Below are 92,776 nucleotides of genomic sequence, written 5' to 3'. Positions count from 1 at the left end.
TTAGGGGCGTCGCCAAGTGGTAAGGCAGCGGGTTTTGATCTCGCCATCCGTTGGTTCGAATCCAGCCGCCCCTGCCAATTTCAAGCTTAAAAGACAGAATAGCTTTTGCATCTTCTTGTTAATTTACCTTGACATGAATACGCAAAAATATTAAAATTCTGCCGCATTAGGGGCGTCGCCAAGTGGTAAGGCAGCGGGTTTTGATCTCGCCATCCGTTGGTTCGAATCCAGCCGCCCCTGCCATCTCATTTCAAACATACCAACCGCCAAGGGTGCTTCATGCCCAATCTTGTCGTTTTTAGTGGAACTGCTCATCCACAATTCGCCCAAAAAGTCGTAAGCCATTTGCACATTCCTTTAGGTGCAGCATCAGTTTCTACCTTCTCTGATGGTGAAATTGCTGTTGAAATCACCGAAAATGTTCGTGGTAAAGACGTATTTATCGTACAACCTACTTGTGCCCCTACGAATGATAACCTGATGGAAATCTTAGTAATGGCTGACGCATTACGTCGTGCAAGTGCTGGTCGTATAACTGCTGTCATTCCTTACTTCGGTTATGCACGTCAAGACCGTCGTCCTCGTTCATCACGTGTTCCAATTACTGCAAAAGTTGTAGCAGACATGCTAACAACTGTCGGTATTGACCGTGTTGTAATGATCGACCTACATGCAGACCAAATCCAAGGTTTCTTCGATATCCCTGTAGACAACATCTACGGTACTCCTGCATTACTTGCTGACTTACGTCAACAGTCTCATGACAACCTGATGGTTGTTTCTCCAGACGTTGGTGGTGTAGTGCGTGCACGTGCTGTTGCGAAACAAATGGGTGATATTGATCTTGCGATCATCGATAAACGTCGTCAAAAAGCGAATGAATCACAAGTGATGCATTTGATTGGTGATGTGAAAGGTCGTGACTGTGTCATTGTTGATGACATGGTCGATACAGCAGGTACTTTATGTAAAGCTGCTGATGCACTAAAAACTTTTGGTGCACGCAAAGTGGTTGCATACGCAACTCACCCTGTACTTTCAGGTAAAGCCATTGAGAATTTGAAAAACTCTGTAATCGACGAACTCGTTGTAACAGATACAATTCCATTGTCTGAAGAAGCACAAGCTCTTGGTAAGATTCGCCAAGTTTCGGTTGCCGGCATGGTTGCTGAAACAATTCGTCGCATTAACAACGAAGAATCTATTAGCGCAATGTTCGATAGTTATCTATAATACATCGCTAAAATTCCAAAGCCCTGCCCAGTGCGGGGCTTTGTCTCACTAGGTCGGTCGCAGATCTAGTTTAATTAAACTTAAATTAAGGATGTCTATCATGGCAAACTTCGTATTAAACGCACAAGCACGTGAAGCAGCTAACCAAGGGAAAGGTGCGAGCCGCCGCCTTCGTCACGCTGCACAAGTTCCAGCAATCATCTACGGTGGCAGCGCTGAACCTGTAGCTGTAACTTTAGAACTTCGTGAACTTGTTAAAGCTTTAGAAAACAATGCTTTCTTTGAAGAAGTTGTTGAAATCAAAGTTGGTGACAAAGTTGAAAGCGTTAAAATCCAAGCGTTACAACGTCACCCAGCTAAAAACACTCCAATGCACGCTGACTTCAAACGCGCATAAGTGTTTAATGGTGTAAATTAGTGGCTAATATTTCGCTAATTGTCGGTTTGGGTAATTCTGGAAAGGAATATGCCCAAACCCGCCATAATGCAGGCTTCTGGTTTGTAGAACGCATTGCAGACAAATATGGCATTACATTAAAAAACGACCCCAAATTTCACGGAATCAGTGGTCGAGGTAATATCGAAGGTCAAGACGTCCGTCTGCTTTTACCAACAACCTTTATGAACCTTTCAGGCAAAAGTGTTGTTCCGTTCTGTAAATTTTATCAAGTCGCACCTGAAGCAATGTTAATTGCTCATGATGAACTTGATATGAACCCTGGTGTTATTCGCCTCAAAACAGGCGGTGGTCATGGTGGTCATAATGGACTTCGTGACATTGTTCCACATCTGGGTCCAAATTTTCATCGTCTACGTATTGGAATTGGTCATCCTGGTTCAAAAGAACGTGTCTCTGGGCATGTGCTTAGCAAAGCGCCAAGCAGTGAACAAGGTTTAATGGATGATGCAATTGACCATGCACTTTCACGACTCAAGTTACTCGTGAATGGTGATATCCAACAAGCAATGAATCAAATCAATGCTTACAAACCCAACTGAATTTATTTGAATTGTTGAACAATCCTTCTTGCCATGTTACCCATTTCAGAGCAAAATGCGTTTTTTGCCGATTACTGGTTTTGTAAGAAGCGATTGATTTAACCATAAGATAACGGTCTTAGGTCCACTCAGGAGACGCTCGCCATGCTATCTCGTTTATTAAAATGCAAAATTCACCGCGCTGTAGTTACACATGCAGAACTTCACTATGAAGGTTCTTGTGCAATTGATGGTGTGTTAATGGATTTAGCTGGCATTCGTGAATACGAAGAAATTCATGTTTGGAACGTTACCAACGGTAAACGTTTCGCAACTTATGCGATTCGCGGTGAAGACAACTCTGGCATTATCTCTGTCAACGGTGGTGCTGCTCATCAAGCTGATGTTGGTGATCTTGTGATTATTGCAACTTTCGGTGCATTTACCGAAGCTGAAGCAAATGCGCACAAACCACGTTTAGTCTACGCGAACCCAGACAATACAGTAAATCACACTGCAAACTGTATTCCTGTACAAGTGGCTTAAGATGTAGAAAAAGCTCGCAGATTGCGAGCTTTTTTATTTCCGAAATAACCAAGTTCCCCACTCACTAATCCGCCCTCCTTCCTCCAATTAATTGTCTTAGCAATTTCATTGCAAACCTTGTCAGAAATAATCATGACGCTCAAGTTACATGAAAGATCTCATTTTCTGTAAATACGCTTATAATAGAACCACATCGCTTCAGGGCGGGGTGCAATTCCCCACTGGTAGTAATTTCAGTAGGATCATGATTTCTACTGATTCAGCCCACGAGCGTGTAGTCTCAACCCTACATGCAGATTTGGTTCAAAGCCAAAACCGACGGTATAGTCCGGATGAAAGAAGACGACGTCATCAACACCCTTCTTATTGCCTAAAGCACAGTAAGATGGTTTTGCTACGAGCCTATTTTCACATGTCCTGAAATGTTCAATCGTATTTTCAAGTTACGCGAGCGTTTCAATGTCTAATTTAATTCAACCCGAAATCTGCTGAACAACGCATTAACTGATATCCGCCAAGGCAAACCAGTCTTGGTGATGGACGACTTTGATCGTGAAAATGAAGCTGATTTAATTGTTGCTGCTGAAACATTAACGGTTGCTACCATGGCACGCATGATTCGTGATGGTTCAGGTATTGTTTGTCTTTGTATCACCAACGGACTTGCTGACCATTTAGAATTGCCACCGATGGTGAGCGATAACTCTAGCCAATTCAAAACAGCTTTTACCGTAACCATTGAAGCGACTCAAGGGGTAACAACTGGCGTTTCAGCTCAAGACCGCGTCACCACCATTCAAGCAGCTACCCGCACAGGTGCAGTTGCCAGTGATTTAAATCGCCCAGGTCACGTATTTCCCTTACGTGCACGTGATGGTGGTGTAGTCAGCCGTCGTGGACATACTAAAGGAACCATTGATCTTGCCCGCTTGGCTAGTTTGAAACCTACGGGGGTTTTATATGAATTAACCAATCCAGACGGCACCATGGCTTCTGGCATTCAAGTGCTGGCTTATGCACAAACCCATCAGCTAACCGTGATTACCATTGAAGAATTGGTTCAATATCGCTTGGCGCATCAAATCTAAAAAGATGCCTCAGCCACCATACTGAGGCATTTTCAAATGCTCATTGATCCATTTTACTGCGCCATAAACCCAATCCGTACAGCGGCCACTGATGCTTCGCTTTTAAGTGATGAATCACATAAGCAATCCCAACCAAAACACAGGCACCGATTAACACAGGAAACAATAAAAAACTCCAATCATAAGTAACGTGATGTGCAGACAATAGAATCACCAAAGGATTTGCACCCGCAGGTGGATGCACACAACGGAAAAATTGCATACATGCAATTGCTGCACCGACTGAAAATGCAATAGACAAATAATTCACACCAAACCATTTCAAAAAGCACAAACCAATCGCTGCCGAGATCAAATGTCCAAAAATGATGTTTCGTGGTTGTGCTAACGGCGATTGTGATGCCGCATAAAGCAAGACACAACTGGCACCAAAGGGAGCCATAATAAAAAGGTGACCACTCCAAGCTCCCAAACATAGCAAAACCAAAATGCTCAGACTACCCCCCATAAAACCCAACAGAATTTCGTACCCTGAGGGTGTCGAAGAAAGTTTTTCTTTACCTGTAAATATGCGCATTTATATTCCCCTGATGTTGTTTTCTACAAGTCGATAGCTTAAAATCAAAATAGTACAGATCTGTACTATTGGCAAGGAATAAATATACATGTCTAAATCTGCACAAAAAATATTAGATACGGCAGAACAATTGTTTAATCAGCATAGTTTTACGGGAGTCGGTGTCGATTTAATTCGCGACCAATCAGGCTGTTCCAAAACCACCATGTATACTTATTACAGCAACAAGCAACAGTTGGTGATTCAAGTTCTGAAAGCCCGTGATCTAAAGTTTCGACAGAGCCTATCCTCATTTGTTCAAGGACACGATAAGCTTGATGCCATCCATAAAATTTATGACTGGCATATGAATTGGTTTCACACAGATACATTCAAAGGCTGTCTCTTTATTCGCGCAGTCGCAGAAAGTACTGCACAAGACCAAGCCATTATAGAAATTGCACAACAACATAAAAGCTGGATCAAATATTTAATTCGCCAACAAATTACGGGCTTTAAAAATGAAAACGAAATAACTGAACTAACCTATAACTTTCTTGAGGCACTGATCAGTCGTTTTCTGGTCGAAGGTTTTAATTTAGTTCAAGCTGAACAAAATAAAGCCTTGCTGGATAAATTAATCAAATGCTTAATCGTTGAATGATACAACGCGATTAAGCAATGCTAATGTAGATCCCATAGAGTGCCACAGCAATTAAGATGATCCCACAACACGCCAATAGATGCTGATACAGCTTGGAGCGGGAAAAACGATTAAACATCAGATACACAAAGGAGAGCGTGGCAAAATCAAGCACAATCCAACTTAGGGTCAAAATACCCAGACTAAGGTTCAAATTCGGGGTAATTTGTACAAATTGTGGAAAGAAAGACGCAAAGAAAATAATGTCTTTGGGATTAGAGATCGCAACTAGAAAACCCTGCTTAAATCCACCATTGGCAACAGAGCTTGAAGCATTTTCGGTCCCAACATCACCCTGCCAGACTTCTCTTAAAATCTGTATCCCAAGATAAATAATATACAAGCAACCTAAAATTTTAACGGCATTAAACCATTGCTCACTAATGGTGAGAAAACCTTTTAGAATCGCAATCGAAGCAGCAATCAAAACCAGAGAAGCAAGATTGGTTCCAAAAATGGTCTGTAAAGCTCGTCGATAACCGCCTTTTAAACCCGCACTAGCGACCAAAAGCATCACAGGACCAGGAGTGGCAATCATAATTACAACAGCAAAACAATATAAAAAGTATTCAATATAATTCACAAGTCATTACTTTCTTTTATTCAAATTGAAGTATAGCGAAGAGACTAATCTTCTTCATGATCGCGCAATAAACTATGACTGATGCCATCTGCACGTAAAAATGCCAAATCATAGCTTGCTGTTGCCAATGCCAACACACGCCGCTCGAATTCTTGCCACAAAGCTTTCACTTGCTGCTCGCTAATACCCAAACCACTTTCATTGGTGAAATTTTTATTCTTTTCGCAAATTTTGAGTGCATGATACAACTTGCGCCCTTTTGAGGCTTCTGGTCGTAAACGAACGCGCTTGGACAGAACAAAGCCTTCCACATGGCGTAAATCTGCAAAGGGCAACATCGGAACTAAAATCTGATCCAGTTGAGCATCTAATCGCAGCCAAACCGCATGTTGTTGTTGTGCCGTATAAGTATTCCACTTAATCACTTCATGGTTAAAACGACGACAACCTCGACAAACTGCATCACCAAAGACCGTTGAACAACGCCCTGCACATGGCGTAAGTGAAGCAATCCGACGATCATTACTCAAAATAAGCTCCTGAAATCAGCAAGATATAATCATAAAAATGATACTAGACGTTTTTAACACCTATTAAAAACTGCTCATGCATCATACCTTTTCTCACTGCATTAAAAAACCATAATTCTTGACGGGTTTTCTCGCATATTGCCGCAATTCGCGCTAAAATATGCGCCTTAAATTTTATCCTTCGTTTATATTTGGAGTACTCCATGAACGCTACTGTAGAACAGCTTGCACCTGTAGAACAGCAAGCGACCTCTGGTTGGGTGGTTGCCGCACTTTATCAATTCAAAGAAGTTCAAGATCCTGCTGATCTACAGCAACGACTTTTAGACTTGGTAAATTCTATCAACCTCTGTGGTACTCTGATTGTTGCAGGCGAAGGGATTAACGGTACGATTGCAGGTGACCGTGCTGCCATTGATGCGGTTCAGCAATTTCTTTTCAACGAAGGCTTTAACGCAATGGAATACAAAGAGTCGCATAGCTCTGAAAAACCATTCCGTAAAATGAAAATCAAACTGAAAAAAGAAATTGTAACATTGGGCGTTGAAGTTAAACCACGCGATTTAGTTGGCCACTATCTAGATCCTAAAGAGTGGAACGAACTGATTGCCCGTGACGATGTGATTTTAATTGACACCCGTAATGACTACGAATACAAGGCTGGAACGTTTAAAGGTGCGCTGGACCCGAAAACTGAAACTTTCCGTGAATTTCCAGAATACGTGAAGCAAAATCTTGAGCAACATAAAGACAAGAAAATTGCCATGTTCTGTACTGGTGGTATTCGTTGTGAAAAATCAACTTCATTGCTTTTACAAGAAGGCTTTGAAGAGGTCTATCACCTTAAAGGCGGCATTCTAAAATATCTGGAAGAAACTCCTGCTGAAGAAAGCATGTGGGAAGGTGAATGCTTCGTATTTGATGGTCGTACTGCCGTAACACATGGTGTTGAAGAAGGCGAAAACATTAAATGTCACGCATGTGGTTGGCCATTAACTAAAGCTGAATCTGAATTACCAAGTTACGAACACGGTGTATCATGTGTTTTCTGTATTGATAAAACCACAGAAAAGCAAAAAGAAGGTTTCCGTATGCGCCAATCTCAAATTGCAGCAGCCAAACGTAAACGTCTTTAATCTCTCCTGAATATTTAAACTTAGCCTCCCAATGTGGAGGCTAAGTTTTTTTATGGGCCCTTTCATTACAGCAAACAAATACAAAACAATGCTTTACCCTACATTCAAATCCCACTAGGATAAATCATCTCTCACTTTCATAAACGTCTATGAACCTGACAGAATGGATTATCTCCATCATGGAGAAATTAGGCTATCTTGGCATTGCCCTACTAATGTTTTTAGACAATGTTTTTCCGCCTGTTCCTTCTGAAATTATTATGCCTTCAGCGGGTTACTCCGCCTCTCAAGGTGAACTTCTGCTCATCGGGGTGATTATTGCGGGCTGTATCGGCTCATTGCTAGCTGCGGCAGTTTTGTACTGGATTGGCTATAAATTTAATCACGATACCCTCTTTAGGTTTGTTGATCGATATGGCAAATATTTTTTTATTAAATCAGCAGATGTAAAAACAGCACTGGACTGGTTTGAGCATTATGGGCATCGAATTGTCTTTTTTGGACGTATGGTTCCCGCTGTGCGCTCCCTCATCAGTATTCCAGCAGGTATGAGCCATATGCCTTTTTGGAAGTTTATGTTCTATAGCAGTTTAGGCACCATTATTTGGACCAGTTTTTTGGCTTGCGTAGGCTTCTATTTCGGCGAGAATCAGACACTGATGCATCAAATTTTTAGCCAAGTCGGTTATGTGATGATCGGGATTGTGCTACTGATCGTTTTATGGATTTTATATCGTCGATATCAAAGAAAATCACGTCATTTCAAAAATTAAGTATATTCATTTAAGGATTTCCATGAAGCACTATCTCAAGCATTTTGCAGCCGTCTACAGCATCGCTTTAGTGCTATTGGTGGCTATTCTGATTTTTGGGCTTCATTTAGGTGGAATTACCCTGATTCCCGCATTAATTGCCTCCGCATTGATTAATGCAGCTCATTTCGTGAAAAAAGAGCAACGCTTACCCAGTAGTGATGAGAAAATACAATTGGTCTGGGGCTGTAGTGCCATCGCCATCATTATTGCCAGTTTCTTCGTATTCTTCTTGGTACTGATGAACCCAAATGCAGAACAAATTTTAAAAGCCGCAGATGAAGCAGGACTTGGACTGTCTGCCGTGATCATGCTCTGTCTGATTGCTGTTCATGGAGTAATCTTTCATTTTGCCTATGGTTGGTATGCCCATTTTATGGCGAAGAAACAAAAGCTCCTTTAATAAAAGTCATCCCTTCAAATCATCACCAAACCATCTTTATAGATTGATGCAACAAAAATAAAAATCGCATAAAAAAAGCACCTGACGGTGCTTTTTTTTGACTAAAACTTAATTTGGTGTGTGATACATCAAATAGAGTTCATTTAGATTGTCTGGAATTTCTTCCGCCAATTCATCCATCAATTGACCATTGCGACGGAAAGATTCCATTTGCGGATCTTCTTCATCAATGCCACTGAACACCATGATTGGTAAGGTTAAATCCACCAGTTGTTCTTCATATTCAGGTGCAAACCATGCATCTTCATTTAAGAACATGGCATCGACGAAACCAACACTCCAGTCACCTAAACTTGACTCAACGTCTGCTTCTTCAATTTCAAAAGGAAACTCAATGCCTTCTTCATTAGCCAAATTCTGACGGATACTGTCCAACCAAGATTTAACTTGTGCAATAATTTCAGCAGGAACTTTTTTCTGATTGCTTTCGAAAAGCTCATCTAACCAACGATCAAATTGCGGACCAACAGCAATTGCACATAAAAAACCATGAGTCGCTGCAAAATCTAGACCATGCTCATTTTGGTCGCCATCTAGATATTCACTCAATAGGTCTAAATCTAAAGCACTCATTTCATATCCAAGTTTAAAATTATAAGACGTAGCATAACACTTTCAACACACGATTCTCATCGTGAGTTTTAATCATCCTCATCATCAAAGTCGTCATCATCGTCGATATCGTAATCAAAATCTTTTAACTCGCGCTCTAAACGGCGTTGTGCGAGTAAGTCATCGATCAAGCGACGTTTTTCCAGCGACTCTTTTGCGCTAATTTTGCCTGATGCCTCGTCAAAATTGACGTCATCATCACCGTAGTTATCATCTAATTCAAAATCTGTTGAAGACACTCAAACTACCTCAGAATAAAAATATAATGGGTCTAGGCGCTATTTATCGTGCTTCAGAATCCTTGTCAAGATATATTTAAATTTATCCCATTTAATTTGAATTTTGGTCTTCCTTTTTAACCATTTTGTATGGCATGATATAATCCACCTTGCGTCTTTCTGTTTTTTGATATGATTTAACATCAAGTCCATAAATTTGATGTGGATTTAAAACTGACAAGTGCGAGGGATGAACTTGAAAATAACAATTTCACCCCCATCTTTATCACTGAATTTACATTAAATATTTTATCAGGCGGCTTATTTGCTGATTATTCCTGATGAGATACATTGCAATTTACAGATTAAGTTTATGAAGCGAACTGAGCTATCCAGCGCGGTTTTCACAATCACAGATTCAACCAAGAGTAAGCAAAGATGAGCGATATGACTTCCCCTACTTCGCAAGTAGCGGCTCTGATTAGCCGAGGCAAAGAGCAAGGTTACTTAACTTATGCCGAGGTTAACGATCATCTCCCAGACTCGATCACTGAAAGCGAACAAATTGAAGACATTATTCAAATGCTTCAAGACGTTGGTATTCCTGTACACGAACGTGCGCCTGAATCTGACGATACAATGTTCGAAGACAATGCAGAAGCTGCGGATGAAGTTGCTGAAGAAGAAGCTGCTGCCGTTCTTGCGTCTGTAGAAAACGAACCTGGTCGTACCACCGATCCTGTACGTATGTACATGCGTGAAATGGGTACGGTAGAGCTTTTAACCCGTGAGGGTGAAATTAGCATTGCGAAACGAATTGAAGAAGGTATTCGCGATGTCCTGCATTCTATTGCCTACTGGCCAAATGCAGTTGAAGTGGTTTTACAAGAATATAATGATTTTCTACAAGGCGAACGTCGCCTAGCAGATATTTTATCAGGCTACCTAGATCCTGAAACTGATGATGAAATTCCAGAAGTTCTGGAAGTTGAATCTGAAGAAATTGAAGAAGTTGAAGAACCATCAGCCAAGTCTACCAAAGATGTAAAACTGGATGATGACGAAGAAGACGAAGAGTCGGAAAGCGATGACGATTCTGAAGGTGATTCAGGTCCTGATCCAGAAGTTGCCAAAGTCCGTTTTGAAGAATTAGAAGCGGCTTGGAACGAAACCAAATCTGTAATTGCTAAGCATGGGCGTAATAGTCCTGAAGCAACTGCGGCACTTGAAGCGCTTGCAACCGTATTTATGATGTTCAAATTTACACCACGTTTATTTGATATCATTTCTGAAATGATTCGTGGTACACACGATCAAATCCGTACATCAGAACGTGAAGTCATGCGTTATGCAGTGCGTCGTGGTCGTATGGATCGTACGCAATTCCGTACTTCGTTCCCTGGTCAAGAATCAAATCCAGCTTGGTTAGATGAACAAATTGCAAAAGCGCCTGCTGAGCATAAGGCACATTTAGAAAAAGTACGTCCTGATGTACTCGCCTTCCAGCAAAAAATTGCCGATATTGAAAAAGAATTGGACTTGAGTGTTAAAGACATTAAAGACATTTCTAAGCGTATGGCAGTGGGCGAAGCGAAAGCACGTCGTGCGAAAAAGGAAATGGTTGAAGCCAACTTGCGTTTGGTAATTTCGATTGCGAAAAAATACACCAACCGCGGTTTACAATTCTTGGATTTGATTCAAGAAGGTAACATCGGTTTGATGAAAGCGGTAGACAAGTTTGAATACCGTCGTGGTTATAAGTTCTCGACATATGCAACATGGTGGATTCGTCAGGCCATTACTCGTTCGATTGCTGACCAAGCGCGTACCATCCGTATTCCAGTACACATGATCGAAACCATCAACAAGATCAACCGTGTATCGCGTCAACTTCTTCAAGAAATGGGTCGTGAACCGACACCTGAAGAATTAGGCGAACGTTTGGAAATGGACGAAGTTAAAGTGCGTAAAGTACTTAAAATTGCCAAAGAGCCGATTTCTATGGAAACGCCGATTGGTGATGATGAAGATTCGCATTTGGGTGACTTTATTGAAGACAGCAACATCACTTCTCCAGTCGATGCTGCTACTTCAGAAGGCCTGAAAGAAGCGACTCGCGAAGTCCTTGAAAACTTGACTGAACGTGAAGCGAAAGTCTTGAAAATGCGTTTTGGTATTGACATGCCGACTGACCATACTTTGGAAGAAGTAGGTAAACAGTTTGATGTTACACGTGAGCGTATTCGTCAGATTGAAGCTAAAGCACTACGTAAATTACGTCATCCTTCTCGTTCTGAACACTTACGTTCATTCCTTGAAAATGACTAATCCCGTATGACAGCAATGGAGACCTTGAAAATTTATCAAAGATCTCCATTATGTCTCTATGAGAAACACAGCGCCTGCATTCTCGCAGGCGTTTGAAATAAGGGGGCTACAATGTTAGACCGTACACCATCCCGCGAACTTCAAGAACATCTTTGGGTTTTCCCAATGGATTACCCAATTAAATTGATTGGGGAAGCAGGTGCTGAGTTACACGTTGCAGTCGTCGAAATTCTAGTGAAGCATTTTCCTGAGTTCGATGGCGGAAGCTTACGTGTACAACCGTCACGTACTGGAAAATACCATTCTTTGACAGCGCAACTGCGTTTCGAAGAGCTCGAACAGGTTCACGCACTGTATGCAGATTTAGCCGCCTGTCCGCTGATTAAAACTGCACTTTAAGCACCAAAAAGAACACGCGATCTGCGTGTTTTTTTATGCCTAAAGACTCCCCAATTCAGAGAATTTTCCCCTATCCCGCCCTGCTCAGCATATAATTTAGAACGAACTCAAATATAGATATGGATGCTGTCGACGTGACTGATGCTGTACTCAAACCTACCTTAATCATTCGTCAATTTAATCAGCTTACCCCTTATGCAGATCGATTTCAGGACATGAAGCAATTTACTGAACAGCGTGATGCGGAAACACCTGACGAATTGTGGTTACTACAACATCCCGATGTGCTCACCCAAGGTCAAGCTGGTAAACCCGAGCATATCTTGGTTTCTTCACAAATTCCTCTAGTACAGACTGATCGTGGGGGACAAGTCACTTGGCATGGTCCTGGTCAATTGGTCGCTTACTTCATGTTTGATTTGAATCGCCTAGGCTGGAATGTCCGCACATTGGTGTCTTATGCCGAAAACCTAATGATCGAACTTCTGAAGAAATACGGAATTGAAGCCTATGCCAAACCTGATGCACCTGGCGTCTATGTGAATGGGCGCAAGATTGGCTCTTTAGGATTTAAAATTCGTCGTGGGCGTAGTTATCACGGACTAGCACTGAATATTAATTGTGACTTAACTGGTTTTCACACCATCAATCCTTGCGGTTATGCAGGCTTAGAAATGGTGCGCATTCACGATCTGATTGAACAGAACCCACCAAGTTTTGAAAACTTATGCGTCGATATCATTGAAACTTTAGAAAACAGCGGGTACTTTAATAAAGTTCAAATTGTTCAACAATAAGTACTTTACTTTTAACTGTAAAATAAATTAGAGTATTTACTCTAAATAAAATAATAGATTCTGAAACAAAGGGATAAGCAAGTGATTTTAAACAAATCAGTAAAACCTGCTTTACAACTCGCCTATGTCAAACTCATGATGGATGTGATTGGCAGAGGCTTGGTAATGGCAAGTCAGGTGGATGATGAGATCAAGCAGGAAGTTGCCAAATTTCCTGCCAATTTCATTTTGTCCATGAAGGTATTTCCACATGGTCCTGCCTTTATCGCCCAAGTGACAGATCAGCATCAGTTATTACTGTTAAATGACACTGAGCAAAAGCCTGATCTCACCATTACCTTTAAACACCTCAGTCATGCCTTTCTGGTATTTTCTTTCCAAGAAAGTACCGCGCAAGCCTTTGCCAATGACCGCATGATTGCAGATGGGGACTTGTCTTATGCCATTCGTTTAGTCCGCTGTCTAAACAAAATGGAATCCCTGATTTTACCAAAATTACTGGCTGAACTTGCAGTCAAACAATACCCACACGAACTTAGCCTAAAAGAAAAACTGACAGGCGCAGCCAATATTTATCTTAAAGTGGCTCAATCATATTTCAAACGGAGTGCATAACATGGCAAAGCCTTATTACGAATTTTTTTGCCCAGTCAAAGTCATCGCAGGCAATGCAGCGTTAGAACACATCCCTTTTGAACTTGCTACACTTGGTGCAAAACGTCCAATGATCATCACTGATAAAGGCGTACGCAGCAACCAGTTACTAACACCAATTGAAGCTGCATTTGAATCAACCGATGCAGTAATTGGTTGTATTTTTGATGATGTTCCACCAGATTCAAGTTTAGATACCGTGCGTCAAGCAGCGGCTTTATATCGTGAAAACCAGTGTGATGCGATTATTGCTGTAGGTGGTGGTTCAGTCATTGATACATCCAAAGCCACCAATATTTTGGTGAGTGAAGGTGGCGATGATCTATTACAGTATTCAGGTGCGCACAATCTGCCTAAACCGTTAAAACCGTTTTTTGTGATTCCTACCACTTCAGGTACAGGCTCTGAAGTAACCATGGTAGCGGTGGTTTCAGATAAAGCTAAAAATGTGAAAATGGCATTTGCTTCATATTATCTTATGCCGCATGCCGCGATTCTTGATCCACGCATGACGCTCACATTACCACCGCATTTAACTGCGATGACAGCCATGGATGCACTCACCCATGCGGTTGAAGCATATACTTGCATGGCAGCAAATCCGATCAGTGATGCTTATGCCACTGCTGCAATCAAAAAAATCAGCAGCAATTTATTTAACGTCTTAGACAATCCAAATGACGCACAAGGTCGTTTAGAATTGGCACAAGCATCTACCATGGCAGGCATTGCCTTCTCGAATTCGATGGTCGGTTTGGTTCACTCTTTAGGACATGCACTCGGCGCTGTTGCACATCTGCCTCATGGACTGTGCATGAACCTGTTCCTGCCTTATGTGCTGGAATACAACAAAGAAGTCAATGGTGACAAGATTGCTGACTTGTTGCTACCACTAGCTGGTGCTGATATCTATGCGCAAACTCCAGCGCATTTAAGAGCAAATAAAGCCATCACCACCATTCAAGCCATGCGTGATCGCTTGTTCAGCTTAACCAAGCTACCAAGAACCTTGCAAGAAACAGGTAAAGTCTCAGAAGCTCAATTTGATGAAGTGGCTGAAAAAGCCTTGAATGATGGTTCCATCATTTATAACCCGAAAGAGGCAACTATTGAAGACTTGAGAGCTATTTTGCAAAAAGCATGGTAATGGTGAAATAAATTTTAAAGCCTGATGTGGAAACATCAGGCTTTTTCATAAATGACACAATAGTCATCGTTTTTTTACCTATTTGGCAGAGAATTTGCTAAAAAATTCTACAAAATTACTGACAAGTAGCCTCAATTTAGGATAGATTGGCGCACTTTTATTTTATTCGTAGGGGGGATCGTTCGTCTCAAACGATCCTTATAAACATGACTGATCCTTGATCAACGATTAAGAGGATAACGCCGTTGACAAATATCTCTGGGACTCAATCGGCTGCTAAACTGCAGAAAACGCTTGGACTCTGGCATATCATCATCATTGGTTTAGCTTATATTCAACCAATGACCTTATTCGATACTTTTGGTTTAGTATCTGAAGAAAGCCATTATCATGTTCCGACCTCTTATATTATTGCCTTGGTTGCAATTTTATTTACCTCGATTAGCTATGGACACATGATCCGTCGCTACCCATCTTCGGGTTCAGCATATACCTATGCGCAAAAGTCGATTCACCCGAATATTGGATTCATGGTGGGTTGGTCATCATGGTTAGACTACCTCTTATCACCAATGGTCAATATCATTTTGGCGGTGATTTACCTAGAAGCCTTGTTCCCTGACGTGAACCACTGGATCTGGGTCTTTGGTCTAACTGCCTTTATGACAGGGGTTAACCTGCGTGGTGCGCGTTTCGTTGCAAACTTTAACAGTCTGATTGTTTTCGTTCAGCTCGGTGTAATTGGATACTTTACATGGATGGTGTATCAATTACTGCAAGGTGGCGTGAATGCAGATGGCACACTGGTCAATGCAAAATATCAGCTCTGGAGTCTTGAACCATTTTGGAACGAGATGACCACTGTTGGTGCATTAATTACAGGTGCAACTTTACTTTGCTTCTCATTCACAGGCTTTGACTCTTTGAGTTCGCTTGCTGAAGAAACCAAAGATACTGAAAAGACTTTACCGAAAGCTATTTTCTTGACTGCATTAATTGCAGGTGTGATTTTCATTATCAGCACCTACTTCATGCAAATTTACTTCCCGAACGATCCAAAAACTTACTTTGAAGATGTTGCTGCAACTCAGCCAGACATCTTACAAGCAGTCGGTGGAGTCGCCTTCAAAACAGCCGTATTGTATTTCGCAATTGTTACGGTCATGGCTTCAGGGATCTCTGCACATGCAGGTGTATCACGCTTGATGTATGTAATGGGTCGTGATGGCGTAATCAACAAGAAAATCTTTGGTCATATTAGTCCAAGAACTTATACCCCTTCATATAACATTTTGATTGTCGGTATTGTTGCTTTAACAGCAGGCTTTATGGACCTCGACATTGTTATCTCGATGATTAGTTTCGGTGCTTTAACTGCCTTTACTTTTGTAAACTTATCCGTGATTTCGCGCTATGCATTACGTGATGGGCGTACAAAGTCTGGAAAAGAGATCTTCAACTATGTAGTGATTCCAATGCTGGGCTTTATCAGTATTTTCGCCATGTGGCTTGAAATTGAAGAGACTGCATTGAAATACGGTTTGTGGTGGGCCATGTTTGGTATTTTATACTTAGGTTATAAGACCAAAGGTTTCAAACAACCTGCTCCTCAACACAATGAATTTGATGATCACCATCATTAATACTTCATTACCCAAAAAAAGACGCATAATGCGTCTTTTTTTTATTTCAGCTTATGCTGAAAATTTCTTGGTAATGGCTGCGATACGTAGTGCATATACTTTAGCAGTTTCCAAATCTCCTGATGGAATTTCCTCCACACTGGCATCCGAAGGTGTCTGCACCAGCAAACCAACAGATCCTCCCAAGTTATTTACATCCTCTCGGGTAGCTGCTTTACTATTCGCAGGCAATAGTCCTAAGCTCACCCAGATTCCACCATGCTGTGAAGCCAAGGTTTGTAACTGAATCAAGGTGACCTGTTTGTCGCCATTCATACTCGCACTATTGGTAAAGCCACCAAAAATTTTATCTTTCCAAGCTTGTGTAAACCATTTTTTAGAGGTCGCATCAGCGAATTTTTTAAATTGCCACGGTGCCGTACCCATATAGGTCGGTGCACCAAATACAATCGCATCAGATTGATCTAAGGTTTGCCAATCTTGTTCCTGAATATCACCATTCACATCAATTTCAATGAGGTTGGCTGCAATTTCTTGCGCGAAAGTTTGAGCAATCACTTTGGTATGCCCATAACCTGAAAAATATACTACTGAAATATTAGACATTTTGTTTTCCTGACCATTCATTTTATTAGGTCTCTACCTAAGGCTTACTGTGTTTCATAGATGATTCATACAACAAATCACTCCATATGAATTTATGATACACTTATGAAATCTAGTATCAATTAGTTACTACTAGGTAACTGGTCTAGAATCCTTGCGAAATGCTACTTAATATTCAACATGAGGTGGAGTGAAAATGAATAAGCCAATGAAATTCAATATTTTTCATCCGAATTGTCCTTCTCGTCTTTTTTTTGAAAAATTTGCAGACAAATGGATTTTGTTGATTGTGTATACCCTTGATCAGGAATCACAACATTTCAATGAGTTGAAAAAGAACATCCTTGGAATTTCCCCCAAAGTACTTTCACAGAAATTAAAAATACTAGAACGTGATGGCTTTTTGACACGAACCATTCATGAAGACAATGTGATTCGAGTGGAGTATGCGCTGACTGAAATTGGCAAAGAGTTTGCACAAAATACCTATCAACTCAAAGATTGGGTCGAGGCGAATATGGAGAAAGTATTAAATTCCAGAACCGGGTTTGATGAGCGCCAAGGAAAAGCAGAGTCAATTTAAAACTGACTCTGCTTGATAACTTATTCTACTGCCAATTGTTGGAAGCCTTGTTGACGCCAAGCTTCATAAACAATCACCGCGGTCGCATTAGACAAATTCAAACTGCGTGAATTGGCTGCCATCGGTAAGCGAATCCAATGTTGTTGTGGAAACATCAAACGCACATGCTCAGGTAAGCCACGCGTTTCTGGTCCCATCAGCAAAGCAATTGGGCGATTCAAATCTGAAGTATGTGGTGTTTCCGTGCCCTTCGTCGTTAAAGGATATATTGCATTTTTATCTATACCTTGTGCAGCTAAAAATTCAAGACATTGTTCAATATTGTCCCAAATTTGCATACGTGCCCATTCATGATAGTCCAAGCCTGCACGTTTTAGTTTTTTATCATCCAATTCAAAGCCCAATGGCTTAATCAGATGCAACTGCGCTCCAGTATTGGCACATAAACGAATGATATTTCCTGTGTTGGCAGGAATTTCAGGCTCGTATAAAACAACATGGATCACAGGATTTCTCAACTTAATAACTTTGCCATCATAAAATTAAATATGTTCTTTACGAACAACTTAATCGAGAATTGACACTAGATTGAATGGAACAATGGCAATCAGTTTACTGCCATTGTAATTGTTCACGTAAACTGACGACTTCACCAATAATGGTCAGGGTTGGCGCTTGAATATGGTGTTCAGCCACCTTACTGCTAATATCTGCCAATGTTCCGACTATGACTTTCTGTTCAGGCGTAGTGCCTTTTGAAATCAATGCTACTGGCATATTCGGACGCTGTCCGTGAGCGATTAATTGTTGGCAAATATTTTCTAAACCCACCAGCCCCATGTATAACACCAAGGTTTGATTCTCATAGACCAGCTCGTTCCAAGGCAGTTCAGGCGAACCTTCTTTTAAATGTCCAGTGAGGAAGCGAACACTTTGTGCATAATCACGATGCGTGAGTGGAATACCAGCATAAGCCGAACAACCTGATGCCGCGGTAATACCTGGCACCACTTGAAAAGTAATACCTGCATCAAACAGCTCTTGAATTTCTTCACCACCACGACCAAAGATAAATGGATCACCACCTTTCAGGCGACAAACTCGTTTGCCTTGACTCGCGTACTTAACCAATAACGCGTTAATACCTTCTTGTGGTACAGCATGATTTGAGCGTGCTTTGCCGACATAAATTTTTTCAGCATCACGACGACATAAATCCATGATCGGCTCAGAGACCAGACGGTCATAAATCACCACATCAGCTTGTTGCATTAAACGCAAGGCTTTTAAGGTCAACAATTCAGGATCACCAGGACCTGCACCAACCAAATAGACTTCACCTTTTGGGGTTTTCCATTCTTGTAGTGCCTGCTCAATCAGTTGATCTGCGGCATCCTCATTCCCATTAAACACTTGTTCTTTCAGTGGACTCGCGTACAAGTCTTCCCAAAAAATACGACGCTCATCAGGATTGGCAATTTTCTCTTTGACCTTGGAACGCCATTTACCCGAGAACTCAGCGAGTTTGCCCATTCCATGCGGAATCAGGGTCTCCAATTGGGTACGGATTTGACGAGACAGCACTGGAGATGTGCCGTTACTCGCAACCGAAATAATCAATGGCGAACGGTCAATAATGGCGGGAACCATAAAACGGCAATGGGGTGGATCATCGACGCTGTTAACCAGCACCTTTTCTGCTTCACAGACTTCAAAGACCTGCTGATTGACTGCACGATCATTGGTGGCTGCGATCACAAGACGATAATCGCGTAAATTCACTTGAAGATTAAAAGCTTCAGCAAAATATTGACCTTGGGTTTGTTGCACCAAAGCCAATAAGTCAGTTTCAATTTCAGGTGCAATCACATGCAAAATTGCCCCTGCTTTAGCTAACAAAACTGCCTTGCGATAGGCAATGCGCCCACCGCCGACAATCAGACACTTTTGCTGTTTCAGCTTCAAAGAGATTGGAAATATCTCCACGGAATACCTCTAATATTTGTATCTGATCGTCTTAAAGCAATTTTCGTGCACAAATGCTGTCATTTATCGCCCGAGTGTTAGTCGATAAACTCTAAACCACCCATATATGGGCGAAGTACTGCTGGAATTTCAATCGAACCATCGGCACGTTGATAGTTTTCCATGACTGCCAATAAAGTACGACCCACAGCAAGACCAGAACCATTTAGGGTATGAACAAACTCAGTTTTTTTCTGATCGGCACGGTAACGCGCTTTCATACGACGTGCTTGGAAATCCCACATATTTGAGCATGAAGAAATTTCACGATAGGTATTTTGGCTTGGTACCCAAACTTCCAGATCGTAAGTTTTTGCTGCACCAAAGCCCATATCACCACCACACAAGGTGATTTTACGGTAAGGTAAACCTAGGGCTTGCAAAATACCTTCTGCATGACCCGTCAACTCTTCCAAGGCTTGCATTGAATCTTCTGGTTTAACAATTTGCACCATCTCAACTTTATCAAATTGATGTTGGCGAATTAAACCACGGGTATCGCGACCATAAGAGCCAGCTTCACTACGAAAACATGGCGTATGCGCTGCATACTTTAATGGTAAGCGATCGGCATCAATAATTTCATCACGCACAAAGTTCGTTAATGGAACTTCAGCCGTCGGAATCAAGTAGTACTCTTTCTCACCTTGCAATTTGAATAAATCTTCTTCAAATTTAGGCAATTGGCCTGTACCACGTAAAGAGTCAGCATTGACTAAATAAGGCACATACGCTTCGGTATAGCCATTTTTTAAAGTATGCGTATCCAACATGAATTGAGTTAGGGCACGCTGTAAACGTGCTAAAGGTCCTTTAAGCACACTGAAACGTGAACCTGTAAGTTTGGTTGCCGTTTCAAACTCTAAACCACCCATCCACTCACCAAGGTCAGTATGATCCTTGATTTCAAAGTCGAAGTTACGTGGAGTTCCCCATGTATACACTTCAACATTATCACTTTCATCTTTACCTTCAGGTACAGACTCATGCGGCATGTTTGGAATTGAAAGCAGTTTCGCTTCAAGTTCAGCTTGTAATTCAGCTAAAGCCACTTCAGCCGCTTTAATTTCGTCACCGATGGCAGCCATGCGCGTCATGATTTCAGACGCATCGCCACCTGCTTTTTTAATTTGACCAACTTGTTTCGCGCCCGCATTACGCTCAGCTTGTAAAGCCTCAGTTTTGGACTGTAAATCTTTACGGCGAGCTTCTAATGATGCCCACTCGGCTACATCCAATTGAATGCCACGTTTTGCCAAGGCTAAATTTACAGCCTCAATATTTGTTCTGATTAATTTCGGGTCGATCATAGCCAATCTTTGGTAAAGAAAAAAACTGGCTATAGTGTAAGCTGTTCAACCAAAAAAATACAGTCGGCAAAGTTCAAGCACTCACACATTCAGGCAATAATCCATCAATTAAATAAATGTTGGCTTTATTGCGCTGGGTATTGTGGCAAACTTGGTAAATATTCAGGACGCACAAATTTTTTCAAGCTGTAGTATGGCAAAGTCAATTCACTCATGCCCTCTGCATAAGAAGCAAGTTCATACAGTGGATAAACAAACACTAAACCATTCGAACCATAATAAAAATTGTCGCTCAGTTGCAGTTTTGCCTTTTCAATATTATGTTCCTGTAACCAATTTAAATTATTGTCATACAATGCATCTAAAACCTGAGCATCGACACCTTTAATTAATACATCTTGTAAAGCTAAGCGTTTTTTCTTGTTCAAATCAAAATTAACAAATTCTTGATGGTACATACCATGTGCTGCACCAGCAGAATAGCTATAACTCTGCATGGCAAAAGTTGCAAAATTATCGTTTTGTCCCACATAACGCACATAGGTTGAACTTTGATTCAAACTGGGTTGAGCATCATCTTCCAAACGTACTTTTTGATTAGGTTGCTCTGAAAATGCAATCGGATCTGCCTTTTTAATACGGTCGATAAAATACTGATCAATCCACTTAAAATTGGTTTCAACCGTTTGAATATCGTATTGCGTACAACCTTCTGCTTCACATGCTTCAGGCTTCGCCAACTTCACAGGAACCACTTTTGCCTGAATTGCAGGTATCACCTGTTCCGCTTTTGTTTCAGTATTAGTGGTTTTAGCTTCTGCGGATTGTTGCGACGCATCTTTCGGCTGACAACCTGTAAATAACACCACTGAACAGAACAGCGGTAATACCCAATATCGTTGTTTTAATTGGAAAGTGTTCATAAATAAACCTTGTATGCAATGTCTTCAAGCAATTCTTTTCACTATACAAAGTCTGACTTTAAGATGAAATTACAAAATGTAGCCCAAAGGATCAATCACGCATCGCGATGTATATTTCAATCGGAATTTTTTGTGTGACCCATGATAAAAATGCAGCACTTAGGCTGCATTTTTATCATTCTTCCTTAGATCAAGAATTTCAGACTTATTGATCAATAATGTCTGTACCTTTTGGTGGGGTAAAGTTAAAGGTTGATGCAGGAATTGAAGCATTCACTTTCACATGATTAAATTTCACATAAGTGGTTTGACCCAATGAATCTTGCAAGATCATCAAATTTGGAGCTTTGTTCACACCAAAACTAATGGTCAAGCTTTGGAATGCACCATCATCACTTTTCGGATAAAGGGTGTAATAGGTTTTGCCTTTATTCGGTTGCGTGACACGATAAGACTGCATAATCTGACTCGTATTGCCCGATAACAATAATGCTGGTGTATTTGCTACTTGTTCATCTAAGCTTTGACGTACAGCCTGTTGCAAGTCTGGATCATAAATCCAAACCGTTTTACCTGAAGTCACAATGGTCTGTTTTGCTGGAGAAGTTGTTTCCCAATAAAATTTACCAGGACGTGCAACCTTCATCGTTCCTTTAAAGGTTTGATTCATGTGTTGTGCAGTCAAACCCTTTTTCTGTGTTGCTTTTGTACCACCAGATGTTTTTGTTGTTTGCTCAAAATTAGCCGATAAACTTTGAATACCACTTAACTGCTTCACTAAGTTTGCAGTTGCTTGTTGCTCCGATGCCGCGACTGGGGCTGCAAAAACAGAAGTACTCATCATCGGTGCTAATGTCACTGCACCCAATGCCATAGCACATGTGGTTTTACGAAGCATATTCATGTCATCACCTTTCTAATTTGCTATTTCGCAATCTATTGAAAGGCACATATTAAACCAAATTGAGTTGCTAATAATTGAGAATATAAGAAGATTTGTATATTTATTCAGGTTAAATGTAGTAATCCATCCATCATGATGAAGGCGTTATTTTTCTATTTCTTGCAAAAAAGCCCCTGAATTTCAGGGGCTTTTTTGCTTGAGCTACTAAGAGGGTAAATGCCTATTTGAGCTACTAAGAGGGTAAATATCTATTTCCACTGCCAACCGACTGCAGCACCTGCACCAAAGTCACCTTCACTATTGAATGTCACTGCTGCTTTGTAGACATACTTGTTATTCTCAGTCACACCACTCATACCGAAGGCATAACCTTGTTCACCTTCCCACATGCCCGCACCTGCACTGAACATACTCATACCCGCTTCAGTTGGTTGAGGTAAGGAAGCAATCGCAATACTGGATGCAACCGCTGCATAAGTTTTGTCTTCTAAATTCCTCATGTCACGATTCAAAGCATCTACACGACTATCGGTATAGGCTTTCGCATCATTCAAGGTTTGTTTTCCAACTTGGTCTACATAGGTTTTCGCTTGATTCAAGACAGTTGTATCGGCAGCAGCCATTTGCTCTGGAGTAATACCATTGGTACCATCAGCACCTGTGGCTCCTGTAGCACCTGTGGCTCCCTTGAGACTTGCCAACCATTCCGTAATGGTTCCTTTAAAGCCATTATTCACGGCTGTACTATACGCACTCACACCTGTAGTACCTGCAGCACCTTTAAGTCCTTCCAACCATTCAGTAAGAGTTCCTTCAAAACCATTTTCGACTGCTTGTTGGTAAGCACTTAAACCTTGAGCACCTAGTCCGCCTGTAGCTCCTGTGGCACCCGTTGCGCCTGTCTCACCCGTAGCTCCTGTGGCACCTGTTGCTCCCGTTGCACCTGTAGCTCCTGTGGCACCCGTTGCGCCTGTAGCACCCGTTGCACCTGTCTCACCCGTAGCTCCTGTGGCACCTGTAGCACCTGTTGCACCTGTTGCACCTGTAGCACCTGTTGCACCTGTGGCACCCGTTGCACCCGTTGCACCTGTAGCTCCTGTTGCGCCTGTAGCACCCGTAGCTCCTGTGGCACCCGTTGCGCCTGTAGCTCCCGTTGCACCAGTAGCTCCTGTGGCACCTGTCTCACCCGTAGCACCAGTTGCTCCTGTGGCACCCGTTGCGCCTGTAGCACCAGTTGCGCCTGTAGCTCCCGTAGCACCAGTTGCGCCTGTAGCTCCCGTTGCACCAGTAGCTCCTGTGGCACCCGTTGCGCCTGTCTCACCCGTTGCGCCTGTAGCTCCCGTTGCACCAGTAGCTCCTGTAGCACCCGTTGCGCCTGTCTCACCCGTAGCACCAGTTGCTCCTGTGGCACCCGTTGCGCCTGTAGCACCAGTTGCGCCTGTCTCACCCGTAGCACCAGTTGCGCCTGTAGCACCAGTTGCGCCTGTAGCTCCCGTTGCACCAGTAGCTCCTGTGGCACCCGTTGCGCCTGTCTCACCCGTAGCGCCCGTTGCGCCTGTGGCACCAGTAGCACCAGTTGCGCCTGTGGCACCAACCAAACTATCTAACCATTGTTCTTCAGTACCTGAAAAACCATTATCAACTGCAACTTCATATGCACTTAAACCATCCGCTCCATCAGCCCCCGCAGGTCCAGTTGGTCCAGTTGGTCCTGGTATTCCGCTCCCAGGACAATCACCTGTCGAATTAGAATTACACGAAGCTGCAAAAACATTTGTACTCGCTGCCATTAAAACTGCACTTAAAAGAAGCGCTTGGACAGCAAACTTTTGTTTACGTGAATAATGATTTAGCTCAAGGGAATTACAATTCATTTCTGCTGAGATAGCATTAGTAATGTGTTTTTTGTGATTTTTAAACTGAGTCTCTAAGGCTTCACTCGCCCACCCCGTTTGGGAACCCAAGACATTTTTATCTAATTGTTTCATGTCCTTCTTCCTTATGCTTCTTATTTAGACCATTACACCGCCTACAAAGTGTGATGTATATCACTATTTTTTGGTATATTGAGAATTAAGATTGCTAATGAATCAGGCTATTTTTATCTAAACATATGGTTTATAAAGTTTTCATATTTTTAGCTTACAAACCAAGATTTCAAGGCAAAAAAAACCCGCATAAAATGCGGGTTTTTCTGAACTTTTAAAACTTATGCAGTTTCAACAGTCACATAGCGACGGCCAAATTGACCCTTCACTTCAAATTTAATTACGCCGTCAGCAGTAGCAAACAAAGTATGGTCACGGCCCATACCAACGTTAGCACCAGCGTGGAATTCAGTACCACGTTGACGAACGATAATGTTACCAGCAGTCACAGCTTGACCACCGTACATTTTAACACCTAACATCTTAGGATTTGAGTCACGACCGTTCTTAGTCGAGCCACCGGCTTTTTTAGATGCCATGTCTATTTACTCCTCGTGATTAGCCTGAGATACCAGTAATTTTTAACTCGGTAAACCATTGACGGTGACCAGTTTGCTTACGGTAGTGTTTACGACGACGCAACTTAACGATGCGAATTTTGTCGTGACGGCCATGACCAACCACTTCTGCAGTTACTTTAGCGCCAGCTACAACTGGAGCACCGATTTGAATGCTTTCGCCGTTTACAACCATTAATACGTCATCAAACGTAATAGTCGCGCCAGTTTCAGCTTTCAATAATTCAACTTTAAGGGTTTCACCCTCAACTACACGGTGCTGTTTACCACCGCTTTGGATTACTGCGTACATAATGTACTCCAAACATGCCCGTGTCGTCGTGCCGATAAAGGGATATATCGATCTTAAGACGATCGCCACTGGGGTTATACAAGGGGACAGATTTTAAGTGATTATTGCACAAACAACAAGCCACCTTCACAAAAAAAGCTAAACTCGCGTCAATGATGGCTTAAACTCGCGATATGCTAAATTAAAATAGAATGAAACACATACGACTGTGTAATAAACAATAGATTTTTATAATCAATTCGCTACTATAGTCAGCAGATATATTTTTGATGTTATCAAAAACTTCATTTGCGTATTTATTGCAATCCTCTGGCTCTAACTTCCAAGCTAGAAGCAGCTGATTTAACACGTCTGTCTTTGCTTCTACTTTTCGATTGCACTATATAGCTATGTCACAGATGAAAACATCACTTCACCTAGAGGTTTCTATTCCTATGACCATCGATTTTAAGCAAGATATTCTCGCCCCTGTAGCTCAAGACTTTGCTGAGATGGACACATTTATTAATGAAGGAATTACCTCTAAAGTGGCACTGGTGATGGCCGTCAGTAAACATGTGGTTGAAGCGGGTGGTAAACGTATGCGCCCAATCATGTGCTTACTGGCAGCAAAAGCCTGTGGCGCAGAAGACTTGGCACAGCAGCGGAAATTGGCAGCGATTATTGAAATGCTGCATACTGCAACACTGGTTCATGATGATGTAGTCGATGAGTCTGGTTTGCGTCGTGGTCGTCCAACCGCAAATGCCACATGGAACAACCAAACCGCTGTATTAGTGGGTGACTTCCTCATTTCGCGTTCTTTTGATTTATTGGTCGATTTGAATAATATGACCTTATTAAAAGACTTTTCGACAGGCACCTGTGAAATTGCAGAAGGTGAAGTTTTACAACTGCAAGCACAGCATCAACCCGATACCACCGAACAAACCTATTTAGATATTATTCATGGCAAGACTTCACGTTTATTTGAGTTAGCGACTGAAGGCGCTGCGATCCTAACTGGTACGCCTGAATACCGTGAGCCATTAAGAAAGTTTGCTGGTCATTTCGGCAATGCCTTCCAAATTATCGATGATATTCTAGATTACACTTCGGACGCTGAAACACTCGGTAAAAACATTGGTGATGATTTAATGGAGGGTAAACCCACTTTACCGCTCATTTCTGCATTACAACACACCAGTGGCGAACAGCATCAGATTATCCGCAAGAGTATTGCCACGGGTGGTACAGCTCAACTCGAACAAGTAATTGAAATTGTGCAACAATCTGGCGCTTTAGATTATTGCAGAAAACGTGCGACCGAAGAAACCGAAGCTGCTTTAGCTGCGCTGGTAGCATTACCTAACACAATCTATCGTCAAGCCTTGATCAATTTGGCTCAACTGGCCTTACACCGAATTCAATAGAGTAGATTTGTCTATTTGCCTATGCATATACAATTAAATGATGTGTTGCGAAATATGCAAGAACAGCTTGAGCGTGCTCAGGCTGTTGAAGATCGCTTGCTAATCGAACTGGTTAACCTAATTCGCCCCAGCGATAGTCGAAATTTAGATGAGATAGAACAAAAATTTGAGCTGTTTATTCAAACATTACTCATCACCCCGAATGCAGCCATTACCTTACAAAGTTATCTTCTTCGTCTAATCAATCAATACAAACAAACCAGTTTATTTGCCGACACGGGCATTTTATCCCTAGATGGTTTTTGGAATCAGCTTGCTCAACGTGTAGGTGCACACTTTTTACCTTTAATTTATGATGGTACTCAGCTACAAGAGTTGGTGCGTCAGGTTTTCCATCAAGCCAGTGATCATTATTGGCTCGACCAAATCACAAAGAAAAACTGGCAACAGCTGTTTCGATTATTAAATCAAGGTCATAGCAATCAACACGAAAAGCTCAAAATTAAAAGTGAGCTGATTAAAGCCATTACGGTAATTTCATATCGAATCAGTGGCATTGGGCTTTATCCTGAATTTATTAATGCACAACCCGAACTCACGGAATATGAATCTCCTTTTTTAGTTCAGAACCGCGAAATTATTGATTTTATTCAGCACTATAAAAAATTACATCAAAATCATGAGCATTTTTCTGTCATTGCCCCACCCGATGCTTCGCAAGCCTTAGTAATGATTGAACAATGCCGTGACGTCGTTTTGAAAATTCGACGTGCGACAAAGCGAATTGGGGTCAGCATCAGCCTCACCTACTTACTTTCATTACTCGAACAGTGTCTGGATCGCGTCGAACTGCTGCTCCAATTGATTGTTGAAGAAGACGATATTCGTTATGAAGCGATAGGAAGTCTGCTCACCGACATTAGTCAAGCCATTTATAATGAACGCAGTGTTCGAGCATTATTGGCAAATAATAGCGAGCTGATTGCTTTACAAGTGACAGAGAATGCCAGTAAAACTGGTGAGCATTATGTAAGTACCGATAAAAAAAGCTTTTGGTCGATGTACCTTTCTGCCGCAGGTGCAGGGGTCATTATTGCTATTATGGCGACCCTAAAGACCTTGGCATCACGAGTTGTGATGGCACCGATCATGCAAGCTTTTGTCTTCAGTATGAATTACTCATTCGGTTTTATGCTGATTCACGTCATTCATTGTACAGTCGCGACCAAACAGCCCGCGATGACAGCAGCTGCATTGGCAGCCACGGTACAGCATCGTAAAGGCTCTAAGACTGCTCAAATTGCCGAATTGGCAGCGCTGATTATCAATATTATCCGTACCCAATTTATTGCCATTCTAGGTAATATTTCAATTGCCATTCCAGTAGCTGCTTTAATTGCTTGGCTATGGCAAGTTGGCTTACATGAGCCATTAATGAATCATGCCAAAGCAGCAAAAGCACTACATGACTTAAATCCATTCACCTCTCTTGCAATTCCGCATGCAGCCATCGCTGGTGTTTGTCTATTTTTATCTGGCTTAATTGCTGGCTATTTTGACAATATGGCCGTTTATCGAAAAGTCGGACCGAGACTTAAAGCCCATATGCATTTGAAACTGATTTTAGGTCAGGAACGCTTGAATGCCTTTGCGGAATATATTGAGCGTAATTTAGGGGCACTCGCGGGTAACTTTATTTTTGGCATTATGCTTGGCAGCATGGGAACCATTGGATTTATTTTAGGTTTACCGCTCGATATTCGACATATTGCCTTTGCCTCTGCCAATTTTATTCAAGGCTTGATGAATATTAACGACAGTCCGGATATTGGCCTGATTTTTGTTTCCTTTTTGGGTGTACTTTTAATTGGCTTAACCAACTTGTTTGTGAGTTTCACGCTCACCATTATTGTTGCGTTAAGAGCACGTCGAGTACGTTTTGAACAATGGAAGCCGTTAGCGAAATTAGTATTGACCCACTTTTTAACCCGTCCAAGTGACTTTTTCTGGCCGCCAAAAACGCCTTTAGTTGTTGAAGAAACTACAAATACGCACAAAACTTTAAGTAAATGATTTGTTATATTTCCACTTTACAATAGAGAAATTTAACCGAGTTCACACAGGCTTGAAAAAAAGTGTACTGACTAGTACACTTTGATCCAGATCTTAGCTGGGGAAGTCCGGTTAAACGAACAAGAGGTTAATGCATGCCATACATGCTGTTAATTATTGGTTGTTTTTTATTATTTTTCAGTGTCTTGATTTTAAACACTCCCGCTTTACTTACCTTCGATATTGCTATTGTCGAATGGGCGAGTACTCACCGCACTGAAGAACTAAATCAAATTACAACCCTACTTTCAGCAATCGGCGGCATGCCTTTCGTACTTTTTTTAACCACCTTATGGTGTTTGGCCTTAAGTTGGTATAAAAAATTTATTGATATATTTTTGATCTGTTTAGGATTGTTGGGAAGCGGGGCAATTGCTTGGCTACTTAAATACTGGATTGCAAGACCACGACCACCTGAAATGCTGCATTTAGTTCAGAGTTATGGTGCATCTTTTCCCAGTGCGCACAGCGTCTACGCTGCCGCATTAAGTTGTCTAGTTATTTATCTGTATCGAGACCATTCCAAGTCTTCACATATTTGTAGTTTTGCAATTGTATGGTTGATTTTAATGGGGTGCTCAAGGGTGTACTTGGGCGTGCATTTCCCTTCGGATGTCCTAGCAGGTTGGAGCATAAGTTTTATTTGGATTACCCTGCTTTATATCGTGTTTAAACATCGTATGAAGCAAACAATAAATTAATTTTTAGATAATAATCTATCCGAGGTGGAACAATGATGTCTGCAAAGCTTTGGGCACCTGCCCTCACCGCTTGCGCATTGGCAACAAGTATTGCACTTGTTGGTTGTAGCAAAGATCCAAAAGATGCGCAGCAGGCTGGTGCATCTCAGCAAATGCCGCCGACTGAAGTAGGTGTGATTGTTGCTCAACCACAAAGCGTTGAACAATCTGTAGAGTTATCTGGTAGAACCACAGCATTTGAAGTATCTGAAGTTCGCCCGCAAACCAGCGGCATTATTTTAAAACGCTTATTTGCTGAAGGCAGTTATGTCCGTGAAGGTCAGGCACTTTACGAGCTAGACTCACGTACTAACCGTGCAACATTGGATAATGCGAAAGCATCCCTGTTGCAACAAGAAGCAAACCTAAGTTCATTAAGAACCAAGCTAAACCGTTATCAGCAACTGGTTTCGAGCAATGCCGTTGCAAAACAAGACTATGACGATTTAGTGGGGCAGGTCAAAGTTGCTGAAGCACAAGTCGCTGCTGCTCGTGCACAGGTTAAAAATGCTGAAGTTGACCTAGGTTATTCAACCATTCGTTCACCGATTTCAGGTCAAACCAACCGTTCAACCGTAACTGCGGGTGCATTGGTGACTGCAAATCAAACAGATCCATTGGTGACGATTCAACGTTTAGATCCGATCTATGTCGATATTAACCAGTCTAGTGCTGAACTTTTGCGTTTACGTCAACAACTCAGCAAAGGCAGCTTAGACAGCAGTAACAACACGCGTGTGAAACTGAAACTGGAAGATGGTAGCTACTACCCTATCGAAGGTCGTTTAGCGTTCTCTGATGCCAGTGTAAATACGGATACAGGGACAGTGACAATTCGTGCCGTGTTCCCGAACCCAAATCACTTGTTACTCCCTGGGATGTTTGCCAATGCACAAATCGTGCAAGGGGTAATTCCAAATGCGATTTTGGTGCCACAAGCAGCCGTCACCCGTACGCCTACAGGTCAAGCGGTCGCAATGATTGTTGATGCGAAAGGTGCGGTTGAATCACGCCCGATCACCACCGTTGGTGTGCAAGGTCAGGACTGGATTGTGACTGAGGGCATTAAAACAGGTGAGAAAATTGTGGTCGAGGGCATTGCAAAAGTGAAAGCAGGTCAAACTGTAACAACTAAGCCATATCAACCTCAAGCTGAAGCACCAACAGCATCTGCACCAGCGACTGCTGAAAAACCTCAAGCAAAACAAGCTGAATCAAACACTGCACAAAAAGCTACTTCACACGCATAAGGGGTAGACTGAATGGCTAAATTTTTTATTCATCGCCCCATTTTTGCGTGGGTGATTGCACTGGTGATTATGTTGGCGGGGATTATCACGCTAACAGGAATGCCAATTGCGCAATATCCGACGATTGCGCCACCGAAAATTTCAATCTCAGCAAACTATCCAGGTGCTTCTGCTGAAACCATTGAAAACTCGGTAACGCAGGTCATTGAACAGCAGTTAAATGGTCTGGATGGTTTGCGTTATATCAGTTCGCAAAGTTTGTCGAACGGTAGTATTGCGATTGATGTGAACTTTAACCAAGGCGTCGATGCGGATATTGCGCAGGTACAAGTTCAGAACAAACTACAAACAGCGACAGCATCGTTACCTGAAATTGTACAGCGTCAAGGGATCACGGTTAAAAAATCTGGGGCAAGCTTCCTACAGGTTGTTTCATTTTACTCTCCTGATGGCAAGCTTTCAGGTGCTGACATTAAAGACTACGTGAATGCCAACATTAAGGATCCGCTGAGCCGTGTTCCTGGTGTCGGTGAGGTTCAGGTGTTTGGTGGTCAGTACTCAATGCGTATCTGGTTAGATCCAGCCAAACTGAATACTTATCAGTTGACTCCTTCTGATGTTTCTTCTGCAATTTCAGCACAAAATGCTCAGGTTGCAGTGGGTCAATTGGGGGGTGCACCTGCAGTCAAAGGTCAAATGATCAATGCGACCATTAACTCGCAAACCATGCTACAAACCCCTGAACAATTCCGTAATATTTTCCTGAAAAATACATCTTCAGGTGCGCAAGTTCGTTTGGGCGATGTAGCACGTGTGGAATTGGGCTCAGAAACTTATCAGTTTGATTCTAAATACAATGGTAAAGAAGCGGGTGGTATTGCGATTCGCTTATCCACAGGTGCAAACGCATTGGATACTGCTGAAGCGGTAGAAGCGGCTTTAGCAAAATTACGCCCAAGCTATCCAGCTGGTCTGAAAGATGAAATTGCCTATGACACCACGCCATTCGTTAAGTTATCGATTGAAAACGTTCTTCATACCTTAATTGAAGCTGTGGCACTGGTCTTCATCGTCATGTTCTTGTTCCTACAAAACTGGCGTGCGACGATCATTCCAACACTTGCAGTTCCTGTGGTTGTACTCGGAACATTTGCAGTCATCAACATCTTTGGCTTTACCATCAACACCTTAACCATGTTTGCCATGGTATTGGCAATTGGTCTTCTGGTCGATGATGCGATTGTTGTGGTGGAAAACGTTGAACGGATCATGCAGGAAGAACATCTTGATCCTGTCACCGCGACCGAAAACTCAATGCAACAGATTTCTGGTGCCTTAATCGGGATTACCAGCGTATTGAGTGCGGTATTTATTCCAATGGCGTTCTTCTCGGGCACCACAGGGGTAATTTATCGTCAGTTCTCCATCACACTTGTGACCGCAATGATCATTTCATTAATCGTTGCCTTGACGTTCACCCCTGCACTCTGTGCAACTGTCTTAAAACAGCACGATCCGAACAAGCCTGTCAGCAATAATCCTATTGCACGCTTTTTCCGCTGGTTTAACCGCAGCTTTGAACGTATTTCGCAAAGCTATCAAAATGGTGTCAACCGTATGACTCACCATAAAGTGTTCTCAGGAATATTTTATGCGGTCATCATTGGTATCTTTGTATTGTTGCTGCGTAGTTTACCGTCTGCATTCTTACCTGATGAAGATCAGGGTATTATCATGACACTGGTACAATTACCACCAAATGCATCGCTTGAGCGTACCTCGAACACAATGGATACTGTGAATGACTACTTCTTGAAACAAGAAGATAAAAGCGTTCAATCGGTATTTACCGTTGCGGGCTTCTCATTTACAGGTCAAGGTCAGAACCAAGGTATTGCCTTTGTTCGATTGAAAGACTGGGATGAACGTACCAGTGCGGATACGCAGATTGGTGCGTTGATTGGTCGTGCAATGCGTTTGAATGGCATGGTTCAAGATGCATCTATGATCTATCCATTACAATTGCCATCAATGCCTGAACTCGGTGTCAGCCAAGGCTTTAACTTCATGTTGAAAGACGTGAATGGTCAAGGTCATGAAAAGCTTCTTGCTGCGCGAAATGCGATTCTCGGCATGGCTGCACAAGACAAGCGCCTAACGGCTGTTCGTCCAAATGGTATGGAAGATACACCACAGTATCAAATCGACATTGACCAAGCGCAAGCAGGTGCAATGGGCGTAAGCTTATCTGACATCAACAACACCATGAGTATTGCTTGGGGTAGTAGCTACGTAAATGACTTTATTGACCGTGGTCGTGTTAAAAAAGTGTATTTACAAGCGGAAGCGAACAGCCGCATGATGCCTGATGATTTGAACAAGTGGTACGTGCGTAACAATGCAGGTACGATGGTTCCGTTCTCTGCTTTTGCAACAGGTAAATGGACCTATGGTTCACCACGTCTTGAGCGTTACAACGGCGTATCTGCAATGAACATTCAGGGCTCTGCTGCAACAGGTGTGAGTTCGGGTGAAGCAATGCAGGCCATGCAAGAGATTATGCAGAAACTTCCATCGATGGGCTTGCAAGGCTTTGACTACGAATGGACAGGCTTATCGCTTGAAGAACAAGACTCTGGTTCACAAGGTCCTGCGCTCTATGCATTATCTTTACTTATTGTCTTCTTCTGTTTGGCGGCGTTGTACGAGAGCTGGTCTATTCCATTCTCTGTAATGCTGGTGGTTCCGCTAGGTCTGGTAGGTGCTGTTGGATTAACCTTCTTTGGCTTCCATGTATTACACAACCCGAATCTTGCCAATAACATTTATTTCCAAGTCGCCATGATTGCCGTTATTGGTCTGTCTGCGAAAAATGCAATTCTGATTGTAGAATTTGCTAAAGAGCTTCAAGAAAAAGGTCAAGACCTGTTTGAAGCCACCATGCATGCAGCAAAATTACGTTTACGTCCAATCATTATGACGACCCTTGCCTTCGGTTTCGGTGTACTGCCTCTTGCCATCTCTACAGGTGCAGGTGCTGGTAGCCAACACTCAGTTGGTTACGGTGTACTGGGTGGTGTGCTTAGTTCTACACTGTTGGGTATTTTCTTCATTCCAGTGTTCTTCGTTTGGATTCGTAGTATCTTCAAATACAAACCTAAAACACAAAACAATCAGGAGCAAACATCGTGATGCAAAAAGTATGGTCTATTTCAGGTCGTAGCATTGCGGTATCGGCACTTGCGCTTGCTTTGACTGCGTGTCAAAGCATGCGTGGTCCAGAACCCGTCGCTCAAGCGAATATTCCACAAGGTTACACAGCGAGTGCTTCTGGTACATCTGTAGCTGAACAAGGGTATAAAGACTTTTTTGCTGATCCGCGTCTAGTACAAGTGATTGAAATGGCTTTAGCCAACAACCGTGACCTGCGTACTGCGACTTTAAACATTCAACGTGCACAGCAAACCTATCAAATCACAGAAAACAACCAACTGCCGACCATTGGTGCCAGTGGAAGTATTCTGCGTCAAGATACGCTCAGCAACACAAAGCCTATGACGAGCTATAATGTTGGTTTAGGGGTGACAGCGTATGAGTTGGACTTTTGGGGACGTGTACGTAGCCTGAAAGACAATGCCTTAGACAGCTATTTAGCAACTCAAAGCTCACGCGATGCGACGCAAATTTCCCTGATTGGTCAAGTTGCGCAAGCATGGCTCAGCTACTCATTTGCCAATGCCAATTTGAAACTGGCAGATCAAACTTTAAAAGCTCAGCTTGAATCTTACAATCTGAATAAAAAGCGTTTTGATGTAGGGATCGACAGTGAACTGCCTGTGCGTCAAGCACAAATTTCGGTCGAAACTGCACGTAACGACGTAGCAAACTACAAGACCCAAGTGGCTCAGGCACAAAACCTGCTTAACCTTTTGGTAGGTCAAGCTGTTCCTGAAAACTTGTTGGCGAAGCAACCTGTTACTCAAGTGACCAAAAGTACTGCGATTGGTGCTGGCTTACCAAGTGATTTGCTCAACAACCGTCCTGACGTGCGTACAGCAGAATATCAACTCTCTGCTGCGGGTGCCAATATCGGTGCAGCAAAAGCACAACTTTATCCGACCATCAGTTTGACCGGTACTGCGGGCTACGCCTCTACCGATTTAAGCGACTTGTTTAAATCAGGTGCTTTCGTTTGGTCATTGGGTCCAAGTCTGGATATTCCTATTTTTGACTGGGGCACACGTAAAGCCAATGTGAAAATTTCTGAAATTGACCAGAAAATTGCCTTGGCTAATTATGAGCAGACCATTCAAACGGCATTCCGTGAAGTCAATGATGCCTTGGCAACACGTGAAAACATTGGTGACCGTTTAGCAGCACAACGCCGCTTGGTTGAAGCAACCAATACTACCTACAAACTTTCTAATGCCCGCTTCCGTGCAGGAATTGACAATTACTTAACCGTATTGGATTCCCAACGTAGCGCGTATTCGGCTGAACAAAGTTTGTTGTTATTGCAACAAGCCAACCTCAATAACCAAGTTGAACTGTATAAAACTTTGGGTGGTGGTGTTAAAGCCAATACCAGTGACAGCATTCAGCAACAACCTTCTACCGCAGAAACCAAAGCGGCAAAATAAAGGTTAAACCTATCAAAGCTCACTTCGGTGGGCTTTTTTATTGCTTTTTTGCACGTTATTTCCTATCTTCAAGATTCTATTTAAATTCAACCGATTGGTTTTATTCTATCTATGCTATTAAGTAATCTTGAAACGGTTCCAGGTCATCATATTCGTCAACAACTGGATGTTGTCTATGGCAGTACAGTGCGTAGTAAACATGTGGGACGAGACTTACTGGCAGGACTGAAAAATATTGTCGGTGGTGAACTGACGGCATATACCGAATTATTAGAAGAATCACGACAAGAAGCCATGAACCGTATGATTGAAAAAGCCCGTGCCATGGGCGCAAATGCGGTGGTCGGCATTCGTTTCTCCACCTCAAATATTGCTCAAGGTGCTTCAGAACTGTTTGTCTATGGCACAGCCGTGATTGTTGAACCGCTGCAGCGTATCCCTGATCCTTTTTCGGCATAAGGCACCACAATGGACGGATTAATTTTCCAAGTCATTGTCTTTGCCGTACTGTTTGCAGTCGGTTGGGGCTTTGGACGCCACAATGAACGGCAGCACTTATTACAACTGGCGCAACAAGAACAGCGTTTAGCCTATATCAGCTTAGACATTAGCCGCTTTAAGCAAAATACCGCACTGGGCTACATGGTCAGCAGCAATGTAGTGATTTCGCATGACTACTTCAAATACATCATTGCCAATTTACAAAATCTGCTGGGTGGCAGACTAACCAGCTATGAAACAGTCGTCGATCGCGCACGTCGTGAAGCGATTGTCCGCTTAAAACTTGAAGCAGAGAAAATGGGGGCGACCCAAATACAAGGCTTACGTTTAAGTACCACAGAAATGGGTATGCAAGGCGGGATGGTCGAGGTATTTGCCTACGGTACAGCTATTTTAAAAACAGATGCTGACATCTAAACCATAAAAAAACGGGCTGAATCGTTTCTAGCCCGTTTAATTCAAATGAGATCAGTGACAACTTATTTGACTTTAGCTTTACGAATCATACGGTATAACGCACTTGGTGATAGGCGCGAGATCAATACCGCTAAGGTTTCCTTACGTCCACCCACAACAATATACTCATCCCCTTTCATTAAAGCCTTCACGGTTTCTTGCGCAAATTCATCTGCCTCTAGACCATTGGCTGTAACTTCATTGTCAAAACCTTGTGCCTGCCCTGCACCATTCAAAGCATTAATGGAGACATTGGTTTTGACAAACCCAGGGAAAACTACGGATACATCAATCCCTTGATCTGCGACTTCAGCCCTTAAACTGTTTGCCCACATATGAATGGCGCCTTTTGCCGCAGAATACGAAGCACGGTATTGCACACCAACCAAACCAGCAATACTCGAAACAAACACCACTCGCCCTGATTTTTGCTTGATAAAAGTCGGCAATACGGTTTTTGTCAGAAACACCTGCGAGAAGTAATCCACTTCCATGATGGTGCGTTCAGTCTGCATGGTCGTTTCAGAAATTAAAGCGCGCTGACTGAGACCTGCATTATTGATTAGCCAATCGATGCGTCCTTTGGCAGCTAGAAGTTGCTCATAAGCATGTAACACTTGGGCTTCATTGGTAATGTCCATCGCAATGGAAAGATGTTGATCCGGATTGAGTAATCCCACACGTACCTTTTCCAATTCTTCGTAACGACGAGCGGTTAATACCACTTGTGCACCTTGTAAGGCGCACTCCTGTGCCAAGGCTTTACCTAAACCTGAAGATGCCCCAGTAATCCATACCACTTTATTTTCTAAACTGTCACGCTTTGCCATGATCCACTATCCTGATGCTATTGCGGCTTATGTACTAATTGTTGGTTGAATTTCCTAAAAAAACAAGGAAATGATTGAAATAATGACTCATGGTTTTGGCATCGTATTGCGTGCCCAGTTTATCAAAACGCTTATAACCCATTTGCGTAGTCACATGGATTACACCGTTTAAGGTTTTATCCACCACCACATTAAATTTCAGCATTTGTTTCGGAATACGAATCAGATGAGTCACGCCCTGATCCACAATTTGGGTAAAGGCATGTAAGGCAGGAATCACCGCGGTATTATCGCCCTGCTGCATCTGTTCGGCAAAAACCAGTAATTCTTTGACATTATCTGGATCAACCTGATAGGACAAATAGTATTCCCCGTCTTTTTGGTACATCAGCTCATGTAAATAATTCACTATGGGCAATAGGCGTTCATTGCCAAAAAATGACACTGACCATGGCATATATTTACGCGTGGTTTCCATAATATGCTGAATAACCTTGGCAGATTCATTATCTCCCGATAGTGAAATATGGGTAATCTCGCCAAAGACCTGATCAATCACCTCATAGGAAATGTCTGCCAGTACCTCACCCAGTGCCTTGGCAATACTCTCGCTTTGCCCTTGATTTAATTGCTCAAAGATATCCTGAAAACGTTGATGGGTTTCTGATTTCAACTTGAGTGAAATAACATAACTCATTCTATTTTTTCCTTTTTATCAAGTTCTACGATCTAATGCGCAGTCGTTATACAACCTTCATCATAAAACCTAACTCCTGCCATGACAATTGCAGAAACAAAGCATTTGACGACATCCCTAAGCAGTTATTTTTTTGCTACACTAGATGCAATTTTTTATTCACTTTTTATCTGTTCTGACTATGACTGATTCTGCGCAAAATATTGCTACGACTTACGATCCTACTGAGATCGAGAAAAAATGGTACAAAACTTGGGAAGACAAAGGCTACTTTAAGCCATCTGGTCAAGGCGATTCATTCTGTATCATGATTCCACCACCGAACGTCACCGGTAGCTTGCACATGGGTCATGGTTTTAACAATGCCATTATGGATGCCTTGACGCGCTATAACCGTATGTCGGGTAAAAATACTTTATGGCAACCGGGTACTGACCACGCAGGTATTGCAACCCAGATGGTCGTTGAACGCCAATTAGGCGCGCAAAACATCAGCCGTCATGACTTGGGTCGTGAAAAGTTCATTGAAAAAATCTGGGAATGGAAAGAACAATCTGGTGGTACCATTACCCGTCAAATCCGTCGCTTAGGTTCTTCTGTGGACTGGTCACGTGAACGCTTCACCATGGATGAAGGTTTATCCAATGCAGTGAAAGAAGTGTTCGTGAAACTGCATGAAGATGGCTTGATTTACCGTGGCAAACGCTTGGTGAACTGGGATCCAAAATTACAAACGGCTCTTTCTGACCTTGAAGTTGAGTCAGATAAAGAAGAAGCAGGTTCATTGTGGCACTTCAAATACTTCTTTGAAGACAAATCACTCCGTACGCACGATGGTAAAGATCACATCGTAGTGGCAACCACGCGTCCTGAAACTCTATTGGGTGATACAGCGGTTGCGGTTGCACTGGATGATGAACGTTATACCCACCTTGTGGGTCAGAACATCATTCTGCCAATTACAGGTCGTGCCGTTCCAATCGTTAAAGATGAATATGTCGATAAAGAATTCGGGACAGGTTGTGTAAAAATTACCCCTGCGCACGACTTCAATGACTATGAAGTGGGCAAACGCTGCGAATTGCCAATCATCAATATCTTCAACAAAAATGCGGAAGTATTGGCTGAGTTTGAATACATTGCCAAAGCGGGCGAACAGATTTCTAAAACCATTCCTGCACCAGCAGACTATATTGGTTTAGAGCGTTTTGCTGCACGTAAAAAATTGGTTGAACAAGCAGAAGCTGAAGGCTGGTTAGACCAAATTCAACCATATACCTTGAAGCCACCACGCGGTGACCGTTCAGGTGTCATCGTTGAGCCATTATTGACCGACCAATGGTATGTAAAAATTGCGCCATTGGCTGAGCCTGCAATTGAAGCGGTGAAAGATGGTCGCATCAAGTTCGTACCAGAACAGTACAGCAACATGTACATGGCATGGATGAACAACATTCAAGACTGGTGTATTTCACGTCAGCTTTGGTGGGGTCACCGTATTCCAGCTTGGTACGATGCACAAGGCAATGTTTTTGTCGGTCGTAACGAAGCTGAAGTCCGTGCCAACAACAACATTCCTGCGGATGTTGCACTAAGCCAAGATGAAGACGTATTGGATACTTGGTTCTCTTCTGCACTGTGGACTTTCTCGACCTTAGATTGGACGGGCGATGCCAAGAAAGATGCAGAAAACTATTTCCTCAATACCTTCCACCCAACAGACGTGTTGGTGACGGGTTTTGACATTATCTTCTTCTGGGTGGCGCGCATGATCATGATGACCATGCACTTCATGAAGAATGAAGATGGCACGCCACAAGTTCCGTTCAAAACTGTGTATGTACATGGTCTAGTCCGTGATGGCGAAGGTCAGAAGATGTCTAAATCTAAAGGCAACGTACTTGACCCATTAGACCTCATTGACGGGGTAGACCTTGAAACCTTGGTACAAAAACGTACGACTGGTCTGATGAACCCGAAACAAGCAGCGAAGATTGAAAAATCAACGCGTAAAGAATTCCCAGAGGGCATTCAAGCTTACGGTACAGATGCGGTTCGTTTCACTTTCTGTGCGCTTGCGAATACTGGTCGTGACATTAAGTTCGACATGAAGCGTGTTGAAGGTTACCGTAACTTCTGTAACAAGATTTGGAACGCAACCCGTTTCGTGTTGATGAATGTTGAAGGTCAAACTGTTGGTCAAACCGCGCGTCCTGATCTTTGGGAATTGCCTGAACAGTGGATCATCAGCCGTTTACAAAAAGCGGAAGCTGCGGTTCAACAAGCCTTTGCAACCTACCGTTTAGACTTGGCTGCACAAGCGATTTATGACTTCATCTGGAATGAATACTGCGACTGGTATGTAGAATTGACCAAGCCAGTATTGAACGATGCTGACGTGTCTGAAGAGCGTAAAGCCGAAGTTCGTCGTGTGTTATTGGCGGTGATGGAAGCGTCCTTACGTTTAGCTCACCCGATTATGCCGTACTTGACTGAAGAAATTTGGCAAACGCTTGCGCCAATGCTCGGTATTGAAGGCGAAACCATTATGACTGCGGCATACCCTGTTCCAGCTCAAGAAAAAATCAATGAGCAAGCTGAAGCGGACATGCAGTGGTTACAAGGTTTAATTGGTGCGGTACGTAACATCCGTGGTGAAATGGGCTTGGGTAATGCACGTTTATTACCAGTTCTACTTCAAAACACAACTGATGCTGAGAAAGCACAGATCACCCGTATTGAAGCGTTGTTTAAAGCTTTAGCGAAAGTTGAAAGCATTACGTTCTTGGCAGATGCTGAACAACCACCATTGTCTTCTTCATCTGTTGTGGGTCACGTGTCTGTATTCGTTCCAATGAAGGGTTTAATTGACCCGAAAGCGGAATTGGGGCGCCTACAAAAAGACTTAGACAAAGTGCAAAAGCAGCATGACCAAATTGCAACTAAACTTGCAAATGAAGGTTTCGTAGCGAAAGCACCTGCCGCAGTGGTTGAAGGTGAGAAAGCGAAATTGGCTGAGTTTGCTGACCAGTTAGTGAAGATTAAAGCGAATATGGAGCAGATTGCGGCGCTTTAATCTTTAAAGACTACAATTTAATCTGTAATATAAAGGGCTGATTATTCAGCCCTTTATTTCTCACAATGAATCATATAGATACTATTTTATTCGAAAAAAATGAAATTCCTTTACACGGTAAAAACTTAATTATTACAGGTAATAATGGTTCAGGAAAAACGTACTTTTTAAATAAAGTTAGAAATCATTTAGCTCATAATAAAGTTGGTTTAGGTATCAACCTTGAAAAAGAAAACACTGATGAGCTTATCAAACTATTAGAATATACTCTAGAAAAATTCCAACAACCTCTTAAACTTAGTGAAAATAGCATTTATTTGATTGATCAAATTATTTGTAGAAAGAAAGCAGCAGATCTTTCTTCAATTTATAAATTAAAGAGTATTCTGAAAAATAGTTACAATAATTTTTTGATAGAAAAAGAATATTTCTTCAAAGATAACCCTACACTTAACCAACAAAACTATATTATTAAGACTATTGAAGATCCAAGTTTAGAACAATATTTTCATTATTACTCGCCTGAATTCTTAGAAAACCTAATTAATAAAATTTTTTATCACATAAATAAAATTATTAAAAATGATAGGGTATTTTCTCTTATTCCCACCAACGATAGAAAAATAGATTTTAATTTTTTTGACTCCTCACGCGTTCCTTCCCGTGAAGGACTAAGTATGAAAGTGTTTCAAAGTTATGAGCATTTAACTAAAAATCCTGAACTTACAGATCCACCAAATCTTTTAGAGGCTTATTTAGTATCCATAAAAAAAGATATCAATAATATTCTAGGCAATCGTTCTAAAGAAAAAGGACATACCATCTGGATGGTCAATGAAGTTCAGAAATGGTTTCTTAAAGTAGAAAATGACTTAAAACATATATTTGAAAATGATTCAATCGAACTATCTTTTTCTAAAGATGGAAATGAAGTTCTTATAAATATAAGAAATCGAAACATTAACTATAGTTTTGAACAACTATCTTCTGGTTTTAAGGCGATCTTTTATATTTACTCATCCCTTCTTATGAACGCTGAACAAGAAAAAATAAGTCCTGAAGAACTATCAGGAGTAACTATAATCGATGAAATTGATGTCCATCTACATATTTCATTACAGAAAAAGATATTACCTTTCCTAATTAAGTCATTCCCCAAAATACAATTTATTGTTAGTACTCACTCACCTTTTGTGATTACATCAACAGATAATGATACGGTAGTTTATGACATTTCTAGTGGTGAATTTTATGAAGAAGATTTAAGTCGCTATTCTTATGAATCCGTGATTAAAGGGCTATTCCACGTAAATCCTATTAGTGCAGAAACAAAAGAATTAATTCAAATATTAAAAAAACTTCTAAATGAAAAACCGACCAATTTTTTAGCTATAAAATCAATTATCAAAGAATTAATTCCATTAGAGGAAAATAATAAATTAGATAAAAAACTGAGAAATCTTTATTTACAGGCTGTTAATCTACTTCTAGATCATGATCAATTGGAGGATCTAGATGTTTAAAGTATCAAAATCTCCTAGACCAATCGATTGGACTACTAAAGATTATAAAGATCCAGTAGTCGTTAAACAGCTCAAAAAAGACTTTCATGGCAAATGCTATATTTGTGAACAAAAATATTTCCCTAATTTAAATGTTGAACATTTTATTCCACATTTGGATGATGAAAAACTGAGACTTGATTGGGATAATCTTTATTATGCTTGTTCACGTTGTAACTCTATAAAAAATAAATATCACAGCGATATGTTGGATTGCTGTAAAGAAGATCACTTAGTTGAAGATTGGATAAATGTTTATTACGTAAATCCTGATGACGACATTCAGGTTGTTAATACATGTCCTACTAACCATGCTTACTACACAAAGGCTGAGAGTTCTAAAGAGTTAATCTTTAAATCTTTTAACAATGCAAATAGTGGCATTCAAGAAGTTAGCAAAGAGGATTTAAGAGAGAAAATCATTGAGGTACATAATGATTTTTTGAAATTACGAAGTAAATTTTTACGTAAGTTAGATGATTGGTCAGATGAGAAAAAAATTAAAAAGGCTAATGATATTAAAAGACGTTTGAAATCACATTATGCTTTTTCTGCTGTACTACGTGGATACTTAGAAAAAGACTCTAAATTGAAGAATGCCTTAGATGACGTTGAAAAATTATAACATCAAAAATCAGTATAATTTCCATATTACCTCTCCCAAGTGGAGGGGTAAATCTACAAAACCCCATGCTCCAACAACATCTCCACCCCACTCACCTTTTTCATATGCTTTAAACGCTCTTTTTCCCACTTCAACTGCTGCTTTAACTCAGCACAATCCGCATCTATGGCTTTATACACATCACTAATATGCACATGCTCGGCTTTCACCTTCTTTGCCAAATGAAAGGAATCTAAAATCTCACTAATTTGACTTTCAAGCTGCTGACTTTGCGCATCCAAAGCCAGTTTATAAAACTTCACTTGCTCCGCAGATAACTCTTTCGCCCCAACGCCCTTGTTCTGTTCAAGCTGTAACTGAAGTTTGAGTAAATAAAACAAATCCTGCTGCTCATACGCCTGACTTGCTTGCTGGAACAACTCGGTTTTTTCTTCTTTCTTAGACTCGTCCTGCTCACGGTCTGGATGAATCATCGCGGCAATTTTTAAATACACGGTTTTCAGCGACTGCGCTGCCATCTGCTCGGCTTGTTCCCGTTTTTGTTGCTGTCTTAGCTGTTTGGCTTGTTCACGTGCCTGTTGCTGCTCGGCAGCATACTGTTCAAAGTCATCTTCAAACAAAGCTGTTTGCTCATCATTTTCAGGTAGATCGACTCTGTGCTGCTGTACTTTTTTAGGCTTCTTTAGCGACTGATGTGCATGCTGCTGATAAAAACGATGGATCTGCTCTACCTGTTGCAGCTGTTCGTTGGAAAGCATTTTGGAGTGTTTCAGCATCTGCGCACGCTGGGCAATGCTTTCATCCAGTTGCTGCATATCCGCTTTGGAAAACTCATGATTGTGCAATACATGCCAAAGCTGATCGAGCTGCTGAAACAACACCTGATGCAGTTCGCTATACACAGGCAACAGTTTTTGCCGCGTGTGCTGTTGAATTTCGGTTTGAGCATTTTGCCATGTGGCAAGGCTAATTTTTTGCTGTTCAATTTTATCAATCAGGCGATTCAGCTTTTTCTGCTGTAGAGAGGGTTCAGTCCGTTGCTGTATGCTGATTTTCAAATCTAAAGACATTGCCGATTCACACGCTAAAACAATGCAGCCACTATATCAAGTTTAGTCAAAGGACAGTACTCAACTACCCTGCATATTCCCCTGCAAAGCAATAATGACATCCTCCACATATACTCTGCGCAATGACTGTGCCTTATCACGCCTAAAGTTTAGATAATTGCACTATCTTATTTTCTAAATCTGTTTGCGACTATTTATATGTCCCTTTTTCTACAATCTGGTGGGTGTTGTACTAACTGCTCCCCAAAACCCCACGTATTGATAAAATTATTTTAAAACATATACTTAACAATATTAGATCCATAATTTCATATTTTAAAAAATGAAAAATACTGAACAACTAATTGTGTATTTTTATTAAAAACAGTATGTTATTTATTAGCACAATCACTTGCAGGCATAGATTCTGCTTTGTTCTCTCTAGGTTCTATCCATCAGACTTAAAATCTGTTTAAAACTTAGGCATTTATCGTTAACAAAGCATCAACAATCTGAGCTTCGCAAGTAGTGAAAACTCGCGATAAGATGAAGTTAAAGCTGTTTGTCTGACAAACAGGGATAAATGAAAAAACAATTAAGCTGATGGATATTCAGTCAATAAATAAAGCGAAAGATGACAATAAAACACAAGGAGTTTTACTTATGTTACTAAAACAGCCCCTGACTTCCCTTCTCTGTGCCAGTACGCTTGCTTTGGGTCTAAGTGCCTGTAGCGGCGACAAACCACCAAGCAATAATGATGCAGGTGGCAAAGAGACGGCGGCATCAGGAACACTGGATAAAATTAAACAGTCAGGCACCATTGTGCTCGGTCATCGCGACTCTTCGATTCCATTTTCCTATATTGCCGATAATCCGAATCAACCTGTGGGCTATGCGCATGATTTACAGCTTAAAGTTGTAGATGCAGTGAAACAAAAACTGAATATGCCAGATTTAAAAATTCGCTATAACTTGGTCACCAGTCAAAACCGTATTCCTTTGGTGTCGAATGGCACAGTCGATTTAGAATGTGGTTCCACCACCAACAATAAAGAACGTCAGCAACAAGTTGATTTCTCGGTCGGCTTTTTTGAAGTCGGTTCACGCTTACTCACCGCGAAAGATTCTGGAGTCAAAGACTTCGCCGACTTAAAAGGCAAAAAACTGGTCACGACCGCAGGTACCACTTCCGAACGCTATATCCGCCAACATGAAAAAGAACTGGGCATTGGCGAAATTATTTCTGCCAAAGACCATGCTGAATCTTTCCTGATGTTGCAAAACGGTCGTGCAGCAGCCTTTATGATGGATGACATTTTACTGGCAGGGGAAAAATCCAAAGCCAAAGATCCAGACAATTGGGTAATTGTCGGCACTTCGCCAGTGCATGAAATTTATGGCTGTATGCTCAGAAAAGGGGATCCTGAATTCAAGCAAGTGGTAGATGATGCGATTAAATCGGTCTACAGCTCAGGCGAAATTAACAGCATGTATAAAAAATGGTTTGAACAACCAATCCCACCAAAAAATATTAACCTGAACTTCCCAATGTCTGAAGAGCTGAAAACTCTGATTAGCGCACCACATGACCGTGATCAGTAATTTGTCTGATCATACTCTTCAATTACATCAGGTAGTGCTCATGCCTACCTGATTCAGACACTGGAGCTCCTATGAACTATAGCTGGAACTGGGGCGTATTATTTCAATCTACAGGTGTCGGGGACAGTACCTATTTCAACTGGATTGTAACGGGGTTGGGATGGTTACTGGTCATCGCTATTGTGGCATGGTCAATCGCATTTGTGCTGGGCAGTCTGCTGGGCATTATGCGTACGCTTCCAAATAAAACTGCTCGCGCCATTGGCACCGCTTATGTGACCATTTTTCGTAATGTGCCGCTGTTGATTCAACTATTTATCTGGTTTTATGTAGTACCCAACTTTTTACCCGCAGGACTGCGAGACTGGTGGGTGAATGATTTGAGTGCCAGTACCAGTGCCCTAGTTTCTGCCAGTATTGGCTTGGGACTATTTACTGCGGCACGGGTTTGTGAACAAGTCCGTACAGGCATTGAAGCCCTCCCCACAGGACAAGTCAATGCGGGTTATGCTTTAGGCTTTAGTACCGCACAACTGTATCGTTATATTATTTTGCCGCAATCCTTCCGTACCATTTTGCCGCCTTTAAGTTCGGAACTGACCAACTGTGTAAAAAATACATCGGTCGCATCCTTGGTCGGTGTTGCCGAAATTATTTCGCAAATGAAAACCATCAGTGAGTACACCCAAAGCACCATCGAAATTTATACCTACGTCACCATTATTTTTATCGTGATTAACATCTGCCTTATTCAATTTATGAATTTTCTGGAAAAGCGGTTACGTATTCCAGGTTTAATTGCAGGAGATAAATAATGGAATGGCTGACTGCATTTATTCAAGATTTACATCTCTCTGCACCTGCCTTATGGCATGGTCTCAGCATTACCTTAAAAGTGGTATGTATTGCGACACTCGGCGGGATTTTTATTGGAACCCTACTGGCGCTTATGCGCTTATCATCCATTCGAGCACTGAATCTCATCGCGCAAGCCTATGTGAATTTGTTTCGCTCGATTCCCCTACTGCTGGTGCTGATGTGGTTCTACTTTGCGGTTCCATTTTTCTATACCGCCATTACGGGCAATTACCTGACCATTGATACGGCGCTAGTCTCCAGTATTGTTGCGTTTATGCTATTTGAAGCCGCCTATTTTTCGGAAATTGTCCGCGCAGGGATTCAATCGATTCCCAAAGGGCAAAGTGCCGCTGCTTATGCTTTGGGCATGAGTTATAGCCAGTCCATGCGTTTGATTATTTTGCCGCAAGCCTTTCGGAAAATGACACCGCTATTGCTACAACAAACCATTATTCTGTTCCAAGATTCCACCATGGTGTATGCGATTGGCTTGCTGGATTTCTTCCGTACCAACTACGTGCGTGGCGACCTGATGGCTTTATTGACCCAGTACATTCTGTTTGCAGGTCTGGTCTACTTTAGCATCAGTGCCTTGGCGACATTTGCGGTGAAAAAACTACAAAGGAGATTAAAAGTATGAGTGATAAAAAAGTAATGATTGATCTCCAAAATGTGAGCAAATGGTATCAACAATTTCAGGTACTTACTGACTGCACCACTCAAATCTGCCAAGGTGAAGTGGTGGTAGTCTGTGGTCCTTCAGGTTCGGGTAAATCTACCCTAATTAAAACCGTAAATGGTTTGGAACCCTTTCAACAAGGACAAATTTATGTAGATGGCATTCCAATTGCCGACCCGAAAACCGATCTAACCAAACTGCGCAGTCGTGTGGGCATGGTGTTTCAACACTTTGAATTATTTCCGCATTTAAGCATTACTGAGAATTTGACCATTGCGCAAATTAAAGTGTTAGGTCGTAGTGAGGACGAAGCCAAGAAAAAGGGACTCGCCTATTTAGATCGCGTGGGTCTCAGTTCACAAGCCAATAAATATCCTGCACAGCTCTCGGGTGGTCAGCAACAACGTGTCGCCATTGCCCGTGCCTTAAGTATGGACCCAATTGCGATGCTGTTTGATGAGCCGACTTCCGCCCTCGACCCAGAAATGATCAATGAAGTGCTCGATGTGATGGTTGGTCTAGCCAAAGAAGGCATGACCATGATGTGCGTGACCCATGAAATGGGCTTTGCCCGCCAAGTGGCAAATCGGATTATTTTTATGGATCAGGGTAAAATTGTGGAAGACTGCTCTAAAGATGAATTCTTTAACACGCCACGTGGCGAACGGGCGCAGCAGTTCCTAGATAAAATTTTGCATTAATTCTTACCACAGGTCATCAAGTGGGTCTTCTTTGCCACTTGATGCACCAGAAATGACGCTTATTTGATGCTTCAAACCGGCTTACACAGCGCCGCTAAAAAAAATTTCTATTCTGTTTAGATTTGATAAAATCATAATATATAAAAATTCAACTTATCCTTATGATATATAATTTAAATTAAGAAAAATTGGATTTTTTTAACTAAACAGCCTCTCCAGTAAAATCTATTTTGGGGCGCATATGCGCTAATTTCCAGCTACTGAATCTCAATTTCATCTATATTGGTGCATTTTTTGCTTAGATATACGCATCAACGGAGTATTTGGTTTAAGGACTCCAACTTTTAGATTTACTAAACTATTTTGGTGCAATTTAACTCTCCAACTTTGTGCCTAAGATCGTATTTAGCACTTTTTTTGAGCAAGATATGCAAGATTTTGATTTACTTTTTTTACTGCTAGGAGCAGTGCTGGTGCTGGCGATGCATGCCGGTTTCGCATTTTTGGAACTAGGAACAGTTCGACATAAAAATCAGGTCAATGCCTTAAGTAAAATCCTGACAGACTTTGCGCTTTCAGCGATGGCTTACTTTTTTGTAGGTTACTATATTGCCTATGGGCAGCATTTCTTCCATATGGGAGCAACCTTAGCAGCAGATCATGGCTATAACCTGATGCGTTGTTTCTTTTTGCTGACTTTTGCGGCGGCAATTCCTGCGATTATCTCAGGGGGAATTGCAGAGCGTGCCAAAATGCGTTCCCAAGCCATCGCGACATTACTGTTGGTTGCTTTGGTCTATCCATTCTTTGAAGGCATTGTCTGGAATGGCAATTTTGGCGTACAAGCATGGCTAGAGCACACTTTTGGTGCGCCATTCCATGACTTTGCTGGCTCAGTAGTGGTCCATGCCATGGGGGGCTGGATTGCCTTGGCAGCCGTGATCCTATTAGGTGCGCGCCATGGTCGCTATAAAAAAGATGGACGTGTGAGTGCGCATCCCCCCTCTTCCATTCCATTCCTTGCCTTAGGTTCATGGATTCTGATTGTCGGCTGGTTTGGCTTTAACGTCATGAGTGCGCAGCGTTTAGATGCCATTTCAGGTCTGGTTGCGATTAACTCACTGATGGCAATGGTCGGTGGTACTGTAACTGCCAATATGATTGGGAAAAATGACCCTGGCTTCTTACACAATGGTCCACTCGCGGGCTTAGTTGCCATCTGCGCAGGCTCCGATATTGTGCATCCTTTTGGTGCATTAATTATTGGTGCGATTGCAGGAATTATCTTTGTGAAGTTCTTTACCTACACCCAAAACAAACTCAAGGTAGATGATGTCTTGGGGGTATGGCCATTGCACGGCATTTGCGGGGCATTTGGTGGCTTAGCCGTGGGTGTTTTTGGGCAACAATGGTTAGGTGGAATTGGGGGCGTGTCCATGATGTCACAAGTGATTGGTACGCTGTTCGCAATTGCAGTTGCGCTTGCGGGTGGTTTTGTGGTCTACGGCGGCTTAAAGGCCTGCGTCGGTATTCGTTTATCACAAGAAGATGAATTCCGTGGTGCCGATTTGTCGATCCATAAAATTTCAGCCAACTCTGACGACAATATGTTTTAACTCATACTCAATTTACGCATGTTGCGAAGCGATTCTCAGGAATCGCTTTTTTTTATGGCTGAAATTTTATAATCGTTCTAAATAAATATTTAACTCCTGTAACTGCTGAATACGAGGAACTTCTAGACTCGTATCTTCTGGGTGAAAACCTTGTAACCAAATGGCTTGCATGCCTGCTTGTTGCGCTCCTCGAATATCATTTACGGGATGATCACCAATAAACAAACATTCTGATACCTGTACCCCCAAGCTTTCTGCTGTATGCAGAAAAATATCTTTATGTGGTTTACTGATGCCAACCAATCCCGAATTCACAATGACATCAAAATAAGCGCTAAACCCTAAGCCCCGTAGAATGTTCAAACGGGTTTCATGCCCACCGTTGGATACCACTGCCAAGGCATACCCTTGTTGCTTCAAACGCACCAGCAAATCCACAGCGCCATACATTGCGACAGCGCACTGTCCAAAATGCTCAAACCAGAAATGGGTTAAATCATGAAAATCGACTTCAGCTTGCCAATCGAGTTCTTGCTGTAAGGCATGAGCGACCGATGCGCCAATACTCGAATGGGTCAATTCCTCTTTCTTGGGATAACCACCATTATCAATACGACGAATAATCTGCTGTATTTTGTCTAAATCAGGGGCTGCTAGATATGCCTGATACTGTTGCAGTAAAACCTCACTATAGCGCTGAATACTCTGGTCTCGATGAGTTAAGGTATTGTCTAAATCAAATAATACTGCACGAATAGGCATGACATTCTCAGGCGACTTTTGCCTTTTAATCTAGCATTTTCCAATCACTTTACATGACATATTTTCTACGAAGTTCTGCATGAAATCTGTTTAACGTATCAGCTCATCAAGATGCTTTTAAGGTTGACTTAAGTCCGATTTAAGTTTGCTTTGCTCTAATCAAAGTCATCCCAATCTCGTTTGCATCACCATGTCTGAATTACAACGTTTTAGCTTTCAGCAAGTATTGGTCTTACTGTTCAGTTTTATCCTACTGCAACTACTGTTTCCTGTGGCGGGTCAACTTGACATGATGTTGATTCAGCCATGGACAGGGATAAATGGAGAGTTTCCATGGCGCCATGACTGGTTCTTGGAAAGCCTGAATCACAAATATGTCAAAAACCTTTTGCTTCTATGTGATATCAGTTTTCTAGCACTTTGGTTAGCGAGCTTTAAGCTGGAACGTTTAGCAGCAAACCGCTGGAAATACGCTTACTTGTTCTGGATTATAATTTTGAGCACCAGTGTGGTGGGTGTTCTTAAATCACAATCGGGACATGCCTGCCCTTGGAATATGACCCAAGCCACAGCAACAGGTTTTCTCTGGAATTTTAACCTCAACCATGGGCATTGCTTTCCAGGTGGACATGCAGCCACGGGTTTTGCCTTAATGACGGGCTTCTTTGCCTTTCGAAAAACTGCGCCAAAGCGTGCTTATTTCTATCTTGTTGCAGGTTTAATTTTGGGCTTTGCGATGGGCTGGGCACAAATGATGCGTGGAGCACACTTCCTCAGCCATAACCTTTGGACTGCTTGGGTGGTTTGGTGCTGTAACGTTGTACTTTACCCATTATTCTATAAACGCATGGTATCTGCTCAGTCAGTAGAGATTGCTGCGGTTATGCATAAGCCAGTCACAGATCAGGTGCAAGACGCCGCTTAAGCCCTTTGCTCATTACAGTTGTCCGCTTCTTGGCAACTGCTGCATTGATGATGCTTGCAAGCTATCACAGTCAGCAAAGCATCCCTTCTATTACTTTGCACTTTAGAAGTTGCATGAGATAGATCGTGGATACTCAAAACCATAAATCAGTTGAAGCGCTTATGAATTGGCACTACTGAAACAGCATGGTTTAAGCTGCTTTTTGCTTGAGAAAAAGCGCTACCAGCTTAGTGAAGATTATTCATCTGATTTTACTTGTTTAGGAAACTGAACTTGCACAAATAAGCCGCCTAAGCTCTGACTTTTTCCAAACTGGATTTTACCCCCCAAATGTTCTACCGCCTTTTGCACAATCGAAAGTCCTAGCCCACTTCCCATCTCTAAATGATGATGAATACGATAAAAACGCTTCATAATCTGCTCATATAATGCAGGGTCAATACCAGGTCCGCTGTCTTCCACTTGAATGATGGCATCATTGCCTTGAGAAAAAATCGAGACATTAATCACGCCATTTTTGGGCGTGTATTTAATCGCATTATCAATCAAATTATAAATAATGGAACGAGCCGCGGACTCCAAGCCATTCACTAAAACTTCTTCTTGGCGCTCCATGCCCAAATCAATATCTTTCTGCAAAGCCACATGAATCAGTTGCTCTACACAATTCACCGCCACTTGGTTTAAGTAAAATGGCTGTTGCTGCATGCTGTGCAGGTTACTGGCATCTTGCTTAGCTAAATCGAGTAACTGGCTGATTAAATGCTGAATACGAATTAAACCTTGGCTCAAATTTTCCAGTGCCGCGTTTTCTGGGAACTCACGCAATAAAATCTGCATCTGTAAATTCAGCGCAGTAATCGGTGTTCTGAGTTCATGGGCGGCATCTGCAATAAACTGTCGCTGCTCTTGTTGTGCCGACTCAATCCGTTCAAACAGATAATTCATCTCTTGAATTGTTGGAATGAGTTCCACAGGATAACGATTCAGTTTTATCGGTGTTAATTCATCGAGATCACGTCGGGCAATTTCTTGTCTAAACTCATCCATCGGTCTTAGACTGCGTAAAATCACCCAACCCAATCCCCATAAAATGAACGGGATCATCACCAGATAAGGCACGAACATACTGGTGGCCAATTCCAAAGCCAAATGACTTCGTGCTGAAAAAGGTTGACTGACCTGAATTTGATACTTTTCAGTCGGTAGGATATACATGCGCCACACCCCTTGCGTGGTGGAACGGTCATAAAACCCCGCCTGATTTACGCCATGTAATAACAAGTTAAATTGATGTTGCGGATGTTCTTGCTTTTCCCAGACATCCACAAACAAGTCTTCCTCATGATAGCGTTTGTGAACATCGAAATGACTTTTGATGGGTGCAGGATCATGTGCGGCGACGCGTTCCGCAAGGTTCTGCATTTGTGCATCCAGAATTTCATCCAGTTCACCCAATGAAATCCAGTATGCTGTTGCAATCAGCACCCCACCCAACAGCAAACTAAAACCTGAAACAAAAATCAGTAAGCGTTTCTTTAACGATGTTTGCGTTGGCATGGCGTGAAGTTGCTGCATAAAAGCTTAATCCAGTTTACCTAAACGATAACCCATCCCGCGAATGGTGCGGATAAAATCTTTGCCTAACTTGGCACGTAAATGATGGACATAAACCTCAATGGTGTTGCTGTTCACTTCACTGTCGAAGTCATACAACTTATCTTCCAAATTGGCTTTGGAAAAAATTTTATTGGGATAACTAACCAACGGCACCAGAATTGCCCATTCGCGATTCGAAAGCTCTAACTCTTGCCCATTTAATAAAGCAATGTGCTGTTCAATATCCAACACCAAATCGCCATAACGAAGCAGCGAAGTTTCATTGGATGACGCGACCTCATGCGAGCTACGACGCAATAAGGCTTGCATCCGCGCCAACAGTTCTACAAATTCATAGGGTTTAACCAGATAATCATCTGCGCCCTGATTCAGACCATCCACCCGATTTTGTACCTGATCGCGTGCAGAAATAATCAACACTGGTAAGCTCGGAAAACTTTGACGGATTTTTGCCAAGACTTGCATACCATCCATCATCGGCAGCCCCAAATCCAAAAACACCACATCAAAACTTTGCTGTTGTAACAGCTTTAGCGCATCGAGTCCGTTGTTCACCCATTCCACTTGATAATCATGCAACTGCAACAAGGTCTTACTGGATTCAGCAATCATGAAATCATCTTCGATCATTAAGATTGTGGTCATTTTGCTTATCCCGACTTACGCCTTTCCCGTTAGATTACTTGCACATTGTTTTAACATATCATTTTTATCATCAATCACTTGGGTTTTAATTTCAAGCATCGATAATAACGTTGGGAATAAATTGTCTTGACTATGAATAGCTTGTTTTTGCTGTTCCAAACAACGGACTTGGCTTGCATTCTGCTGCTGCCATGTTGATGAAAACCACATCATCATGGGTACATGGGTTTGCTGAACTGGTGCAATGGCATATGGTGCACCATGCAAATACATACCACTTTCACCCGTAGATTCACCATGATCAGACAAATACCAAAAACCCGTTTGATAATTCGGCAGCGCTTTAATCGTCTGAATCACCTGATTCAATATGTGGTCTGTATATACAATTGAGTTGTCATAACTATTCAGCAATTCATCTCGGCTACAACCTTGAATGGCATTGGTCGCACACATCGGTTTAAATGGCTGATACTCTGTACTTGAACGTTTATAATATGCAGGTCCATGACTACCCACTTGATGTAGCACAATAAGTTGTGGCGTCTTATCTTGGGCTGGAATGGTTTTAATATATGACTTTAAGCTATCTACCAGAATACCATCTAAACACTCCCCAGAAGCATCACACCATTTTTGTTTGAGTTGTACTGGAATCTCAAATTTATGTACCCGATCACAAGCCCCTTTACAGCCTGAATTGTTATCTATCCACGTCACTTTATAACCTGCACGTTGTGCAATATCGAGCAGACCTTCCCGATGGCTCGCCAATTGCTCATCATAGTTTTTACGCGGCATACCTGAGAACATACACGGTACTGAAACTGCCGTTGCCGTGCCACAAGAACTAACTTGGCTAAAGTTAATCACATTTTGCTTCGACAATTCTGGATTGGTATTTTTCGCATAGCCATTTAAAGAAAAACTTTCTGCACGGGCTGTTTCACCCACGACTAAAACCATAAGCTTAGGCATGGATACTTCGCTGGTATTGATCACACGATGCGCATCTGTACCATACGTTACCAAAGGCAAGTTTTCTTTCGGTTTCTGTTTACGGTAATACGATAAAGTCGAAGCAATGGTGTTTTGCGGCGAGAGCATGCCTTTTAAATCTCGATGTTCACGGAACATTGCAGCAAAATCGACATAAAAGACAAACAGTAAGCCACCAATCACGGCGAAAGAGCTCACGATATGTAAACCTTTGCTCAACAGTTGTTTCGATATCGGTCTTTTTTCAATGCGAATCAGTGCAATCACAACCATTGGCACGACCACCATGAATACACTCCACAGCACAAATTGCATGGAAAATAAATCCAATGCTTCTTTGGTGTCGGTTTGCATCATGTTTTGGACTTGTCCGGGTGAAATCACCACCCCCAAACTATTCACAAAATAAGCGGTTAAACCGCCGACAAAAACTAAGAACCATGCCAAAATTTTAGCATTCCATTTCCATTGCAGCAGTTGCAACACCACGTTATAGAGGGCAACCACAACCAAGACCGTTGCAGATAAAAATGCATAGGCTTTCAGCCCTTGATATGGCGTGAGCATCTGAATTTGTTTATAAAATGCAAAATTCAGCGCAATACCCAGCCAAAGTGCAAGCAGCAAATTAAATTGATGTAAAGCCAGTGGCGGAAGAAACTGTTTTAGTCTTTCGAGGCGGGTCAAATTCATTTTGAACAGTTCGATAATCTATACGCTTATCACTGTATAAACTCAAACTTAAACGTGGCTTAAAATAAAAAAAGGACGCTGCTTTTGCACCGTCCTTTTGAATGGATTTTTTATCAAAAATTAGAATTTAAATTCTAAACCTGTTCCTACAACTGGTTGTTTAGTTTCAAAATCACCACGCTCAAGCGTTAAATAGCCACCGTAGCCATACAACTTCACTTGCTTGCTGAATGCGTAGTCTACGCCAGCCATAATTTGGTCAGCATCATAGTCATCCGAGTTATCATTGAAGCTAGTAGAGTTCGCGCTGTACTGTGCTTTGATGGTCCAAGCTTTTGCAGATGGAATGTTATATTCCGCACCCACTAACCAACCATCTGACTTATCAACATTCGCCGCAGCAACATCATTACCATTTTCGCCTTCTACTTCAGAAGTTTGGTAAAGCGCTTTTAATGCCAAGCTGTTGTCGAGCACATTTAAACGTCCGATTGCACGTAAAGTATTTGCTGCTGCAAATGCAGTGTTAGCCACACCGGCAGTAACTTCAGGGACAGATGCATTTGTCATACCACGACCAGCAAATGTCGTTGGTACTGCTTTGTCATAAGCGACACCCGCTACAAACATTGGGCTGTCATAAACTAATGAAGCTGACCAGGTATCCCCTAAACCACGACCACCTGCTTTAGAAGCACCATTACCTTTAGAAATACCACTGTGCTCACCAGTTGCAAGTAATGCATTAAATTTAATTGCACCTGTAGGTAATTTAACTGCTGGCGCTTCATAGACCACAACATTTGCCAGACGTACTTCACCCGTCATAATGCCAGTGATATCCGCTTTATTAGCAACGTAGTTATTGAAGGTATCCACAACACCAGAAAGTTGTTTTAAAGGCGTATCATGCGCACCAACTTTTACTGTACCTAATTTTGCATCTTTTAAACCCACGTAACGGTTACGTGCAGTCCAATCAGCGCTATCACCATCGGCATTGAAAGCCCACTCAGCAAGGTAGACAGCGCTTAAACGCTCATTTAATTTTTCATCGCCTTTAACACCAAGGTAAGAGCTGTTTGAACTGACTTCTACGACATCTTTGTCCGAAGTACCTGATGCATTATCTTCAGGTAAATAGTCCACACTCGCATCAATTTCACCATAAAAAGTTGGTGCCGCAAAAGTTGAACCCGCTAACAAACTTAAAGCAATCGCTGCTGCAATTTTGGTTTTCATTAATCATTTTCCTTGGTCTAAATTTTGTTACAAATATTACATTGCAGAGACATATTACAAAAGGATGAAATTTTTATTTATATATATGTTTTAATACTTTAGGCTAACTATATTCAAACAACTGAATTGTAATATTATTTTTCAACCTCCACCCATCGGAAAATTGTAACAAGGCAAAGAATTGCGATTAAAACAATCAAAAATAGATAACTTGCATAGCCTAAAACATCACCAATCAAACCACTCAAGCTATACAACACACCACTTACTGTTGCCATAACCGCAACCTGAAAAGTGAAATCAGTCGCAGCAAATTCTACTCGACTGTATTGCATCACCAAAGTCAACATCACCACCAGCAGCATGGCTGAAACTGCATCTTCAGCGGCATTAATGGCGTAAATCACCAAAGTTGGTACAGTATGTTGCTGTTCATATTGAGCAGCTAGCCAAGCATATGCTGCTAAAGAGATAATTTTTAACCCAGAGAACAACCACAATGCTTGCGAACGTCGCATGAATTTGAGCAATCCACCCGCCAAACCCGCCCCCAATAAAGCCGCTAATGCACCTAACATGGTGACATACACACCAATTTGACTAAAGCTCAAGCCCAAATCGACCATTAAAGGTTTGAGCAAAGGTCCTGCCAGTCCATCTGCCACTTTAAAGGTCAAGAGCACCCATAACCATCGCCATAAGATAGGATTACTACGGTAATACTTTAAATAATCCGCGATGGCTTTGCTTTTCTGTCGCCATGAGGTTGAAGGCCGATGCATCAACTGGTCTTGTACGGACTCCCGATATAACCAAACAGGCAGTGTATTGAGTAAGACCAATGCTGCCAACAGTAAAAAAGTTATCTGCCACTCAAATCCATCCAACAGCCAGAGCATGGCTCCACCACCCACAATAAAACCCAAACGAGAGCCAATCACTTGAATGGTATTGCCCCAGTGCTGCTGTTCGGATTTTAAAATGCGGACGGCCAGTCCATCGGTCGCAATATCCTGTGTTGCGCCAATAAAATTCAGACTGAGCAAGGTCATAAAAAACAGCAATAAATATTGCGGTTGGTCTAGCGCATGAATGGGTAAAAATGAAAGCACGACCAACACAGCAACGGTGAGTAACTGCATCGGAATAATCCAGCTCCGATAATGTCCGCGCTGTCGATTACCCACTCGATCGACCCAAGGTGCCCATAAAATTTTAATCGACCAAGGCAGCATCAACAGTCCAAAACCACCAATATGCGCCAGTGATACTCCTTCTGCACGAAGAATCACTGGAAGTGCATGCGTCATAAAACCTACAGGTAAACCTTGCGCCCAGTACAATGAAAACAGCAGTAAATAAATATTCTGCGCGATTGGCATACCTAGCAATCCTGTGATGTTGGACATGACACTCATGGGTGAGCATTTCTGCACATCCAAACGCACATTTTGCCAATGAAGCACAATTTCTGAAAGCGTAATATCAAGAAAAACCAAGAATATTTGTCAGGATGACAAGGCTATGTCTAAGCCGTATTTCCCCATTTTGCCACCGCACGTGCCCGCGCGAGGTAGCGCATTTTCCAAACAATTTTTCCGTCGCCTGTTTCTGGCGCAAGGCTGGTCTTTTGCAGGTGAATTTCCAGATTTGGCGAAAGCGGTTGCGATTATTTCTCCCCATACCTCCAATATGGATGCGTGGTATGGCTTTAGCGCATTATTAGGACTGGGCATACAAATTACCGTATTCGGTAAACATACCTTGTTTAAAACACCACTAAAACCCCTCTTGGAATGGGTGGGTGTCATACCTGTAAATCGCACGACTCCCCATGGGCTCACGGAGCAAATTATCCAGATTATTCAGAATAAAGAACAAATTTGGGTGGGTATGGCACCTGAAGGCACTCGAAAAAGTGCAGGCAGTATTAAAAGTGGGTTTTACCGAATTGCGGTAGGGGCACAAATTCCCATTGTGATGTTTGCCTTTGATTATGATCACAAAACCATTCGCTGTTTAGGTGTATTTCATCCCGGTGGCAATTATGAGCAGGATTTGCCACAAATTCTGGCACATTATGCAGGACAGTTTTCTGCCAAAAATCCAGCATGGTTGGCAAAACCGTTACAAACCCTCGTCAAAAAGTGACTAGAAATATGAGCCAAAATTTGATCTGATGTGCACAACTTTCATCCTGTTTAGAGTGCAATGACGCAATTACGTTTTTTCCAATATGGTTTAATTGGTTTACTCGGTTTTACCCTTGCGGGCTGTGATAAAACCGTCACCAAACCGCCTGTGACTACGCCTGTGAAGGCACGTGAACCTGTGATTGCAATTGCATTGGGTGGCGGTGGTGCCAAAGGTTTTGCGCATATTGGTGTGCTGAAAGTGCTTGAATCACATGGTATTAAGCCCAAAATTGTGACAGGAACCAGTGCAGGAAGCTTTGTTGGCAGTATTTATGCCAGTGGTAAAAGTCCCTATCAGCTTCAACAGCTTGCCTTACAATTACAAGAGTCTGATCTTCGTGACTTAACCTTGAACAGCCAAGGCATTATATTGGGACAAAAGTTACAGGACTACGTCAATAAAAATGTGGGTAATAAACCAATTGAAAAATTCCCGATTCGCTTCGCTGCAGTTGCAACACGTTTAGACAACGGCAAGAAAGCCGACTTTATTTTGGGTAATGCAGGTCAAGCTGTACGTGCTTCGTGCAGTATCCCAAATGTGTTTGTACCCACCACCATTCGTGGCACCAAATATGTTGATGGTGGCTTGGTCAGCCCGATTCCCGTTACTACTGCCAAAGCCATGGGTGCAGATATCGTAATTGCAGTTGATATTTCTGCACGTCCTGTAGGCAATAAGCCGCTGAATATGTGGGGCGTACTGGATCAAACCATTAATATTATGGGACAACAAAGTATCAATAATGAATTAAATCAGGCTAATGTGGTCATTCAACCCAAAGTCGGTCATGTGGGTACGCTCGACTTGAAAGCCAGCAATCAATCAATCCTTGAAGGTGAAAAAGCAGCGCAGCTAAAAATCACCGCCATTCAAGCAGCAATCACGAACTTCAAGAAGTCTCCTGCAGCCTTCAAACCCGCCCCTAAAGCAAAATTTTAAATACACACTTTTTTAATTTTCATCATCTTAGACATCTGTTACAGTGAATAGGGATGCTTTTCTCATCACTATTCACTAATACAATACACGAGTAGATGTATGGAATTTGTTTTTGAACCGTGGCACTGGTTTGTGCTCGGTGTTTTACTGATGCTGTCCGAATTAATCATTCCCGCTTTTGCTGCGTTATGGTTTGGTATTAGCGCAATTTTAGTGGGTATTTTATTTTGGCTTTTTCCAGCCCTTAGTTCGACAGCACAATTGGTGTTGTGGATTATCCTCTCCATTCTGTGTACCGTTGCCTGGTTTAAATTTATTAAACCACTTTCGATTGATAAAACCAAAGCTGGACTTTCACGCGAAGCCACCATTGGTCAGGTCGGTATGGTGATTCAGGTCAATATGGAACATGAGCAAATCCGCGTTCGATTTCCTATACCAATTTTAGGCTCAGATGAATGGAACTGCCGCACCCAATCCACGGTCAATGTGGGTGATCGGGTACGTGTGGTCGACATTTTGGGCAATGACCTTGTGGTGCAACCGCATCGTCCGAATAATGACAATCAATAAAAGCGAGTAAAACTATGTCTGCGGGATCTATTATTGTTATTGCGTTGCTGGCCTTTGTCGGCATCACAATTTTTAAAGGGGTACGTATTGTTCCCCAAGGCTACAAATGGATTGTACAACGTTTAGGTAAATACCATGTCACCTTAAGTCCTGGTCTCAACTTTGTCATTCCCTATATTGATGATGTGGCATATAAAGTGACCACCAAAGATATTGTGTTAGATATTCCATCTCAAGAAGTCATTACCCGTGACAACGCGGTATTGCTCATGAATGCGGTGGCATATATTAATTTAACCACACCAGAAAAAGCGGTGTACGGGATTGAGAATTATACTTGGGCGATTCAAAACCTTGTGCAAACCTCGTTACGTTCAATTGTGGGTGAAATGGATTTAGATGATGCTCTTTCTTCACGTGATCATATTAAAGCCAAACTCAAAGCAGCCATTTCGGATGATATTGCAGATTGGGGTATTACCTTAAAAACTGTTGAAATTCAGGATATTCAGCCTTCTCAAACCATGCAATCTGCCATGGAAGCCCAAGCTGCTGCGGAACGTCAACGTCGTGCGACAGTGACCAAAGCCGATGGTGAAAAACAAGCCGCCATTTTAGAAGCGGATGGTCGACTTGCAGCTTCACGTCGTGATGCCGAAGCACAAGTAGTCCTTGCAGAAGCTTCGCAACGCGCCATTGAAATGGTGACCTCAGCCGTTGGTGATAAAGAAATCCCTGTTGCATATCTATTGGGTGAGCAATATGTCAAAGCCATGCAGGAAATGGCGAAATCCAATAATGCCAAGACGGTGGTCTTGCCAGCAGATGTACTCAATACCATTCGTGGTGTCATGGGTCGTAACAAATAATCCGACGAGTGATATCCCTTTGTATTTCAGTAAAATAGGCAGTTTGTGACTGCCTATTCTACTTTTTAGAATAAAAAAAACAGAAAGCTTTGTGAATTTATGTTTAAATCTCGCGCTTATTTTCAGGATATTGTTTGCTTTTTGTAACTATTTAAACAAAAAGCGGAATTTCAGTTTGTGATTTAACTCCCAAGGATAAGCGTATGAGTTCACTGAATCCGACCTTAATCACTTTTTTCTTTTATATCATTGCCATGGTGTTTATTGGCTTGATGGCTTACCGTGCAACCAATAACTTTGACGATTACATCCTCGGTGGTCGTAGTTTAGGAAGTTTTGTAACTGCACTTTCGGCTGGTGCATCAGACATGAGTGGTTGGTTACTCATGGGCTTACCTGGTGCAATCTTCTTGTCTGGTCTTTCAGAAATGTGGATCGGTATCGGTTTGGTGATCGGTGCTTGGTTAAACTGGCTATTGGTGGCTGGACGTTTACGTGTTCACACTGAAGTACAGCATAATGCCTTAACCTTACCCGACTATTTTTCCAATCGTTTTAACGATCATAAGAAAGTCCTGCGTATTGTATCGGCTTGCGTGATTTTGATTTTCTTTGCCATCTACTGTGCTTCAGGCATGGTTGCAGGCGCGCGTTTGTTCGAAAGCATGTTTGGCATGTCTTACACAACTGCACTGTGGGTCAGTGCCATTGCAACGATTAGCTATGTGTTTATTGGTGGCTTCCTCGCTGTAAGCTGGACCGACACCATTCAAGCGACTTTGATGATTTTTGCTTTAATTCTAACGCCTATCGTTGCCCTGCTCAGCTTTAGCGATACGCAAGAATTAACCATGGCACTTGAAGCTGCTCGTCCTCAAGCCATGAACCTATTTGGTGATTTAAGCGTCGTTGCGATTATTTCACTAATGGCTTGGGGCTTAGGTTACTTTGGTCAACCACACATTTTAGTTCGCTTCATGGCAGCTGACTCGGTGAAATCTATTCCGAATGCACGTCGTATTGGTATGGCATGGATGATTTTCTGTCTTGCAGGTGCGGTTGCTGCAGGTTTCTTTGGTATTGCCTATTTCCACCAGCATCCTGAATATGCGGCTGCGGTAAATGCCAACCCTGAAACTGTATTCATGGAATTAACCAAAGTCCTGTTTAACCCTTGGGTTGCAGGTATCGTGCTTGCTGCAATTTTAGCAGCTGTTATGAGTACCTTAAGCTGTCAGCTTCTAGTGTGTTCAAGTACCTTAACTGAAGACTTTTACAAATCATTCTTACGCAAAAATGCGTCACAAAAAGAATTGGTTTGGGTTGGTCGTCTCATGGTACTAATGATTGCCTTATTAGCCATCTGGATGGCGGGTAATCCTGACGCCAAAGTCCTTGGTCTAGTGGCATACGCTTGGGCAGGTTTCGGCGCGGCTTTCGGTCCACTAATCATCTTGTCGTTATTCTGGAAGCGCATGACTTTAACAGGTGCACTTGCAGGTATGATTACAGGTGCAGTCATGGTAATTGTCTGGAAAAATGCTTTCGGTGCGACAGGTATTTATGAAATTATTCCAGGTTTCATCTGTGCAACCATTGCAATTGTCGTGTTCAGTCTATTCAGCAAAGCACCTGAAAAAGACATCACTGATCGTTTTGAACAAGCCGATGAGCTTTACAAAGCCTCTAAATAATTCTCGTAAAAAAACTCTATATCATCTTCAGGTGATATAGAGTTTTGCTTTAAGTGCATTCAGATTTAATCCATTCTGGATGTCCTTATAGTCCTGTTAAAAGGTTTACTTTTAGAACTGTCTTGCCAATAAGAACTGAGAGATTTGTTCTAGCTCTTGAGCCTGCCCTTCAAAAAACTGCAAAGCTGCAAAAGCTTGGTCATGCAAGGTTTGCGCATAAGCTTTGGCTTGCTCTAAGCCCATCAATGCAGGATAAGTCGACTTTTCGACTTGCTCATCTTTACCTGCCGTTTTACCGAGTTGTTCGGTATTGGCAATAATATCCAAGATGTCATCTTGTACTTGGAAAGCCAGACCAATGTTTTGCCCATATTGTCTTAATTGCGGAATCGCAGGGTCTGTACCAGTAAAAATGGTCACCGCTGCCATCATAATTGCTGCGGTAATTAAGGCACCTGTTTTATTACGATGAATATTTTCTAAAGCTTGCTGATCAATTTGCTTGCCTTCAGCCTGTAAATCCAATACCTGTCCACAGACCATTTTTGAAGAAGCGGTCGCCAGAATTTGCATTTGTTTAAGAATCACCGATTGATCAACCGCTTCGCCCTGATCAAACAAACGACTACCCAACACTTCAAATGCCATGGATTGCAGAATATCTCCTGCTAATAAGGCTGTGTCTTCACCATACGCCACATGACAGGTGGGCTGCCCACGGCGTAATTGATCATTGTCCATACATGGCAAATCATCATGTGCCAAGGAATAACAATGAATAAGCTCTACTGCGACCGCTGCACGACGGACTGCAGCCTGATTCTGATTTGGACGAATGGCTGCGGTCGCATAACACAAGGCTGGACGTACACGCTTACCACCAAGCATCACCGCATGATGCACCGCACTTTTTAACGGCTCAGGTAAAGAAAACGCCTGTAATGCAGCAAGAAGGTCTTGCTGAATCTGCTGTTGCGCTTGTTGCAAGGTATTATTTTGTACGTCGGTTAGAGATGACACATTTGCCTCGATATTTTTGCTATACAGCCCTAGTCTATTGCTGTACGACCATCAAAGTTCGGATTGCCCGTGATTGTACGCTAAATGCGATGTTCGCCATACACCTTACGATTATAATTTAATGCAAAGTTAATTTGACCTTTCTCTATTCAATCTACCGCTCGGTTCTTTTCAACATATACAGCCCTACAAATCAATCACACTGTTTAAATGACATTAAACAGCCCGCACAACTTGTAACGGAATAAAGTCTTTAAGTACAAGATTCCCCCTTACAGCATCGCTTATGGTCGGGATAGGAATAGCATGTGTAATGGTCTGTATAATAGACGCAGTTTTTACGACTACTCTTGGCACAATACAAGGCTTCATCGGCTAGCTCATACATACGACGGGCGAACATAAATTCTGAAGCATGGATCACTCCCACTGAAATAGAAAAATCATGCAGCGTTTGTCCACGGAAATGTTGACCTAAGACTTCAATCGCTGTTCGATACAGCTCGGCTTGTTTACATCCGTATTTCAAGGACTGATTGGGCAACAAAATCGCAAATTCTTCCCCACCCACACGATAAATATTCTGGGTAACTTCAATTGAACTCACATTGAGTAAAGTACGTGCCAAGGCTTTTAGCACATCATCCCCCAAACTATGCCCATAACGATCATTGAGCTGCTTAAAATTATCGACATCTAGCAGTAGTAAGGTCAGTTCAGTGGTTTCATTTTGGGTTATTCCATGCAAATAGTGTTTTAATTTCAAATCAAAAGCACGACGATTTGCCAAGCCGGTTAAATGGTCTTTTTCACTGATGCGTCTTAGCTCAAGATTTTTGGCTTCAAGTTGAATTTGACTGTGCTTTAAATCTGAAATATCTGAGCTACATAGAAGTACCGATTCTACTTCTCCACTCTCGGCATAATTTGGTTTTAACATTACCCAGTAATAGCGACCATAAAATTGATATTCAAAAGGTTCTACAGGCAGTCCCTGCTTAAATCGCAGCATCTTTTGAGCAAAGACCTGAAAACAGTCTTCTGAAAACTGCGATAAATGCTGGAACTGGATATGTTCGAGTGAAACAGCAAAGCTATCTGCAAAAAAATGATTGGCAAACAAAATTTCTCCCGTAGACGAGAGTAAAGCTGTTGCCATAGGCAGAGCGTTCAATACTTCATGAGCATCAATTTCAACTTTTTTTGGAATAGAATGAGCAACCATAATCCATACATTTTTTTAGGTTAAAGCTACGCAAAATGCTATCAAATTTTAAAACAGAAACTTTCTAATAAAATTAGAATAGTTTATGAATATAAAATATATATAAATTTAAGATTTACTTATTACTTAGTGTGCATTAGAAATAAAAAAAGCCCTTATCGATGAGATAAGAGCTTTTGAATGGAATAAATAGAAAGCTTATTTCAAACAATCTTCAGGTACACGCACCCAACCTTCCATCAAGACACGTGCACTACGGCTCATAATGGCTTTTTTCACTTGCCACTGACCATTTTCTAGAATTGCTTGCGCACCGACACGTAATGTCCCTGATGGATGTCCAAAACGAACCGCTTCACGTTCACCACCACCCGCAGCCAAGTTCACCAAGGTACCCGGAATTGCAGCCGCTGTACCAATAGCAACCGCTGCCGTACCCATCATGGCATGATGAAGTTTACCCATAGACAGAGCACGGACCAGTAAATCACTATCTAGCTCGGTAATCGCTTTTCCGCTCGAAGATACATAGGCTTTGGGCTTGGAGACAAAAGCAATTTTTGGGGTATGTTGGCGTGTCTCTGCTTCAGCAATGTCCTGAATCAACCCCATCTGTTTGGCACCATAGGCACGAATGGTTTCAAAACGCTTTAGAGCCTCGACATCACTATTGATCGCATCTTGCAGTTCTGTCCCTGTATAACCAATGTCTTCAGCATTTACGAAAATAGTTGGAATACCTGCATTAATAAATGTTGCAGGGAATGACCCAATGTCTGGAACTTCTAAAGTATCGACCAAATTACCTGTCGGGAACATGGCGCCACCATCTTCACCATCATCCGCCGGGTCTAAAAATTCAATTTGTACTTCCGCAGCAGGAAAAGTGACGCCATCCAATTCAAAATCACCGGTTTCTTGCACTTGACCGTGAGTGATGGGTACATGCGCAATAATGGTTTTTTGAATGTTGACCTGCCAAATACGCACAGTACAGATACCATCAGTAGGAATACGTGCGGCATCGACTAAGCCGTTCGAAATCGCAAATGAACCAACTGCAGCTGTTAAGTTACCGCAGTTGCCACTCCAGTCTACAAAAGGTTGATCAATCGAGACTTGCCCAAACAGATAATCCACATCATGATCTGCTTGGGTGCTCTTCGCCAAAATCACGGTTTTACTGGTACTCGAAGTCGCTCCCCCCATACCATCAATTTGCTTGGCATAAGGATCTGGGCTACCAATAACACGCAATAAAACTTGATCACGGATTTTACCTGCTACTTGTGCCGCCTCTGGTAAATCATCACGCTTAAAAAATACACCTTTGCTGGTGCCACCACGCATATAAGTCGCTGGAATTTTAATCTGTTGGGCGAAACTCATTGTTGTTCAATCCTTCCTGATTGGTTGTTTTGCGATATTTGATCAATTTAAACCTTATCCATCATACTGCTTTTTATGAAAAAAAATGGTCTTGCAGGACTTAAGTATAAAAAAACAACGCTTGATCATTTTTTTCACATCATTCAGAACGATAGAGTCATTTTTTAAATAAATCTAAACAATTGATTCATCATTCAATTTTATATGTAAAAAATAAAATACTCATAGTGAAATTATTTGACCGATCGTTCATCTACTAGGCTAAGTGTAATCAATCCTTTACAATCCTTACACATTCATCGTCGGGCTGAGAACTTTGAACAATAACTCTTCACAACTTCAGCGTGGCTTAAAGAACCGTCACATCCAACTTATCGCCATGGGTGGCGCAATTGGTACAGGCTTATTCTTAGGTTCCGCACAGGTTATTCAATCTGCAGGTCCATCCATCATTCTAGGTTATGCCATTGGTGGTTTAATTGCATTTTTGATTATGCGTCATTTAGGGGAAATGATTGTCCATGAACCGGTTGCTGGTTCATTCAGTCATTTTGCTTATCAATACTGGGGCAAATTCCCTGGCTTCCTAGCTGGTTGGAATTACTGGATTCTCTATATTTTAGTAGCCATGACCGAGCTAACTGCGGTTGCTAAATATATTAACTACTGGTGGCCTCATATTCCTGCTTGGGCTTCCGTCCTGTTCTTCTTTATTGTCATTACCTTAATTAACCTTGGCAATGTGAAGTTCTATGGCGAATCTGAATTCTGGCTGGCGATTATTAAAGTCGCTGCAGTCATTTCCATGATTGTCTTCGGTTTATTTTTAATCTTTACAGCAGATTCAACCTCTACCGCTTCTTTTAGCAATCTCTGGACTAATGGTGGATTCTTCCCGAATGGTTTTGACGGTTTATTCTATATGTTGGCATTCATCATGTTCGCCTTTGGGGGTATTGAACTGATCGGGATGGCAGCAGCAGAAGCAAAAGATCCACAAAAAACCATTCCAAAAGCCATTAACCAAGTCGTTTTGCGTGTTCTGATTTTCTATGTTGGCTCATTAACGATTCTGTTGTCTTTAGTGCCTTGGAATGCATTAGATTTAGGTGGTTTGGACAAAAGTCCATTCGTGATGATTTTTAGTCAAATGGGCATTCAATGGGCTGCACATTTACTCAATTTCATTATTTTAACTGCAGCATTGTCTGTTTATAACAGTGGCATGTACGCGAATAGCCGTATGTTGTTTGGTTTAGCTGAGCAAGGAAATGCGCCAAAAGTTTTCTTGAAAGTGAACAAACAAGGTGTGCCAATTCCTGCCGTGCTGTTCTCTGCATTGCTGATTTTCGGTTGCGTATTGTTGAACTACTTCGTACCTGAAGATGCACTAGGTCACTTAATGTATGTGGTTGTAGGCGCTTTGGTTCTCAACTGGGCAATGATTAGCTTGACACACTTAAAATTCCGTCAAGCCATGAAAGCAACTGCTACGCAAACCAAATTCCCTGCACTTTGGTCGCCGATGAGCAACTATTTAGTCCTGATTTTTATTGCACTTGTACTCTACATTATGTGGACGCAAGGCTTTAAAGAATCTGTACTAATGCTTCCAATCTGGATTGTACTAATGCTGGTCTTCTTTAAAATGATTAAACCAAGCAAAGAATAAGTTGCTTTTGCTTGCGTTAAAAAAGTTATTGTTTCGGCAATAACTTTTTTTTTGCTTTAAAATCAGTTACATTATTCACACTTTGCGCCCTTAGCTTAACTGGATAGAGCAGTTGCCTCCTAAGCGACCGACGTGGGTTCGAGTCCCGCAGGGCGCACCAAATTACAAGTAGATGCAACTACCATCAACAACCTAAAACCTTATTATATAGCCCTTTAAAGTATTTTATTGCCCCTAGCAACGACATTCAATAGAATAGAAATACCCCCATATTCGGGGTATAAATAGGGGTAACTCTCAATACTCCAAAAATTGATACCCCCATTCATTTTTAGATGTATCGAGGCAGGTCGGCTATGAGTAATTTGACTGATTTAAAAATCAGAAAGATCAAACCTACTGATAAGAATGTAAAGCATTCCGATGCGGGTGGTCTCTATCTAATGGTGACGCCTAAAGGCTCATACTATTGGCGTTACAAATACCGATTTGAGCAGAAAGAGTATGTTTTAGCATTAGGGGTATATCCTGAAGTTTCATTAGCAGATGCACGCTTAAAACACCTTGAAGCAAAAAAGCTTTTAAAGACTGGCATTAATCCAAGTGCAGATAAACAGTCCAAGAAACAAAAAATGAAACAAGAACAACCTTTCTCTGAAATTGTGCAGATATTTCTTCAAAATGAAGCAATCAAGCACAAAGGCTATAAATGGGAAATGCTTCGATTAAATAAAATTCTACGAGATTTTCCTGAACTAGCTAAAAAGCCAATCAATCAGATAGACCAATCCGACCTGATTAATTTCCGTAACAAACGAAGCTTAAAAATTCAAGGTACTTCGGTTAAGCGAGAAATGCAGTTATTAGGAAGTGTATTCCGCTATGCCATTCGTGAGCTGCGACTCATTGAATACAGCCCTCTTACTAATGTAACAAAACCTAAAGAAAACCCTCATAGAGAAATGCGAATAAGCCTAGATGATGTAAATACCCTACTCGATGCATTTCAATACACTACGGAAACGCCGTTAATTCTTAAGAAGCACCAAACAGCGTGGGCTTTTCTGTTTGCTCTTGAAACTTCAATGCGCTTAAGTGAAATCACAAACATGCGCTGGGAACATATCGCAGATGACTATGTGTTGCTTCCAAATACAAAGAATGGATCATCCCGAAAAGTACCACTCAATAAGAATGCTCTGGCTTTACTAGAAAGGGCAAAAGGTCTAGATAATGAAGTGGTATTAACGATTAGTGCTGATAGCTTATCTACCACTTTCCGAAAATATCGTGATACCACCCCATTAACGTATATTAATTTTCATGACACTCGCCATGAAGCATGTACAAAGTTTGCCCAGATAATGCCTATACAAGACTTAGCAAAGGTTACTGGTCATAAAGATTTGGCAATGCTAATGCGCTACTACAATCCAACGGCGAGTGAACTAGCACAACGCATGAATGAGAAATTAAATTTAGTTATGAGTTAAAACTTTCCGCAACAATCTATTACGATCAATGACCTAAAGTTTTGATATAACTTTAATCACTAAGCCTAGAGTAGCTCTCGATAAGTCGGATACCCAATCCGACTGGCTTAGTCTTTTCTATTTTGGGTATGCTGTGGGATGCAAAAATGAAAAAATTTTATTCATTAGAAGAGGTACTTTCTACTTCACAGAATACTCTTTCACTAAATGATATCAAACACTACTGCCGAACCGGGCAATTACATCCGTGTATCTACTTTGAGGGAAATTTAGTCTGTATTAGTGAAGAAAGATATCAAGATGATCCTAGCAAAATCGAACCAGTAGCCCATGTAGAACAAGTAAAATGGTCTATGATATTCAAAGGCTATATTCACTTCTCAAAATTAATTGATCATCTTGACCCTAGCCGTTCTGTAGATCCTGGCATCTTTTATAATGTAGACAAAATTGTTGAGTTCATTACTCAACCAATTACAGATGCTCAGTTAATCCATCTTGCAAAGAATGAATACCTAAAAGCGTTTCCAAGGATGCCTGATGATGACATCAGAGATATTCGCTGGTTACGAGAAGCTTATGACTTCAAAGGCAATTCATTTCATTCAACAGAGATCGTGTTTCATCATACTGAAATAGATTCATTATTTTCTCCAAAAATTGATGCCGATACGAAAAATACTGAATTCCCTATTTTTTATAAAAATGAATTTTTCAATCTTATTGAGGCTGCTTGTCTATTATCAAAAGATAATCCAGTTGAAGTTAACAATGCAGGTGATTTCAGTGAGCTTTCATTTAAGTTTCCCAAATTTATAGAAGCACACAATCTGATGCGATCAATTTATGAAGTAAGTAATCTAAAGGAGCTCGATTCTCCTCTATTTCTAGCCCATGATCTAAAACAATTATTAGCAAACAAGGGATATATTATCGCTGGTTTTAATGATGATATGGAGCAAGTAAATACCGAAACAGAACTTTATGAACTTAGAAAAGAAAATCTAAAATTAATTAATCAAAATGATAAATATTCTCAAGCCATTGAGGAGCTTATCAATGAGAGAAAATGGTTAGAAAGTAGAATTGAAGAAGAGTGTCTTCCGTTTACTAGTGATCATCCTGATTTTCCAATTGAATTATCTTTAGCAAATTTTATTTGGAAAGAAATATATGTAGAGAAGAAATTTCCTGACAGATTTTCTCACGAACGTGCCATCAATGAATACTTCAGGACAATGAATTTTAATGATATTCCATTAACCGACAAGTTAAAAGAGAGATTAAAGACAATAAGTACACCACTCAGACTGAAGCCAAAAGAATGGGATATTTTTAAAAATAATTTAAAAAATAATGGCAATGCTTTATTAAAAAATACTGAGGAGCACCCCTAAAGGGCACCCATTAATTTAGGGGGACAGGCTTCCCCACCCCCTATATACAAATGATTTGATTTAACTATCAAGCCAGTGCAAAGAACTGCAATGGGCATCCAATTCAGACAATGAATACGGTGGTTAAATCAATGACTTCAATTCATCATGAAAGATTTTTACGCATAAAGGATCTTGCAAATTTTCCAGCAAAAGATGCAACAACACATACTTATAAAAGTGGAATAAACAAAGGAAAAACCAAAAATATTAATGCTCGCCCTGCCTCTAACGGTTTAATCGGTGTATCTGATAAAACAATCTGGCAATGGGTGAAGCATGGTCGTTTTCCAGCCCCTATCAAACTATCTGACAGCGTAACTGTTTGGCGTTTATCTGATGTTCAAGCCTGGATGCAATCAAAAGGGTTGGAGGCTTAATAATGAACAAGCCTTTAAACTTTGGACATGAAACCCAAGAGCACTTAATTGAAATAAGTAATCGCTTTCACAATAGCAATAGACTAGCAGAAGCGACGACAACCTCATTGAATGTAGCAAAACATTTTGGCAAAAATCACCGAGACGTACTTCGTGCAGCAAAAAACCTCGAATGCTCCAATGAATTTAGAGAGCGCAATTTTGCGCAGTCGTCTTATGTGAATGAACAAGGTAAATCTCAACCAATGATTGAGATGACTAAAAATGGATTTGTGTTTTTAGTCATGGGCTTCACTGGTAAACAAGCTGCCCAATTCAAAGAAAGCTACATCAATGCCTTTGATGAAATGTCGGACTTTATCAAATCCCAGAACTTATCACTTATTTCTGAATTCAATAAAGCTGTCCTGCAATATGAACGCGCATCAGATGCTGCCAGTGAGGCAGGTCGCAATCTTGTTTTATTTGGCCGAAAAATCAAACCACTGGCTGCTGAAAAAGTTGCTGAGCTTGAACGCCAACTACAGCCGCTACTATTTGATGGGGAAAGCCTATGAATCTTCAAAAAAATTATGGGTTACAGCTTCTCAAAGCCAATATCTTAAGTTATAGTGAAACTGTTCAATGCAAAATCATTGAATCAGCTTTGGTCGGCTGTTTATATCTAGGCGCACAGTCCGCTTTCAGGGCTTTTTTTGTGCGTAATCCTTCCGCATCTGCGTCTTATGGCAGAGCTGAAGGGGGACACTTTCGAGTGTGCGAGTCACCTAGATTACTCGTCGACCAACCCCCTTTTGCTTTGCCACCATATCTCTTGGTCGTGATAATTGGCAAAGCTTCTATAAATCTAGGAGCGCATTAATCATGAACGCTAAAGTTAAAATTTCAGAACAAATTGTCCCTTTTTACAGTGCTGCAGATGTAATAAGCGCTTACTCACTTGCTCTTGATACTACAACTCAAATTCAAACACTGATCGACCGAATTAGAAAAAATGTGGTTTTTCTAATATCCACATATAAGAATGAAGTCCGGGTAAATACATTTGATGAATTAGAAAGTCTAATCTCCATCGCTCGATATCTTTCTGATGATTTCAGCAATACATTCGACGTTCAATGTGAAAAACATCAAAACATAGTTGTTGAATGTGATGCTGGAGATCTACTGGAAGTTTATAGTCTCGCACATGAAGTACACTCTTGGCTTTCATCAACAATCTATGAAATGAAGGTTGAACTAAGTGCTATAAAAAAATCTTCCACGGCACTATGTGATGCAGTTTTCGCAAGCGTAGAAAACCTAATCAATATTGCAGACTATTTATCTGACAATCATAGAAACATGTTCAAGATCGAATGTGAAAAGTTTGAAGCGGAATGGGAGGCTAGCAAAAATGACTAACTCTCCCATCACAACAGAACCTGAGCCTGTTCAAGAAGATAATAACGAAAAACCGATTCCATCCTTTTACGCTGAGTCAGTCAAAATGACTCCTCAGCGCCTCTTAAATGCCGTAATCAAAAATAAGGAGCGGCAAGGAGGATCTAGTGAGCATTGATGCAACCCGTTGGGCTTGGGCTGTTGAAGTTAAGTCTTCTGCTCAACGTTTAGTCTTACTCTCTCTTGCTGATCGAGCTGGTGAAGAACACACTGCATGGCCGAGTATAGATCGATTGGCTAAAGACACTGTGCTGGATAAAAAGACCGTACAGAAAGTTATCTTAGAACTGATCAATATCGGCCTTGTTTTAGATACTGGTGACCGTGCTGGACCAACCAAAAGGGTTCGTGTACTTAAACTTGTTGGAGTCAAAGGCCGTGAGGACTATTCCAAAGACTCACCCAAGACTGATGTAAAGAAGGAAGCTAAAAACAAGGCAAATACACCCAATAACGGGAACATTGAACAAACCCAAAAACGGGATGATTCCAATACTGGTAATGATTCCCAAAACAGGAGTTCCAATGAACCTACCTTGGGGATGCAGAATCTAAAAGAGAATCTACCAATGAATCTCTCCTATCAGCACGAATGGATGCCGAATCAACAACAGCTAGAGACAAAACTTAAAATCGCTGGCCATGAACGAAATCTTGAACTAATTATGGGGTTACCCAGCTTCGAATTTGAGTTGAGCCATTTCAATTCATATTGTGATGGAAAAGTTCAATCAGACTCTCAAAAACTTCATAGATTTACTGCATGGATCATTGATAAATTTGAGCGTTATCAGAGAGCTAATCCTAGTTATGTCAGTAGCGTTTCAACTCAAACTGAAGCATTAACTCAGCCATTTTTTGATTTGAATGATCGCAAGCCGAAAGGCTTATTAGGGAGCACTTAATGAATACAACCAAACCAATTCATAATGTGCAAATCGAACAAGCTATCTTGACTGCACTTATGACAGTTGCAGGATCTTACGCTCAGATTGAGAGCTTACTTACAGAACAAGATTTCTATGCTACTCGCCATAAATTGATCTTTAACGCGATTTCAGATCTTGATTCAAAAAACTCTCCATATGATGCGGTGTTGGTGCAGGAATGGCTTGAAACGAGAAATAAAGCAGAAGAATACGGCGGTGAACCATATCTCATGCAAATGATGAGTGATGCACCGTCAAGCTACTATAATTTAATTTCGTATGCTGAAAAGCTGAAGGATCTGACAGCTTGTCGCCAAGTTGAAGCTGAAGCATTTAAGATCATCCAACAAGCAAGGCAATTAACAGTAAGCCGTGGTGAACTGGTCCAAAATGCTCAAGCTGCTTTTGCTGATCTTAATACCGAATCAGCAAGTGAATCTCTATTTCATATTCATGATGCTGCTTCAAATACTTTCCATGAAATCAGCCGAAAGATGGAGGCTGCTATTGCTGGCACCACTTTAATCAACGGCATTCAAACTGGTATATATGATCTTGATAAGAAGCTCGGCGATGTTGAACCAGGATGTCTTTTAGTCGTTGCCGCTCGTCCAGCGATGGGGAAAACAACAATGATGCAAGTGATTGCAAATCATGTTGCTGTCGTTCAGAAAAAGCCTGTACTGATCATGTCCGGAGAGATGCCAAAAGAACAAATTGCGATGCGCCTTTGCTGCGCCGTGGCACCTGCTGATATTGGCTTAGTGCGAAATACCCCTCATTTATTACACCAAGAGGAATTTACAGCCTATACCAATGCAGTTGTGATGTTAAAGAGTGTGGCGATGCATATCAATGATACCTCTCGTCCATCAATTGCGAGCATCCGTGAGTCTATCCGTAAAGTTAAACATGAATATGGAACAGTTGGTGCCGTGCTTGTTGATTACCTACAGATCATGAAAACAACCAAACCTTTTGCTCGTGAAGACTTAAAAATTGCTTATTTCAGCGGCGAACTAAAAGCCATGGCAAAAGAGTTTGAATGCGTAATTGTCCTCTTATCTCAACTTAACCGTGACCTAGAAAAGCGTCCAAATAAACGTCCTATGCTCTCTGATCTACGAGAATCAGGAGCAATTGAACAGGATGCAGATCAAATTGTCTTTCTTTATCGAGATGAGATCTATCACAAAGACTCGCCCTATCGCGGTATTGCAGAAGCAATTGTCGGAAAGAACCGCCACGGTGAACCAGGCACCGCCTATATGCATGCTCAGCTCAAATACTGCCAATTTTCAAATTTAGACCCAGATGCATTACATCAAATTCAACAAGGAGCATCTGTATAATGTTTGTTGATAATCTCGCAATGGAAGAAATTAAAACGAATAAAGCTGTTCAGGCTAGATTCATTAATTTAAGAACGCAGAAAAAAGTCAAAGAGTTCATTGTGAAGCAACGTGGATATAAGCGACCTGATTTCAATCGGATCATCTTAGATTTATGCAATCGATGCGGCTGGACCCATGAAAAAATAGCATTTGTATTACCTGTCTCTGGAGCATCAACCGTAAGTGAGTGGGCGCGTGGTGGCACTCCAAACTTTGAACACGGCGAAGCGTTAATTGAACTTTGGAGAGCTGAAACTGGCATTGAAAGAGTGCCACGTGAAGGTGAATGGCGGACTTATAAATATGAAATCGGGCAACTGGATCTACTTAGTAATCCTCGCTAGCTACTCTAATTAGCACTTATTTTATGCTGTAACGCACCCCTCAATAATGATGTAATGCACCCCAATTTAATTCTGTAATGCACCACTTTTGGGTGGTGTAATGCACCATGGTTAAATACTGTAACGCGCCTTTTTCATTCTGTAACAGTAGACTTGAGTAGCGTTTAATCAAAATTAGGCTGATGAAAATACTGCCTGTAAATGCTATCCCAATCAAGCCAGACTATTTTGAAGCCCCCATAAGTGAATCTAAATCATCCAATTTTTTCTTACTAAACATATAACGACTGGAACTAAATAACTGTAAAGTGCTACATAAAACTGGAAAATTTTATCCATCTTGCTCTGTAACACTCTCGATTAAGCTTAGTAACAGATGGCTAAAAATACAGTAACGGACAGTGGAAATTACTGAAACGAACTACTAAACATGCAGTAACAGGCAATCAAAAATACAGAAACAGACGGCGAATTTATGTATTTTTTGAAGAAACAGACATTCTCTAGCTGAGTAACAGGCGATATGATTAATAAACAATCAGCTCAAATACTATTCTCAATTAACTTTAAACTTCATCGGTTGGAAATCATTAGCACTGACTTCTTTTGCCTTCAATAAATCTTTTCTTTTGCCATCGGTAATCAAAACGGCGCGCTTTACTTCAACTGTCCAAGTCCGATCTGCAGCACACATATTTTCTGATTCAATAAATACCTTACCAAATGCTTGGCCTGATATATTTTGAACATCATCAGAATTAAGTTCATCTATAGAAGTGCCTTGAATTTTCCCTGCCTTATCTTTGGCTACTAGATCTAAATACAATTTATCCTGTTCACCCAGAAAATCATGAAGAGTGACATCGATTGCTGCCGAACAAATACCTGAATTAGCGTATGTTGTAGTTACATGTTGTAAGGTGATTGGAGTGGCCAATACTACTGAACTCATGAGTGCAACTAAGGAGAAGGTTAATATTTTTTTCATAAATTATTCATCACATGTTTTTAAAGGAAATACGTAACTGTAAAGTTCTAGAAAATCGCTATTTATTATCTTCATTGAAAATTGTGTGCCATTGACTCTGTAAACTTGGGAAATGCCAATAGCTGAGGAGCAAGCATAATTTTTAATTAATTGACTAAACTTTTCCAAATCCATTTTTTCTGTTAGATCCTTTTTAGTTTCAACTCCTCTTAATGCATAAGTTTGAGCAATTAAAGGTCTGCTTACCACCATGGTTAATAGCTCTGTATCAATGTCAACCTTTCTAGGTAACGTCGAAACCACTTCGTTGGTGATTTGACGACTAATTTCATTAAAACCATCAATATCAATGATTTCATATTTTTCATTCACTATCTTCGCCCTAATTAATGAGCGATCAAATTTACTTTCCGCAAAAACTGCCGTTGGAAAAATTAAAAGTAATATTGATAAAGCCTTACAAAACATTATCCCCTCCTTCTTTTTAATGACATCTGTTATTTTCAAAGCATTAAATCAATTTTCAAACATCATAGTAAACTTAAAATAAAAAAGGAGCCGAAGCTCCTAATTTTATTCTGATAAATCCCACCAGTAGCTATTGCCCAGGTTCTCTAATCGCTGTTGAGTTCGTGGTAAATAATCGGGATCGATCATATTCTGCAGCTTTGAATAAAGCATACGATCAACAACTAGCTTACTGTACCAAAGGTTTTGTAATGGGATATTGCCTTTCAAAGTGTTGGCTACCTCCATCATTCGTGTAGATTCTTTGCCTTCGATAAAGTTATTTCCCATACCGGTAAGCAGCATGCCTAGTTTCATGCTCTGCCCCAACAATGGACCACTGATAAAATCAGAAGCACTACGACCCGTCGGATCTGAAAGAGCTGACATAAGATCACCCAAGAATGAAAGACCACCACCCTTAAGAATCGATTTACCAAAGAAATCTACGGTGAAAACTGGTTCTGGACTCTTACCATTTGCCAAGTTCTGAGTCTGTACGATCAATGACCCTGCCAATGTTTGATAAGCCAGAAGAGAAGCTAGGAATGTGGCTCTGCTCTTGATATCGCCCTGTGCAAATGCACGGTGTCCTATGCGGAACATATAAGCTAATGGAAAGCCTTTAAACTGGAATAAGGTTCTGCCCAATTCACCCTGAATAGTTCCCGCATCACCAAAATTGATCAAGCTACGCTCCCGTACTCCAGCCTCAATGATTGCTACCGATTCCTCATTGAATATATGAGTCTGGTATTTCATTGCAGCTTTATAGCGTGTATCTGCCAGTAGCTCTTGCTGGCGAGGAGTGATTGAATTAGCTAATCGCTCAACAACTTGGCTACGCTTTTCCTGACGTTCAGCTACTTTTGAATGATAGTCTGCAAACTCAGTATCCAATTCATTCACACGCTTATCGAGTTCTTTAAATTTCTGTGCAATTGCTTTATTGGCAGTACTGTCTGCACTACGCATTTTTGCACGCAGCTCTGTTACACGGCGCTCCGCATTACCAAGTCGATAACCTAAGGACTCTGCTCTATTGCCATATTGACGCGCATTATTTTCAATGTTTCTGCGAGTCGCTTCAGAAGCATGATCAGAGTGTCTACCTTCCTCTACCTGTTGCAGGAAGTCATGAATCCGATTCGACTGCTTTTCAACCTGAAGAAATTTATTAATATCTGACTGAATAGCAGCAGCTTCTTTTTGTGCATCAAGCAAATCAATCCTGTCTTGAAGGGCCTGTTTTTCTGATAATGCTTGTGCATCCTTACGATTAGCATAATCCGCAAGACGTTTTGACAACTGGCGTTTTACATCATCGATTCTTTGAGCCTTATTTTCGATACGTAGATCATCTTCAGCATTACGGCGATTTAATTCAAAGATTTGACCTTCAACATCATCTTTAAGTGCCTTTAATTCTGGTGATGCAAAGCTAATAATCACATCATCTGGCGCATTAAAAAAATCATTCTGACTAAGTACTATTGTTCCATCTTCGCGTTTGCTTGGTTCCAATTGCTGCCATAGCTGCCAATCACGCTCTGTAATGCCATTCCCTTGCAGTATTTTAAGATCATCTGCACCTAGATCCTTCCAATCCGTTTTGCGTGTCATCTCAGCAAGTTTATTCATGTGCACCAAATTAATGGCTCGCTTCGCTCCAGCTGTAACAGCGTTCAATCCCGATAGTTTCATCGTTGTTGCAGCAAAAGCTTGCATACGCGCATTAAAACGACCTGATTTGGTGGCACTACTTACAACATCGGCATCACCAAAGCGAGACATAGAACCAGCCATTTCACTAATACCTAGACCAAATCGCAATGCTTCGTCACGTGTAGCACCCTGCTTTAATTGCTTCATGTACTCAGGAAGAACTGACTTCGTATAGGACAACCCCAACATGTTAGATACTTTCTTCATGCTGGCATGATCGCCAAAGGTAGTTAATGTGGTACCACCTAATTTTGCTGAAACCATCAATGCACGTAATCCACCCATGACATTTCCTAGAGTCGAATCGATAGCACGAGTAGTTGCATCCAGCGTGTTATACATCGACAGTGCGCGACTAACCTGCTTATCGATTTCGCCGTGCTTTAACCCATTGTCAGGATCGGCTTTCAGTTTAGTTTTAGCCTCATCAAGCAATGACTCAAATGTATGCCGCGGGTTGGAGCCAAGGTTTTGCATCATAGCAACCTCAGTGCTCATGCGCTGAGTGTGGTTTTTTAGAATTTCATGAAAGCCTGTTTCATTGTAGGTTCCATACTTTTTCTGATATGCCAACCAAGCATTGCCATCTTTAAAGTGTAATGCTCGGGCTTCCTGGTGCCGATTCGCCATTTTTGAGCGACCACCTACAGGTGATGCACTTGCCTTTGCTTGTTTGGCTAATACTTTCAAGTCCTTATTGGCACCATTTGTAGCAACGGTTTTATAAACCTCCTCAAGCATGGAGTTGATCTCTACATCATCCATCAACTCACCAGTGTCTTTAACATACTGGTTTCGATCTAAGCCCGATAATGTGTCCTTTATCCATTCAGCCTGATCAGTTAAAGCAACCTTCTTCTGATCATGCGAAGTCATAAAGCCGTAGTTATCCAGCTTTTTAATATTGCCACCCGCTCGATTGAATGCCAAACGCATTTCTTCCAAAGTGGCGCTTACTTCCTTCGCCATGGCCATAATTTCTGGATTATCAGATTTGCCACCAAACATGACTCTAATGATGTCATCGGTCATTTCCTTATTTACAGACATTCCAAAGCGCTCTTGTGTTTTCGTAAACACATCAGCTACTAATGACATCCAGCGGCTATGCAGAGACTGTACTTGCTTTTCTATAGATTGAATACCGCTCTGATCTGAGAAATAAGCAATCTTGCGCATTAAAGCTTGAACAGGGTTCAATTTAGAATGATTGAAAATTTCATTCTGTAATTGAGCTTTAATCACTGCATCTCGCGCAATGTTTTGATTGTTTTTGGCAATTTGAATTGCAAGATCAGACGCCGTTTTCTGTGCAATCGCTTCTGCTCTTTCCGCAGGACTTTTAAATATCCAATCAGGATCAGTTCTAGCCAAAGTGTTCTGCGCACGAACATAAAGTGATGAAATGCGATTGCTATCTGCTGCACTTAATTTTCGTTTGCCTAGTGCTTTTGCTACTTGTTCTCGACATTCAGCTCTCATGCTGCTTCACTCCCAAATTTTAATGCACAGCTTGCCAATGCTTTCACTGCCTGAATTTCATCTTTTGCTATTTCTTCTTGCTCTTTGACATAGTCCAGTAAATCGCTTGAGGACATCGTGACTATCTCTTCATTCCCATTTTCATCAATCCGAGTGAAAGTTATTTCCATATCTGGATTGGCTTCCATAACAGAAATAGCCTCACGACCATCGGGAGTCTCTGTAAACGATCCATACTCACCTCTACTGGAAGTTGTCAGATCAGGAGCACCATTAGCTCTTGATGTACTTGGTTTCCAGAATTCTCGTTCCATTGCTTGAGCTGCTTTATTCTGCACGGCGCTGAGTTCAGGCTTATCTGCTCGGGCATGGTCAGATTTTGCAAATAGATCTTCTCCATTACGCATAGCTTTAACAGAAGCAATAGATCCATCCTGATTCACTTGGCGTTGGAATGTGGTATTTGATGTTTTGTGGTGCAATTCTTGAAACACAGTACCATCGTCAGCAATATTTTCTCGCTTCAGATAGTTCGATGACCGGGTAGAAACCCAATTGTCCTGTCCCTCTGTAAAGGGTTGCTGATGAGGGTTTTGATTATCTGCAGCATTAATTGGAATATCACCACCGGCTTGGATATTTTGATCGATCTCAGGCTGTAATTCATTTGGGAATTGATCAACATCTTGCTCCAAGGTATCAAGTGTTCTGATTGCACTGTTGCTGGGACCAGTTAAATCCACCTGCTGCTCAACATATGGAGTACGATTTAAACTGCCATCATATGGCTGATAATAATCAGTAGCTTTCAGATACTCTAAATCTTCCTTGGTTAACGACGAAGACAACGAATCAAATTCTTCTTTTAGCGAATTAACGTCACTTTCATCAGCGCTAAGAACAAATGGCATTGCTTCAACTTCAGCATCAGCTTGAGATCGATAGACGGGTGGACTAGAAATGTCTGATTCAAACTCTGGAAACTCTGAATCACTCCCCCGTATTGCAGATGACTCTATAGAGTTAGATCCAGTTCCTACGCCCTCATATTGCTTGGCTATTTCATTCCACTTTTTCTCATATTTAGCTTTAACCTGACCAATGGTCATGCCATTAAATTGATGTGAAGAAGTAATAACCTCAGCAATTTGACGAGCTGTTTTCTTCTTGGAGTCCTTACTCCATCGCGTTGCTACATCAACAAAAAGTTCATCGTCTTTGGCCTTCATAAAAACAGGACCACCGCCCTCACCAAAGAAATGCATATAGTAGAGTTCTAGACCACTCGGATCTCGGTTGAACTGGCGCTGAAAGACCTGAGCATTGTGCTCGTAGTAATTCAATCCTGCTTTAATCTGATCATTGCCATCAAACTTATTCTTACCTCCCATTCGTGCGAATGTGTCATCCAAGGTTTGGAAAAGCCCTGTAGCAGATGAAAGCACTTCACCTTTGGCATTCTTCGGCTGTATTGATGTACTGAACGATCCGCCAGTTTCGAGATGCGATATGACCAAAGCATCTAGAGGATTAATACCGCGTTTAGAAGCTTCTTGAGCGATTGTTTTAGCCCATGGCTTTTTATCAAATATTGGTAAAGACAGATCACCTGCAGGAGTAGACTTTTGATGTTCTTCAGTCTTCACAATGGCAGGCTTAACAATAGATTTAGGTGTGCCTGTAACTGGTAGCTTTAAGCTAACCAATTCATCATTCAATGCACTTTCTAGCGCACTATCCAGAGCATCAAAATGAGAGTTAGCATCTTTGGCGGTACCCGGTGTAAATGGGTTCATCCCTTCTGCATGCTCAACATTCGCTTGGATATGTGCAGCGTCATTCATCCCATCGACAGTACTGTGCTCTTTGACTTGATCAGGACGTAGCTTCCCCTTATTCGCCCAAAGGTTTAGTAACAAGGCCATACCGCCATTTGTAGCTAAAGTGGATGGACTTAAGGCATTTTCTTTCAGCGATTCCCCATATTGCGCAACTGCCTTGTTTTGATGATCCTCAAGATATTTCCCTTCTAGGTAATCACCTGCCGATCCTGCACCAGTGGCAATAGCAGTAGTTGCGACAGCATCCGTCAATGCTGACTTTGCAACGCCGTGAGTCGGAACAGCAAAGCCTATCGCATCGGTTACCCCTTTGATGGCACCTGCCGCTTTAGCAGTCTGAACATCGGCACCTTTATTGATTAAGTCTGCCTTTTCAGCCTCATAAGTTTGGAATCCAAAGAGGCCAGAATTTAAAGCTAAACCAGGTACACCACCTGATCCCAAGGTTGCCACGGCGTTCCACCCAATACGAGTAAAGTCCTTAGTCAACCCATATGTAAACTCACCTGCACTCCCCAAGTCATCAGGCTTAAATATCTCAAGGTTTTGAGCTCTTAACGAAGCTGCTTTCTTATCCCCACGAATTAATGCATCTGGTGCTGTGGCAGCCTCAATTGTGCCCATTGCTACGCCAGAGATTGTTCCTAATGCACCATCAGCTATAGCGCCACGTTGGCTTCTAGGCTTAAATCTTGGGTCATCCTGATTTAATGTGAGTTCATCATCTGCTAAAAAATCCATAGATCACCTCATCGAACCGTAAAAGTTAATCGTGTTTTGCGTTGTTTGTCGTTTACATCCATGACGTACTTTGTCCCATTTTTAAAATAGTACTTATACGGATTATTTGGATCTTGCTCTAAAGGCAGATCTAGAAAGAAGTCTTTGTCAGAACCACCATACGTTCGAGAGTTTCTCGAGTTGAATGCTTGTAGTTGATCATCAAACGATTTTTCACCGACTGTATGTGGTCGCAAAACAACAGATTTAGAGCTGAAGAAACCACCAGACGTATACTTTCCTCCTGTTACATTGAGGATTGCCTTATTGAACAAATCTGTATCAATGGTTTTATTGACGATACTTCCCTTTGTGTCTGAGACCTGACCAGACTTTTGCAACAAGTACGCATAATTAGCTTTGACAGACTCTAAATAAATCTCAAAATCAGGTTTGCCTGGAGTCGTAACGCCGTATAGGTAATTAGCTGTTTGAAGTCTTAAGGCATTGTCATCTACTTTAACAAGATGCTTATCCAGTAGATCTTGCCCAGTGACAATTTGCCCAGCGATATCATTCAGTCCTCTACGACCTAAGGATGCCGATAAGCGATAAGCACCGCTATCTCCCGCCACACTTTTGATCATGTCTCGAGCTGCATTGGCATTGCCTGCACTAGCATTAAACAAATTCGTGAGCAGAGATAATTTGTCCCCCGGTTTAGCTTTATCCCAATAGGCTTTTAATTCTGATTGCTGTTGAGTCGTCAAAGGATTCAATGAGCCATATACACCAGTGCCAGTGTTATTCGTCTGTAGCATTTTGATGTTTTGAGTCAGAGCACTAATCGCTTGATGATCCCCAGCAAGGATTGCATTTGTAGGAATAGCGGTAAGGTCTTGCCCTGTTTTAATTGAATACGCCAAAGTCGAGTTATTCTTCTCATAATCCAGCATATTCTCATGGGCATTGGTTAATAATTTAAGATTCCAACTCGCATCTTGAGGATTATCTTGTGCTGTATTTTGGGCTGTAGAACGCTTCTTCGATAAATAGGCTTCACGTTGATCTGGGCCCAAGCGCATAAACTTTTGAACTTCCACCAAGGAATTACTGTATTGATAGAATTCAGGCTCATAGCTTGTGCCTTTGATTTTAGACAAACGTTCCTGCAGGACTGATTCGCTCGGAATAAAACCCGTTTCTATATCAGATCGCATCGCGCCGATTGCATCCTTGGCATCAGACTCAATTTTGCGTTGTTGTTGCTCCACGGCGCTTTGATTCTTGTCTATTTGGGTGGCAATCCGATTCCCCCAATAAACAGCTTGTTCCTGCGTCAGATTAGGATACTGCTTGATAATAGCTTCTGGATCGACCATCTGCTCAAGCTTAGAATTATCTGACTTATTCCCTAAGTAGAAGGTTGTGACATCATTAGAAGCACGTTGATTCTTGTACTCATTGAATTCATTCTGAACATGTGCAGCTGGTAAACCTTTTGATTGGGCATATAGTGTTAGACCGTTAAATACGTCCTTTTCTGTAGCATTACGATCTTTCAGATAATTACTGGTCATGCTCTTCATTTCAACCAGACCTTGTTGCTGGTCTGCTTTCTGAGCTATAGGTAAATACTTAGAGGCACTTTGATATGAATGCTGTTCAAAATAGTTATTAAAACTTTGTTCGAATTGCTTTGGTACAGTCGTTTTATATTGATCTTTAATAGTCTTCAGACTGTCTTGTCTTTGTTTTACAGCCTCTTCATAGGTTAATTGATTGCTCTGCATTTTGATAAGCAGATCATTATCAAGCACACTAATATCCGAACCGATCTTAGAGGACTGAAGTGCAAAATCTGCTTTGTCTCTTTTATCCTGCTCCTCCTTTAACTTATCATCGTGAGCTTGTATTGCCCCACCAATCGCATTTCCAATTGAAGATAGACCAGTCATTGGGGTGTGCTGTTGCAATGTAGGCTGAGATATTTCTCTACCTCTTGAACGCGGTATTAACATTTTTGTTGTCCCATAAATCTATTGAATTGATTTAATGTAAGACATGCTAAATACTCAAAAAATGGGTGTATATGACCATAAAAAAAGGAGCCTTAAAGCTCCTTATCTTTTAATCCATTTCGATGTTCATCCAACAACCTAAGTTGCAATCGAATACTATGTGCATGGTCATGTATGTCTTGGGCATAGGATAAGGCGGACTTCTTGTTATGTCTCATTTCATCTGACATATCTATCAGCTTTTCCATAACATCAACCAAGTTATCAATTGACTCATTTAATAATTTTGACTCGTTCTGGCTCACTTTATCCTCGACATACACTTTTTATTTTCAAGAGTTTATCTTGATCTGAATTTAAGAACAGGTCTAGGAATATTTCTGCTACTTGGTCTACCAGCACTAGTTCGTTCTAATATTTTTCTAATAAAATCAATTTTTTTTACGACTAAGGATAGCTCCAGACTAAATGTATTCCTGTTGAGAAGACGTTTATATTCAAATTGTGGATTTAAATAATGCGCCGTGACAATAAAAATATTTGAGGTGCTATTAATTGCTGCTAAAGCAGATCTCAACGACTCATAGTAAATATCTTTAGGCTTAATTAAATTTAAAATTAAATGATTTAACTCATCTAAGTAATTCGCTATTGCCAGTAATTGATTTACAAAATCTTCTTTAAACAACTGATTAGAATCCAAGTAATAAATTTCTGTTTGGAAATCCTTAATAGTCATCTGAATAGTGCTACACAGCTCGCGAGCTCGGTCAATTTGGCTGCCAACCACTGGTTCAGCTAATTTCAGTTTCGATCCCATTTTCATTCCTCCAGTTGTTATTTATAAAATGACGGTCTAAACGGGGGATTTCACATAATTCCTTATTTGTTAGTGACATCCAAAGCTCAATCATTGAATTACCATTGTCATAATTCGGGATTCCCCCTCTTGCCCATTCTGAGACTGTACTTGCTCCAGAAACTGGTAAGACAAATGCAATCTTTTCAGCAGTCATTCCATGAAATTCATAAAGTTCTTTAATCATTACAGCGAAATGAGGAGCTAAATAGGTTTGAAGATTCTTATTCAAGAAAAGGTTTTTTGGCGTGTTAAAGCAAAACAGTTCAGCCAGCACACTCATTCTTCACTCCAGGATATTTTTTGTTATTAAGGCTTATTCCTCGATCTTGAAAAATGGGTATATACCAAGCAAATTTTATTTGGTTGGTATAAGCACAAATTAGATAAGATGGCATTAATCGTTCAAAACAATTAAGGTGGCTACGAACCACATATCCCGACAAAACGCGCGCGCGCGCGAGGGAGACTGCAAAACACCTTTATTTCCACTATTTTCAGCCATAAAAATTCATGTCTTGGCTGAAGTCTTCTACCCTCTTTTCGATTTAGGACTGCAATTACACGGCGATTGCAACTAAGGCTTATCAGATTCAAGTTGTCACATACCCCAAATCGTCCTGAATGCTCCTAGAAGCTCGCTATTTGTTTCCATATACATTGGGATCATTTATTCCAATAAAGTCGCTCTGAGATCAAATGAGTTAAAATTAGCGTTGTACTTTTTATTGTGCTTAATTCTTATTGTTTGAAATGGAGAATATACGCTCTTCGTATTTCATTCTCCATACTGCTTTACTTCTCTCAATTGATCATAGATCAGCTTAAATTTCTCTAAGAGAGAATGATCGGTTCAATGGTCGGTTCATTGATAGATTCTGCATCCCGTTTTTGGGATCGTTCAAAATCCCGTTTTTGGGTACATTCAAAACCCCAGAATTGGGAATATTCCCGTTTTTGGAATCATCCCAAAATTGGGTTTGTTCTTCGCTGGATGACAATTCAAAGAAGAACTTCTTTGGGAGCATCATTAAAAATACGATTTCAAAACTTCGTCTTGCATTTAAATAGATCAAACAATAATCTTTATTTTTATATTTTTCGATCAAGCCAAAATGTCAATTCAATCCATATCTTCAATTATTACAAGACTTAATAAAGATCTCGCCGATATCACTCACCGAATGAGTTTAGAACAAAAGAAAATAGCTGATACAAATGCTAAATTAATCCAAATTCAAAAATCCATAACCAACAATATTAGCCCCTCTTCTCTAAACTCTAAACTGTCTGAAATAAGCCGCAAAGAGCAGGAACTTTCTAAATATCAAATCAAGGTTGCCGAGCTTCAAAAAAAGAAAACAGACATTCACAATAAGCTGCTTAAAGAAAATCAGAACTTAGCAAAAGCTGAAGAGCTTGAAAGAAAAAAATTGGATGCTCTAGCTAAGAAGCAGCAAAAAGAAGAAATTGAACATCAGAAAAAGTTAAAACGTGAAATCGATGCAATTAAAGCATCAACACAACATATCACGAATGTTACCGCATCTCCTTATCTCGATTCGGTACCAGAAGTCGAAGTTGAATACGATCTATTTATTTCACATGCTTCAGAAGACAAGGATGATTTTGTACGACCTCTTGCTGAGACATTGCAACAGCTTGGCATCAAAGTATGGTACGACGAATTCTCCTTAAGAGTTGGAGATAGTCTACGCAGAAAAATTGATAGTGGCCTCAAGAACTCTAGATATGGAACTGTTGTACTATCAGAGGCATTTATAAAAAAAGATTGGACCCAGTATGAATTAGACGGTTTAGTTGCTAGAGAAATGAATGGGCACAAAATGATATTGCCAATTTGGCACAAGATATCCAAAACCGATGTAATCGACTACAGTCCTAATCTTGCTGACAAAGTTGCATTGAATACCTCTATCAGCACTATCCAAGAAATTGCAGATCAGTTAGCTGATGTCATATTAGAAAGGAAATCTTAAATTTCAGCTCTTTTTCTTTTACTGAATCTTAAATATAGAGTTGAGGAATAATTTCAATTATTCCTCAACTCACTATCTCTTAGACATTATTCATATAGCATTTTGATGTGGTAACAGCATTCGAGGATTAACAATTTGATGTGGTAACAGCACAATTTTGATGTAGTAACATGATCAAAGTATAAAAAACAAGCAAAAGTACGGACATCAACCTACCATTTGGCCATTATGTATTTATTACTTTTAAATATAAAAATTTGGAGTACTACAGCATGTTCAAACAAAAATATATCATTACTGTTGAAAGCGAAATACCACCTAAAATATGCCTAGGAGACACGATATACGGCGCTACTGTTGTTTCGCTTGAAGTAGAACAATATCCAGATCTAGTTGACTTGGCATGGCTAACAAAAAGATTTCCTTTATCCAGACAAACCCTGGCAGCCAAACTTGAAATTCTTAATTTGGGCGGCTCACGCAAGAAACTCTATGACCCCAATGTTGTTATTCCTTTTCTTAAAATGGACATGAAAAAGAGAACAGGTCGACCAAGAAAGAATTAATCAAGCATTATAAAAAAACTTCCAAATTATTGGAAAGCTTTAAAAAAAGCGTTTAAAAATAAGTTAACTTATTTTTAATAGTATTGGTACCGCTCAATGGGGGATTTAAATGACAACGGAGAAGAATAAATATTCTGAACTTCGTTTTGGATGGACTGGCACAAAACGTTATTTTTCAAACTTCGGTAGGAAATGTGAGAAAAGTTTTTACTCTATTGCTGAATATCTTGGTGTTTCCATTCTGACAGTTGTAATGACTCAAATCAGATGGATTTACAAAGATAATATTCTTATTGATTTCACACAAGCTGATTTTATCCACTATGCTTTAGTTATATTGAGTCTAGCCTTAATAGCATTTGGAAGAACACATAAAGGAAAAGATTTCAATAATTTATTATTAGAAAAACAGAAATTTGAAGGTAGTGATAAAATAGCTAGAACCTTATCCGAAGAAAATGTAAAAGCTAAACAAGACTACTCTGACCTACATTCTCGTTTTTTAAAAAATTGGTTAAAAGCTAGCCTGTATGCACTAAAGATTGATACTCCAAGCCATCGTGTAACCATATACGCATATACTAATGAAAATAATTTTCTATACTTATCCCGATATTCTCAAAATACATCTTACACTGCCTTACATTCAATATCTTTTCCTATAAATCAAGGAGTAATTAGTGAGGCTTGGAGAGTTGGAAAACATGTAGATATTGAAAACTGCCCTACTTTCCATTTTGACCCAGAGGAATACATTGCATATATACAAAAAAATTATGGCTACACATCTGAAAAAATAAATTCATTAACGATGAAATCCTGTCAATATGTAGCCACTACAGTCAATGATGAACAAGGCCCAATTGCAGTAATTGTTTTTGAAAATGATGGACGAACAGATCAAAGGATAACAAGCCAAAAGGTTACACAAATTATGAGTTACTGCGAAACCCATAATCCTCAGTTAGTTTCCTATATAAGAGAAGGCATTAGATGTAATACTTTGGGTTTAAAGAAAAATGAAACCGATAGAACTCATATTTCTAAGCTTGAAAAGGAAATGCTTAATAGATTTCAAGAAACTGAAGGAGGTAAGAGATGAATTTTCTAGCTCAAATTATCGCTTATTATTGCCTTCATTATCCATATCCAGGGGAGCTTTCTGATGCTCGTTTGACTAAAATGGTATATTTAGCTGATTGGTTTTCATCCTTATCATCAGGGGAACAATTAACTAATATTCGCTGGTACTTTAATCATTATGGTCCATATGTTGATGATGTTATTGACGAGGTACAATCTTCATCAAACTTCTTTCAAGTGAATACTGAAATCAACTATTACGGAAATTCAAAAAAGTTAATACGCTATATGGGGAGAGAATCTCTTGTACAACTTGATAATTTTACAATACATATTTTAAATACTGTTGTTGAAGAAACAAAGCATATGTATTTCAATGAGTTTATCGATTTTGTTTACTCAACCTATCCTATCGCTAAAAATGATAGATATGCTTATTTGGATTTAGAAGAACTAGCTCGAGAATGTCAATCTCGTAATAGATTAATAGATAATGAAAAAAAGCGCCCTTAGGCGCTTTTTTCATTTGTTAAACTACAACAGGTTTATCTGGATTACTGGTAGTTAATGATGATTTTGTAAATGCCTGCCCTTGCAATTCATTGTTCTTTGTAAACCAAGTACACCAAACATAGTCAGCACTACCAGCCTCAGTAATAGTCATTGCTGGACCACCTGACTTTAAATAAACCACCTCACCTTCTTTAAATTCGTTCATTTTTATTCCTTATACAACAATAGTTATATGATTTCTGCCAATCATAGCAAGTCCTTCCAATTGCGGACCTAATAATCCTTTAGCAGAAATTGTTAAGTGTGCATTTCGACTACTCGCTACTCTTGCAAACTGTTCGAGTTGAGAACATAGATAAATATTTTCACTTTTTGAGAGATCGATATTCGCGCCGATACTTAATAATGATTCAATTTGACTAGCTAATAAAAGCATCAATACTCCTTAAATATAGTGTCTTCTTTTAAAGTCTTTTAAAGCAACTTCGAATGAAATTCTAAAAGTCCCAATTAGTGTAATCCAAGGAATAATACCTTTTATAAATAACGGGATAGTTTCCATATTCATAGAAATTTCACCCAACAGCCAAAATGGTGTAGGCGGAAAAAATATTCCTAAAATTGCAGCAAAAAGTACGCCGAATGAAAATACAAAAAATGTTCTTTGAAATACAAGTAAGTAATAGATAATCATAATAAAACTCCATTGTTCATTTTTGGAAAGCACACAAGCACAAATGCCTGTGCGCCAGATCACTTAAGTTGCACATGGAACCAGAAAAGCCCATGCCTCATATCCATACTCATGCGCATCCAACACCTTGCCAGAATTGCCTCGTACTTTACGGAATCTACAAAAGATCCATTTCATGCCTTTCGGCGGTTCTTGAGTACCTAACTTCTTAAGCACATAGCTCACCTCCTCTCCCAAGGAGATTTGAAAAGCTAACTTAAATGATCTACAATGAAGTTCTGACGCTTTATAGTAGTCATCTGAGTAAGCCGAATAGCCCTTGGGTGTACTATCCGAAACTGATATGAGAGATAACTTTCATATCGGTTTTTTCATTTTAAAGAACTAAATTTATTTCTAGCTGCTTTATAGCCAACTTTGAATTTTTCTTGAATTTCATCAATAGACAAATTAATACATGCTTGTGTTGGCATAAGTAACTCTGCCGCAAACGTATCAGCTTGCCATTCAGAATCTTCATAATGCTTATGCCTGACTGCGCCACGTGCTAAGGCAAAACCTTCATGAAGAATTAAGTGCCCTATTTCATGTGCTACAGTAAATCGCGCACGGCGATGTTTTGGATCAGACACATTGCATAAAGCATCATAAGTATCTGCACGAAGAATTATGGTCATAGCATCTGGATTAGTTAAAGCCTCAACATCAGGCATATCCTCAATTTCCCAGACCTCTAAAACGACACCTAATTCATGCAATCGATGTTCTAAGCCTCGACTTAAATCTATTGACTGATTTAGTGACAGTTTAAAAATCTTGTCACGAATAATGAGTGCTTTTTGTTTTATGCTTTGTTTACTTAAAGGCGCGACTTTAACACCTCTAGGCATACATCCAGATGTCATATATCAATTCTCCTCAAGAATTTTTCTAAGTTGCGCCATATTCAAAGTATCGTCCTGAATTCGTCTAGCAAACATCAGAGCAATTTCTGCTTCTTCTGGACTATTTGTTCGAACAGTAACATTATCAACACTTTGACTTGCGGCATGTGTAAGCAAATTTTCCTCTACTTTACTTAAACCTAATGCGTTTGTAATTTTTGTAATTAATTCAGCACTTATTGGCTTTTTTCCTGTTTCCACAGCTGATAAGAAAGCTGAACTAACGCCAATTGAAGTCGCTAGTTCATTAAGATTGGTATCATAATCAATCCTAAGTTTCCTAATCGCTTTTCCAAAATCTGTTAGTTTAGACATTTTCGTAACCCTATTGCGTTACCCATTCATTATTGAAAGAGTAAATACTTTTTACAGTATTTACCAATCGTATATTAGTTTTAGCTTTAATTCAACATGCAGGATAAATAAATTAACCCAAAGGTTAAATTTATTAATATTACTACTAAGAAGAGACACCGTACCATGAAATCCAACTATACAGATTTAGAATCGGAACATTTACTTCTCTTTTTGATCAAGCAAATCTGTCTAAGAAAATGTCAGAACAATTTTTATTGATTTCAATATCTTGCTTTTTGATTCATTCGCTTTATGTCAAAACCTATGTCGAAATAAGCAAGATTTCTTCCTTGTTAAGCAAGCAACAAAAAGCCTAATCATTTGACCTAGTTTTAAAATCTGGGTGGCGGCATTCAACTGAAACCAGTAAGAATAAGAATGTTGCCATAAAAAAAGGCCTGCACTACGGATAAGTACAGACCTAACTCTGGAACTACCAGCGCGAGAAATTAGTCACAATTTTGCATAAATGTGAATATTCTCGCAAGTTAAAATTTATTAAATATCAATACATAGCCAACAAGAAATAAATTCTCAATTTGCACTTCTAATCCTGCTTTTATAATATCCAACCACACATCATTAAACCTAAATCTAATGTCAGAAC

90 protein-coding genes, 3 tRNA genes and 1 riboswitch are annotated in these 92,776 nt (G+C 40.9%); of the genes, 54 read left to right on the top strand and 39 right to left on the bottom strand.

Features of this window, described 5'->3' with window-relative positions; translation table 11 throughout:
* The first annotated feature begins 2 nt into the window (after positions 1-2).
* The 7 genes from MKI85_RS12700 to ribB all read left to right on the top strand — a co-directional run bounded on the left by MKI85_RS12700 (position 3) and on the right by ribB (position 3,845).
* Positions 3-77: transfer RNA gene (locus MKI85_RS12700), tRNA-Gln, on the top strand.
* Between the two features lie 91 nt (positions 78-168).
* Positions 169-243, top strand: a tRNA-Gln gene (locus MKI85_RS12695).
* Between the two features lie 36 nt (positions 244-279).
* Entirely contained in the window at positions 280-1,233 is a 954-nt protein-coding gene (locus MKI85_RS12690; protein WP_100243191.1) for a ribose-phosphate pyrophosphokinase, read from the top strand.
* A 100-nt stretch (positions 1,234-1,333) separates the two neighbouring features.
* On the top strand, positions 1,334-1,630 hold the full coding sequence (gene rplY / locus MKI85_RS12685) for a 50S ribosomal protein L25 (RefSeq protein WP_241628088.1): 297 nt from the start codon (positions 1,334-1,336) through the stop codon (positions 1,628-1,630).
* A gap of 20 nt (positions 1,631-1,650) precedes the next feature.
* A complete protein-coding gene (gene pth, locus MKI85_RS12680; RefSeq protein ID WP_241628087.1) occupies positions 1,651-2,232 on the top strand; it encodes an aminoacyl-tRNA hydrolase in 582 nt (193 codons plus the stop codon).
* Positions 2,233-2,376: 144 nt separating this feature from the next.
* The gene (gene panD / locus MKI85_RS12675) at positions 2,377-2,757 is read left to right on the top strand and encodes an aspartate 1-decarboxylase (RefSeq protein WP_016165796.1); all 381 of its coding nucleotides are present in this window, start codon (positions 2,377-2,379) and stop codon (positions 2,755-2,757) included.
* Between the two features lie 191 nt (positions 2,758-2,948).
* Positions 2,949-3,105: riboswitch (FMN riboswitch) on the top strand.
* 137 nt (positions 3,106-3,242) lie between these two features.
* On the top strand, positions 3,243-3,845 hold the full coding sequence (gene ribB / locus MKI85_RS12670; protein ID WP_413351705.1) for a 3,4-dihydroxy-2-butanone-4-phosphate synthase: 603 nt from the start codon (positions 3,243-3,245) through the stop codon (positions 3,843-3,845).
* 40 nt (positions 3,846-3,885) lie between these two features.
* Here the strand turns inward: ribB and MKI85_RS12665 are convergent, their stop codons facing one another.
* Complete coding sequence (locus MKI85_RS12665; protein WP_241628086.1) at positions 3,886-4,422, bottom strand: HPP family protein; 537 nt, start codon at positions 4,420-4,422, stop codon at positions 3,886-3,888.
* 88 nt (positions 4,423-4,510) lie between these two features.
* Here MKI85_RS12665 and MKI85_RS12660 point away from each other — a divergent pair, with 88 nt between their 5' ends.
* Positions 4,511-5,065 (top strand): TetR/AcrR family transcriptional regulator, encoded by a 555-nt coding sequence (locus MKI85_RS12660; protein WP_241628085.1) that lies wholly within the window; start codon positions 4,511-4,513, stop codon positions 5,063-5,065.
* A 10-nt stretch (positions 5,066-5,075) separates the two neighbouring features.
* Here the strand turns inward: MKI85_RS12660 and MKI85_RS12655 are convergent, their stop codons facing one another.
* Both MKI85_RS12655 and MKI85_RS12650 read right to left on the bottom strand, forming a co-directional pair.
* Complete coding sequence (locus MKI85_RS12655; RefSeq protein ID WP_241628084.1) at positions 5,076-5,687, bottom strand: LysE family translocator; 612 nt, start codon at positions 5,685-5,687, stop codon at positions 5,076-5,078.
* A 44-nt stretch (positions 5,688-5,731) separates the two neighbouring features.
* Complete coding sequence (locus tag MKI85_RS12650; RefSeq protein WP_241628083.1) at positions 5,732-6,217, bottom strand: DUF1289 domain-containing protein; 486 nt, start codon at positions 6,215-6,217, stop codon at positions 5,732-5,734.
* Positions 6,218-6,420: 203 nt separating this feature from the next.
* Between MKI85_RS12650 and trhO the strand changes: the two genes are divergently transcribed.
* The 3 genes from trhO to MKI85_RS12635 all read left to right on the top strand — a co-directional run bounded on the left by trhO (position 6,421) and on the right by MKI85_RS12635 (position 8,568).
* On the top strand, positions 6,421-7,353 hold the full coding sequence (trhO, locus tag MKI85_RS12645) for an oxygen-dependent tRNA uridine(34) hydroxylase TrhO (RefSeq protein ID WP_241628081.1): 933 nt from the start codon (positions 6,421-6,423) through the stop codon (positions 7,351-7,353).
* 149 nt (positions 7,354-7,502) lie between these two features.
* Entirely contained in the window at positions 7,503-8,126 is a 624-nt protein-coding gene (locus MKI85_RS12640) for a DedA family protein (protein ID WP_241628078.1), read from the top strand.
* A gap of 22 nt (positions 8,127-8,148) precedes the next feature.
* Complete coding sequence (locus MKI85_RS12635; protein ID WP_241628076.1) at positions 8,149-8,568, top strand: ABZJ_00895 family protein; 420 nt, start codon at positions 8,149-8,151, stop codon at positions 8,566-8,568.
* Between the two features lie 108 nt (positions 8,569-8,676).
* On the opposite strand, the gene MKI85_RS12630 is transcribed toward MKI85_RS12635, so the two are convergent.
* Positions 8,677-9,201, bottom strand: coding sequence for a YecA/YgfB family protein (locus MKI85_RS12630; protein ID WP_241628074.1), 525 nt, complete (start codon positions 9,199-9,201; stop codon positions 8,677-8,679).
* 68 nt (positions 9,202-9,269) lie between these two features.
* Positions 9,270-9,479, bottom strand: coding sequence for a PA3496 family putative envelope integrity protein (locus MKI85_RS12625; RefSeq protein WP_016165788.1), 210 nt, complete (start codon positions 9,477-9,479; stop codon positions 9,270-9,272).
* 417 nt (positions 9,480-9,896) lie between these two features.
* Between MKI85_RS12625 and rpoD the strand changes: the two genes are divergently transcribed.
* From rpoD to MKI85_RS12595, 6 genes are all read left to right on the top strand, one after another.
* Positions 9,897-11,786 (top strand): RNA polymerase sigma factor RpoD, encoded by a 1,890-nt coding sequence (rpoD, locus tag MKI85_RS12620; RefSeq protein ID WP_241628073.1) that lies wholly within the window; start codon positions 9,897-9,899, stop codon positions 11,784-11,786.
* A 111-nt stretch (positions 11,787-11,897) separates the two neighbouring features.
* Entirely contained in the window at positions 11,898-12,185 is a 288-nt protein-coding gene (locus MKI85_RS12615; RefSeq protein ID WP_241628072.1) for a YbeD family protein, read from the top strand.
* A gap of 119 nt (positions 12,186-12,304) precedes the next feature.
* On the top strand, positions 12,305-12,982 hold the full coding sequence (gene lipB / locus MKI85_RS12610) for a lipoyl(octanoyl) transferase LipB (RefSeq protein WP_413351212.1): 678 nt from the start codon (positions 12,305-12,307) through the stop codon (positions 12,980-12,982).
* Positions 12,983-13,063: 81 nt separating this feature from the next.
* The gene (locus MKI85_RS12605) at positions 13,064-13,597 is read left to right on the top strand and encodes a hypothetical protein (protein ID WP_241628071.1); all 534 of its coding nucleotides are present in this window, start codon (positions 13,064-13,066) and stop codon (positions 13,595-13,597) included.
* A gap of 1 nt (position 13,598) precedes the next feature.
* A complete protein-coding gene (locus MKI85_RS12600) occupies positions 13,599-14,783 on the top strand; it encodes an iron-containing alcohol dehydrogenase (RefSeq protein WP_241628070.1) in 1,185 nt (394 codons plus the stop codon).
* A gap of 245 nt (positions 14,784-15,028) precedes the next feature.
* Entirely contained in the window at positions 15,029-16,426 is a 1,398-nt protein-coding gene (locus tag MKI85_RS12595; RefSeq protein WP_241628069.1) for an APC family permease, read from the top strand.
* Between the two features lie 51 nt (positions 16,427-16,477).
* Here MKI85_RS12595 and MKI85_RS12590 read toward each other — a convergent pair whose 3' ends face one another.
* Positions 16,478-17,032 (bottom strand): flavodoxin family protein, encoded by a 555-nt coding sequence (locus MKI85_RS12590; protein ID WP_241628068.1) that lies wholly within the window; start codon positions 17,030-17,032, stop codon positions 16,478-16,480.
* A gap of 196 nt (positions 17,033-17,228) precedes the next feature.
* Between MKI85_RS12590 and MKI85_RS12585 the strand changes: the two genes are divergently transcribed.
* Positions 17,229-17,615: a winged helix-turn-helix transcriptional regulator gene (locus tag MKI85_RS12585; RefSeq protein WP_241628067.1), complete on the top strand. Its 387-nt coding sequence runs from the start codon at positions 17,229-17,231 to the stop codon at positions 17,613-17,615.
* 20 nt (positions 17,616-17,635) lie between these two features.
* On the opposite strand, the gene MKI85_RS12580 is transcribed toward MKI85_RS12585, so the two are convergent.
* From MKI85_RS12580 to rplU, 8 genes are all read right to left on the bottom strand, one after another.
* Positions 17,636-18,121 (bottom strand): tRNA (cytidine(34)-2'-O)-methyltransferase, encoded by a 486-nt coding sequence (locus MKI85_RS12580; protein ID WP_241628066.1) that lies wholly within the window; start codon positions 18,119-18,121, stop codon positions 17,636-17,638.
* Between the two features lie 106 nt (positions 18,122-18,227).
* Positions 18,228-19,601 carry a siroheme synthase CysG gene (gene cysG, locus MKI85_RS12575; protein ID WP_241628065.1) on the bottom strand — a complete coding sequence of 458 codons (1,374 nt, stop codon included), beginning with the start codon at positions 19,599-19,601 and terminating at the stop codon, positions 18,228-18,230.
* A gap of 77 nt (positions 19,602-19,678) precedes the next feature.
* The gene (serS, locus tag MKI85_RS12570; RefSeq protein ID WP_241628064.1) at positions 19,679-20,950 is read right to left on the bottom strand and encodes a serine--tRNA ligase; all 1,272 of its coding nucleotides are present in this window, start codon (positions 20,948-20,950) and stop codon (positions 19,679-19,681) included.
* Between the two features lie 125 nt (positions 20,951-21,075).
* Positions 21,076-21,873 (bottom strand): RsiV family protein, encoded by a 798-nt coding sequence (locus tag MKI85_RS12565; RefSeq protein ID WP_241628063.1) that lies wholly within the window; start codon positions 21,871-21,873, stop codon positions 21,076-21,078.
* Between the two features lie 205 nt (positions 21,874-22,078).
* The gene (gene lolA, locus MKI85_RS12560; protein ID WP_241628062.1) at positions 22,079-22,777 is read right to left on the bottom strand and encodes an outer membrane lipoprotein chaperone LolA; all 699 of its coding nucleotides are present in this window, start codon (positions 22,775-22,777) and stop codon (positions 22,079-22,081) included.
* 248 nt (positions 22,778-23,025) lie between these two features.
* Complete coding sequence (locus MKI85_RS16915) at positions 23,026-24,765, bottom strand: YadA C-terminal domain-containing protein (protein ID WP_281070038.1); 1,740 nt, start codon at positions 24,763-24,765, stop codon at positions 23,026-23,028.
* A 221-nt stretch (positions 24,766-24,986) separates the two neighbouring features.
* Positions 24,987-25,244 carry a 50S ribosomal protein L27 gene (rpmA, locus tag MKI85_RS12550; RefSeq protein ID WP_016165771.1) on the bottom strand — a complete coding sequence of 86 codons (258 nt, stop codon included), beginning with the start codon at positions 25,242-25,244 and terminating at the stop codon, positions 24,987-24,989.
* Between the two features lie 19 nt (positions 25,245-25,263).
* Positions 25,264-25,575, bottom strand: a complete 312-nt coding sequence (gene rplU, locus MKI85_RS12545; RefSeq protein ID WP_100242544.1) for a 50S ribosomal protein L21 — start codon at positions 25,573-25,575, stop codon at positions 25,264-25,266.
* Positions 25,576-26,009: 434 nt separating this feature from the next.
* Between rplU and sdsA the strand changes: the two genes are divergently transcribed.
* The 8 genes from sdsA to MKI85_RS12505 all read left to right on the top strand — a co-directional run bounded on the left by sdsA (position 26,010) and on the right by MKI85_RS12505 (position 36,647).
* Positions 26,010-26,987 (top strand): All-trans-nonaprenyl-diphosphate synthase, encoded by a 978-nt coding sequence (sdsA, locus tag MKI85_RS12540; protein WP_241628061.1) that lies wholly within the window; start codon positions 26,010-26,012, stop codon positions 26,985-26,987.
* Between the two features lie 21 nt (positions 26,988-27,008).
* Positions 27,009-29,060 carry a site-specific recombinase gene (locus tag MKI85_RS12535; protein WP_241628060.1) on the top strand — a complete coding sequence of 684 codons (2,052 nt, stop codon included), beginning with the start codon at positions 27,009-27,011 and terminating at the stop codon, positions 29,058-29,060.
* A 134-nt stretch (positions 29,061-29,194) separates the two neighbouring features.
* Positions 29,195-29,800, top strand: a complete 606-nt coding sequence (locus MKI85_RS12530; protein ID WP_241628059.1) for a phosphatase PAP2 family protein — start codon at positions 29,195-29,197, stop codon at positions 29,798-29,800.
* Positions 29,801-29,832: 32 nt separating this feature from the next.
* Positions 29,833-31,089, top strand: coding sequence for an efflux RND transporter periplasmic adaptor subunit (locus MKI85_RS12525; protein ID WP_241628058.1), 1,257 nt, complete (start codon positions 29,833-29,835; stop codon positions 31,087-31,089).
* Between the two features lie 12 nt (positions 31,090-31,101).
* Entirely contained in the window at positions 31,102-34,281 is a 3,180-nt protein-coding gene (locus MKI85_RS12520; protein WP_241628057.1) for an efflux RND transporter permease subunit, read from the top strand.
* Positions 34,281-35,729, top strand: coding sequence for a multidrug efflux RND transporter AdeIJK outer membrane channel subunit AdeK (gene adeK, locus MKI85_RS12515; RefSeq protein ID WP_241628098.1), 1,449 nt, complete (start codon positions 34,281-34,283; stop codon positions 35,727-35,729). Before MKI85_RS12520 ends, adeK begins: the two co-directional genes overlap by 1 nt.
* A gap of 111 nt (positions 35,730-35,840) precedes the next feature.
* A complete protein-coding gene (locus tag MKI85_RS12510) occupies positions 35,841-36,188 on the top strand; it encodes a YbjQ family protein (RefSeq protein WP_241628056.1) in 348 nt (115 codons plus the stop codon).
* 9 nt (positions 36,189-36,197) lie between these two features.
* Positions 36,198-36,647, top strand: coding sequence for a YbjQ family protein (locus MKI85_RS12505; protein WP_241628055.1), 450 nt, complete (start codon positions 36,198-36,200; stop codon positions 36,645-36,647).
* Between the two features lie 62 nt (positions 36,648-36,709).
* Here the strand turns inward: MKI85_RS12505 and MKI85_RS12500 are convergent, their stop codons facing one another.
* Both MKI85_RS12500 and MKI85_RS12495 read right to left on the bottom strand, forming a co-directional pair.
* Entirely contained in the window at positions 36,710-37,516 is an 807-nt protein-coding gene (locus tag MKI85_RS12500) for an SDR family NAD(P)-dependent oxidoreductase (RefSeq protein WP_241628054.1), read from the bottom strand.
* Positions 37,517-37,550: 34 nt separating this feature from the next.
* Positions 37,551-38,213: a hypothetical protein gene (locus MKI85_RS12495; RefSeq protein WP_241628053.1), complete on the bottom strand. Its 663-nt coding sequence runs from the start codon at positions 38,211-38,213 to the stop codon at positions 37,551-37,553.
* Positions 38,214-38,394: 181 nt separating this feature from the next.
* Between MKI85_RS12495 and MKI85_RS12490 the strand changes: the two genes are divergently transcribed.
* The 3 genes from MKI85_RS12490 (at position 38,395) to MKI85_RS12480 (ending at position 43,476) form a co-directional block, all read left to right on the top strand.
* A complete protein-coding gene (locus tag MKI85_RS12490; RefSeq protein WP_413351224.1) occupies positions 38,395-41,289 on the top strand; it encodes a valine--tRNA ligase in 2,895 nt (964 codons plus the stop codon).
* A 65-nt stretch (positions 41,290-41,354) separates the two neighbouring features.
* Complete coding sequence (locus tag MKI85_RS12485; RefSeq protein ID WP_241628052.1) at positions 41,355-42,812, top strand: AAA family ATPase; 1,458 nt, start codon at positions 41,355-41,357, stop codon at positions 42,810-42,812.
* Complete coding sequence (locus tag MKI85_RS12480; RefSeq protein WP_241628051.1) at positions 42,805-43,476, top strand: HNH endonuclease; 672 nt, start codon at positions 42,805-42,807, stop codon at positions 43,474-43,476. The genes MKI85_RS12485 and MKI85_RS12480 overlap by 8 nt, the downstream gene beginning before the upstream one ends.
* A 53-nt stretch (positions 43,477-43,529) precedes the next feature.
* Here the strand turns inward: MKI85_RS12480 and MKI85_RS12475 are convergent, their stop codons facing one another.
* Entirely contained in the window at positions 43,530-44,546 is a 1,017-nt protein-coding gene (locus MKI85_RS12475) for a molecular chaperone DnaJ (protein WP_241628050.1), read from the bottom strand.
* Between the two features lie 642 nt (positions 44,547-45,188).
* Between MKI85_RS12475 and MKI85_RS12470 the strand changes: the two genes are divergently transcribed.
* From MKI85_RS12470 to MKI85_RS12450, 5 genes are all read left to right on the top strand, one after another.
* Positions 45,189-46,130, top strand: a complete 942-nt coding sequence (locus MKI85_RS12470; RefSeq protein WP_241628049.1) for a transporter substrate-binding domain-containing protein — start codon at positions 45,189-45,191, stop codon at positions 46,128-46,130.
* 71 nt (positions 46,131-46,201) lie between these two features.
* Positions 46,202-46,945 (top strand): amino acid ABC transporter permease, encoded by a 744-nt coding sequence (locus MKI85_RS12465; RefSeq protein ID WP_241628048.1) that lies wholly within the window; start codon positions 46,202-46,204, stop codon positions 46,943-46,945.
* Complete coding sequence (locus MKI85_RS12460) at positions 46,945-47,628, top strand: ABC transporter permease subunit (protein WP_241628047.1); 684 nt, start codon at positions 46,945-46,947, stop codon at positions 47,626-47,628. The genes MKI85_RS12465 and MKI85_RS12460 overlap by 1 nt, the downstream gene beginning before the upstream one ends.
* Before the next feature lie 14 nt (positions 47,629-47,642).
* Positions 47,643-48,368, top strand: a complete 726-nt coding sequence (locus MKI85_RS12455) for an amino acid ABC transporter ATP-binding protein (protein WP_241628095.1) — start codon at positions 47,643-47,645, stop codon at positions 48,366-48,368.
* A 428-nt stretch (positions 48,369-48,796) separates the two neighbouring features.
* Positions 48,797-49,984 carry an ammonium transporter gene (locus MKI85_RS12450; RefSeq protein WP_241628046.1) on the top strand — a complete coding sequence of 396 codons (1,188 nt, stop codon included), beginning with the start codon at positions 48,797-48,799 and terminating at the stop codon, positions 49,982-49,984.
* Positions 49,985-50,050: 66 nt separating this feature from the next.
* Here the strand turns inward: MKI85_RS12450 and MKI85_RS12445 are convergent, their stop codons facing one another.
* Positions 50,051-50,746, bottom strand: coding sequence for an HAD family hydrolase (locus tag MKI85_RS12445; RefSeq protein WP_241628045.1), 696 nt, complete (start codon positions 50,744-50,746; stop codon positions 50,051-50,053).
* Between the two features lie 190 nt (positions 50,747-50,936).
* Between MKI85_RS12445 and MKI85_RS12440 the strand changes: the two genes are divergently transcribed.
* On the top strand, positions 50,937-51,671 hold the full coding sequence (locus MKI85_RS12440) for a phosphatase PAP2 family protein (RefSeq protein ID WP_241628044.1): 735 nt from the start codon (positions 50,937-50,939) through the stop codon (positions 51,669-51,671).
* Between the two features lie 237 nt (positions 51,672-51,908).
* On the opposite strand, the gene MKI85_RS12435 is transcribed toward MKI85_RS12440, so the two are convergent.
* The 5 genes from MKI85_RS12435 to MKI85_RS12415 form a co-directional block, all read right to left on the bottom strand.
* On the bottom strand, positions 51,909-53,231 hold the full coding sequence (locus MKI85_RS12435) for a sensor histidine kinase (protein ID WP_241628093.1): 1,323 nt from the start codon (positions 53,229-53,231) through the stop codon (positions 51,909-51,911).
* Positions 53,232-53,255: 24 nt separating this feature from the next.
* Positions 53,256-53,936 (bottom strand): response regulator transcription factor, encoded by a 681-nt coding sequence (locus MKI85_RS12430; protein WP_241628043.1) that lies wholly within the window; start codon positions 53,934-53,936, stop codon positions 53,256-53,258.
* A 15-nt stretch (positions 53,937-53,951) separates the two neighbouring features.
* Complete coding sequence (locus MKI85_RS12425; RefSeq protein ID WP_241628042.1) at positions 53,952-55,628, bottom strand: phosphoethanolamine transferase; 1,677 nt, start codon at positions 55,626-55,628, stop codon at positions 53,952-53,954.
* Positions 55,629-55,748: 120 nt separating this feature from the next.
* Entirely contained in the window at positions 55,749-56,870 is a 1,122-nt protein-coding gene (locus MKI85_RS12420; RefSeq protein WP_241628041.1) for a porin, read from the bottom strand.
* A gap of 134 nt (positions 56,871-57,004) precedes the next feature.
* Positions 57,005-58,279 (bottom strand): MFS transporter, encoded by a 1,275-nt coding sequence (locus tag MKI85_RS12415; RefSeq protein ID WP_413351231.1) that lies wholly within the window; start codon positions 58,277-58,279, stop codon positions 57,005-57,007.
* 115 nt (positions 58,280-58,394) lie between these two features.
* Between MKI85_RS12415 and MKI85_RS12410 the strand changes: the two genes are divergently transcribed.
* From MKI85_RS12410 to putP, 5 genes are all read left to right on the top strand, one after another.
* A complete protein-coding gene (locus tag MKI85_RS12410; RefSeq protein WP_241628040.1) occupies positions 58,395-59,021 on the top strand; it encodes a 1-acyl-sn-glycerol-3-phosphate acyltransferase in 627 nt (208 codons plus the stop codon).
* A gap of 60 nt (positions 59,022-59,081) precedes the next feature.
* Complete coding sequence (locus MKI85_RS12405) at positions 59,082-60,008, top strand: patatin-like phospholipase family protein (RefSeq protein WP_241628039.1); 927 nt, start codon at positions 59,082-59,084, stop codon at positions 60,006-60,008.
* A 99-nt stretch (positions 60,009-60,107) separates the two neighbouring features.
* Entirely contained in the window at positions 60,108-60,581 is a 474-nt protein-coding gene (locus MKI85_RS12400) for an NfeD family protein (RefSeq protein ID WP_241628038.1), read from the top strand.
* A gap of 14 nt (positions 60,582-60,595) precedes the next feature.
* Entirely contained in the window at positions 60,596-61,450 is an 855-nt protein-coding gene (locus tag MKI85_RS12395) for an SPFH domain-containing protein (protein WP_241628037.1), read from the top strand.
* 203 nt (positions 61,451-61,653) lie between these two features.
* On the top strand, positions 61,654-63,144 hold the full coding sequence (gene putP / locus MKI85_RS12390) for a sodium/proline symporter PutP (protein ID WP_241628036.1): 1,491 nt from the start codon (positions 61,654-61,656) through the stop codon (positions 63,142-63,144).
* A gap of 111 nt (positions 63,145-63,255) precedes the next feature.
* On the opposite strand, the gene MKI85_RS12385 is transcribed toward putP, so the two are convergent.
* The 3 genes from MKI85_RS12385 to prpF form a co-directional block, all read right to left on the bottom strand.
* Complete coding sequence (locus MKI85_RS12385) at positions 63,256-64,164, bottom strand: polyprenyl synthetase family protein (RefSeq protein ID WP_241628035.1); 909 nt, start codon at positions 64,162-64,164, stop codon at positions 63,256-63,258.
* Between the two features lie 253 nt (positions 64,165-64,417).
* Complete coding sequence (locus MKI85_RS12380; protein WP_241628034.1) at positions 64,418-65,389, bottom strand: GGDEF domain-containing protein; 972 nt, start codon at positions 65,387-65,389, stop codon at positions 64,418-64,420.
* A 198-nt stretch (positions 65,390-65,587) separates the two neighbouring features.
* Positions 65,588-66,778 carry a 2-methylaconitate cis-trans isomerase PrpF gene (prpF, locus tag MKI85_RS12375; protein WP_241628033.1) on the bottom strand — a complete coding sequence of 397 codons (1,191 nt, stop codon included), beginning with the start codon at positions 66,776-66,778 and terminating at the stop codon, positions 65,588-65,590.
* A gap of 316 nt (positions 66,779-67,094) precedes the next feature.
* Here prpF and MKI85_RS12370 point away from each other — a divergent pair, with 316 nt between their 5' ends.
* From MKI85_RS12370 to MKI85_RS12325, 10 genes are all read left to right on the top strand, one after another.
* Positions 67,095-68,450, top strand: coding sequence for an amino acid permease (locus MKI85_RS12370; protein ID WP_241628032.1), 1,356 nt, complete (start codon positions 67,095-67,097; stop codon positions 68,448-68,450).
* Between the two features lie 84 nt (positions 68,451-68,534).
* Positions 68,535-68,610 (top strand) — tRNA-Arg (locus MKI85_RS12365).
* Between the two features lie 196 nt (positions 68,611-68,806).
* Complete coding sequence (locus MKI85_RS12360) at positions 68,807-69,943, top strand: tyrosine-type recombinase/integrase (RefSeq protein WP_241628031.1); 1,137 nt, start codon at positions 68,807-68,809, stop codon at positions 69,941-69,943.
* A 146-nt stretch (positions 69,944-70,089) separates the two neighbouring features.
* The gene (locus tag MKI85_RS12355; RefSeq protein WP_241628030.1) at positions 70,090-71,340 is read left to right on the top strand and encodes a hypothetical protein; all 1,251 of its coding nucleotides are present in this window, start codon (positions 70,090-70,092) and stop codon (positions 71,338-71,340) included.
* A 131-nt stretch (positions 71,341-71,471) separates the two neighbouring features.
* Positions 71,472-71,759, top strand: a complete 288-nt coding sequence (locus MKI85_RS12350; protein WP_241628029.1) for a helix-turn-helix transcriptional regulator — start codon at positions 71,472-71,474, stop codon at positions 71,757-71,759.
* Positions 71,760-71,761: 2 nt separating this feature from the next.
* A complete protein-coding gene (locus tag MKI85_RS12345; protein ID WP_241628028.1) occupies positions 71,762-72,316 on the top strand; it encodes a Rha family transcriptional regulator in 555 nt (184 codons plus the stop codon).
* 307 nt (positions 72,317-72,623) lie between these two features.
* Positions 72,624-73,163, top strand: coding sequence for a hypothetical protein (locus tag MKI85_RS12340; RefSeq protein ID WP_241628027.1), 540 nt, complete (start codon positions 72,624-72,626; stop codon positions 73,161-73,163).
* A gap of 146 nt (positions 73,164-73,309) precedes the next feature.
* Complete coding sequence (locus MKI85_RS12335; protein ID WP_241628026.1) at positions 73,310-74,107, top strand: helix-turn-helix domain-containing protein; 798 nt, start codon at positions 73,310-73,312, stop codon at positions 74,105-74,107.
* Positions 74,107-75,483, top strand: coding sequence for a replicative DNA helicase (dnaB, locus tag MKI85_RS12330; RefSeq protein WP_241628025.1), 1,377 nt, complete (start codon positions 74,107-74,109; stop codon positions 75,481-75,483). Before MKI85_RS12335 ends, dnaB begins: the two co-directional genes overlap by 1 nt.
* Positions 75,483-75,869, top strand: a complete 387-nt coding sequence (locus MKI85_RS12325) for a hypothetical protein (RefSeq protein WP_413351240.1) — start codon at positions 75,483-75,485, stop codon at positions 75,867-75,869. Before dnaB ends, MKI85_RS12325 begins: the two co-directional genes overlap by 1 nt.
* Positions 75,870-76,425: 556 nt before the next feature.
* On the opposite strand, the gene MKI85_RS12320 is transcribed toward MKI85_RS12325, so the two are convergent.
* From MKI85_RS12320 to MKI85_RS12290, 7 genes are all read right to left on the bottom strand, one after another.
* Positions 76,426-76,857: a hypothetical protein gene (locus MKI85_RS12320; protein ID WP_241628024.1), complete on the bottom strand. Its 432-nt coding sequence runs from the start codon at positions 76,855-76,857 to the stop codon at positions 76,426-76,428.
* Between the two features lie 3 nt (positions 76,858-76,860).
* Positions 76,861-77,325 (bottom strand): hypothetical protein, encoded by a 465-nt coding sequence (locus tag MKI85_RS12315; protein ID WP_241628023.1) that lies wholly within the window; start codon positions 77,323-77,325, stop codon positions 76,861-76,863.
* A gap of 105 nt (positions 77,326-77,430) precedes the next feature.
* The gene (locus tag MKI85_RS12310; protein ID WP_241628022.1) at positions 77,431-80,571 is read right to left on the bottom strand and encodes a hypothetical protein; all 3,141 of its coding nucleotides are present in this window, start codon (positions 80,569-80,571) and stop codon (positions 77,431-77,433) included.
* The gene (locus MKI85_RS12305; protein ID WP_241628021.1) at positions 80,568-83,153 is read right to left on the bottom strand and encodes a hypothetical protein; all 2,586 of its coding nucleotides are present in this window, start codon (positions 83,151-83,153) and stop codon (positions 80,568-80,570) included. Before MKI85_RS12305 ends, MKI85_RS12310 begins: the two co-directional genes overlap by 4 nt.
* A gap of 8 nt (positions 83,154-83,161) precedes the next feature.
* Positions 83,162-85,153, bottom strand: a complete 1,992-nt coding sequence (locus tag MKI85_RS12300) for a hypothetical protein (protein ID WP_241628020.1) — start codon at positions 85,151-85,153, stop codon at positions 83,162-83,164.
* 340 nt (positions 85,154-85,493) lie between these two features.
* Complete coding sequence (locus MKI85_RS12295) at positions 85,494-85,973, bottom strand: hypothetical protein (RefSeq protein ID WP_241628019.1); 480 nt, start codon at positions 85,971-85,973, stop codon at positions 85,494-85,496.
* A complete protein-coding gene (locus MKI85_RS12290) occupies positions 85,948-86,295 on the bottom strand; it encodes a hypothetical protein (protein WP_241628018.1) in 348 nt (115 codons plus the stop codon). The genes MKI85_RS12295 and MKI85_RS12290 overlap by 26 nt, the downstream gene beginning before the upstream one ends.
* An 832-nt stretch (positions 86,296-87,127) precedes the next feature.
* Here MKI85_RS12290 and MKI85_RS12285 point away from each other — a divergent pair.
* From MKI85_RS12285 to MKI85_RS12270, 4 genes are all read left to right on the top strand, one after another.
* Positions 87,128-88,012, top strand: coding sequence for a TIR domain-containing protein (locus tag MKI85_RS12285; RefSeq protein ID WP_348637242.1), 885 nt, complete (start codon positions 87,128-87,130; stop codon positions 88,010-88,012).
* 272 nt (positions 88,013-88,284) lie between these two features.
* Entirely contained in the window at positions 88,285-88,578 is a 294-nt protein-coding gene (locus tag MKI85_RS12280) for a hypothetical protein (protein WP_241628016.1), read from the top strand.
* 109 nt (positions 88,579-88,687) lie between these two features.
* On the top strand, positions 88,688-89,680 hold the full coding sequence (locus MKI85_RS12275) for a hypothetical protein (protein WP_241628015.1): 993 nt from the start codon (positions 88,688-88,690) through the stop codon (positions 89,678-89,680).
* Positions 89,677-90,174 carry a Panacea domain-containing protein gene (locus tag MKI85_RS12270; protein WP_241628014.1) on the top strand — a complete coding sequence of 166 codons (498 nt, stop codon included), beginning with the start codon at positions 89,677-89,679 and terminating at the stop codon, positions 90,172-90,174. Before MKI85_RS12275 ends, MKI85_RS12270 begins: the two co-directional genes overlap by 4 nt.
* Before the next feature lie 16 nt (positions 90,175-90,190).
* Here MKI85_RS12270 and MKI85_RS12265 read toward each other — a convergent pair whose 3' ends face one another.
* The 6 genes from MKI85_RS12265 to MKI85_RS12240 all read right to left on the bottom strand — a co-directional run bounded on the left by MKI85_RS12265 (position 90,191) and on the right by MKI85_RS12240 (position 92,127).
* On the bottom strand, positions 90,191-90,379 hold the full coding sequence (locus MKI85_RS12265; RefSeq protein WP_241628013.1) for a YodC family protein: 189 nt from the start codon (positions 90,377-90,379) through the stop codon (positions 90,191-90,193).
* 9 nt (positions 90,380-90,388) lie between these two features.
* Positions 90,389-90,610, bottom strand: coding sequence for a hypothetical protein (locus MKI85_RS12260; RefSeq protein WP_241628012.1), 222 nt, complete (start codon positions 90,608-90,610; stop codon positions 90,389-90,391).
* Between the two features lie 9 nt (positions 90,611-90,619).
* A complete protein-coding gene (locus MKI85_RS12255; RefSeq protein WP_241628011.1) occupies positions 90,620-90,868 on the bottom strand; it encodes a hypothetical protein in 249 nt (82 codons plus the stop codon).
* Positions 90,869-90,931: 63 nt separating this feature from the next.
* Complete coding sequence (locus MKI85_RS12250) at positions 90,932-91,084, bottom strand: hypothetical protein (protein WP_016165484.1); 153 nt, start codon at positions 91,082-91,084, stop codon at positions 90,932-90,934.
* A gap of 155 nt (positions 91,085-91,239) precedes the next feature.
* Positions 91,240-91,773: an ImmA/IrrE family metallo-endopeptidase gene (locus MKI85_RS12245; protein ID WP_241628010.1), complete on the bottom strand. Its 534-nt coding sequence runs from the start codon at positions 91,771-91,773 to the stop codon at positions 91,240-91,242.
* Between the two features lie 3 nt (positions 91,774-91,776).
* Positions 91,777-92,127, bottom strand: coding sequence for a helix-turn-helix domain-containing protein (locus MKI85_RS12240; RefSeq protein ID WP_241628009.1), 351 nt, complete (start codon positions 92,125-92,127; stop codon positions 91,777-91,779).
* Positions 92,128-92,776: the final 649 nt, after the last annotated feature.

Source organism: Acinetobacter zhairuonensis (assembly GCF_022601715.1).
Lineage (GTDB): Bacteria > Pseudomonadota > Gammaproteobacteria > Pseudomonadales > Moraxellaceae > Acinetobacter.
The sequence above is the reverse complement of the archived record's forward strand: the minus strand, read 5'-3'. Positions and strand labels throughout refer to the sequence as shown.

Excerpts from the sequence above, each read along its gene's own strand:
- MKI85_RS12380 (WP_241628034.1), bottom strand. The coding sequence starts at position 65,389 with ATGGTTGCTCATTCTATTCCAAAAAAAGTTGAAATTGATGCTCATGAA.
- MKI85_RS12630 (WP_241628074.1), bottom strand. The coding sequence starts at position 9,201 with ATGAGTGCTTTAGATTTAGACCTATTGAGTGAATATCTAGATGGCGAC.
- MKI85_RS12435 (WP_241628093.1), bottom strand. The coding sequence starts at position 53,231 with ATGCCAACGCAAACATCGTTAAAGAAACGCTTACTGATTTTTGTTTCA.
- MKI85_RS12305 (WP_241628021.1), bottom strand. The coding sequence starts at position 83,153 with ATGGATTTTTTAGCAGATGATGAACTCACATTAAATCAGGATGACCCA.
- MKI85_RS12410 (WP_241628040.1), top strand. The coding sequence starts at position 58,395 with ATGTCTAAGCCGTATTTCCCCATTTTGCCACCGCACGTGCCCGCGCGA.
- MKI85_RS12350 (WP_241628029.1), top strand. The coding sequence starts at position 71,472 with ATGACTTCAATTCATCATGAAAGATTTTTACGCATAAAGGATCTTGCA.
- MKI85_RS12320 (WP_241628024.1), bottom strand. The coding sequence starts at position 76,857 with ATGAAAAAAATATTAACCTTCTCCTTAGTTGCACTCATGAGTTCAGTA.
- dnaB (WP_241628025.1), top strand. The coding sequence starts at position 74,107 with ATGAATACAACCAAACCAATTCATAATGTGCAAATCGAACAAGCTATC.
- MKI85_RS12465 (WP_241628048.1), top strand. The coding sequence starts at position 46,202 with ATGAACTATAGCTGGAACTGGGGCGTATTATTTCAATCTACAGGTGTC.
- MKI85_RS12300 (WP_241628020.1), bottom strand. The coding sequence starts at position 85,153 with ATGTTAATACCGCGTTCAAGAGGTAGAGAAATATCTCAGCCTACATTG.
- MKI85_RS12660 (WP_241628085.1), top strand. The coding sequence starts at position 4,511 with ATGTCTAAATCTGCACAAAAAATATTAGATACGGCAGAACAATTGTTT.
- panD (WP_016165796.1), top strand. The coding sequence starts at position 2,377 with ATGCTATCTCGTTTATTAAAATGCAAAATTCACCGCGCTGTAGTTACA.
- MKI85_RS12295 (WP_241628019.1), bottom strand. The coding sequence starts at position 85,973 with ATGGGATCGAAACTGAAATTAGCTGAACCAGTGGTTGGCAGCCAAATT.
- rpmA (WP_016165771.1), bottom strand. The coding sequence starts at position 25,244 with ATGGCATCTAAAAAAGCCGGTGGCTCGACTAAGAACGGTCGTGACTCA.
- MKI85_RS12500 (WP_241628054.1), bottom strand. The coding sequence starts at position 37,516 with ATGGCAAAGCGTGACAGTTTAGAAAATAAAGTGGTATGGATTACTGGG.
- MKI85_RS12640 (WP_241628078.1), top strand. The coding sequence starts at position 7,503 with ATGAACCTGACAGAATGGATTATCTCCATCATGGAGAAATTAGGCTAT.
- MKI85_RS12260 (WP_241628012.1), bottom strand. The coding sequence starts at position 90,610 with ATGCTTTTATTAGCTAGTCAAATTGAATCATTATTAAGTATCGGCGCG.
- MKI85_RS12460 (WP_241628047.1), top strand. The coding sequence starts at position 46,945 with ATGGAATGGCTGACTGCATTTATTCAAGATTTACATCTCTCTGCACCT.
- MKI85_RS12275 (WP_241628015.1), top strand. The coding sequence starts at position 88,688 with ATGACAACGGAGAAGAATAAATATTCTGAACTTCGTTTTGGATGGACT.
- MKI85_RS12440 (WP_241628044.1), top strand. The coding sequence starts at position 50,937 with ATGTCTGAATTACAACGTTTTAGCTTTCAGCAAGTATTGGTCTTACTG.
- MKI85_RS12280 (WP_241628016.1), top strand. The coding sequence starts at position 88,285 with ATGTTCAAACAAAAATATATCATTACTGTTGAAAGCGAAATACCACCT.
- MKI85_RS12615 (WP_241628072.1), top strand. The coding sequence starts at position 11,898 with ATGTTAGACCGTACACCATCCCGCGAACTTCAAGAACATCTTTGGGTT.
- MKI85_RS12470 (WP_241628049.1), top strand. The coding sequence starts at position 45,189 with ATGTTACTAAAACAGCCCCTGACTTCCCTTCTCTGTGCCAGTACGCTT.
- MKI85_RS12535 (WP_241628060.1), top strand. The coding sequence starts at position 27,009 with ATGCATATACAATTAAATGATGTGTTGCGAAATATGCAAGAACAGCTT.
- MKI85_RS12415 (WP_413351231.1), bottom strand. The coding sequence starts at position 58,279 with ATGTCCAACATCACAGGATTGCTAGGTATGCCAATCGCGCAGAATATT.
- MKI85_RS12240 (WP_241628009.1), bottom strand. The coding sequence starts at position 92,127 with ATGTCTAAACTAACAGATTTTGGAAAAGCGATTAGGAAACTTAGGATT.
- MKI85_RS12340 (WP_241628027.1), top strand. The coding sequence starts at position 72,624 with ATGAACGCTAAAGTTAAAATTTCAGAACAAATTGTCCCTTTTTACAGT.
- MKI85_RS12585 (WP_241628067.1), top strand. The coding sequence starts at position 17,229 with ATGAATAAGCCAATGAAATTCAATATTTTTCATCCGAATTGTCCTTCT.
- lipB (WP_413351212.1), top strand. The coding sequence starts at position 12,305 with ATGGATGCTGTCGACGTGACTGATGCTGTACTCAAACCTACCTTAATC.
- MKI85_RS12325 (WP_413351240.1), top strand. The coding sequence starts at position 75,483 with ATGTTTGTTGATAATCTCGCAATGGAAGAAATTAAAACGAATAAAGCT.
- MKI85_RS12430 (WP_241628043.1), bottom strand. The coding sequence starts at position 53,936 with ATGACCACAATCTTAATGATCGAAGATGATTTCATGATTGCTGAATCC.
- MKI85_RS12355 (WP_241628030.1), top strand. The coding sequence starts at position 70,090 with ATGAAAAAATTTTATTCATTAGAAGAGGTACTTTCTACTTCACAGAAT.
- MKI85_RS12420 (WP_241628041.1), bottom strand. The coding sequence starts at position 56,870 with ATGAAAACCAAAATTGCAGCAGCGATTGCTTTAAGTTTGTTAGCGGGT.
- MKI85_RS12590 (WP_241628068.1), bottom strand. The coding sequence starts at position 17,032 with ATGTCTAATATTTCAGTAGTATATTTTTCAGGTTATGGGCATACCAAA.
- rplY (WP_241628088.1), top strand. The coding sequence starts at position 1,334 with ATGGCAAACTTCGTATTAAACGCACAAGCACGTGAAGCAGCTAACCAA.
- serS (WP_241628064.1), bottom strand. The coding sequence starts at position 20,950 with ATGATCGACCCGAAATTAATCAGAACAAATATTGAGGCTGTAAATTTA.
- MKI85_RS12245 (WP_241628010.1), bottom strand. The coding sequence starts at position 91,773 with ATGACATCTGGATGTATGCCTAGAGGTGTTAAAGTCGCGCCTTTAAGT.
- MKI85_RS12525 (WP_241628058.1), top strand. The coding sequence starts at position 29,833 with ATGATGTCTGCAAAGCTTTGGGCACCTGCCCTCACCGCTTGCGCATTG.
- MKI85_RS12360 (WP_241628031.1), top strand. The coding sequence starts at position 68,807 with ATGAGTAATTTGACTGATTTAAAAATCAGAAAGATCAAACCTACTGAT.
- MKI85_RS12395 (WP_241628037.1), top strand. The coding sequence starts at position 60,596 with ATGTCTGCGGGATCTATTATTGTTATTGCGTTGCTGGCCTTTGTCGGC.
- MKI85_RS12475 (WP_241628050.1), bottom strand. The coding sequence starts at position 44,546 with ATGTCTTTAGATTTGAAAATCAGCATACAGCAACGGACTGAACCCTCT.
- MKI85_RS12255 (WP_241628011.1), bottom strand. The coding sequence starts at position 90,868 with ATGATTATCTATTACTTACTTGTATTTCAAAGAACATTTTTTGTATTT.
- MKI85_RS12505 (WP_241628055.1), top strand. The coding sequence starts at position 36,198 with ATGGACGGATTAATTTTCCAAGTCATTGTCTTTGCCGTACTGTTTGCA.
- MKI85_RS16915 (WP_281070038.1), bottom strand. The coding sequence starts at position 24,765 with ATGAAACAATTAGATAAAAATGTCTTGGGTTCCCAAACGGGGTGGGCG.
- MKI85_RS12345 (WP_241628028.1), top strand. The coding sequence starts at position 71,762 with ATGAACAAGCCTTTAAACTTTGGACATGAAACCCAAGAGCACTTAATT.
- adeK (WP_241628098.1), top strand. The coding sequence starts at position 34,281 with ATGCAAAAAGTATGGTCTATTTCAGGTCGTAGCATTGCGGTATCGGCA.
- MKI85_RS12455 (WP_241628095.1), top strand. The coding sequence starts at position 47,643 with ATGATTGATCTCCAAAATGTGAGCAAATGGTATCAACAATTTCAGGTA.
- prpF (WP_241628033.1), bottom strand. The coding sequence starts at position 66,778 with ATGAGTTTCGCCCAACAGATTAAAATTCCAGCGACTTATATGCGTGGT.
- MKI85_RS12495 (WP_241628053.1), bottom strand. The coding sequence starts at position 38,213 with ATGAGTTATGTTATTTCACTCAAGTTGAAATCAGAAACCCATCAACGT.
- rpoD (WP_241628073.1), top strand. The coding sequence starts at position 9,897 with ATGAGCGATATGACTTCCCCTACTTCGCAAGTAGCGGCTCTGATTAGC.
- MKI85_RS12480 (WP_241628051.1), top strand. The coding sequence starts at position 42,805 with ATGTTTAAAGTATCAAAATCTCCTAGACCAATCGATTGGACTACTAAA.
- MKI85_RS12405 (WP_241628039.1), top strand. The coding sequence starts at position 59,082 with ATGACGCAATTACGTTTTTTCCAATATGGTTTAATTGGTTTACTCGGT.
- MKI85_RS12510 (WP_241628056.1), top strand. The coding sequence starts at position 35,841 with ATGCTATTAAGTAATCTTGAAACGGTTCCAGGTCATCATATTCGTCAA.
- MKI85_RS12665 (WP_241628086.1), bottom strand. The coding sequence starts at position 4,422 with ATGCGCATATTTACAGGTAAAGAAAAACTTTCTTCGACACCCTCAGGG.
- MKI85_RS12635 (WP_241628076.1), top strand. The coding sequence starts at position 8,149 with ATGAAGCACTATCTCAAGCATTTTGCAGCCGTCTACAGCATCGCTTTA.
- putP (WP_241628036.1), top strand. The coding sequence starts at position 61,654 with ATGAGTTCACTGAATCCGACCTTAATCACTTTTTTCTTTTATATCATT.
- MKI85_RS12310 (WP_241628022.1), bottom strand. The coding sequence starts at position 80,571 with ATGAGAGCTGAATGTCGAGAACAAGTAGCAAAAGCACTAGGCAAACGA.
- MKI85_RS12445 (WP_241628045.1), bottom strand. The coding sequence starts at position 50,746 with ATGCCTATTCGTGCAGTATTATTTGATTTAGACAATACCTTAACTCAT.
- MKI85_RS12400 (WP_241628038.1), top strand. The coding sequence starts at position 60,108 with ATGGAATTTGTTTTTGAACCGTGGCACTGGTTTGTGCTCGGTGTTTTA.
- MKI85_RS12565 (WP_241628063.1), bottom strand. The coding sequence starts at position 21,873 with ATGAACACTTTCCAATTAAAACAACGATATTGGGTATTACCGCTGTTC.
- MKI85_RS12425 (WP_241628042.1), bottom strand. The coding sequence starts at position 55,628 with ATGAATTTGACCCGCCTCGAAAGACTAAAACAGTTTCTTCCGCCACTG.
- MKI85_RS12285 (WP_348637242.1), top strand. The coding sequence starts at position 87,128 with ATGTCAATTCAATCCATATCTTCAATTATTACAAGACTTAATAAAGAT.
- MKI85_RS12270 (WP_241628014.1), top strand. The coding sequence starts at position 89,677 with ATGAATTTTCTAGCTCAAATTATCGCTTATTATTGCCTTCATTATCCA.
- MKI85_RS12490 (WP_413351224.1), top strand. The coding sequence starts at position 38,395 with ATGACTGATTCTGCGCAAAATATTGCTACGACTTACGATCCTACTGAG.
- MKI85_RS12485 (WP_241628052.1), top strand. The coding sequence starts at position 41,355 with ATGAATCATATAGATACTATTTTATTCGAAAAAAATGAAATTCCTTTA.
- MKI85_RS12520 (WP_241628057.1), top strand. The coding sequence starts at position 31,102 with ATGGCTAAATTTTTTATTCATCGCCCCATTTTTGCGTGGGTGATTGCA.
- sdsA (WP_241628061.1), top strand. The coding sequence starts at position 26,010 with ATGACCATCGATTTTAAGCAAGATATTCTCGCCCCTGTAGCTCAAGAC.
- MKI85_RS12265 (WP_241628013.1), bottom strand. The coding sequence starts at position 90,379 with ATGAACGAATTTAAAGAAGGTGAGGTGGTTTATTTAAAGTCAGGTGGT.
- rplU (WP_100242544.1), bottom strand. The coding sequence starts at position 25,575 with ATGTACGCAGTAATCCAAAGCGGTGGTAAACAGCACCGTGTAGTTGAG.
- lolA (WP_241628062.1), bottom strand. The coding sequence starts at position 22,777 with ATGAATATGCTTCGTAAAACCACATGTGCTATGGCATTGGGTGCAGTG.
- MKI85_RS12600 (WP_241628070.1), top strand. The coding sequence starts at position 13,599 with ATGGCAAAGCCTTATTACGAATTTTTTTGCCCAGTCAAAGTCATCGCA.
- MKI85_RS12450 (WP_241628046.1), top strand. The coding sequence starts at position 48,797 with ATGCAAGATTTTGATTTACTTTTTTTACTGCTAGGAGCAGTGCTGGTG.
- MKI85_RS12290 (WP_241628018.1), bottom strand. The coding sequence starts at position 86,295 with ATGAGTGTGCTGGCTGAACTGTTTTGCTTTAACACGCCAAAAAACCTT.
- MKI85_RS12315 (WP_241628023.1), bottom strand. The coding sequence starts at position 77,325 with ATGTTTTGTAAGGCTTTATCAATATTACTTTTAATTTTTCCAACGGCA.
- MKI85_RS12690 (WP_100243191.1), top strand. The coding sequence starts at position 280 with ATGCCCAATCTTGTCGTTTTTAGTGGAACTGCTCATCCACAATTCGCC.
- MKI85_RS12530 (WP_241628059.1), top strand. The coding sequence starts at position 29,195 with ATGCCATACATGCTGTTAATTATTGGTTGTTTTTTATTATTTTTCAGT.
- trhO (WP_241628081.1), top strand. The coding sequence starts at position 6,421 with ATGAACGCTACTGTAGAACAGCTTGCACCTGTAGAACAGCAAGCGACC.